Consider the following 96,851-nt stretch of genomic DNA (forward strand, 5'->3'; position numbering starts at 1 on the left):
TGGTGCCAGCGCCGTCAAAAACATAGTCGGTGGAGACATGCACAAAGGGAACGCCCGCTTCTGCCGCAGCGCGGGCGATGATGCTCGGCCCCGTCTCATTTACCGCATATGCGTTTTCAATGTCGGATTCAGCCTTGTCCACGGCTGTATAAGCGGCGGCATTGATGACGAAATCCGGCTTGTGCGTGGCGAAGGCAGCAGCAATGGCGGCAGGGTCGCGGATATCCGCCTCGCTTGAGCCCAAGGCCACAACCGCCCGCCCGCCCCAGTCACGGCGCAGCAGCGCCGTTGCCAACTGGCCATTCCGACCGAAGATCAGGACGGTCATGGGGTGTCGCGCCCTTCGCCAAGCACTTTCAGCAGATAGTGACCATATTCGTTCTTCATCAGCGGCTTTGCCAGCGCCTCCAACTGCGCCTCGTCGATCAGGCGCTTGCGATAGGCGATCTCTTCCGGACAGGCGATCTTCAGGCCCTGGCGCCGCTCAACCGTCTGCACGAAATGCGTCGCGTCGACCAGGCTGTCGTGGGTGCCAGTATCCAGCCAGGCATAACCCCGGCCCATCCGCTCCACATTCAGGCGGCCCTGCTGGAGGTAGACATTGTTCACATCGGTGATTTCAAGCTCGCCCCGGGGGCTCGGCTTGATATTCGCCGCAATATCCAGCACGTCGTTATCGTAAAAATAGAGCCCGGTAACAGCATAGTTGGACTTGGGCTGCTTGGGCTTTTCCTCAATCGTCAGCGCGCGGCCGCCGGCATCGAAGCTGACCACGCCATAGCGTTCCGGATCATTGACATGATAGGCGAAAACGCTGGCGCCGCTTTGGCGCTGATCAGCGCTGGCCAACAGTTCGTCCATCCCGTGGCCATAGAAGATGTTATCGCCCAGAATCAGGGCACTGTCGTCGTTGCCGATAAAATCCCGACCGATGATGAAGGCCTGGGCCAGCCCGTCGGGGCTGGGCTGCACGGCATAGGTGAAGCAGACACCCCATTGGCTGCCATCGCCCAGCAGCTCCTGGAACTGGGGCATATCCTTCGGGGTGGCGATGATCAGGATATCCGTGATGCCGGCCATCATCAGGACGGACAACGGATAATAGATCATCGGCTTGTCATAGACCGGCAGCAACTGCTTGGAGACGCCACGGGTGATGGGATAGAGCCTTGTACCGGAACCGCCGGCCAGGATAATGCCCTTACGCTTCTTCATGGCGCTCACACCTTTCCCAGACGCTGGCCGGCAACGGCACGCAGCCGCCCCCACCACCATTCATTTTCCAGATACCACTGAACTGTCTTCTCAATGCCGCTGTCGAACGTCTCCTGCGGCGACCAGCCCAGGTCGCGGCGGATCTTCGAGGCATCGATGGCATAACGGTGATCGTGGCCCGGACGGTCGGTAACGAAGCTGATCAACTCCCGGCGCGAACGTCCCGGCTCCGGCCGATACTTATCCACCAGATCGCAGATGCGCTCCACGACCTCCAGGTTGGTCTTCTCATTATTGCCGCCAATATTGTAGCGGCCACCATTCTCGGCCTTGATCATCACTTCTGCCAGCGCGCGGGCATGGTCTTCCACATGCAGCCAGTCGCGCACATTCTGGCCGTCGCCATAGACAGGCAGCTTCTTCCATTCCAGCGCATTCAGGATGATCAGCGGGATCAGCTTTTCGGGGAAGTGATAAGGCCCGTAATTGTTGGAGCAGTTGGTCAATACGACAGGCAGGCCATAGGTATGGTGCCAGGCATCGACCAAATGGTCCGACGCCGCCTTGGAGGCGGAATAGGGGGACCGCGGCGCATAGGCGGTTTCTTCGGTGAAGAAACCTTCAGCCCCAAGACTGCCGAACACCTCGTCTGTTGAGACATGGTGGAAGCGGAAATGGGCGGCAGCGTCCTTGTCCAGCCCGGACCAATAAGCGCGGGCAGCGGCCAGCAGCACGGAGGTGCCGACAATATTGGTCTGGATGAACGCGTCCGGTCCATCAATCGACCGGTCGACATGGGACTCGGCGGCCAGATGGATGATGGTGTCCGGCTTATGCGTTGTCAGCACGCGGTCGATCTCCGCCCGGTCGCGGATATCCACCTTTTCGAAATGATAGAGTGGGCTGTCAGCCACCGGATTCAGATTATCCTGATTGGCGGCATAGGTGAGTGAATCGACATTCACAACCGCGATGCCGCGATCCAGAATCAGATGGCGCACGAGGGCCGAACCAATGAAACCGGCGCCGCCGGTGACCAGCACCAGCTTAGGATTACGGGTGGTCATGTCTCACCAATGAAAAAGGGCGGGGAGGTCGCGCAGACGCGGCAACTTGGTGTCCTTGGCGGACAGCTTCACCTGATCAGGGCCGAAGGGCCAGTCAATGCCAAGGTCGGGATCGTTCCACAGAATACCGCCATCATCGGCGGGGCTGTAATAATCGGTGACTTTGTAAAGGAATTCCGTATCCGGCTGCAGGGTGCAGAAACCATGGGCAAATCCCACCGGTACCCAGAATTGGGCGCCATTTTCCGCAGAAAGCTCGACCTTTAAATGCTGGCCAAAAGTGGGGGAGCCAGTACGGATATCCACGATCACATCCAGCACAGCGCCGCGCACGACGCGGACCAGCTTGCCCTGGGCGGATGGGTGGCGTTGAAAATGCAAGCCACGCAACGTCCCGACGTCGGCGGAAAGGGAGTGATTATCCTGGACAAAATCCACATCAACGCCGGTGGCCTCGGCAAAACGGCGGCGATTGAAGGTTTCGCTGAAATAGCCGCGATGATCGCCGTGACGGGCTGGCACCAGCAAGCGTGGCCCAGCGATTGGGAATTCTTTAACTTCCATTTACTTCCATCTCTCCGGCGGCTCAAATGCCATCATACCATTGATCACCCCGGCGGCGTTTATGCCCCACTCACCTGTCTCCGGCAACCCGTCTCATAAGGCGTATAAAACCATATGGGGGCGTTCGTATCGTTGGTGTTGTCTATTTCCCCCTCCGGATATCCTTGAAGTCGATATGGCCGAATTGGAAGGCGATGCGAAGCACCATCCCCACCCGGTCCGCCTGTCCGCGTCGCAACCTGTTGAGGATGGTAATCATCATTCCCAGCCATACCGTTGGCAAAGCGTATGGGAAATGTCGTCTGGTGATGCGTAAGCGATTGCGAAGATTATAAAAATCGGCGAGCAGGCTGACGGCGTGGCGCTTGCCACCCGTACTGCCGCCTTCCTTATGATAAATCATTGAATCCGGACAATAGCCGATATCAAAAAGATGACGGCCAGATCGGCAGTAATCGATCTCCTCAAAGTAAAGAAAAAAACTTTCATCCATGAGGCCAACCTGTTCCAGCCAGGCGCGTCGGATGAAAAGGGCGGCGCCGAATACGTAATCAAGGGGACGGTTTGCATGGTGATCACGGCTTTCCGCCGGTTTTCCATATCCGTGATGGTCGCATAGCCCCGTCCACCGATGATAGGTGCCGCCGCCCGCCGCCTGAATAATGCCAGGTCTGTCATGGTAGAGTAACGTGCTGCCGATGATCCCTTGTGTGGGATGCAGGTCAGCATGGTGCAATAGATGGCCTAGGGAATCCGGCGCCACCTCCGTGTCGTTGTTCAACACCCAGACGAAGCGCATGGCCGGGTCGCGCAGCGCCAGCCGCATGCCGACATTGTTTCCCCCCGCATAGCCATGATTGCCGCTGTTCGCGATCAGATAGGCCTTGAAGCCCTCGTCAACCCGCGTATTGGGAACATCCTTTTCGGCCAGTTTCCGCCATTGGCTGCCGAATCGGCTTTGCAAGCCTGCAGCGAGAATATCCAGCGCCCCATCGCTGGATGCGTTGTCGCAAACGGCCAGGCGCCAAGTCTCCTTTTGCAGCCGGATGATGGAATCGATGCAGGCAAGCGTGTCTGCGGCATTGTTCCAGTTCAACACGACGATCCAGCAGGTCGTGTTATCAGGGCTGGCGGAAACGGAGGCCGGATTGGTGCCTGTCATTCTGCGTCCGAAAAGCATCACCGGCTGAGAGGGCCGTTCATGCCCTCATAGGCGCAGCGAAGGCCAGGGGTCAATCATTCAGGCTTATGGCCCCTGTTGACCGGGGCCATACCCTTTCACTTTCAGGTGGGAATGGCTTCGATCAGCAGGAAATCCTGGAAAGCGGCTTCCACCCGGTTATGCGCTGCCGTGGCCGTACCCAGGGGCCTGTCATTCCAATAATCATGCAGGCGATAGGTCTTGCCGGGCGTCAGGCCACGCAATTCCACCGCCCCCTTCCAGTCAGCAGCATAGAAGGCATAGAACAGGCGGCCTTCCTTTTCCACGGCATGGGCCTCCGGCTTGTCAAAGCCGATATCGTATAGTTCCCCGCGATATGTGCCCTTGGGCAGCATCTTGTCCTGATAGATATCGGTCCAGCGCCGCCATTGCCGTTCCCGTTCCGGCGTCAGGGCGAATTTGGCGGCGGGTTCGGTTGCCACCGGCGGCCAGGTGAATTTGGTGGCGATGACGGCGCCGATCCCGATGGAAGAAGCGAAATCCTCGCCCTTGTCGGCCAGTTCGACATGGTCGCCGCAATAGGCGGCACTTTCGCCCATCAGGGCCTTCACGCTCTTGCCTTTCAGGCGCACCTGCCAGGAGGAAAGCGGGTCCGACCCGACGGCCTGGTTCATATAAGGCATGTTGTGAAAGGCATAGGAGGTGCCGCAGGGGCAGATCTCCACCACGGCATCGGGATTGATCGCTATCGCCGTGTCGTAGATCGCCTTCCAGTAATCCTGCAGCTTCTCCACTGATTCCCAGGGATGGGCATGGTTATGGGCGGGGTTGTAGCAGGGGGCGACACCGTTCAGGTGCTGGCCGTCAATCTTCAACCCTTCATAGCCCCAATCCTGCATGATCTTGCGCACCAGCGCCTTGCCATTCTCCACCGTCTTTTCATAAGCGGGGCAGAGATAGAAGCTGTTCCACCAGGTCACATCCTGGACAGCCCCATCCTTGTCCAGCAGCAGCATGTCGGTATGGTCATGCAGCAGGTCGGTGCCGGGGTCGACGGCCAGCGGCGCCAGCCACAGTTTGGGCCGCATCCCCGCCGCCTTGATACGCTGGACCAGCCCTTTCATGTCGGCATCGCCATTGGGGAATTTCTTGGGGTCCAGGTACCAGTCCCCTTCCGCCGTCTGCCAGCCATCATCAATGACGGCCCATTTCAGGCCCAGTTCTCTGGCCTTGGGCAGGGCCCCGACAATATCCTCCATCGTCACATCGCGTTCATACCCCCAGGCGCACCAGATCGGCTCATAGGCGCTGTCGGGCACGGGGGCCTGGCCCATGCCGCGCAGGGCCATGATTTCCCGATAGGTGCGCAAGGTGGCGTAATGGTCGCGCTGGTGGATAGCGATGAAAGTCTCAATCGTCTTCAGGCGGCCACCGGGCGCCAGGATCAGCGGTTCCTTCTCCGCATAGTCGAACCCTACCGCCATGTGCGCGCCATCCTCACCCACAGTCAGGGGCAGGGAGACCAGCTTGGGTGTCGCTTCCAGATGCCCGACCGCAAGCCCGCCGTCACGGCGCCAGACATCCAGCACCGGTGTGCCGCCGCCATAGTCGGAACTGTTCATGCCCATGAAATTGCGTTGGTTGAAACCGGGTTTGGCCGGCTGCAACCAATCACGCCGATCAGCGAAGGAGGCACCGTTGAAGGACCAATAGTCCGCGCCATGGGTGGGGTCGGGCTTCAACAGATGGGCGCCATTGACCCAGCCGGCGACGGCCAGCGGTGCATCGCCCAGATTGGCATATTCCACCTGCAGGATGGCCAGCGCCGGGTGACTGTCAAGCTGGGTGACGGTCAGCGTCTTTTCCAGCTTGCCGTCTGATACACCCCGCAGGCTGTGCCGCATGCCGCCGCCCTGGGGCCCCCGCAGCGGCATTGTTTTCATATCGACATAGCGGAACCGGTCCAGGCGGCTGCCATCGGCCAGCAGTAGATATTCCCCGGTATCGAAATCGGTCAGCGCCCGCTCTCCCCCCAGGCGGGAGATGATGCGGCTACGCATGTCATGATCAAACTCGATCCGCAGCCGGCCATTATCCAGCGTCGCGGCGGGACGATTGCCGGTGGCCGCAGCCCCGGATAGCGGGACGGAAAGGGCCAGCAGGGAACTGGACCCCATGATCAACGCATGGCGCCGGCTGATACCCCGATGTTCGATGCCCGTCTGCCGTGACCGTTCGTTCATTTTTTTAACCCGTTTGTGTCTGTTCGATTGGATGGCGACAGAAGCCTTGCATTTTTGAATCACCATGGCAACAAAAGGAAAGATAAGATCGCGCAGTTGGTTTCGATATCTTGCTTCTGGGAGAGGCTTCATGGGTATGAAAACGAAAGATCGCCGTCTGCACCGTCTGGCGGCGCTGCTGCTTGCCGGGATGTGGGCGACCTGGGCGCCCCCGGTGTCAGCCGCTGAAAATCCATACGCGGTTGAGGATTTTCGCCATGTGCCAAAATTTGACGCCCATATCCATGCCAATACGGCCGATGCCGCTTTCCTGGAATTGGCGCGGGCAGAGAATTTCGAGCTGCTGACCATCAATGTCGATTACCCGGATTTTCCCCCCATCGACGATCAAGCCCGGTTCGGGCGCGACCTGGCGCGACAGGAGCCGGCGCGCTTTCATCATGCCACCACCTTCTCCATGCAGGGCTGGGGAACGGCCGGCTGGGCTGCCGGGGTGGAAAAGCGGCTGCGCGATGCCGTTGCCCAGGGCGCCGTGGCAGTGAAAATCTGGAAAAATGTCGGCATGGAAGCGCGGGACGGGCAGGGGCATCTGGTGATGATTGATGATCCCGGTTTCGACCCGGTGGTGGCGGCCATCCGCAGCCTGGGCGTGGTGCTGATCGGCCATCAGGGGGAACCGCATAATTGCTGGCAGCCGCTCGACAAGATGACGACGGCGAATGACCGCGCCTATTTCGAGGCGCATCCCCAATATCACATGTATCTGCACCCCGATCAGCCCTCATACGAGGATCAGATGGCGGCGCGGGATGGTTTCCTGGATCGAAACCCGAAACTGGATTTTGTCGGCGCGCATCTGGCAAGCCTGGAATGGAGCATCGATCATCTGGCGGCTTTCCTGGACCGCTATCCCGATGCCCATGTCGATATGGCGGCCCGGATGACCCAGATCCAATATCAGTCGCTGCGTGAGCCGGAAAAGGTGCGCGCCTTCTTCATTAAGTATCAGGATCGCATCCTTTATGGCAGCGACCTGACGCTGAACCCCGGCACCGATCCCGCCGCTTTCAAAAAGGAAGCCCTGGATTTCTGGAAATCGGACTGGATTTATATGGCAACGGCTGAAAGCCAGCGCATCCAGGACCTTGACGCCAATGTGCCGGGCCTGGCCCTGCCACGCCCGGTGATTAGCAAAATCTGGAACGATAATGCGCGCCGCGTTTTCCTGCGGCGTTGAGTGTAAGGCGATGGCGGGGAGGGCATCCCCGCCATCGGCCCTGTCAGGGCGCAACCCTCACTTCACAGGACAGCCCGCCCTGTTTGATGTAATCCGGCGCGCCCTTATCGGTGATCAGCAGGTCGATTTCCTCCACCCCGATGATCCGGTGCAGGCACATGCGGCCGAACTTTGAACTGTCGGTCACGGCGATGATCTGATTGGCAACGGTGGCCATCTTCCGGTTCAGCCGCGCCTCATTCTCGTAATGGGTGGTGATGCCCTTCTCCAGATGGAAACCATCGACACCCAGAAACAGCTTGTCGACCAGCAATTCCTCAATCGCGGCTTCGGTCTGGGCGCCGTAGAAAGCCATGTTCTTACGCCGCAGCGCCCCGCCCAGCATCACGATCTGGATGTTCTGCTTGGTGGCCAGCGCCGATAACACGCCGAAATCATTGGTGACGACGGTCAAATCCTCGATATCGGGCAGGTGATGCGCGATCTGGATTGTGGTGGTGCCACTATCCAGCAGGATGCTGTCCCCCGGCTTCACAAGGCTGGCTGCCAGCTTGCCAATGGCCTCCTTTTCCGTGCGGTTGAAGCCCAGCTTGGTATCCACCGCCGGCTCTGCCGCCATAGGCACAGGGGAAATGGCGGTGCCCACCACATCGGCCGAAATCGCCCCCCCGTAAGCGCGCGTGGCGACCCCGCGATCTGCCAGATAATGCAGATCCTTGCGGATCGTCTGGGCGGACACGCCGAACATCTCTGACAGCATCGTCACCTGAACGCTGCCCTGTTCCTTCACCATGGCGGTGATCCGCCGCCGGCGGTCGCTGGTGTCGCGCATCATGCCTCCCTCGCGGCCGGACTTGGCGCCCGCCCGCACTTTCCACTTCTATAATCTTATCCTGCAACAAGACGAAACTTTCAATGCCCGTTTCGGCACGCCACCGGCCAGTGTTTCATAAAAACTTCGCTTTGCACATTTCGTTTGATTTCGGTCTTTGCGCAATTCGCAAGTTATGTTACGCAATCAGAACAGCGGGACGGCAAAACGAAACATGCGTGCCCCCCGGAAAGATGCGATAACAGAATAGGAACAGGGGAAAGAACATGGCAGTGATACGTAATCGCCGTGCCCGGCTGCTGCTGGGGGCTACATTCTTTTGTGTGGTTCCAGCGATGCCAGCAATATCCCAGGAAGCGCCACCAGCCGGCGATGCTTATCTGGATGAAATCATCGTCACGGGTGTCCGCGCCAGTCTGGCCCGTTCCATCGACGCAAAGCGGGATGCCGCAACCGTCATCGACAGTATTTCGGCAGAAGAGCTGGGCAAGTTTCCCGACCGCAATGTGGCGGACAGTCTGGGCAATGTGCCCGGCATTTCCGTGCGCCGTACCCGCGGTGCGGAGGGGCAGAATGTCTCCATCCGGGGGCTGGGCCAGGGCTTTTCCATCGTCACCCTGAATGAGCGCATCCTGCCGACCGATGGCGCCGGCCGTGAATTCGCTTTCGATGTGCTGCCCTCGGAGATGATCTCCGGCGCAGATGTCTACAAAGGTGTGCAAGCCTCCTTGATGGAAGGCGGTATTGGCGGCGCGATCAATCTACGCTCTGCCCGACCCTTCGATTACAAGGAATTTACAGCCTTCGGCTCTATCGAAGGCGAATATAATGATCTCTCCGATAAATACGGCAAGAAGGTCACCGGCGTTGTCGCCGATACTTTCGCCAATGATACGATTGGCGCTCTGGTTTCGGTATCCTGGTCCAAGCGAAAGATCCGCACCGATAATCTGCGCGAATATCATATCACCGCCGAGCATGAGACGGATAATGGGGTCGATTTCAACGGCAATGGCGCCATTGATGAAGACAGCCCCGGCTATGTCTATCCTGATTTCTACAGCCCCGGCACGGTGATCGGCACGCGGCAGCGGTTGGGCATCACCGGCGCGCTGCAATTCCAACCGGCTGACAATTTCGAACTGACCATCGATGGTCTTTACAGCAATTACGACACGCCGACCCGTAACTACGCCCAGTCCAACTTCATCGAAGCCAGCCGTTTCCGGCCGGGATCGATCAAGGTCGATCAGAATAATGTCGTCACTGATTTCATCATCGATGATCTGGTGGCTGAAGCGGTGAGTTATGAGGAGCCGCGCAGCGTCGATACGATGTTGTTTGGCGCCAATGCCGTGTGGAACGCCACCGATGCGCTGGATATTGTTTTTGATGGCTATTGGGGCAAGGCATCGCGCAATGGTGCGGGTAAAGAGCGTTTCTTCGTGGCTGGCGTCACCGATGCCAGCGGCGCCTTCACCGCGCGCGATGGCGCGATGCCGGATTTCCTGATCACCCTGCCCGATGGGCGGCCTTTGTCGGAAGCCGGCAATGATGATTACCGCGCCCATTATCTGGGCATCACCGGCCAGGATGTCGATGACCGTGTCTATGGTACCAAGCTGGACACGATCTACAGCTTCACCGATGGCATCCTCGACGAGCTGAAGGTCGGTATCAGCTATAATGACCGCAACAAGCGTTATGACCAATATGGCAATGCCGCCACGGAATGCAGCTTCTGCGGCTATCCCTTCACCTTCGGGGAAATCGGGGCCGATCTGGTGCGACCGCTGCCCGTGGGCGATTTGCTAAAAGGGCAGAAGGGCAATTTCCCGCGCCACTTTGCCAGCTTCGACAATCAGGCCTATCTGGAGGCCCTGCGCCGGGCGGAAAATAATCCCGCCATCATCAACCCGAACACGGGTGAGCCCTATCCCGTGGGCTATGCCGACCAACTGGTTGCGCGGCTGCCGGGCGAATCCTTTGATATCAGTGAGAAGACGTACGCCGCCTATAGCCAGCTCGACCTGCAGAGCGGCCCGTGGAGCGGTAATCTCGGCCTGCGCCTGATCCATACCAAGGTCCGTTCCAACGGGGCCATCGACCAGATCATCTCCATCACCAAACAGCCCAACCAGACGGCCAATTACGATGTCGTCCGGTCGGAAGCGACGCCCGTATCAGGCGGCGGCAAATATACCAAGCTGCTGCCGTCGCTGAACATCGCCTATGACATTCAAGATGATCTGCGGCTGCGGTTCGCGGCGGCCCAGGTAATGTCCCGCCCTTCCATGGACCAGCTTTCGCCCGCCAGCAGCGACAATGCGGAAACCGGTGATTTCACCAAATATAATTACGGCAATCCCGACCTGAAGCCGACCGAGGCCAACCAGGCCGACATCTCGCTGGAATGGTATTTCGCGCCCAATTCCATGCTGGCCGGTGCCTTGTTCTACAAGGATATCAAGAACTTCATCACCACCGGTATCGACCAGGAAGTGATCGCCGGCCAGACCTTCAGCGTCGTCACCGTGGATAATGGTGACAGCGGCAAGGTCAAGGGTCTGGAACTGACCGCGCAATATCTGCATGACAGCGGCTTTGGCTTTGCCGGCAATGTCACGGCTACGAAAAGCTCCGCCCGGTTTGGCGAGATCAGCGGCAAGCTGGAAGATGTGACCCCGCTGTCGGTCAACCTGTCGGTTCTGTATGAGAGGGGGCCGATCAGCGCCAAGGTCACCTATTCCTACGACAAGGGCCGCACGGTGCAGCTTGACGGCTTTGTTGAGGGCCTGTCGGTGCATGGCGATTCTTACGAGGATCTGTCCTTCAGCACATCTTACGATCTGACCGACCGGGTGGAGGTCTTCGTGGAAGGCTCCAACCTGCTGGATGAGACGGTGCGGCAGTTCAATACCCACCGCAATGTCCCGGCCTTCTACGAAGAAAATGGCCGTTCCTTCTTCTTCGGCATGCGCGCCCGGTACTGACCTTGGGCGCCCTCCCGGGGCCGCTCATCTGCGGTCCCGACCCTTATGACAAGGCAGGCCCGGAATGATCTATCCCCTTTCCCGTCTTCTTCTCCTGATTGGGCTGATGCTGGCGGTGGCACTGCCGGCATCGGCCCAGAATGAGCGGGGCCTGTCGCCCGCCGCCCAGGCGGCGCTGGCCCGGCAGGCCCCCATTGATAATGGTCTGGCCCGCACGCCCCCCATGGGCTGGAGCAGTTGGAACAATTTCGGCGTTGAGATCGACGAGGCGCTGGTGATCGCCACCATCGACGCCATGATCGCCAACGGCATGCGCGATGCTGGCTATATCTATGTGAATATTGATGATGGCTGGCAGAAGCATAAGGGGCCGCGCAATCAGTATCCGCTGGATTATGACCCGGTGAAATTCCCGCGCGGCATCCGCTATCTGGCGGATTATGCCCATGAGCGGGGGATGAAGCTGGGGCTTTATTCCGGGCCGGGCCAGACCACCTGCGCCGGCTATACTGGCAGCGAGGGGCACGAGGCGGAGGATGCCGCCCTGTTCGCGTCCTGGGGCGTGGATCATTTGAAATATGATGGCTGCTGCTCGCACAAGGATGCCTCAGCCGACACGATGATCGGCCTTTATGGTGCCATGTCCAAGGCCCTGATCGCGACTGGCCGGCCGGTGGTTTATCACCCCTGCCATTGCGGCTGGGCGCGGATCTGGGAATGGGCTGGCGCTATCGGTGCCAACCATTGGCGCATTGGTCAGGATATCTCTGACGATTACAATTATCCCGGCCATCGCGAGGGCTATTATTTCGATGTGCTGGACATGCTGGATCGTGGCGTTGGCTTGGCCGCCCATGCCAAGCCCGGCCAGTGGAACGACTTCGACATGCTGATCGTCGGTCTGGACGGGCGCAGCAAGGAACTGGTCGGCGCCGGAGCATCGAATGTTGAATATCGCAGCCATTTCAGCCTCTGGGCCATGCTGGCCTCGCCGCTGCTGACCGGCACCGATATCCGCGAACTGGACGCCTTCACCCTGGCCACCCTGACCAACCGCGACGTCATCGCCATCAACCAGGACCGGCTGGGCATCCAGGCCGCCAAGGTGCGCGATGATGGCGATGTGGAGATTTTCGTCAAACCGCTGGCCGATGGCGGGCAGGCGGTGGCGATCCTGAACCGGGGTGGGGAAGTGGCGACGGTCTCGGCTGACCTTGCCGCCCTGCTGCCACCGGGGCAGCGCCTGACCCGCGTGCGCGACCTGTGGCGCCAGCGCGACCTGGGGACCGAGGCGGGCCGGTTGAGCCTGGAAGTGATCCCGCATGACACCGTGCTGCTGAAGATCAACATGATGGAGGCGGCACGATGAGCGTAAGCGACCTGCAAAGCCGGTCCCGCGTGGCGCCCTGGCTGCTTTACGCCCTGGCCACCATGGTCCTATGGGGGTTCTGGGGGGCCTTTACCGGCCTGTCGGCGGAGCGGGGCTTCCCGGATACGCTGGTCTATTGCGTCTGGTCGCTGACCATGATCGTGCCGGCCCTGATTGTGCTGGCCCGGTCGGGTTGGAAGCTGGATCGCGGAGTGAAGGCGCTGTCCTATGGCATGATCATCGGGCTGTTGGGGGCCGGCGGACAGATGATCCTGTTCTATGCGCTGACCATTGGCCCGGCCTATCTGATTTTCCCGATCATCTCGCTGTCACCCGTCATCACCATTGCGCTCTCTTTCACTTTATTGCGGGAACGGACCAACCGGTTGGGTGTCATCGGTATCGTTCTGGCCCTCATCGCTCTGCCCCTGTTTGATTTCGCACCCCAGGGCGAGGGTGAGGCGGGCACGGCACTCTGGTTCCTGCTGTCGCTGGTGATCATGCTGTGCTGGGGATTGCAGGCCTTCTTCATGAAGCTGGCCAATCACAGCATGCGGGCGGAAAGCATCTTCTTTTACATGATGCTGGCCGGGCTGCTGCTGGCGCCGGTGGCCTGGATGATGACGGATTTCAGCCAGCCGGTGAATTGGGGCCTGGATGGGCCGTGGCTCGCCGGCCTGATCCAGATGTTGAACGCGGTGGGCGCGCTGTGTCTCGTCTTTGCCTTCCGCCATGGCAAGGCCATCGTGGTGTCGCCCTTGACCAATGCCGGCGCGCCGCTGATGACGGCGATCCTCGCCCTGATCCTGGTCGGCACTCTGCCAGGTCCGCTGAAGCTGGTGGCTTTGGTCCTCGCTGCCCTTGCCGCCCTGTTGCTGGCGCTGACCCCTGAAGAGGGGGAAAAGCGCTGATACGACAACCGCTTGCGGTTATCGGGGCCGATCACCGCAGGCCGGTTGTCCTCCTGACGCTTGCCCTATGGCGTGCCGATGCTGGCCGCCATGCCTTCTCTGCGCCTCCGAAATGATAGTTTCACTTTCACTATCTTTCGATATTGCGCGCAAACGAAGTTTCGTTTTATATCGTTTCAGTCGGCGCGCCTTTCGCGCCTTGCCGACCGGAGGAATTCATGAAAGCGGTTATCGACCTGATCGCGCGACACAAAGCCGGAAGCCCGGTCGGGATCTATTCGGTCTGTTCGGCGCATCCGCTGGTTATTGAGGCGACCTTCATCCAGGCCCTGCGGGCTGGGGATGCTTTCGCCCTGATCGAGGCGACATCCAACCAGGTCAACCAGGATGGCGGCTATACCGGCATGCGTCCGGCCGACTTCCGGGATTTCGTTTACGCAATCGCCGACAAGGTGGGTTTCGATCGCACCCGTATCTTGCTGGGGGGCGACCATCTGGGCCCCAATGTCTGGCAGAATCTGCCGCCTGATGTTGCGATGGAGAAGGCGGATCTGCTGATCGCGCAATATGTGGCAGCCGGCTTCCGCAAGATCCATCTGGATTGCTCCATGTCCTGCGCTGGCGACCCGGTGCCCCTGTCCGATGCGACCATCGCCACCCGCGCGGCGCGGCTGGCCCTGGTGGCGGAGAAGGCCTATCAGGACGTGGGCGGGGAGGCGCCGGTCTATGTCATTGGCACCGAAGTGCCGGTGCCGGGCGGTGCGGCGGAGGATCTGGGTGAGCTGGCCGTGACGACGCCGGAAGCGGCGCGTGCCACCATTGAAACGCACCGCGCCATTTTCCAGGAGCACGGCCTGGTGACCGCCTGGGAGCGGGTGGTTGCGGCCGTGGTGCAGCCCGGCGTGGAATTCGACCATCATCAGGTGGTCGATTATGTGCCGGCCAAGGCACAGGCGCTTTCCCATGCCATCGATGCCTACGGGCATATGGTTTATGAGGCGCACTCCACCGACTATCAGACGCCGGAGGCTCTGGCAGCGCTGGTCCGCGACCATTTTGCCATCCTGAAGGTGGGGCCGGGTGTCACCTTCGCATTGCGTGAAGCGCTTTGGGCGCTGGATGCGATTGAGCGGGAATGGGTGCCGGAAGATCGGTCTGGCTTCCGTGATGCTGCCATGGCGACGATGCGGGAGAACCCGAAACATTGGGCCAAATACTATCACGCCGAAGGGCGCGGCCTGGACTATGATCTCCAATATAGTCTCAGCGACCGCATCCGCTATTACTGGCCGGAAGGGGCGGTGCGGGACGCGCAGGAAAAGCTGTTCGCCAACCTGATTGCCTCGCCGCCGCCCTTGTCGCTGGTCAGCCAATATATGCCGGCCGCCTATGCCGCCATCCGCGCCGGGCAGTGCGATCTTGATCCCGCCCACCTTGTCATTGAACAGATCATTGCCGTGCTGGCCAGCTATAGCGCCGCCTGCCGCCCCGTGAAGGAAGTCCATCATGCGTGAACTCGGGCTTGATGAAGCGGCCCTGAAGACGGCCGGCGCCTATTGGACGGCGCGGGAAATTGCCCAGCAGCCGGACAGCCTGATGCGTGTCCAGGCCGTGCTGATGGCGCAGGTGGCGGCGCTGGAGGCTTTCCTGGCGCCCGTCGTGACCCGGCGGGAAGGGCGGATCATCCTGGCTGGTGCCGGCACTTCCGCCTTTATCGGGGAATGTCTCGCCCCATATCTGTCCGCCCGTCTGGCAGCACGGGTGGAGGCGATTGCCACGACCGATATTGTTTCTGCGCCCACCTATTATCTTCAGCCCGACATACCCACCCTCATGGTGTCGTTTGGTCGTTCGGGGAACAGCCCGGAAAGTGTGGCAGCGGTTGATATTGCCGACAATCTGGTCAGCGATATCCGCCATCTGGTCATCACCTGCAATGGGGAGGGGGAATTGGCGCGGCGCTGCACCGCCGACAATGCGCGCTTCCATGCCATCTTGCTGCCGCCGGAAACGCATGACCGCAGTTTCGCCATGACTTCCAGCTTCACCGGCATGATGTATGCCGCCCTGGCCGCCTTCACCGGCCCGGCCAGCATGGCGGGGCGGGCAGGGGCGATTGCCGCCGCGACGCGGGCGGTGATCGAGAGTGGCAATGATCTTGCCCGTGACCTCGCCGGCGCCGGATTTCAGCGGCTGGTCTATCTCGGCTCCCACGGGTTCCAGGGGCTGGCGCGGGAAGCGGCACTGAAGCTGCTGGAACTCACCGATGGTGCCATTCCCGCCTGTTTCGACAGCCCGATGGGCTTCCGGCATGGGCCGAAAACCATTGTCACCGACCGTACGCTGATCGCCATCTTCCTCTCGAACGATCCCTATACAAGGCGCTACGATCTGGACCTGCTGGAGGAATTGGCGCGGGATAACAAGATGGGGGCCTTGCTGGCCATTTCGGCGCAGCCGCTGGACGTACCGGCCGGTGTGCGCAGCCTGATCGTGCCGGGGATGGCGCAGGCCGCCGATATCGACCTGATGATCCCCTTCATCGCCGGGCCGCAGATGCTGGCCTTCCACCAGTCGCTGGCCCTTGGCCGCACGCCTGACAACCCGAACCCGTCGGGCACCGTCAACCGGGTGGTGCAGGGCGTTCGCATCCATCAGGCGCCATGATGGAGACGGGGCGCTATTTCCTGGGTGTTGATGGCGGTGGCACCAAAACCGCTTTCGTCCTGGTCGATCAGGCAGGGGCGGTGGCCGCCAGCCATGAGGAGAGCAACGCCTATCACCTGCAGATCGGGCTGGACGGGCTGCGCGATGTGCTGGCAGCCGGGGTCCGGGCGCTGCTGGCCAAGGTGGGCATCGGTGCCGGTGCCATCCGTCATGCCTTTTTCGGCCTGCCGGCCTATGGCGAGGATAGCCGCATCCAACCGCTGATTGATGCGCTACCGGAACAGATATTGGGGCATCGCCGATATCATTGCGGTAACGATATGGTCTGCGGCTGGGCGGGTTCTCTGGGCGGCGAGGATGGGATCAACATCGTCGCCGGCACCGGCTCCATCGGCTATGGCGAGCGAGAGGGGCGGGCGGCGCGGGCCGGTGGCTGGGGGGAGTTGTTCAGCGATGAAGGCTCCGCCCATTGGATTGCCGTGCAGGGGCTGAACCTGTTCAGCCGGATGAGCGACGGGCGCCGGCCCAAGGGGCCCTTGCACGCGATGATGATGGATCTGTTCGCCCTGTCGAGTGAACTGGATCTGTCCGGCCGGATCATGGCGGGTGATGCTGCCAGCCGCGACCATGTCGCGTCGCTCTCCCGTCTGGTGTCACGGGCGGCGGAACAGGGGGATGATCAGGCCGCTGCCATCCTGGTTGCCGCCGCCCAGGAACTGGTCGCCATTGTCGAGGCGGTGCGGGTTTCATTGGGGTATAGGGCCGGGCAGCCGGTGCCGGTCTCCTATTCCGGCGGCGTGTTCCGTGCCGGTGACGGCATCCTGGTGCCGTTCCGCGCGGCGCTGGCGCAGACAGGCGTGGATTATGTCCTGTCCCCCCCGCGCTTTACGCCGATGCTGGGGGCGGCAATCCAGGCGGCGCGATTGGCGGGCTATCCGCTCCGACCGTGCGCCGTGCCATGATCCATAGGCGTGCAACAGCTTTACGGGCGTAAGTGATCGAAATAACTGACGGCTTGGTCCGCCGTCAGTTCCTGTTTCAAATCCCAATGTTCCTGGATCAAGCCGTCCTGCCAGCGGAAAATATCCATCACAGCGGCCCGGATATCGGGTCCCACACGCACATCCAGCATCACGATGGAAATGTCACCCTGACCAATGGTGCTGACGGGGATTGCGGTGAACTGCGGGCGGGTGAACATGGGTTCCAGCACGGCGATGGCGGCTTCCCGCCCCTGTGCCATGCCATTGCTATGCTGGATGTAATCAACCGCCACATAGCGCTCGAAGGCCGCGCGCACCTGCTTCTGCCGGTAAAACAGGGTGCAGAAATCCTCCAGCCCCGATGGGCCGGCGGCCTGCGCCCCGCCGGCCGCCGCCAGGGGCAGAAGGCCGGCCAGGGAGAGGAACTGTTTACGGTCCAGCATGGCCTCAGATCCGGCCCTGCTTCAGCATGGTCACCGCCGTATCACAGGCCCTGGCCGTCATGGCCATATAGGTCAGCGACGGGTTCTGGCAGGCCGATGACGCCATGGCCGCGCCATCGGTGACGAACACATTGGGCACGTCATGTAACTGGTTCCAGCGGTTGGTGACCGACGTGCGCGGGTCATACCCCATCATCGCCCCGCCCATTTCATGGATGGCGCTGCCGCCGATGCCGGGCTGGTTCAAGGACAGGATGACCTTGCCACCGGCGGCCGTCAGCATGGCGCTGGCCTCCTTCCCGGCATCGGTCAGGGCCTTGCGCTCATTCTCCCCATGGGTGAAATCGATCTGCAGCAGCGGGGCGCCGAATGGATCGACCTTCACCGGGTCCAGGCGCAGGCGGTTGGTTTCGCGTGGCAGGCTTTCGGCGAAACTGACCAAGACCATGCGCCAGGGGCCGACATGGCGCAGATTGTCTTTAAAGGCTTCGCCGATGCCGGCTTCGCGCTTGCCGCGCGTCCAGGTGCTGCGCAGCGCACCGCCCTGGAAAGAATAGCCGCGCACGAAATCCGCTTCCGGCTGGTCGCCCAGATTGCGGAAACGCGGGATGATCACGCCCGTAGGTCGGTTGCCATAGGTGGTCCGATCCTGGAATGTATCGAACAGGGCGATGGCCCCCACGGTGCTGGCATGGTCCATGATGTGGGTGCCCAGCCGGCCGCTGCTGTTGCCCAACCCGTTGGGGAAGGCCTCGGAGCGGGAGCGCAGCAGCACATGGTTGCTGTTGAAGGCCCCGGCATTCATGAAAATGATGCGGGCGGTATAGCGGCGGCGTTCACCGGTTTTCACATTCAACACCGACACGCCGCGCGCCCGCTTGGCCTTGGCGTCGTAATCGACGGTTTCCACCACCGTATCGGTGATCAGGGTCAGGTTGCCGGTGGCCTGGGCGGCGGGCAGGGTGGAGCTTTGCGTGCTGAAATAGGCACCATAGGAACAGCCGCGCGGGCAGAGCATCCGGTTCTGACAGGCGCTGCGGCCTTCTTTGTCCTGGGTCAGGTTGGCGGTGCGGCCGATGGTCAGCCGCCGGTCCGGCCATTGCGCCTCAATCACCCCTTTGGCGTGCTTTTCCAGCACATTCAAGGCCATGGGCGGCTGATAGATACCATCGGGCAGGGAGGACAGACCTTCATTCTGCCCCGACACGCCGATGAATTTTTCCACATGATCGTACCAGGGCTTCAGGTCGGCATAGCGGATGGGCCAGTCAACGCCGTGGCCGTCCTTCTTGTTGGCGCCGAAATCATGGTCGCTCATCCGATAGGATTGGCGGCCCCAGGTCAGCGACCTGCCGCCCAACTGATAGCTGCGCCACCAGTTGAACTGGGTGCCATCAGCCACAGAATAGGGGTTCTCGCGGTCATTGACGAAATGGTTCTGGGTATATTCGGTAAAATGCCGGTTCTTGGATTGAACCGCGAAGTCCTTTTCAAAAAGCTGCGGGTCGCCTTCACCCCGGAACGGCATCTCCCACGGCGCCTTCATTTCGGTGACGTAATCCGTGCCATGCTCAATGTGCCGGCCGCGTTCGACCATCAGAACCTTCAGGCCCTTTTCGGTCAGTTCCTTTGCCGCCCAGCCGCCGGTGATGCCGGAGCCGACGACGATCGCGTCGAAATCTGTGTTCATCCGAAATCCACCGCTGTCCAATCGTTCGACCAAGCCCGGTCATTGGGGCCGACGGGTACGTCCGGGTCGAAGCGACCCGGCACCAGTTCAAAGAACAGTTCCTGGCTGCCCCCGATTTCCGACGTGTAATAGCCGGTGACGATCAGGCCTTTCAGGGTGCGCCAGGGCGATTTCTCACCCCCCTTGGCATAGGCGGCCGCATCCAGATCGGCTAGGGCCTTGGCCTGGGCCGCCGGTTTGGCGGAAGAGAATACGCCCCCCACCCGGCGGTCTAGCTCAAACTCCAGCCAGACCAGCCAGTTGGCCTCCGGCGGGGGCCGGCCGCCAGGGAACTGGTCATGCGAGGGGGGGCGGCCTGTGCCGGACAGGCCATGGTCAAGCGCCATAACGACAAAGGCAGGCACCCCGGCTTTCACTGCGCCGGGTGTCTGCGTATCGGGAATGGTCAGGTCGCACACCCGGTCCAGCATTTGCTGCGTCCGTGGGAATATACGCGGCGGGGTCGCTTGGGCGACCTGCGCCCAGACCTGGGCCGGTGTCAGCGCCGCGCCGGCCAGCGCCAGCCCGGCGCGCAGCAGATGGCGGCGACTGGCAGTAGGGGGACTATCGATGTTTGGCATCTGCACTATCCCTTGTGATCTGACGGTGTCAGAAAAGGCCCAACTTGCCGCCGCCGGCGACAAAGTCACGGTAGGCGTCCCTGCGGGCCGGCTCCAGCGGGTCCAGTGGCCCCGTCTTATCGCCCAGGCCCATGATCTTGCCGCTGGACAGGCGCGGCCATACCGGCAGCGACGAGCCCTTGGCATTGGGATCGCCATCGCGCACGAAATTCACCCAATAGCCCATCATGCTGGCGGCAATCGCCCGGTCGGCCGCCGGAATGGCGCGGCCGGATTTATCCAGCGTGCCGAACATATAAGCCAGTTCCACGCTGTGGAAGCTGCCGAACCGTTCTGCCGGCGTGCCGGTCTGGGTGTGGTTGAACAGATAGGCGTGAACAGGGGCCGCATCTGCTGGCCGTGCCTGCGCCCAGGCCAGCATGGAGGCTATGGCCTGCTCGCGCAGCAGCCGCTTTACGGCAACCGACGCCGTCGCATCGTCCGACGCCGTGTAGAAGGGGCGGAATTGGATAGCCTTGTCGCCAAAACGGCGAACCAGCAGATCGTCCAACTGCGCCACGCTGGCCAATGACCAGTCGCGCCCGGTGCTGCTTTCATCGGCGGTCAGTCCGGTCAGCACGGGCACATCCAGCCGCTGTTTTGCCGGGTCCGGCAGGATGGAAGGTTCCGTGATCGGGGCGAAGCGCAGGCCGGGTGGTCCCAGTGACGGGTCTTTGCCGGCTTTGGCCACAGCATCCGCCGGCAGGTCGCGCAGGGCCTCAATGCTCTCAACACCAGCAGCATTCAGCAGTTTTTCGCCCATGGCCTCCGCCGCGGCATGGGGCAGGATGGGGATGCCCATGCCGGAACCGCTCTGCGCGATCGCCTGCCCGAACAGGCCGGCGGCCGACGGGGAGGCCAGCAGGGCATGGACAGAGGCAGCCCCCGCGGACTGGCCGGCCACGGTCACCCGTGTCGGGTCGCCCCCGAACCGGGCGATATTCTCTTTCACCCAGCGCAGCGCGGCGATCTGGTCCATCAGCCCGTAATTACCGGATGAACCTGCTTCCTGCGACAGGGCAGGGTGGGCCATGAAGCCGAAGACACCGAGGCGATAATTCAACGAGACAACGATAATGCCCTGGTGGGCCAAGGCCGTGCCATCATAAAGCGGCACAGCGCCGGAGCCACCGACAAAGGCCCCGCCATGAATCCAGACCAGGACCGGCAAACTTCCGGCCGTCGCAGCCCCCGCCGGCCGCCAGACATTTACAAACAGGCAGTTCTCGCTCGCCGTGCCGGTGGGGAAATATTCAGCCGTCCAGGGAGAACCACCGGGGGGATTGTGTGGCGGTTCCTGCAGACAATCAGCGCCGAAATCCGTAGCCTGCCGCACGGCTGTCCAGGCGGGCACCGGCTGGGGGGGCCGCCAGCGGTTGGCCCCGCCCGTATCGCCAGCATAAGGAATGCCCAGGAAGGCATCTACCCCACCGGCGGATTTACCGGCGACCGGGCCGGCATTCGTGTCGACCAGCGGTGCCGCCGCCTGCACCGTAGCCACACCGGCCAGCAGTGACAACAGGCAGGCAGCCCTTGTCAGTAAACGGAATTGTCGGCCCATCCCAGCGCTCCCCATTCTGAAACCATGTCCTTGATGACAGTCGGCGCCGGCAAAGCAGGTGCCGACTGTCATAAGGGCTTTGCATCAGAAGCGGTAGGTGCCCTGGATGCCGAAAGTGCGCGGCGCGACATAGATGGTGTTATAGATCAGCGAACCACCGGCGGCGTTGAAATTGGCAAAGGCCAGCGGTTGCTTGTCTTCCAGGTTGCGCACATAGGCCTGGACGGAATAATCACCATCGGCGGAATTATATTCCAGCGACAGATCGGTCATAATGTAACCCTTCTGCCGCATCCCGGCCCAATTCACCACCGACAGGTAATGGGCGGATTTGTAGCGGCTGAAGGCGCCGGCCACGATGTTGGAGCCATCGCCGATTTCAAATGTGTGGTTGTAACCAACCGACATCGTCCATTTCGGGGCCTGCGGCGGGCGATTGCCGGCCAGATCGAATGGCTGGATGCCGGGTGTTGCCGGGTCGCTGTCATTGATGGCATTGCCATCGACGCCCATCAGCGAGGCGGTGAATTCCTGCACCTTGGCATCCAGATAATTGATGGTGAAGGACAGCTCATCCACCGGGCTCAACAGCAACCTTGTGTCGGTTTCAATACCCCAGACGCGCGACTTGCCGGCATTCAGGGTGCGTGCGCCGACATTATTATCGACGAAGACCTGGATCTGCTGATCCTTGTAATCATAATAGAAGGCAGAGGCGTTGAACTGCACGCGACCGTTATTGAAGCGGTTCTTGGTGCCGACCTCATAGGCGGTCAGCTTCTCCGGATCATAGTCACCGACACTGTCAAAACCACCGCTCTTATAGCCGGTGCTGGCCTTGGCATAGACCAAGCTGTCAGGCAGCGGCTTCCAGTCGATGCCGATATTGCCGGTCACCTGATCGGAGGAGGAGCTTGGTGTCAGGATGGTGGCACCGGGTGAGCCGAAGGCAGGCGGGGTCGGGCCCTCGCCACGGCCGAAACGTGCACCGTAATTGTAGAAGGTTGCGCTCTTGGCATCGTCCGTATAACGCAGGCCACCCGTGACTGACAGTTCCGGCCCCATCAGCGGCACCGTCACCTGACCGAAGGCAGCCTTGGAGGTGGAGAGCACGTCCGGACGGTAGAAATAATTCAGATAGGCCTTGGGCAGTTCCAGATAAAGCCCGCGGGAAAGGTCCACCTTCTCCCGGAAATAGAAACCGCCGACCTGATAGAACAAGCCACTGTCCAGCGTCTTGGACAGGCGGATTTCGTGGCTCTGTGTTTCGGAATTCAGCTTGTTGTTGCGGTAGGTGAAGGTGGCCGGCAGATAGCCGTTCAGCGGCAGGGCGCTGTCCGTCTTATTATCGCGGTAGCCACCCAGATAGGCCAGGGTGCCGAGATCGAAATCCACTTCGATCCGGCCGCGCAAGGCGAACTGCTCGCTATTGAAATTGCCCAGATCACCCAGCGGGAAATTGCGCGTATTGATCCCGCTGAAGGTCAGGTTGGAGGGGATGCCGTTATTTTCCAGCGCCGGGGTGGAGGGGATGGCATCCACAATGCCAGACGCATAGGCGGGGTTGGTCAGCACGCCATTCTGGGCGACCAGGACACCGTATTGCGAGGGCGGCAACTGGTCGACATTGACATATTCACCCGCAATATAGGTGCGGATATTTTCCGTCGGCTCCCAGGCGAGCGACAGGCGTGCGGCATCGACATTCTGGTCTTCGCCCCGGCCGACCGCACCATGCTTGCGATAGCCGTCATGGGACGTGTGCATCCCGGCCAGACGCACGGCCACCGTGTCGCCCAGGGGAACGTTGACTGCCCCTTCGGCCTTCTTGGCGTTAAAATTGCCATAGCCCACGGTGGCAAAACCGGTGGTCCGGCCCAGTACCGGCTTGGCAGCAATGATGTTGATGGCGCCTGCCGTGGCATTGCGGCCATAAAGCGTGCCCTGCGGTCCGCGCAGCACCTCAATCCGTTCCAGATCGAAGAAGCTGGCATTCAGCGCTACCGGACGGTTGATATATTCGCCATCAATACCGATGGTCAGGGCCGGGTCGGACGCCTCGGAAACATCCTGGCTGGATACGCCGCGCACGCTGATCTTGGTGAAGATCGTGTCGCTGGTGATGTTCAGGTCCGGCGCCAGTCGGGTCAGCCCGTTCACGTCTGTCACGCCGGATTTGAGCAGATCATCGGCGCTGAAGGCGCGCAGCGCAATCGGCGTGTCCTGCAGGTTCGTGGCGCGCTTGGTTGCGGTCACGACAATTTCTTCCAGCGTGAAATCCCCCTCGGCCGCCTGGGCAGAGGTCGCAAAAAGGGCAGCCGCGCCTGCGGCCAGCAGGAGCTTCGAACGGGTACGCATTGATGTCCTCCCTTGAGAGCCCGCTTGGTTAGGGCCTGGGCTCTTTTTCTAAAACTAGAACCCTAATTCTGAAATCATTTAAACCCCGGATCGTTCGGGCGTCAAGCCGTTCTCTCACGCTGTGGTTACGATGGTAATTTGGACTGGCCTGAGAAGACAGGGGCTCCTAGAATGAAGCCAATAGAATCAGGGTTTTAATTTTTTAAGGGCGTGAAGGTGTCGATCATGGATGAGGTGTCGGAGAGCGAGCCGCTGTTGAATCCCGCCGGGCGTGAACCCAAACAGGGGCGCAGCCGCGCCTCTTTTGAGCGGATGCTGGCCGCCGCCACCGATCTGTTGATGGAACATGGCAATGATGATTTCGCCCTGACCGACGTGGCGAAGCGGGGAAAGGTCTCCATCGGCTCCATCTATTGCCGATTCGACAGCAAGGACGATCTGATCCAGGTGGTGCAGCATCGGTTCATTGACCGGATGATCATCGAACAGTCGGAAATGGTGGAGCGGATGACGGCAAAGGCCGGCGACCTGGACAGCCTGGTCCGCGCCTTTGTGGATGAGTTGGCGGAGTTCCTGAAGCGCAATGCCCCGGTAATGCGGCCGATGATGCAGCGCGCCGCCAACGACCCGGTGGTCAGTGCGCTGGGGCAGCGCGGCTATCAGGATCTGGCCGACAAGGTGCAAATAGCCCTGCTGGCGCGGCGGGAGGAGATTGGCCACACGCTGCCGGAACTGGCCATCGATACCATCCTGCGCGTGGCCTATTCCACCTTCGCCCGCCATCTGGGTTTCGGTATGACCGGCGGCAATTACAACAAGGCCGACTGGAAGAACCTGAAAACGGAGGTGGGGGTGATGTGTTCGACATATCTGCGCAACGCCCATCGATGAGACGTTGACGGCGCGCCTTTCCGTTTATAAATAGAATTATCATTCTTATTCGGTCGATGCGGGCCGAATCTCCAAACGGAAAGGTCTGCCACCATGGCATCCGGTGCTGCCCCCGCCAGCGGGCGGGCCGCCAGCTTGCACGCCGTCGACCATGCCGCCGCCATGACGCCGCAACGGCGCAAACAGGCGCTGGTGGTGGTTGCCGGCGCCTTCATGATGGATCTGATCGACCTGACCATCGTCAATGTCGCCTTGCCCTCCATCCAGCGCGATCTGGGGGCGGATACGGCGGCGATGCAATGGATGGTGGCGGGTTACGCGGTTGCCTTTGCCGTGCTGCTGATCACCGGCGGCCGGCTGGGAGATACCAAGGGCTATCGCCGGCTGTTCATGCTGGGCATGGCTGGGTTCACTGCCACCTCGCTTCTCTGTGGGCTGGCGACCAGCCCTGAAATGCTGGTGCTGGCGCGGCTTGCCCAGGGGGCGACGGCGGCCATGATGCTGCCGCAGGTGATGTCACTGATCCAGGTGATGTATCCGCCGGCCGAACGTATCGGTGCGCTGGCCGTGTTTGGCGTGTTGGGCGGGATTGCGGCCGTGCTGGGGCCAGTGATCGGCGGTTTTCTGATTGAAGCCAACCTGTTCGGCCTGGGCTGGCGACCGATTTTCCTGATCAACGGGCCACTGGGTGTGGTGGGGCTGATCGCCGCCTGGCGCCTGCTGCCGCCGGGTCGGTCGGCCTATGGCGGTGCGGTCGATATGGTAGGCACCGGTCTGATCGCCGCCACCCTGCTGGCCCTGCTGCTGCCGCTGCTGCAGGGGCGGGAGGCGGGCTGGCCGCTCTGGTGTCTGGCACTGCTGGTGGCAGCGCCGCTGCTGGCCTGGGCCTTTATCGCCCATATCCGCCGGCAGGCCCCGCATGGAAAGGCGCTGGTGGACCCGGTGCTGTTCGCCAACCGCGGGTTCAGCGTCGGGCTGTGTTTGTCGCTCTGTTTTCAGGCGACGACGGCGGGGCTGCTGTTCATCCTGACGCTGACGCTGCAATATGGGCTGGGCTGCACGCCGCTGGAAACCGCCCTGGTTCATGTGCCTTATGCGTTGGGGGCCTCGGTGGCCATTGGCTTTGTCGCAAGGCGGGCGCTGCCGCGCATTGGCTTGCGGCTGATCCTGATTGGTGTGGCGCTGATGCTGGCCGGGTTGGGCCTGCTGGCAGCCCTGGTGGCCGGCGATGGTGGGCTTGTGCCGCTGGGGGCGGCCCTGCTGCTGACTGGTACGGGCATGGGTATGGTGGGCGGGCCGCTGGGGCCGGTCACCTTGTCGGATGTGGATGTCGCCCATGCCGGTTCGGCGTCGGGCAGCATGAAGGCGGTGCAGCAGTTGGGGGCCGCCGGTGGGGCGGCGTTGATCGGCGGCGTGTTCTTCATGCTGGCGGGCGATCTGGCGAATGGCGCGGCGAGGGTCGCCTTTCTGCTGACCATGCCGTTGCTTGCCGGGTTGCTGCTGCTGGTGGCGTTCCTGGTGACGCGCCTGCCGCGCGATCTGCGGATTTTTCGGAAGTGAGGGGGGGCGGTCGGTTTGGCCTCCGTTTCCGTCACCCCGGCGAAGGCCGGGGTCCAGTTCGTAAAGCGATGCGCTGTGGCCTCTGGACCCCGGCCTTCGCCGGGGTGACGGAGAGAAGGGCATTGTTTGGCAGAATCAACACCCTGACAAAGAACAACCCAACACCAAAAAAACCAACGGGAGGACAGTATGAGCGAACCTATTCTGCGTCTGGGTATGATCGGCGGCGGGCCGGGCAGTTTCATCGGCCCTGTCCATCGAATGGCGGCGGAGCTGGATGGCCGCATCCGGCTGGTGGCGGGGGCCTTCAGCAGCGATGCCGAACGATCCCGCCAGGCCGGGGCCGGTTATGGCATCGACCCTGCCAGGGCCTATCCCAGCCATCAGGCGATGATTGAAGCGGAGCGTCAGCGGGCGGATGGGATTGATCTGGTCGCCATCGTCACGCCTAACCATCTGCATGTACCGGCCAGCCTGGACGCCTTGCGCGCCGGCCTGCATGTGATGTGCGACAAGCCAGCCGCCCTGTCGCTGGCGGAAATGCAGGGGCTGGCCGGGGTGGTGGCCGATGCAAAGGGGCTTTATGCGCTGACCCACACCTATACCGGCTATCCGCTGGTGCGCGAAGCGCGGGCCCTGGTGGCATCGGGCCGCCTGGGCCGCCTGCGCAAGGTGGTGGTGGAGTACAGCCAGGGCTGGCTGTCCACCGCGCTGGAGGAAACGGGCAGCAAGCAGGCCGGCTGGCGCACCGATCCCGCCTTGTCCGGGGTGGGTGGCTGTATCGGTGATATCGGCGTCCATGCCTTCAATCTGGCCGAATATGTCTCCGGGGCCCCGGTGCGGGAACTGTGTGCGGACCTGTCCATCATGGTGCCGGGGCGGCGGCTGGATGATGATTGCAATATCCTGCTGCGTTTCGAGGATGGCACGGCACAGGGTGTTCCCGGTGTGCTGCACGCCTCCCAGATTGCCGCGGGCGACCGCAACGGGTTGCGCCTGCGGGTGTTCGGCACAGAGGCCGGGCTGGACTGGTCGCAGGAGGTGCCCAACACCCTGACCATCAACGGCCTGGATGGCCGCACAGAGGTTATGCATACCGGGGCCGGCAATCTGGGCCCGGCGGCGCGCGGCGCCACCCGCCTGCCCACCGGCCATCCGGAGGGCTATATCGAGGCTTTCGCCAATCTCTACCGCGATTTCGCCGCCGCCATCCGCGCGGGCGCGATGCCGGCCGATGGCAGCCTGCCGGGGGTGGAGGCGGGCCTGCGCGGCATGGCCTTCATCGAGACCGCCGTGGCCAACAGCCAGGCGCGGGCGGGGTGGAGTCGGCTGAGGGTTTAGGGGCAAGGGGAGTCAATGCCGACGGCGTTGATTATCCTCACTATTCCCGCATCCTCCTACCGTCACCCCGGCGTAGGCCGGGGTCCAGGGGCCACAGGCGCTTTGCTCTATGATACTGGACCCCGGCCTACGCCGGGGTGACGGTGGGTGAGGCGCCAAACAGGTCGCCCTTTCGCCCCACGCAATGCACGAAATTTATACGGCAAAACTACCCCACCACCCGGAGGAATACCCATGCGCACCATTAAAGGCCCCGGCATCTTCCTGGCGCAGTTTGCCGGCGATGCCGCCCCTTTCAACAGCCTGGAAACCATCGCCGATTGGGTCGCGGGGCTGGGCTATCAGGGGGTACAGATCCCCAGTTGGGATGCCCGCCTGTTCAACCTGCGGCTGGCCGCGGAAAGTCGCGACTATGCCCAGCAGGTGCAGGGGATGCTGGCCGCCAAGGGGTTGGCGGTGACGGAGCTTTCCACCCATCTGCAGGGCCAGTTGGTGGCCGTTCACCCGGCCTATGATCCGCTGTTTGACGGGTTTGCCGACCCTTCGGTACGCGGCAACCCGGTCGCCCGCCAGCAATGGGCGGTGGAACAATTACATCTGGCGGCCCGCGCCAGCGCCAATCTGGGGCTGGCGGCGCATGCCAGCTTCTCCGGTGCCTTGGCCTGGCCCTATATTTATCCCTGGCCGCAGCGCCCCGCCGGGCTGGTGGAAGAAGCGTTTGCCGAACTGGCCCGGCGCTGGCACCCGATTCTGGATGCGTTTGACGAAGCGGGCGTTGATCTCTGCTTCGAACTGCATCCGGGCGAAGACCTGCATGACGGGGCCAGTTTTGAACGGTTCCTGGATGCCGTGGGCGGCCATGCCCGTGCCAATATCCTGTTCGATCCCAGCCATTTCGTTTTGCAGCAACTGGATTATCTGGCCCTCATCGACCGCTATCATAGCCGCATCCGCGCCTTCCATGTGAAGGATGCGGAATTCCGGCCCGATGGCCGCTCGGGTGTCTATGGTGGCTATCAGGGCTGGGTGGACCGGCCGGGCCGTTTCCGTTCGCTGGGCGACGGGCAGGTGGATTTCAAGGCGATCTTCGCCAGGATGGCGCAGTATGATTTCCCCGGCTGGGCCGTGCTGGAATGGGAATGCGCCCTGAAGCACCCCGAAGATGGCGCGCGGGAAGGGGCCCCTTTCATCCGCGACCATATTATCCGCGTCACCGAGCGCGCCTTCGACGATTTCGCCGATGCTGGCGCGGATGAAGGGCTGAACCGGCGTTTGCTGGGGATTTGAAACCCGTTTCTCCCGTTATTCTCAGCTTATATCCCGTCACCCCCGCTTGCGCCCATGGGCATCAAGTTAGGGGTTCGCACCTTCCTGCCTCCCCCGCGAAAGCGGGGGTCCAGGGGCCATAAGAACCACGCTTGAGCGCCTTTGGCCCCGGATCCCCGCTTTCGCGGGGAAAGCTCGTCGGGGCAAGAGGTTAACTTAGCGCCTATGGGGGCAAGCCGGGATGACGGTAAAGGCCGGTGTTACGGGTCGTATGCTTCACCCTCCGCCCCTAAAAAATCCGTTCCGCGTCCGATTGATTTTCCAATAAAAGAATGATAATTCTAATTACGATATTTTCGGCCCCACACCCTCTGGCGCGCCATCCTGGCTGCCCGGTCGGGGCTTTTCCGCCATCGGGCAATGCCCCGAGACCGCCGCTATCCACCGGCTCCCGGCGGGGCCGTCGTTTGAGCCCAAGAAGCAGGATAGTTCCATGTCAAATTACGAAATCAAAAGGGGTGTAAGCCTCTACAGCTACCAGGAGGAATATTTCCTCGGGAAGAAGTCCCTGGAAGACCTGATCAAGGTTTCAGCCGAGATGGGCGCCAAAGGGATTGAGCTGATTTCAGAGCAGACCTTCCCGCATTACCCCAACCCGCTGGACCAGTCGGTTTACGATAACTGGCATGCCCTGATGGCGAAGTACGGCACCACGCCCGTCTGCCATGATTTCATGCTGGACTATAAAAAGTACAAAGACCGGCCGATGCCGTTCGATGAACAGGTGGCAAGCTGCAAGGTCGATATTGACCATGCTGCCCGGCTGGGCTGTCCCTATACCCGCGCGCTGGTGTCCATCGACCCCAACGTGCTGGTCGCCTGCGCCGATTATGCGGAAAGCAAGAATGTCCGCATCCTGATCGAGGTGCATGCGCCGCTGCATTTCGACCATCCCTGGATCATCCGCCATGCTGAGGCGTTTGAGAAATCCGGGTCGAAATATCTGGGCTTCCTGCCCGATATGGGCATGTTCCTGTTCAAGTTCCCGCCGGTCTGGAAGGCGAAATTCATCCGTGACGGCGTGCCCCAGCACATCGCCGATTATATCTGCAAGGCGTACGAGGATCGCACGCTCAGCGAATATGTGATCCTGGAGGTGGAGAAGATGGGCGGCGTCGGCCCGGCCATCGGCATGGCCATCACGCTGCGCCACAATGCAGCGTTTGAGCCCAAGCGGATGTTGGACCATATGGACCGCATCTGGAACATCCACGCCAAATTCTATGAGATGACAGAGGATCTGGTTGAGCCCTCCATCCCCTATGATGAGATCATCAAGGTGCTGAAGCAGGGCGGCTACAAGGGCTATATCTGCTCCGAATATGAAGGCAATCGCTGGATTCAGGATGCCTTCCCGGTGGACAGCATCGAACAGGTGCGCCGCCAGCAGGAAATGTTCAAGAAGCTGATCGGCGAAACCGCCGCCGCCCCCGCCGCCTGAGGAGCCGCCCCCATGTTCGACAAATATATGATCTGTGAAGATGGCTTCGGTAACGTGACGGAGGGTGATGACACCATCGGTTTCGCCTTCCAGGCCCGCCTGCCCTATTACCGCGGTATCGGCCTGTCGATGGTGGAAGACATCGCCGTCACCATCGACGGCGAAGCCGTGCCGCGTGAACAGGTCCGTTTCAGCGTGCGTGGCCGCACCTGGACGCTGGATGAGATGGAAACCGAATATAGCGACCGCTGGAATTTCGGTGAAAAGGCCCTGATCACCGTGCTGCGGGCCGGCGGCCTGCCGCCCGGTAAGCACAAGGTTCAGTTGGCCGAACGTATCCGTGTTTCCTACCTGCCCTTCGTGCCGACCACGCGGGACAGTAAGGAGCTGGAGATCGCCGCCTGATCATTCTCCCCCGATCAGCCGGTTATTCGGGCATGGCGGCACAGGCTGCCATGCCCTTTTTTATGGCCGGTCGCGGGACCTTGCCAATTGGCAGAGAATGGCTATACTTATGCCAAAGGAGACAGGCAATGCAGTTCGCAGAAGTCCATCCCATCGAAGCCAGCCCCGGCCAGCCCCTGATCACGGATGAAGAGGCGGCAGCATTGGCGCGCACGAGTGTCAACCTGTTCCGGGCCTGGGAATTGAGCGATGCGGAGGCCAGAACCCTGCTGGGCGGCATGGCCCCGCGGACCTGGGCACGCTGGAAAGATGGCGATATTGGCCGCATCGACCGCGATTTGCGGGCCCGGATGGCGATCCTGATGGGGATTCACAAGGCCCTGCGCTATCTGTTCACGGAGCCGGCGCGCGCCTATGCCTGGGTGCGCAAGCCGAATGCCGCCTTTGCCGGTCAGCGGGCGCTTGACATCATGCTGCGGGGGGAGATCACCGACCTGATCGACCTGCGCACCTATCTGGATGCGGAAAGGGGCGGCTGGTGACGGTGCCGGTCCGGCGCGTCACCTGGGCCAGGACGGTGCGTATCATCCGCTCCATCCACCCGCCCATCGACCTGTTTGAGGATATTGCCGACCCGGCAGATTGGGAAGCGCTGGCCTCGGCAGAGGCGAAGTTCAACCCGCGCGTCCGCGACAGCATTGGCGACCTGTCAAAGGTGCCACCGGCCCGGCGGGTTGCCGGCCCTGGGGCCAGCTGGGTCATGGCCCCCTTCGTCCATTGTTCCAGGCTGCGGCCGGGCCACTTTTCCGATGGCAGCTTCGGCCTTTACTATGCTGGCGACCGGACAGAGGTGGCGATTGCGGAAACCATCCACCACCATGCCCGCTTCATGCAGGCCACGGCGGAACCACCCGGCTGGACCGCGCAGTTCCGCGAACTGATCGGTGCGGTGGATACGGATCTGGATGATGTGACGGGCCGCGCCGATCTGCTGCACCCCAGCGATTACGCCCCGTCCCACGCGTTTGGTGCGGAACGCCGGGCGGCCGGGTCCAACGGCATTACATGGCCCAGCGTGCGATATCCGGGCGGCCAGTGCATCGCGATTTTCTGGCCGGATGTGATACCGGTGCCGGTCCAGGGCGCCCACTTCGCCTATCACTGGAACGGCAGCTCGGTTGATTACGTCAAGAAGCTGGATAGCGGGGAGGTCTGGCGGGTGACGGGTCAGGAAGGGGGGTAAGCCACCTCAATCCCATGCCGCCACCCGCCCACAGCGGTCGCGCACATCCGCCACCACCTGATCCAGCAGGGGGGTGTCGGCCAAAGTGCCCCGCATCCCTTCCCGCAACAGCCTGACCTGTTCAGGCAGGGCCAGCGCCATGGCGCGCAACCGGTCACGCACCAGTTCCCGCCGCAGCCCCACCGCGGCGGCAAAGGCGTCCCAATGCGCGCCGGTCAGCAGGGCGGGGTCACGCTCACCACCGATGAACATGGCCAGACGCGGACGCTGTTCCTTGTAATGGAGGCGGAACGCGGCGGCGTTATTCACATCGTAGAGCTTGCTGAGCAGAATGCGGTTGCCGCGATAGACCAGGGCGTAATTCTTGGCATGGGCGTCGGGATTGCCGATCAGAAACTGGAAAATGGCGCGGCCCAGCAGTTCCTGCACCGCCGCCGCCGGGTCGGCGGTCAGCCGCATCAGGGCGAAACAGTCAGGCCAGCCCGGCCCACCATCCTTTTCATATTTTTCGCGCGGATAGCGCCCCAGCGCCTGACAGAAATCTTCCTGATGCAGCCGGCGCAGATGGCGGCGGCCATTGTTTTCCACCAGCACCCGGTCATAGCGGGCGATCAGCATATAGGTGCGGTCTTCCGCCCGGCGGATGCTGGAACGCGGCACATCCAGCCCCACAGAGGCCGCCGCGCGCAGGCAGAAATGTTCCACGCGCACGGAATCCGGCAGCCCGTCAATATCCACCTTCAGGATGTGCGATGTCGGCGTGTTGCCCCGCGGCAGGGCCAACTGGTCCCCCACCAGCAACAGGGCGGTTTTATGATGCACGCCGGGCAGCGACAGGCGCAATTCCCCATCGGCATCCACGAACAGGGGCCGGCGCGGCAGATCAGCGATATGCCGCGCCAGCCGCGCCGCATCCAGCAGATCATAATCCGGGGCGATATCATCTTCCGGCACGATGGGCGCATCCGGTTCCACAATGGCGACGGCACCGGGGCATTCCCGGCCAAGCGCCAGCAACAGCCGGTAATCATCGCTGGCATCCAATTGGAAATAGCGGGCCAGGGTGCTGCGGATATTGGCATTGTCGGGCAACAGCCCATCGAAATAGGGGCCGGCCCGATCCTCCCCATAGGGCGCATCGGCCACCGGCAGCCGGGCGGAAAGCCCGTGCAGCGGCGACCGGCCCGCCTTCACCGCCGCCACAAAGGCGGGCAGATAGGTGAAGGACAGCGCCCCGCTGGCACTGGCGCGCAATTCCCCGACCGGCAAGCCGTGCAGACGGACAGAGGCCACCATCTCACAGCCCCTCATCCAGATCGATTTCACGCTCATCGGTGCTGCCGGTAGGTGCGGCCATATCCGGCCCGTCATTGCCGGCGGTCAGCGGAATGCCCAGCAGCACCAGCAATTTCAGGATCATGCTGGTGGGCGGATCGTTCTTGCCGGTTTCGAAATCCGACAGCCATTTCTGCGTATGGCCGATCAGCCCCGCCGCCTGGGCCTGCGTCAACCCAAGCCGCCGCCGCGCTGTCCGCACCAGGGTGCGCACATCATCCAGGTTATGCAGGGGAACGGCCATGACACCAGGCTCACGGGTGGGGAACGTGCCACCAGCCTATAACGGGTCGGTGATATGGACAAGCGGCGCCGAATTTTATAACGGATCGGTGATATAGGCAGTCTGAGGCAGGAAATATCACCGATCCATTATACTCAGCCGCGAGATCACCCTTCTCGCCGCACCGGGCTGCCGGGATAGAAGCCGATGCAGAGGATTTGCGCCAGCAGCACCAGCAGGGCCGGCGCGTAATAAAGCCAATGCACCATCTGCCGCGCCCCGTCACTGACGGCGGCGGCATCATAGCCGGCCAGCGCCAGCCCATAGGCGACGACCGCCCCGCCGATGGCCATGCCGATCTTGGTGGCCAGGCTGATGCCGGCGGAAAGCAGCCCTTCATGGCGCACGCCGAATTGCGCCTCGTGATGGTCCACCACCTCCGCCGCCATGGCGAAAATCGCCGTCATGGTGACGGAAATCAGGATGGAGGCCAGGATATAGACGGCCAGGAACAGGGCCGGCTGCGCTTCCACCAGCGGCAGCAGTGCATAGAGCAGCAGGGCAGCCGCCAGGGCCAGCCGGTTGCCATTGCGCATCCCCAACCGCTTCAGATAGGGCGGGGCGATCACGGCGCCCAGCAGCAGCGTACCGGAAATGGCTGGCAGCAGGATGGAGATCATCCAGGGCTGTTTCAGCACATTGATGGCGAAATAGGCGGTGACCGACAGCACCGCCCCGAAGCGGATGAAATTCAACGTGGTGAACAGGAACACCACCAGCCAGGCCCGGTTGCGCAGCATATTCGCCACGGCCCCCAGCGTCGTGCGTTCCGCACCGGTGCCGGTGGTTTCTTCGTGCACTTGCTCCCGGCACTGGGCGAACAGGTTCCAGATCAGGGCAACGGAGATGACGGCGGCCAGGATGGCCACCAGCAGAAACCCCTTGGCCTGATCGCCCCCACCCAGCCAGCCGACCAGGGGCATGGTGGCTGCCGTGGCGGCGATGACGGAAAGGGCCGTGCCGGCCGAGCGCAGGCTGCCTAATTGCACCCGTTCACCCCGCCGCGCCGTCATCATCGGCATCAGGGCGCTGTAGGGAATGTTCACAACGGAATAGAGCAGGCCCAGAATGACAAAGGTGACACAGGCCCAGATCAGCTTGCCCGACGGCCCCAGCGGCGGCATCCAGAAGGTGGCAACGACGAACAGGCCGAAGGGCAGGGCGCCGAACAGGAACCAGGGCCGCGCCCGGCCCCAGCGGGACCGGGTACGGTCCACCAGAATGCCGACCACCGGGTCGAACCCGGCATCCAGTAGACGCGACAACAGGAACAGCGTGCCGATGATGCCCACCGGCAGCATGGCGACGTCGGTATAAAAATACAGCAGAAAAGCCCCGACCATGTTCCAGGACAGGCCAAAGGCAAAATCACCGGCACCATAGCTGAGCTTGGCACGCAGCGGCAGCGGGGCGGCACTGGCGCCGCCCGTTGGGACAGGGTGGGTCATGGAAGGCGGCTCCGGTCGTGGGGACGGGATGCGGGGTGGTTAACCAAGAGCTGCAGGCTTTCCGCCTCCCTCCACCGTCACCCCGGCGAAGGCCGGGGTCCAGTTCGTAGAGCACAGCGCCTGTGGCCCCTGGACCCCGGCCTTCGCCGGGGTGACGGTGGAAGGGGGAGGGATGCAGCGAGCCTTTCTCCACCACATCCACGCGGGCGTGGATTAAACCCCCAACGCCTTGCGCGTCGTCGCCAATGTCTCCAGCGTCGGGCCGGTGGGCTTGTATTCTAGGCCGATGGCGCCATCATAGCCCAGGTCGCGCAGCAGCCCAATGTAACGCGCCCAATCGATGGTGCCGCTGCCCGGCTGGTTGCGGCCCGGCACATCGGCCACCTGCACATGGCCCACCAGATGGAAGCGGCCCGCCAGCACCTGGGCCGGATCTTCGCCCATCACGGTGGAATGGTACATGTCATAGAGCAGGCGCAGGTTGGGGCTGTTCACCGCCTCCACCATGTCCAGCCCTTCGGTGGTGCTGACCAGATACATGCCCGGATGTTCCACCCGGTCATTCAACGGTTCCAGCAGCAGCAGGATGCCGGCCTCTTCCGCCAATCTGGCCGCCTGGCGCAGGATGCCAACGGCGCAATCATGCTGTTCCTGGCGCGACACATCGGGCCGGGTGAAGCCCGACGCCACCACCAGGGCCCGCGATCCGGCCTGTTTGGCGGCGACCAGACTGTCGCGCACGGCGGCCAGGAATTCATCATGCTGGGCCGGATCGACCAGGGAACGGCGGGGTTCCACCACAAAGCTGGCCAGCTGCACCCCGGTTTCATCCAGGGTGCGGCGGATATCGGCCAGCGGCTTGTCGCGCCAGAGATGGAATTCCACCGCCGTCAGCCCTGCTGCCTTGGCGGCGCGGATACGGTCGGTGAAAGTGGGGTTTTCGGCGGCAAACAGCCATTCAATACAGGCGGCGAGATGCATCACGGTTCTCCCGGTTGCAGCAATCGGACCGGCGGCCATGCTGGACGGCCATCGGCGGCCCGCACCGGCGGACCTGGCGCCGAAGCGCTGAAGCGGAATGTTTGGGGGGGGGAGGGAACAGCCACGTAAGCGTCATCCGCTTGCTGCCTTCCCCGCGAAAGCGGGGATCCAGGGTCGCAGGAACAACGCTTTGGTGCTGTTGCCCCTGGACCCCCGCTTACGCGGGGGAAGCAGAACAGTCTGAAGGGTGAACGCCGAGAATCTTTCCCTCACTGTCGTCAGGTGAAGAGTATTGCCCCCCTCAGTACTTCACCCCTGTGTCCGGCTTGGCCTTCGCCAAGGCTACCAGGGCCACGGCAGCGGCAACCAGGGCGGCGATGCCCATGGTCAGGAAGGCGGCCTGCACGGTGCCGCCGGTCAGGGATTTGGCGACGGCGACAAAGAACGGGCTGGTGAACTGGCCCAGGAAGAAGCACGACGCCCAGATGCCCATGCCGCGCCCGCGATGGGCGAAGGGCAGCTTGCTCTGTGCCCAGGCGATCAGGATCGGGATGGTCATGCCCGCCCCCATCTGCTGGATCACCAGCAGCGCCATCATGGATTTATATTCCGTCGCCAGCCCGATCCCGGCCAGCCCGACACCCAGAAAGGCGAAGAAGCAGAAGATCTGCAGCGCCGTGGCCTTCTTGCCGATCCAGCCGAAGATCAGCGCGCCCACAGGCACACCCAGGCTGGCCAGCGCGATGAGAGAGCCGACGCGGGCAGGGTCGTTCACCCCGATCTCGCGGAAGGCCAGCCCGCCCTGGATGATGAAGACGTAATAGAGCGTGGAGGCAAAGAGGGTGACGATGCCATAGAGCGCCACTGCCCGGGTGGGGAAGGGCGGGGTGGGGCCGCTGTCAGCCTGCGGTGCGACGGGCGCGCCCTGTTTCGTCCTGCCCGGCTCAAAAATCATGAAATGTGTGGCGACGAAAATCGGCAGCGCGATCAGATAGATCAGGAACACGCCGTTCCAGCTTACCGCCGTCAACATGCCCGACGCCGCGATGACGCCCGATGCCATGGCCGGCCCGGCCAGGCCTTGTGCCATCAACAGCTTACGCCGGCCTGCCGCATCATAATAATCGGCGATCAGCGTATTGATGATGGTCAGGATCGCCGCCTCCGTCACCCCCAGCAGCAGGCGTGACGCGATCACCGCGTGCAGGCTGTCCAGGAAATAGGGTAACGAGCCGGCAATGCCATAGAAAAAGGTCGCCCAGACCAGCAACGGCCGGCGCCCGAACCGATCCACCAGCATACCGGCAAAGGGCGCCAGGATGGCGATGGCCAGACCGGGGGCGGAAACCAGGATCGGCACCAACAGAGAGGCATTGGCGACATCGCGGAAATGGTCCAGGATCGTCGGCACCGCCGGCGTCAGCGAGACAATTGCCAGAATCGGCAGGAAACCGCTGATCACCAGGATGATGCCCTGGGCGAGCCCAGCCTTTCGCGCACCGCCCGTTATCGGCGGCGCCACGGCCTGATCCACCATCGAACGTTACTCCCGTTTTGGCGTCTGAAGGCGCCATATAAGAATTATTATTCTAATTATGATGATCGGGATGGGCGGGCTTTGTCAATGCGGTAAACGCACTATCAAGCCTGGAAATTGCTTGGTGAAAAATTGGATCACCCACCGCTGCTTTCGGTTGACACCCGGCGCTTCGCTCCGTTAGCTATTCAGAATAGCAATTCTAATTCCAAAGCCGTGGCCGGTCGTTCACCCAGGGGGGATGCGCCAGGACCGGGGCAGCGAACAAGGAGGAATCCCGTGCGTTTCTCAACTTTCTTAAATTCCCGCACCATGGGTGAGGACCAGGACCGCGACTTGCTGCTGGACCTGATCGACCATGTGGAACGCGCTGAAGCTGCCGGTCTGGACGCCGTGTTCCTGCCGGACCATCACTTCACCGGCTATATGCCCATCGCGTCCGACCCGATGATGTTCGCCGCATATCTGGCGGCGCGGGTGAAGCGCATGCATTTCGGCTTCTCCGTGACCACGGTGCCGCTGCACCACCCGGTGCGTTTTGTTGAACGCATCAACATTCTGGACCAGCTGACCGAAGGCCGGCTGCTGGTCGGTGTCGGCAGCGGCACCACGCCGGAAGAAATGATCGGCTTTGGCGTGAATTATAGGGAAGCCTCCCGGCTGGCTGAGGAGAACCTTGCCATTGCCGAACAGCTTTGGGCCAAGAAGCCGGAAGATCCTTCCGTGCGGTTCGATAATGGCCATTATAAAGGCGAAGTACTGCAGCGCATTGCGCCGGTCGCCTATACGCCCGGTCATGCCCGCCTGATGCCGGTGGCGATGAAGGAAAGCAGCGCCCGGCGCGCGGCGGAATTCGGCTGGCCCGCCTTCATCCCGGCCTTCACCCCGCCGCAGATCGGCGGCACAGAACCGTTCAAGCATGTGCAGAAATTCTTTACTATTTACCGTGACCTGCTGATGGCTGCCGGCCATTCGGCGGAACGTGTGGCTGATGCCCTGTCCTGGACCACCCACACCTATCAATGCGTGCATATTGCCGAAACCGATACGCAGGCGCGGACGGAACTGGAAGATATCCTGACCGATTATCAGGCCGCCGTTGACCGCGAAACCGCCTTCAATGCAAGGGCGGAAGAAAGCGCCGCCAACAAGAAGACCGACCATACGCCAAACGCCCTGACCGAGGACTGGATCGGCACCTGGTGCCTGTATGGCAGCCCGGAAACCGTGATTGAACATCTGAAGCCCTATGCCGAACTGGGCATCGGCAATGTGCTGTGCGGGATGCTGACCGGCCCGCTGACGGCCAAGCGCAAGGCCTATGCCAACCAGACGCTGGACCTGCTGTCCCGCCATGTCATCCCCGCCTTCAAGGGGAAGGCAGCATGAAAAAGCCACTGATTGTTGGTTTCGGTGGCACCACCCGGCCGGGTTCGTCGGGTGAACGCATGGTGGCGGCCGTTCTGGCTGCCACCGCCGAACTGGGGGCGGAAACAAAGCTGTTTGGCGGGGCCGCCTTGGCCGCCCTGCCGCATTTCGCCCCGGAAAACCCTGACCGCACGCCCGAACAGCGGGAGTTTGTGGAAGCGGTGCGCGCCGCCGATGGGCTGGTCATCGGCTCCCCCGGCTATCATGGCGGGGTGTCGGGGCTGGTGAAGAATGCCATCGACCTGCTGGAAGATCTGCGCGGTGACGCCCGTGTCTATTTCGATGGGCGCGCGGTGGGACTGGTGGTGACGGCGGCGGGCTGGCAGGCCGGCGGCGTGACGCTGTCCGCCCTGCGCGGCATCGTCCACGCCATGCGCGGCTGGCCCACCCCGCTGGGCATCGCCGTCAACACGGTGGCGCAGAAGCCGTTTGATGCAGACGGCCGGCTGGCTGATGCGGACATTGCCGCCCAGATCAAGGCGCAGGCCGAACAGGTGATGCGGCTGGCGCGGTGAGGGGGCTTGGCAAAGGGCTGAATCCCCTCTCACCCCTTGACCTCCCTCTGTGCTTCCCCCGCGAAAGCGGGGGTCCAGGGGCCACCAGAACAACGGTTCGTGCCCCTGGCCCCTGGATCCCCGCTTTCGCGGGGAAGGCACCGTTGTTTGAAGCGGCTACGTGGCACCCCCTTCTCTATCGCACCTCCAAAACCCAACCAAAAACCACCCCCCAGGGAGTCCCCCCATGTCCCCCACGCTTTCCCAACAGGCAACCCTGACCTCCGGCCGCGATATGTGGTCCACGGCGGAATTGCCGGGCATCCGGTCGATCCAGATGGCCGACGGGCCGATGGGCATTGCCTCTGGCCGGGTGGATGAACGGGATGTTGCGGTGCTCACCCCCTGCGGTACCGCACTGGGCGCCAGTTTCGACCCGGCGCTGGTGCAGCGGGTGGGGGCCATTGTGGGGATGGAGGCGCGGCGGCTGGGCGTGGATGCCGTGCTGGCCCCCAACCTGAACCTGCAGCGCAGCCCGCTCTGTGGTCGGGGTTTTGAGCTTTATGGCGAAGACCCATTCCTGGCCGGCACGCTGGGGGCCGCCTGGATCGGCGGCTTGCAGGGCCAGGGCGTCGGCTCCGTCGCCAAGCATCTGGTCTGCAATGACAGCGAAACCGCCCGCGACAGCATGAATGCCGTGGCCAGCGACCGCGCCCTGCGGGAGACCTATCTGCTGCCGTTTGAAATGGCGGCGGCGGCCGGCTGCGTCGGCATCCTGGCCGCCTATAACCGGTTGAACGGGGATTATTGCGTTGAACATCAGGGGCTGTTGACCGGCATCGTCAAGGGTGACTGGGCCTTCCCCGGCTTCATCGTGTCGGACTGGTTCGGCGCCCATAACACCCTGCGTTCGGCCCAGGCCGGGCTGGACCTGGACATGCCGGGGCCGGACCGGGTGCTGGGGCAGAAATTCGCCGCCGCCGTGGAAGCCGGCGAGGTGCCGGCCAGCCGGCTGGAAGATGCAGCGGGCCGCGTGGCCAACGCCGTGGCCCGCATCGATGCGCTGCCGCGCCAGCCGGCCCCGGTGGATGTGGATGCGACATTGGCGGAGGCCGCCGCCGCCGGCTTTGTGCTGTTGAAGAACAGTCAGGATATCCTGCCGCTGCAGCCAACCCGCGCCCGGCGCATTGCCGTGATCGGCCCCAATGCCACAGCCCCCTGCCTGCAGGGCGGCACCTTCGCCAAGATCGCCGTGCGCCCGGATTTCATCAACCCGCTGCAGGCCATCCGTGACCGGTTCGGCGACCGGTTCGAGGTGGGCTATGAACAGGGTGTGGAGCCGGAATATCGCCTGCCGCCGCTTTCCGCCCGCCCCGCCCGCGATCTGGGCGACGGGGCGACGCGCGGCCTGACGGTGGAATGGCTGGCCGGGCATGAGGGGGAGAGCGAGCCGCTTCATGCCGAAACCCGCGATACCAATTCGCTGACCTGGTTTGTCGGGATGCCCGGCACCGATGCGCTGAAACAGGCGGGCCGCATCCGCGCCACCGGCTGGTTCACCCCGGAACGCGACGGGCCGCACCGTGTGCATATCGGTGGTACGGGGGCCGTCACGCTGTATGTCGATGGCAAGCCGACCTTCCAGGGCGGCGGGCCGGTTTCCCCGTCCGACCTGATGGGCATCCTGAAGGGCGGCGACAGCGAAAGCGTGCTGGTGGAAATGCAGGCCGGCAAGCCCGTGCTGCTGCGGTTCGAACTGGCCTATACGCCAGCCCGCGCCCAGGGTCTGTGGTACGGGATGCGCGGTCCCGACCGCCCGGCGGACATGCTGGACCGCGCGGTGGCCCTGGCGGCCCAGGCCGATCTGGTGCTGCTGATGCTGGGGGAGACGGCGGATTCCGGGGTGGAAAGCAAGGACCGCCAGGGCACCCGCCTGCCCGATGCGCAGTTGGAACTGCTGCGCCGGGTGCGGCATGTGAATGCCAATCTGGTGGCCATCTGCAATGTCGCCCATGCCTTTGATATTGCTTGGCAGGATCAGGTGCGCGGCCTGCTGATCACCTGGTTCCCCGGTGAGCAATATGGCCCCGCCCTGGCCCAGGTGCTGGCCGGCGAGCGCGAACCCGGTGGCCGCCTGCCGGTCAGCATCGCCGCCACTGACGCCGATTATCCCGCCTTCGGCCTGACCCCGGATGCCAACGGCGACCTGCCTTACCGTGAGGGCCATCTGATCGGGTACAAGGGGATGCAAGCGGCAGGCACCGCGCCGCTTTACCCGTTCGGTGCTGGTTTCGGCTATGCCCGGTTCGCCCTGTCCGATGCGCGCCTGACGCCAACCGCCGAGGGCGGGGCGGATGTAACGGTGACGCTGCGCAACCTGTCCGACCGCGCCGGCAAGGCCGTGCCGCAGCTTTATGTGGCCGGGCCGGATGGTATCCGCCACCTGCGGGGCTTTGCGTCCCTGACCATCGCGACCGGGTCGGAACAGGTGGCCCGCTTCACCCTGCCGCCGCGCGCTTTCCAGCATTGGGATGAACAGGCCGGCGCTTGGCAGCGCGCTGCCGGCCCCCATCAGGTGCTGTTGGGCTGGAACAGCGCCGACCTGCCGGTCTTGCTGTCGGTTGGGTGAGGGGACAGGCCGCATCCATCACCTGCGCCGATAGATAGCATCGGCATTGCCGGCTTAAACCCGGCAGTCGCCCATGCCTATACCTGGGGCAGCCGCCTGAAGGCGGGAACTTTTTTCAATGATGTGGGGACGGAAACATGAAGCTGGCAACTCTTGACCGCGGCGGACGTGACGGCAGGCTGGCCCTGATTTCCCGCGATCTGTCGCGTGCCGTGCTGGCTGATGGCATTGCCGACACGCTGCAACAGGCACTCGACCATTGGGCTGATGCCGCCCCCCGGCTGGCTTCCCTGTCGGATGCGCTGAATGCCGGCACCGCACCCAACAGTTTCCCCTTTGATCCGGCCCAGGCGCTGGCCCCGCTGCCGCGCGCCTGGCAGTGGCTGGATGGGTCGGCCTTCCATGCCCATGGGGAATTGATGGCCAAGGTGTTCAACATCACCAACCCGCAGCCGCATGATAAGCCGCTGATGTATCAGGGCATGTCGCACCAGTTCATCGCCCCCGCCGCGCCGGTGAAGCTGCCCAGCGAGGCAGATGGTATTGATTTCGAGGGCGAATATGCCGTCATCACCGACGATGTGCCGATGGGCACCGATGCGGCCACAGCGCGCGGGCTGATCCGGCTGGTGCTGCTGGTCAATGACTGGTCGCTGCGCACCCTGGCCCGGCCGGAAATGCTGACCGGCTTTGGCTGGGTGCAGGCCAAGCCTGCCTGTTCCGCCGCCCCCATCGCCGTCACCCCGGATGAACTGGGCGACGCCTGGAAGGATGGCCGCGTGCATCTGGATTTGCTGGTGGATTGGAATGGCCAGCGTTTCGGGGCGGCCAATGGCGGGGCCATGGGCTTCTGCTTTGGCGAACTGATTGCGCATGCCGCCCGCACCCGCAGCCTGTGCGCCGGCACCATTGTCGGTTCCGGCACCGTGTCGAACGAGAATTTCCGCGAGGTCGGGTCAAGCTGCATTGCTGAGCGGCGGGGCATTGAAATCGTTGATGAAGGGACTGCCCGCACCGGTTTCATCCGCTTCGGCGACCGGGTGCGCATGGAGGTGCTGAAAGACGGGCAAAGCGTCTTCGGCGCCATTGATCAGGAAATCGTGAAATCCGGCCGCTGAGACAGACGGCAGAGAATCCAAGGGAGTGCTCCCATGACCCGCGTTACTGATATCCGCTATGTTGGCTATGCCGTTACCGATCTTGAGGCTGAGCGCGCTTTTTACCGGGATAAGTGGGGCCTGCGTGAAGTGGCGGATAAGGATGGCCTGGTCTATTTCGCCACCGAAGGCCATCCGGAACTGTATGTGGTGCGGCTGCGCCCGGCGGATGTCGCCCGCATCGATGTGATCGCGCTGGCCGCTGACAGCAACGCCGATGTGGACGCGCTGCATGACAAGGTGGTCGCCGCTGGTTGCCGCATCATCTTTGCCCCGCGCGCGCTGACCTCCTTCGGCGGCGGCTATGGTTTCCGCTTCTTCGGCAAGGATGGCATGACGTTCGAAGTGTCTGCCGGGGTGGAGCGGGGGCCGTCGCGGCCCGTCGCTGCCAAGGAAGCGCTGCCGGAAAAGATCAGCCACATCGTGCTGCATTCGCCCGATCACAAGGGCATGGTGGCTTTCTTCTGTGATGTGCTGGGCTTCCGCGTGTCGGACTGGCTGGGCGATTTCATGTGCTTCCTGCGCTGCAATGAATGGCACCACCGCATCGCCATCCTGCCCGGCCCGCCCTGCCTGAACCATGTTGCCTATGACATGGCCGATATGGATGCCATGATGCGCGGCGTCGGCAAGCTGAAGCGCAAGCAAGTGGATCTGCGCTGGGGCCCCGGTCGCCACACGGCCGGCAACAACACCTTCAGCTATTTCACCACCCCGGCCGGTTTTGCCGTGGAATATACCGCCGAGCTGGAACGGGTGGATGAGGCGACCTGGGTCGCCACCGTGCATGTGCCCAGCCCGGATGTGATGGACCAGTGGGGGGCCGGCAGCGGTGGCCCGCAGACCATGCCGCACCCGGCCCCGGATGCCGGCCTGTTCCAGGCGGTGGAGGTCTGAGCCATGGCGTTGTTCCAGTATTTCCCCAATAATTACATCTGGAATCTCTCGGTCAATATCGCGCTGGAAAGCGGTGGCCGCATCGGGGAGATTGAGGATATGTGCCGCCCGCTGCTGGACGCGGCGGCGCGTGGTGAGGATGCCGGCACCGGTGCTTTCCTGGCGCAATGGGTTGCCATGGCCGACAAGCTGGTCGGGCTGGCGGAAGAAGACGAGGCGCGGGGCCGCGCCTTTTCTGCCGGGGCCAAGCTGCAACGCGCCTCGCTCTATTACATCACCGCCGAGCGGATGCAGGGCCATGGCCATCCCGGCCGGGCGGAGACCTTTGCCAAGGGCCAGAACGCCTTCCGTAAAGGCACAGGCTTGGCGCGGGAAAACTGCACCCGGGTGGAAATCCCCTTTGGCGACAGCTTCATCCCGGCCTTGTTCACGCACGCCGAAGGCGTGGAGGGCCCGGCCCCCTGCGTGCTGTATGTCAATGGTCTGGACAGCTGCAAGGAGCTGCTGTTCTGGTCCTGGCTGCCGCACGCGCTGGCCAAGCGCGGCATTTCCACGCTCTGCATCGACCAGCCGGGCACCGGCGAAGCGCTGCGCGCCAACAACCTGTACGCCACGCATGAAACCGAACGCTGGGCCACGCCCGTGTTCGATTATCTGGCCGCCCGGCCCGATGTGATTGCCGACAGGATCGGCATGGTCGGCATTTCGCTGGGGGGCTATTTCACCCCGCGCGCCGTGGCGTTTGAACCGCGCTTTGCCAGCGGCGCCGTCTGGGGTGCCAACCATGATTGGCGCGAAGTGCAGCAAAAGCGCCTGAAGCGGGAAGGCGAAAACCCGGTGCCGCATTATTGGGGCCATGTGCGCTGGGTGTTTGGCGCCCAGGATATGGATGATTTCCTCGCCAAGGCGGAAGGGATGCATCTGAATGGCGTGCTGGACCGGATCAAGGTGCCGTTCCTGGTGACCCATGGCGCCAAGGACCGGCAGATCGCGCTTGATTACGCCCACCAGACCTATGACCAGCTGGTGAATTCCCCCCGGCGTGAGCTGAAAATCTTCACCGAGCGTGAAGGCGGGGTGGAGCATGTCGGCGCGGACAATATGTCGTTCGGCCGTGACTACATCGCCGACTGGTTCGCCGACACGCTGGGGGGACGGCTGGGGTAAGGGGGGCCGCCCTTACCCCCTTTTTCCCTTACCCTGCGTGGTTGGCGTGGGCACTCCATCCTTCCCCATCACTGCGTTGCCTCCCCCTTGATGAGCGGGGGTCCAGGGGCCAAGGGCGCTGAAGCGTTGGTTCTTATGGCCCCTGGATCCCCGCTTGCGCGGGGAAGGCAGGTAGAAATTGGGGGAGATGTTGTGCCCGCGGCGCTTTGCATGGTCACACCGCAAACCCGGCCATGGAAGCCCCCATGCCCAGCCTGACCATCCTCTCCGAAACCGGCCCGCCGCAAACCCTGGCCCTGGCCCCCGGCCAGAATTTGCTCCAGGCCATCGCTCCCGCCGGTCGTGACAGCATCACGGCGCTGTGCGGGGGTGGTTGTATTTGTGGTACCTGCAGGGTGCGGGTGGTGGATGGCGATCCCGGCCCGATGGGGGAGCGGGAGGCGCAGTTGCGGCGCCAGCTTGCCATCACCGACCCTGCCATCCGGCTGGCCTGCCAGACCCACCCGCCAGGCCCGCTGTCTGTCGCCATCATCAAACCAAGGTGAAACCCGTGCCCCGTATCATCGATCTTTCCGTGCATCTGGAAAATGACGTGCCGGCGGACCCGCCTTTCATGCGGCCGAAGATCCGCTATGCCAGCCATGCCGAAGGGGCGGCGGAATATTGCCAGATGTTCCCCGGCCTGACGGTCGACCAGCTGCCCGATGGTGAAGGCCCGGCGGCGGAATGGGTGGAACTGACCACCCATAACGGCACCCATATGGATGCGCCCTGGCATTACCATTCCACGATGGATGGCGGCAAACGCGCCATCACCATCGATGAGGTACCGCTGGACTGGTGTTTCCGCCCCGGTGTGAAGCTGGATTTCCGCCACCTGCCCGACGGCCATGTCGTCACGGCGGCAGAGGTGGAGGCCGAACTGGCCCGCATCGGCCATGTGCTGCAACCGCTGGATATCGTGCTGGTGAACACGGCGGCCGGTGCCGCCTATGGCCAGCCGAATTTCCTGGCCAAGGGCTGCGGCATGGGACGGGAAGCGACGCTGTATCTGGTGGAGCGCGGCGTGCGCGTCACCGGGATTGATGGCTGGAGCTGGGATGCACCCTTCCCCTTTACGGCGGCCAAGTTCAAGGAAACCGGCGATGCGTCGCTGATCTGGGAAGGCCATTATGTCGGTAAGGATGTCGGCTATTGCCACATGGAAAAGCTGACCAACCTGGAAAGCCTGCCGCCGCACGGCTTCACCGTCGCCTGCTTCCCGGTGAAGGTACGGGCGGCCAGCGCTGGCTGGACCCGCGCCGTGGCCATCATGCCGGATTGATCGGGGGCACCAATCACCCCATCATCCCAGTGACAAGCCCATAGGCGCGAAGTTAAGGGTTCGCACCTTCCCTGCCTCCCCCGCGAAAGCGGGGGTCCAGGGGCCACAAGAACCACGCTTGAGCGCCCTTGGCCCCTGGATCCCCGCTTTCGCGGGGAAAGCACTTCAGTGCGAGAGGTTAACTTAGTACCTATGGGTTTGCGCCGGGATAACGGGAAAGGGTTGGGATATTGTAAATTCTTCTCCCCCCATCACCCCACCGCCGCCGTGATCAGCCCCGCCACGTCGCCATCATCGCGGAACCCCGCCGCACGGGCGGCGGTGGCGATCAGGGGCGGCTGGCGGGCGAATTTGGCCTCCACCACCGGGTCGGGGGCATAGGTCACATCAAAGGCGCCGAACCGGTCGGTCAGGGCTGCCACCAGTTCGCCTAAGGTCAGGCGCAGCACCGGCGGCAGCCAGACGCGGCCCTGGCCGGGCAGGGCGGCGGCGTGCAGCAGCGCATCCACGGAAGCCTTAACCGACATCCACCAGCACACACCCTGTTCGGAGACGGGCAAGCACACCGGGCGATGGTCGCGTGCCGCCCACATCACCTCGCTCATGAAGGCGGAGATCAGGCCCGATGGGGCAGGGGGGCGGGCGACGATGCCGGGCAGGCGCAGGCTGCTGCCATCAATGAAGCCGCGCCGGCTGTAATCCGTCACCAGCAGCTCGCCGACCAGCTTCTGCATCCCATAGGACAGGCCGGGCCGGGCGGGCGTGGCATCATCCACCTGATCGGGCAGCGGGTCGCCATAAACGGCGACCGAACTGGCAAAGACCAGCCGGGCCGGGCTTTGCTGCCGGCGCAGCGCATCCAGCAGCCCCAGCGTGCCGCCCAGATTAGCCGCCATGCCCAGATCGAAATCCCGCTCCGCCAGCCCGCCGGGCACGGAGGCCAGATGGAAAACCAGATCGGCCCCGCCATTGGCCAGTGCATCGGCCCAGATGCCGGTATCAGCAATGTCACCGGCCAGGGCGGTCACGCGCGGATCATCGGGCAGGGCGCTGAACTGCCGGTCCACCAAGGTCAGGCGGGTGAAGGCGGGCCCCGCACCGGCCAGCAAACGGCTGACAAGGGCGGCGCCGACGAAACCGCCGGCACCGGTGATCAGAATATGCATGGCGTTTCCCCAGATTTTTCAATTGCCGTCGGTGATCAGCGTGCCGCCATCCACGACGATATTTTGCCCGGTGATGAAGCCGCCGGCCGCACTGGCCAGCATCACCGCTACCCCCGCCACCTCCGTCACTTCACCCGGTCGGCGCAGGGGTGTCATGGCCATGCGCCGTTCCATGAAGGTTTTGTTTGCCAGCAGGTCGCGCGCCAGATCGGTGCGGATGAAACCGGGGGAGATGGCATTGACCCGGATGTTGGACGGCCCCCACTCCACGGCCAGATTGCGCGCCAACTGGGCATTGGCAGCCTTGGACAGGGCATAGAGGCCCAGCGCCTTATTCCCCCGCAGGCCGGCGATGGAGGACATGATGATCATGCTGCCGCCACCGGTCGTCGCCATGCCGGGCAGGACCAGGCCGGCCAGCCACAGCACGCTTTGCAGATTGATCGTCATTGTCGCCTGCCAGTCAGCGTCACTGGCCGTCGTGATGGGGCCGGCATGGGGCGCCACGCCGGCATTGCAGACCAGGATATCCAGCGGCCCGGTCGCCGTTATCCGATCCACCAGGCCGGCCAGCCCTGCGCGATCCGTGACATCGCAAGCAATGGCATGCACAGCCATTCCCTGTGCCTGCAAGTCCGCTGCTGCTGTTTGGCATCCTGGTCCATCCTCACTGCAAATCCAGACCGTGGCGCCATGGCTGGCCAAAGCCGTGGCAATGGCCAAACCCAGCCCGCGCTGTCCGCCTGTGACCAGGGCTTGACGACCGGACAGGTCGAACAGGCGGCCATAATCGGTCACGTCCATGGGCTGTCCTTGGCAGGGGGGAGGCGATGGGATGACGATAGGGGCTGTACGTCCATCACTGAAATCGTATTTACTAAACCAAACTATCGGCATGACCGATGGATGGGAGGATAAATAATGCGGTTCCAGAAACTGGACCTGAACCTGCTGGTGGTACTGGATGTGCTGCTGGAAGAACGCAGTGTGTCGCGCGCGGCCAACCGGCTGAACCTCAGCCAGTCAGCCGTATCGGGCAATCTGGCCCGGCTGCGCGAATTTTTTGATGATGATCTGTTGTCCCAGATCGGCCGCGCCATGGTGCCCACGCCGCTGGCCGAAAGCCTGGCGGAACCGGTGCGGGACATCCTGATGCAAATTCAGTCCACCATCGAAGCGAAACCCAGTTTCGATCCGGCCAGCGCTACCCGCGTCATCCGGCTGCACGCGTCCGATTATGTGACGGAGGTGCTGCTGGCCCGTACCATCGCCAAGGCCCACGCCCTGGCGCCCGGCATCCGGGTGGAGATTGATTTCATGGATGACATGGTTCTGGACCGGCTGGGGCGCGGGCAGGTGGATTTTTTGGTGACGCCGGACAATTTCACCCATCCTGACCATCCGAAGGAGAAGCTGTTCACCGACGAACATGTCGTTGTTGCCTGGGATGGCAACCGGCAGGTGGGCGAGGCGATCAGCTTCGAGCAATATATGGCGATGGACCATGTGCAGGTGCGGTTCGGCATGAAACGCTCCCCGTCTTTCGACCAATGGTTCATGGAGCGCTTCGGCTATGCCCGCAAGGCGGCGGTCTTCGTGCCGGATTTCACCACAGTGCCGGCCATGCTGGTGGGTACCGACCTGTTGGCCACCATGCATGCCCGGCTGGCAAAGCAATATGTCCAGCGCCTGCCGCTGCGCATATTGCCGTTACCGATCGAATTTCCGATTTTGACGGAAATGATCCAGTGGCACCGGCATTTCCAGCGCGACCCGGCCCTGCTCTGGTTCCGCCAATTGCTGCGGGAATGTGTGGCGGAACAGGATTTATGAGAATGGGCGCGTAACCGCGCAATCGGCCCATCCTGGCGCGTTTATCAGAACAAGAAGCTGATCAGCGGACGGCCTGTATCGCAGATAATAGCGAAAATGCGTGAGAATGCTGTGTCATCCATCGCCTCGACTGATAGATCGGATCGGTAAATACGATTACGCCGATGTTACGCCCGCTGATATGGTTTTCCCTGCAAATGACCAGACCGGCCAACAAAGGCCGGCGGCGGGGAGGATGACCGGTATGTACCCGGAGATACGGGCGGCCCTTGGCCCCCCGATGGGCAATCCATGACCAAAGGCTGCAAGGCTGGGGCTGTTCCCCGCTTGCTGGCACCCGGCCATAATTGCCCGCTGATCCCCACCGGCTGCAACGAAAACAATCCGGCATCACGTCCGGAAACAGCCCTGCTTTGTCCAATGGCGGGGCGGCCCCAGGAGGAGACGAAATATGCGTGCATATAAGGCCCTGTTGCTTTCAACCGCCCTGCTGGCCGGTGCAGCACCGGCAGCAATCGCCCAGGATACCGGAGAGCTGGGGCTGGAAGAGATCGTCGTCACCGCACAGCGCCGGACGGAGAACCTGCAGAAGGTCGCAATCGCCGTCACCGCGATTTCCACCGACGATCTGGTCAATGCCGGCGTCACCGACACGATCGGCCTGACCAAGCTGGTGCCGGCGCTGGTGGTGCAGCCGGGCGGCGGGTCCAATACGGGCTTTTATCTGCGCGGGGTAGGCACGCTGGGGCCGAACTCCTTTTCTGAAAATGCCATCGCCTTCAATTATGGCGGCGTCTATATCGGTCGTCCCACGGCCCCCATCGGCGCGCTGTTCGATCTGGCGCGGGTGGAAGTGCTGAAGGGGCCGCAGGGCACGCTTTATGGCCGCAATGCCACCGGCGGCGCCATCAATGTGCTGCCCAACCGTCCCGACCTGTCGCATACCAGCGGCGAGGTGGGGGTGGAAATTGGCAACTATAATCTGCGCAAGGGCAATGCCGTCATCAACACCCCGGTTTCCGAGACGCTGGCCCTGCGCATCGCCGGGCAGGTGCTGGACCGCGATGGCTATCTTTCCGACGGGTACGACGACGAAAAGGGGGAGGCGGCCCGCGCCTCCCTGCTGTGGGAGCCGAATGACCGGATGAGCCTGCTGGTGATGGGCGATTATTTTCACCAGGGCGGTAAGGGTGTGGGCGGCGTGCTGGTGCCCGGTAGCCTGAGCCCGACGGCACCCGCCGTGAAGGACCGGATCGGCGGGTCGGAGGCGGCCAGCATCGCGGAATTGCGGCTGCGCTTTCCCGGCCTGATCAATCCCGGTCTGGTGGTGCCGCCGCAGAAGGATGGTTTCAACGACAATACCTTCTGGGGCGTCTCCGCGACGCTGGATTACACTTTCGATGCCGGCACGCTGACCGTGCTGCCAGCCTATCGTGACAGCCGACCTGATTTCCGCTTCTACAGTGTCGGTTTCCAGGGCGATATGAAGGAAACCTCCAAGCAAAGTTCCCTGGAGGTCCGGTTTGCCTCGGCCGAGGACAGCGCGTTCCGGTATGTACTGGGCGGCTTCCTGTTCCGGGACAAGGTGGATGCGTTGAACAGCTTCTTCCAGGGCGGGTTGTCCACCACCACCTTCATGCCCCACCAGGATACCACCAGCAAGGCCGTGTTCGGCCAGGGCACCTATGACCTGACGCCGGAATTCCGACTGGTGGGCGGCATCCGCTATACGCATGAAAACAAGGAACAATCGACGCCGGTGCGCCAGAGCAGTGTTTCCAACCCCAACCCGCCTTTCTTGACGGCGACGGGGGATGAGAATTTCGAGAGCGTGACCTGGAAGGGTGGGGTCGAGTTTGATGCCGGCCCGCAATCGCTGCTGTACGCCAATGTCGCCACAGGCTTCAAGGCGGGTGGTTTCTATCCGGCGGTGGGCAAGAACAGCTTCGATCCGGAAAAGCTGACGGCCTACACGATCGGGTCCAAGAACCGGTTCCTGGGTAACCGCCTGCAACTGAACGCCGAAGCGTTCTGGTGGGATTATAAGGACCAGCAGATCGGCTATATCGGCCCTGTCGAGGTAAGCCCCGGTGTTTATGGCCAGGCCTCGGTAACCGCCAATGTCGGCCAGGCCCGCATGTATGGCATGGAGGTCGAGGCGCAGTTCCTGGCGACGCAGAATGACGAGATCGGCATCAATCTTCAATATATGGACAGCAAGTATAAGAGCTTTGTCTATACCGCCATCTCGGCTGGTGGCACACCCTTGCCCAGCGGCTGTGCCGTAACGCCGAATACGTCCCTGCCGGTGGCAGCACCGGCCCGGCTGTTCACGGTTGATTGTTCGGGCAAGTCGGCGGTGAATGCGCCGAAATGGTCGCTGAACCTCAGCTATAGCCATACGTTTGAACTGTCCGCTGATCACGACCTGGTCTTCGGCGCGCGCAGCCGCATCGAAAGCGGGCGGTTCCTGTCCATTGATTATCGCCCCGAACAGCATCAGGGCGGCTACATGTCGTCGGATGTATGGCTGACGCTGGAGGCGCCGGCGCAGGGCTGGTCCGTGACGGGCTATGTCAACAACCTGACGGACAAGGATGTTTATTCCACATCGGTCAGCCGCCCCATCCTGAACGTCGTCTATAACGGCCTGCGTCCGCCCCGCACCTACGGGCTGCGCGGTTCCGTCAGCTTCTGATCGGGGGATGGTGATGGAACAGGGTGTAAAAGCGGGCTTTGCCCAGGGGTTGGCGTTGCTGCTGCCCCCCACCTCCGCCGTGATGGGCATCCTGCTGCTGGTGCCGGTGGCGCCGCAGATGATGCAGGCCTTTGCCGATGTGCCGGGGGTGGAATTCCTGGTGCCGATACTGCTGACCCTGCCGGGCCTGTGCATCGCCCTGTTCTCTCCCTTGGCGGGGCTGCTGGGCGACCGGCTGGGGCGGCGGCGGCTGTTGATCGGGGCCATGCTGGTCTATGGACTGGCCGGCATGGCGCCCGTGATCCTGTCGGATATTTATCAGATACTCGTCAGCCGCGCGCTGGTGGGGATCTGTGAAGCGCTGATCATGACATTATGTACCACGCTGGTCGGCGATCTGTTCTCCGGTCGAGCGCGGGAACGCTGGTTGGCCTCCCAGACGGCGGTGGCATCGATTTCCGCCCTGCTGTTCCTGGCGCTGGGTGGTTTGCTGGGGCGGCAGGGATGGCAGGCGCCCTTCCTGATCTATGGGCTGATCTGGCCCATGGCACTGGCGGTATTCCTGCTGGTGCGGGAGCCGCCACGGGTGCTGCGGCAGGTGCCGGGCTGGTCGGCCCTGCCGGGGCGGCATGTGGCGCTGACATCGGTCACCACCATCCTGGCGGCCATCCTGTTCTATACGATCCAGATCAATGTCAGTACGGTGTTGCCCGATTTTGGTGTTACCGACCCGGCCCGTATCGGCCTGTTCTCCGCAATGGCCAGCATCGGCACGCCGGTAGGAAGCCTGATTTTCTGGACAGTGGCCAGGCGTGATGTGCGTCTGCTGCTGGGCCTGGAATTTGCGCTGATGGCGACCGCGTTCATCATCATGGCCCATGCACCGGATACGGCATGGTTTGTCGTGGGTGCCTTCATTGGGCAGATGGCGGCGGGCCTGTTGCTGCCCACGCTGCTGACCTGGGCCATGTCCACGCTGGCATTTGAGGTGCGGGGCCGGGGCATGGGCCTGTGGCAATCCAGTTTTGCCATCGGACAGTTCATGTCCGCCCTCGTCGTGCCGGCCCTGGCAGGGGCGACGGGTGGCACCATCAATGCCTTCCCGATCATCGCGGCGGCGTCCTTGGTGGTGGGTCTGCTGTCGCTGTCACTGTTGTTCCGTTCACGCTGGAGCCCTGTATGACCCCTTCTTTCCGCCGCATCGTCACCGATCATGATGATCAGGGCCTGTCCATCATCCGTGCCGTTGACACGCTGACCCCCAGCCTGATCGACAGTGGCGATGCGGCTTTTCAACTCGTCTGGGCTACGCCGACGGTGCCAGCCGACCTGAATGACGGGACGGATGGCATGCTGCCGGCAGGCAAGACCCTTCACGGCGGATCAGTGATCCGCATCGTGGATATGCTTCCCGGCAAGGCATCCCCGCTGCACCGATCCTGGTCCATCGATTATGGTATCGTCCTGTCGGGGGTGCTGGAGCTGGAGCTGGATGACGGGTCCGTCACGCCGCTTTCGGCCGGGGACATTGTGGTGCAGCGGGCCACCAACCATCTCTGGCGCAACCCGTCCTCTACCCAGATCTGCCGCATTGCCTTCATCCTGATCGAAGCAAAGCCAGTCATGGCCGGGGGCCGGGTATTGCCGGAAATCAGCCCGTGAGGGAAGGGGGAGGGCTGAATTTTTTGCCCTCCCCTTTATTACCGACGAGGGAGCGTGGCACCGGACATTGGGGCTGGCAATGAGCCTTATGGGCGAAAACTGACCCGCTTCGGGCATTTTCTGCTCAGGGAAACACCATTCCGTCCATCAGCTTACGCGCGGTGCGCAGCAATGCCGCCGTGCGCACCGCCCCGGCTTCATCCAGTTCCAGCACGCAGCTCATCTCCCCCGTCGGGTGTTCCACCGAGAGGGTCTTGCGCGGCCCTGGCGGCAGTATTGCCACCTCGGCGGCGGGTGATCCCGGTACCAGACAGGCCGTGGCGACGCTGACCGCGCCCAGCACACCGATGGTGGCATGGGCGCGCTGGGGGATGAAGCTGCGCACGCAGATGGCTCCCCCGTTGCGCGGCGAGGCCACCAGCATGATCTTGGGCACCGACTGGGCCGCCACATCGCCCAGATTCATCAAGGGGCCGGCCTTCAGGCGGATGGCCTCGATCCGCGCCTTCAGCGCTTTGTCGGCGTCCAGCGTCTCGCGATCCTCATACCCGGTGATGCCGACATCGGCCGCCTTCATCACGATGCACGGCATGCCATTGTCGATCAGGGTGACGGCCACCCCGTCGATCACATCACGGGCATTGCCGCTGGGCAGCAGGGCGCCGCAGGAGGAACCGGCCGTGTCGCGGAACTCCACCGGCACGGGCGCGTGGCTGCCGGGCACGCCATCGATGCGCGCATCCCCCTGATAGGTGACTTTGCCGCCCGGCGTCGCAACCGTGGCAATCGCCACCTGCCCGGTATTTTCCATGAAGATACGCACCGGCGTCTCGTCACCCGTTGCGGCAACCAGGCCGCGTTCGATGGCAAACGGCCCGACACCGGCCAGGATGTTCCCGCAATTCTGGGCATCGGTGACGATGGCCTGATCGACGAAAACCTGCAGGAACAGGTAATCCACGTCGATATCCTGCCGTTGCGACCGGCTGACGACCGCGACCTTGCTGGTCAGCGGGTCGGCCCCGCCCATGCCGTCGATCTGCCGCGCATCCGGTGATCCCATGATCGCCAGCAGCAATGCGTCGCGCTGGGCGCTATCGGCCGGCAGGTCCTGTTTCAGGAAATAACCACCCTTGGAGGTGCCGCCGCGCATCCACATGCAGCGGATGCCGTCCTGTTCCGTTCCGTCAGACATATTTCAGTCCCATCGCCGCCAGCTTGCCCCGCATGTCATAGATATCCAGGCCCAGTTCACCGGCCCCCAGCCGGGTACGCTTTGCCCCCTCGGCGGCCTCGCGTGCTTTCGCCTTTTCCAGGACAGCGGCTGCCTGGGCGCGGGGGACAACGCAGACACCGTCATCATCGGCGACGATGACATCGCCGGCCTGGATGGCCGCGCCAGCACAGACGATGGGCACATTCACTGACCCCAGTGTGGCCTTCACCGTGCCCTGCGCGAACACGGCCTTGGACCAGACCGGGAATTTCATTTCCGTCAGGTCGCGGACATCGCGCACGCCGGCATCAATGATCAGCCCGCGACACCCGCGCGCCAGGGCCGAAGTGGCCAGCAGGTCACCGAAATAGCCATCCTCACAGGGGCTGTTCGGGGCTAGCACCAGGATGTCGCCCGGTTTGATCTGCTCAATCGCCACATGCACCATCCAGTTATCGCCGGGCGGGGCGGAGATGGTGACGGCCGATCCGGCGATGCGCGCGCCGGCATAGATGGGGCGCATATGGCTGGCCAGCAGACCGGTACGGCCCTGCGCCTCATGCACCGTTGCCACCCCGCACCGGGCCAGCCCGTCAATGACGGACGCCTCGGCCCGCTGGATATTCTGGACGACGATACCGGACATGGCACTTCTCCTGCGAAATCGATCAGACTGTCTTGACCGCGGGTGCCATCCAGGGCAATTCAGAAGCAGGTCGGTGCCATAAGTTTTTGCTAATCATGATGCGATGACCATCTGGAATCTCAATCTCCGCCACCTGCGCGCAGCACTGGAAGTGATGCGGCGCGGCAGCATCAGTGCCGCCGCCCAGGCCGTGGCCCTGACCCAGCCGGCGGTGACGCAAGGGCTTGCCCGGCTGGAGCGTGAACTGGGCCGGCCCTTGTTCGACCGGCGGGCCGACGGCATGGAAATGACGGAAGCGGCGCATCTGTTGCTGCCACGGCTGGAGGCGGCGCTGGGCCATATCGCCTCCCCGCGCGTGACCATGGCGCAGGTCCGCGCCCTGATCCTGGTGGGGAGCGCCGGCAGCCTGGCGGAGGCGGGGCAGGCGGGTGGCCTGTCGCAGCCCACCCTGCACCGGGCGGTAAAGGATCTGTCGCTGGCGCTGCGCCGTAAGATGACAGAGCGGCGGGGGCGCGGCATCGCCCTGACGGAGGCCGGGCACCGGACCCTGCGCGCCTTCCGGCTGGCGCGGGCGGAACTGATGGCGGCGCTGACGGAATTGCAGGCGCTTGACGGGGTGGAGGTGGGGCGGGTGGCCATCGGCGCCATGCCTTTGTCGCGCGCCCGGCTGCTGCCGGGTGCCATTGCCGCCTTTCACCGCGCCCATCCCGACATCACCGTCACCATCGTCGAAGGGTCGCATGCCGAACTGATCGAGCCGTTGCGCGATGGCGATCTGGATTTGTTGATCGGTGCGCTGCGCCTGGATCACCCGCCGGTCGATGTGGATCAACGCGCCCTGTTCGGCGATCGGCCCGCAATCTTTGCCCGGCCCGACCATCCCATCCTGGCACAAACCGATCCCTGGGCGCGTCTGGGCGATTATCCCTGGGTGGTGCCATCGACCGGCACGCCGTTACGGGCGCAGTGGGAGACGATGTTCCGCGCCGCCGGTCTGCCTGTGCCGGTTGTGCCCATCGAATGTGGATCGGCGCTGACGGTACGTGAATTGATCCGGAATGGTGATTTCCTGACCCTGCTGTCGCCCGACCAGTTCGTGGTGGAGCTGCAGGCGGGTGTGGTGGCCCAACTGGGACCGGCGCCCGGCGACCTGCACCGGACCATCGGCATCACCACCCGCGCCGGTTGGCGCCCGACGCCGGTCCAGGCCGATTTCATCGCGGCGCTGGTTGCCATCGCCAACAGTATGGGCAAGGTCATTAGCTAAAACTTATAGCTGGCGGTGCGAACTGATTGGCCTTGCCGCGGGCTTGTCGTCAGGGTTGGGCCATGCAGATCGATCCCACACCCCACCTTGCCCTGATCGGCTTCGGCGAAGCGGGGCGCACCTTCGCCACGGCGGGCGCCTGGAAAGCCGCCGCTTCTTTCGACGTGAAGACCACGCGACCGGATACGGCCACCGCCAAGTGGGCCGATTATGATGGCGCCGGCGTGCAAGGCTGTGACAGCGCCGCCGCTGCCCTGGCGGGCCGGACGCTGATCCTGTCTCTGGTCACCGCCGATCAGGCCTTGTCGGCGGCGCAAGCCTGCGCCCCGTTCATGTCACCCGGCACGCTCTGGTGCGACATGAACTCTGTGGCCCCAGCCACCAAGCAGCAGGCGGCGGCGGTGATTGAGGCGGCGGGCGGCCGCTATGTGGATGTGGCGGTGATGGCCCCGGTGGAGCCGGCCCGCCTGTCGGTGCCGCTGCTGGTCAGTGGCCGCCATGCCGACCAAGCTGTTGCTGCCCTGTCCGCCATCGGTTTCACCAGGGTTGATGCCGTGGGGGACGCGGTGGGCCGCGCCTCTGCCATCAAGATGGTGCGGTCGGTGATGGTGAAGGGCATTGAGGCCCTGACCGCGGAAATGATGCTGGCTGCCGATCGGGCCGGCGTGGTGGCGGAGGTCCTGTCCTCGCTGGGTCCGGAATGGCAAACGCGCGCTGATTACAACCTGGACCGCATGCTGGTCCATGGTCTGCGCCGCGCCGCCGAAATGGCGGAGGTGGCCAAGACCCTGGAGGATCTGGGCGTTGAGCCCGCCATGACCAGGGGTACCATCGCCCGCCAGCACAGGATCGGGTCCATCGCCGCCGGTTCACCGCCGGGGCTGGATACTAAGCTGAGACTTCTGACCCGCGACGGGACGGAGATGACATGACGCTCGTGATTGATTGCCACGGCCATTACACCACGGCCCCCGATGCCCATACCGCGTGGCGCGAGGCGCAGGTGGCCGCCTTCCGCAAGGGGGAGCCGGCCCCGCCCTATCCCGACATCTCCGATGCCGAGATCATCGAGAGTATCGAGAAGAACCAGCTTCGGCTGATCCGCGAACGCGGGGCGGACCTGACCATCTTCAGTCCGCGTGCCTCCACCATGGCGCACCATGTCGGTGATCAGGCTGTCAGCCTGGAATGGTCACGGCGCTGCAACGACCTGATCGCGCGGGTGGTAAAGCTGTTCCCGGACAGCTTTGTCGGTGTCTGCATGCTGCCGCAATCGCCCGACGCGGGGCTGGAGGCATCGATTGCCGAACTGGAACGCTGCGTCAACGAACTGGGCTTCATCGGCTGCAACCTGAACCCCGATCCCGGTGGCGGGCATTTCCGCCACCCGGCCCTGACCGACCGCTACTGGTACCCGCTCTATGAGAAGATGGTGGAACTGGATGTGCCGGCCATGATCCATGTTTCAGGGTCCTGCAATGCCTGCCTGCATGCTACGGGTGCCTTTTATATCGCTGCCGATACGATCGCCTTCATGCAATTGATCGAGGGCGATCTATTCCGGGATTTCCCGACCCTGCGCTTCATCATCCCCCATGGCGGCGGGGCCGTGCCCTTCCATTGGGGCCGCTATCGCGGGCTGGCGGACATGCTGAAGAAGCCGTCGCTGGACACGCATGTGATGCGCAACGTGTTCTTCGACACCTGTGTCTACCACCAGCCCGGCATCGACCTGATGGCCAGGGTCATCGACAATCGCAACATCCTTTTCGGTTCCGAAATGGTGGGTGCGGTTCGGGGCATTGACCCCACCACCGGCCATTTTTTCGACGATACCAAGCGCTATATCGAGGCGCTGGACATTACGGAGGCGGAACGACACCAGATCTATGAAGGCAATGCCCGCCGCGTCTTTCCGCGCCTGGATGCTCTCCTGAAGGGGAGGGGGCTGTGACAGCGGATGAGAGCAGGGAGGACATCCACGCCTATCTGGCGGCGTTCGACGATATTCCCGGCACAACGGTCTTTACGGTTGCCCGCGCGCGGCAGGGTTATTGGATCAACCAGTTCGCCATGAGCCTGATCAAGCCGGAAAACCGCGCGCGCTGGAAGGCGGATGAGGCGGCCTATCTGGATGAATGGCCCCTGACCGCGGACCATAAGGCCGCCATCCAGGCGCGCGATTACAACCGCCTGATCAATATGGGCGGCAATATCTATTTCTTGGCCAAGATCATCTCCACCGACGGGCAGAATTTCCTGCACGCGGTCAGCACCATGACCGGGATGAGCGTGGAGACATACCAGACCATGATGCTGGCTGGCGGCCGCTCGCCCGACGGCGTCCGGTCCATCAAGGAGGGCACCTGACATGGCGCGCATCACCGCGGGGGTTGGCACCAGCCACGTTCCGGCCATCGGCGCCGCCATCGACCTGGGCAAGACCCAGGAGCCTTACTGGCAGCCTGTGCTGGCCGGCTATGACTGGTCGAGAAACTGGATCAGGGACGAAAAGCCCGATGTGGTCATCCTGGTCTTTAACGACCATGCCACGGCCTTCGACATGAAGATCATCCCGACCTTCGCCATCGGCTGTGCGGAGAGCTTCAAGCCGGCGGATGAAGGCTGGGGGCCGCGTCCCGTGCCCACGGTGCAAGGGCATCCGGATCTGGCGTGGCACATCGCGCAAAGCTGTATCCTGGATGAATTCGACATGACCATCATCAACGAGATGGATGTCGATCACGGCCTGACCGTGCCGCTCAGCCTGCTGTTCGGGCAGCCCGACGCCTGGCCGGTGAAGGTGATCCCGCTGGCGGTCAATGTGGTGACATATCCGCCGCCGTCGGGGAACCGCTGCTGGATGCTGGGCGAGGCCATCCGCCGCGCGGTGGAGAGCTTTCCCGGCGATCTGAAGGTTCAGATCTGGGGCACCGGCGGCATGAGCCATCAGTTGCAGGGCCCGCGCGCCGGCCTGATCAATGCCGCCTGGGACAATCGATTCCTGGATATGATGAGCCAGGACAGCCAGCGCCTGCGCGCCATCCCGCATATCGAATATCTGCGGGAAACCGGAACGGAAGGCATCGAGATGGTGATGTGGCTGATCATGCGCGGGGCGCTGGGGCCCGATGTCCGGCAGCTTCACCGCCATTACCATGTGCCAGCCAGCAACACGGCGGTCGGTCACCTTGTTCTGGAGCCTGTTCGATGAGGATCGCCCTGGTCGGCGCCGGCGCCTTCGGGGAAAAACATCTGGACGCGCTGAAGACCATCCAAGGTGTGACCCTGACATCCGTGATCAGCCGTCGCTTGGATCAGGCCCGCGCTGTTGCTGACACGTACGGTGCCGCGCATGCCGGCACCGACCTGGGCGAGGTGCTGGCCCGTCCGGACGTGGATGCGGTGATCCTGTGTACCCCTACCCAGATGCATGCCGCCCAGGCCAAGGCTTGCATGGATGCCGGCAAGCATGTGCAGGTGGAAATCCCGCTGGCCGATAATTGGGCCGACGCCCAGGCGGTGTGGCGGAAACAGCAGGAAACGGGCCTGGTCTGCATGGTCGGCCATACAAGGCGTTTCAACCCGTCGCACCAGTGGCTGCACCGGCGCTTCATATCGGGTGACTTGTCGTTACAGCAGATGGATGTGCAGACCTACTTCTTCCGCCGTCAGAACATGAATGCCAAGGGCGAACCGCGAAGCTGGACCGACCATCTGCTCTGGCACCATGCGGCCCATACCGTGGACCTGTTCGCCTATCAGTCCGGTCGCATCGTCCAGGCCAATCTTGTGCAGGGGCCGATCCATCCCGACCTGGGCATCGCCATGGACATGTCGATCCAGTTGAAGGCGGAGACGGGGGCCATCTGCACCCTGTCCCTGTCCTTTAACAATGACGGGCCGCTGGGAAGTTTCTTCCGCTACATCTGCGACAAGGGCACCTACATCGCGCGCTATGACGATCTGGTCACGGGGCGGGATGAGCATATCGACCTGTCGCAGGTGGATGTGTCGATGAATGGCATTGAATTGCAGGACCGCGAATTCATCGCCGCCATTCGGGAGGGGCGGGAGCCCAATGCCAGTGTGGCCAGGGTCCTGCCTTGCTACGAAACCCTGCACAGGCTGGAACAGCAACTGAGCGGGTGATCGCTGACACCTGATTGGCCGATGACGACCTGGAGGATAATGCTGTGCGTACCGAACTTCTGCTGCTGTCGGGCTTGCTCTGTGATGAAACCGTCTGGTCCCGGCTGATCCCGGACCTGACGGACATAATCCCTGTGCGTGCCGTTGATTTCAGGGGGTTCGACAGTATCGGCGCCATGGCCGATCATGTCCTGGAGACTGCGCCCGCCACATTCGCCCTGGCCGGACATTCGATGGGGGCGCGGGTGGCCCTGGAAATCCATCGTCGCGCGCCCGACAGGATCGACCGTCTGGCCCTTCTGGATACCGGAACGCATCCCGCCAAACCAGGCGAGGCGGAAAGCCGCCAGAAGTTGGTCGATCTGGCCCATGCGCAGGGCATGGCCGCGCTGGCTGATCGCTGGCTGCCCCCCATGCTGGCACCGGCCAACCGGGCGCAGGCGTCGATGGTCGAGCCGTTGCGGGACATGGTGCTGCGGATGAGCCCGGATATCTATGAAGCGCAGGTGAAGGCCTTGCTCAACCGGCCAGACGCCGCCGCAGGGCTTGGCCAGATCCGCTGCCCCACCCTGGTCGGTGTCGGTGAGCATGATGAGTGGAGCCCGCTCGGCCAGCATCAACTGATTGCGGAGCATATCGACGGTGCGACGCTGGTGGTTTTTCCCGACAGCGGCCATATGGCGCCATTCGAAGCCAGCCGGGAGGTGGCGGCCGCCCTGCGGGCCTGGCTTGGACATTGACAGGTGAATGTCGGACAAAAGGAAATATGAGATGGAAATCAGTGCCATCGAGAAGCTCTGCATCACCCAGGAATGCACCAACCTGATCAACCTCTATTCGGCGCTGAATGATGCGGGTGAGTATGACAGGCTGGTCGGGCTGTTTACCGAAGACGGCACGTTCGCAAGGCCCAGCCGACCGGACGACATCCTGACCGGCCGCGAGACGATATTGCAGGCTTTCCAGGCAAGGCCACCGCGCAAGACCGTGCATGTCGTCTCCAACATCATGGTCACGATTGAAAGCGGGATCGCCGCGAAGGCACGAAGCATCATCACGCTCTATTCCGCCGCGCCGGAAAGCCAGATCGCAGCATCCCCCATCATGGTGGGCCATTTCACGGATGAGATCGTGAAGCAAGGGGGGACATGGTTGTTTGCGTCGCGGCGGGGAATGATTGATTTCCAATATGGTGGCTGAGCTTCCGGTCAGGCTGGAACCGCCGCGCGAGAAGCGGACCGGTATCTCCCGCCTATCGGTCCCCTGCCGAGAAGATCTCACCCACCCCAACGGTGAGACAGCACGAAACTATACCGCTCCGGTCGCACATAAAAGGTGGACTGCACGGCGATGGACTGGTCGGCGATATAGGACCGGCGGTCCATGACCAGCAGCGGCGTGCCGGGACGAACCTCCAGCAATGACGCCATATTGCCTTCCGCAGCGGTGGCCTTCACCTCGATATCCGCGCCACAGACAGGCTTACCTGTCACCGTCTCAAGAATGGAATAGATGGGCGTGCTTTGGCCGCCGGCCCAATCATAACTGGCCAGGGCCGGCGGCAGGATGCTTCGGCCCAGGGCGACCGGGCTGTTATCCACCATATGCAACCGCTCTGCCATCAGACAGAGGGGCCCGAACTGATCTTGTAACAGACGTGGGGTTGCGATCATGTCGGTGCGGACATGGCGCATGGTTGCGTCCAGCCCCTGCAGCTTCAGGGATTCATGAAAGCTGCGCATCGTATCCAGCGGGTGGCGCATCCGCTTATCGGCGGTGAAGGTGCCCTTGCCCTTGTGCCGCAGGATCAGACCTTCCGTTTCCAACAGATCCAGCGCCATGCGCACGGTGACACGGCTGACGGCGAAACGGCGGCCGATCTCCGCTTCTCCAGGCAGCCGGCCCGACGGTTCGTAAAAGCCGGCGGCAATTTCGTCACGCAGACGCAGGGCGATCTGGCGATACATCGCGGTCGCATTTTCCCGCACCAGACCCACCAGACGACCCCTTATCCATTCTGAAACCGCGCCCTTGATGCCACCCGGCCAGGTGCGTTTCAAGGGGCTTGCAAACCTGTATTGTAATGTATTATCGTTATTTCGGTGTTGATCTTATGAATAAACACAAAATTAAGTGTGTTTACTCCCATTCCGACCTGCCGGCATCGCCGTTTCCCGTCATGCGCAATGGCAGTTCTCTGGCATCTGACCGAAGGAACAAATTCGTGACCGACATCGCCGCCAAGCCGGGCCATATCGCGCCGTTGGGTCTGTATGAGCGCAATCGCGCCCGCCCTTTCCTGGGGCACACATCCTGTTCCCACAGCCGTCTGGTGGCCGGGGAATGGACAGAGGTGCAGTTGGTTTATGAGGTTGGCGGGTCTGGGCTGGCTGATGGGGCCGCTATCAAACTGGCCATCAAATTCTATTCGGACTGGGCGCTGTTCCAGACCAGCAACCCGACGGCGGCGAACTATGTTTCTGCTGAATATCAGGCGGGGGAACTGGTGCCCGGTCAAAGCCCGGCCACGGTGCAGTCCCTGAAAGTCCGCTTCGACCAGAAAGGGCATGAACGGCCTTTTCAAAAGTCGGTGATTATTGATGTCATTGACGGTTACCTGAACCCCGGCGACCGCATCATCGTGCGTCTGGGCGACCGCCGGCAGGGTGGGCCGGGCACGCGGGTGCAGACGTTTGTCGAGAAATCCTTCCGCTTCCGCGTTTTCATCGACCCGCTTGGCAGCCAGAAATATGCTGCCGTTCCTGGCGATTGCGCCCTTGATGTGGTGCCCGGCCCGCCCGTTGCCCTGCGCCTTGTCACCCCCCGTTTAACGGCACCGGGCCCGGTGCCTGTGCTACTCCGGGCGGAGGATCAATGGGGCAACACCGTTGAACAGCAGACTATATCCGGCTCCCTGCGGCTGACCGCCCCCGGCGGCGCGGCTGAAACGCATCCCTTTACCCTGTCGGAAGAGGGGTGGGCGGTGCTGCGTCGGGAGGATCTGGCCCTAGCAAGCCCGGGGGAATGGCGGGTGGATGCGGCGGCAACAGATCTGGCCGGGGCAACAGCTTTTGTCACCATTGACCAGGAAGCGCCCCGCGTCCTTTACGCCGACCTGCATGTCCATTCCAACGACACGGTGGGCACCAACGATACGCATTATAACCTGTCTTATGGTCGCGACGTGGCCGGTCTGGACGTCCTGGGCTATACCGCCAATGATTTCAACGTCACGGAGACCGCCTGGAAGGAGGCGGTGACGCTGATTGACCGTTTCAACCAGCCGGGCCGCTTCGTCTGCTATCCCGGCACGGAATGGTGCGGTAATTCCGCGGCGGGCGGCGACCATAATGTGGTGTTCCTGCGCGATGCGCCACCGCGCTTCCCCTTCGATGCGCGGGGCAATCCCGTCCGGTCCTTTGAATGGAATGAAAGCACCAGAGGGGCATTGCGCCCCGGTGCCTGGCCGCTGGATGATCTTTATGCCGCTTATGCGGATGATCCGGAGGGGCATCTTCTGATCCCCCATGTGGGCGGCCGGCGCTGCAATCTCGACTGGCATCATCCTGAATTGGAACGGCTGGTGGAAATCAGTTCCGCCTGGGGGCAGTTCCACTGGGTTTATGCCGATGCGTTGAAGCGTGGCTATCGCCTGGGGGCATCGGCCAGCAGTGACGAACATCAGGGCCGCTGCGGCGGCGGCAATCCCGCCACGTCGGTTTTCGGCTCGCGCGGCGGGTTGACGGGCGTGCTGTCCGATGGTGTGGACCGGGCCCAGGTGGGTCGCGCGCTGCGGGCCCGGCGGACCTATGCCACCACGGGGGAACGCAGCGTCGCCCTGTTGCGGCTGGGGGATCACTGGATGGGTGAGGTGGTGGAGGCCGCGTCAGGAACCCTGGATTATCGCCTGTTGGGCGACCAGGGATGGGAAAGCGTGCAACTCTATGATGGCGACCGCCTGTTATGGGAACGCGACCTGCATGCGGAGGCGGGCCTGTCCGATCACCATGTGCGTCTGCGCCTGGGCGGTGCCCGCATCAAGGACCGTTATCGCGGTGCTTATTGGAACGGTACCGTGAATGTCACCGGCGCCACCATCCGCCATGTGCAGAGTTTTGGCTTTGATCATCCGGAACAGTCCTGCTGGCGTGATGGGGCAACAAGCGTTGCCCTGCGGACCGTCACCCATGGCGATACGGACAGTATCGAACTGCTCCTGTCTGATCTGGCCGGCACCCATATCCGGGTGGATCTGGGGATCGGGACCTATGTGAAGGTGGGTGATCCCCTGAACCCGCCCGCCAACCCCCATGTGCCGGAGGCCGTATTGGAGACAACGGGCGCGCGGTTGCTGGATGCGGGCCGTGTCGGCAGCGTCCTGCCGGGAACAGAGCTGGAGCTTTCCCTGGAGCGCATTACCGGTGCCCCCTTGCCAAGGGAGGTTGCGGGGCGGATCGACCTTGCCGGTCTGGGCCTGGAGAAGGGGCGGGAACACCCCCTGTTCCTGACGGCGCGCCAGCGTGACCAGTCGCGGGTCTGGACCTCCGCGTTGTTTATCACGCCAGCCTAAAAAGAAACGCAGCCTGCACTATGGCAGCGGGGGGTGTTCCTCTTCCAACGCCATAGTGTGCTGTTGAGGAACGATGCTGCATAGCCTTGGCCATATGGTGCCAGATCACCCGGCCACTTCAATGAGGTGGAGAAGGGCGGCGGCCACGCGCGGCGCCCCTTGCCCGTCAATACCGGCGATCCGGCGGGCCAGACTGTCCCGGCGTGTCGGGTTATGCCACAGGGCAAGGGCGGTCGCGGCGATGATATCAGCCATCGCACCGGCCGGCTGCCCCCGTGCGTCCAGCACTTCCGCCCAGTCGCGGCGCCTGGCATCTTCTGCCGCACCGGCCTGATTATCGGCAACAGCCACCAGCAGGGTGGGGGTGGCGAGCGCGGCCATTTCCGCCACCGTGCCGCCCCCTGCCGTAATGGCCAGTCCACTTTCAGCAATCAGCCGGCCCATAGCCCGGCTATCCACATGCAGGCGGCAGGCGGGGAACCGGGCAGCAGCGGCGCGGCAACAGGCGAGGTTCGGGTTGCTGCCCCCCACAACCACATCAAGCACCACGCCTAAAGGCAGCATCGGGCCCAGACGCTTGATGACCGGGACGGTCAGTCCTGCCGGATCTGATCCGCCGAAGGTGACCAGCAGATGGGTACGGTCGGGCAGGGGGGGGCGTTGGGTGGTGATCAGATCGCGGATTTCGCGCCGGATCAGCACATAATCATCCCCGAACAATCGGACAGCTTTTGGCGCCAGACGATCATAGGCGATGCCACCCCCGGCGGGGGCGGGGTTCCAGACCAGATCGGCATGCAGCGTCCGGTCGGCCAGATCATCCAGTGCCAGCACGGCCAGTCCGGATTGATGCACGGCCGCACGCCACCGGCTGTCCAGCGTGTAGCTATCCACAACCAACCCCTTCACCGCCAAGGACTGGCATAAGGCCTGCGTGGCAGCGGCATCCTGCGCCGCATTAATCTGATGATGGGCAAAGCCGGCATCAGCCAGAAGGGACACCAGGGCCGGCGTGATCTGCGCCCCGCAGAAAACGGGCAGGGCCCCCTGTTCCATCAGGGCTTCTGCCAAAGCCAGACAGCGCATGACATGGCCGGTGCCGATTTCCGGACTGGCATCGGCACGGATCAGGATCGTGGGGCGGGGCTTCATCGTGATGGTTCTATGGTAACCTGCCCGGCGATATCTGCCGGACTTGCGGAAAGTTTTTGCGCGCCGGGCCCGGCACGGTGCATTCTGCACCCTATCATGCCCTTTACTATCCGCAACCGTACCCTGGGTGAAATTGCCCGCCGCGCACAGGCAGACTGGCGGAACCTGCCTTATGATCTGCTGCCCCTGTCCGGCGGGCCGGGGCGGCGTTATTGGCTGGCGCGCGCCGCTGCGCTGGCCTGTCCGCGCAGCCCCATGCCGCCCGATGATCCCCATGCGCTTTCGCTGACGGCGCAGCTTGCCGACAGGGGGTGGACGGAGCCGCTGGCCCTGTTATCCCCGGAAGCAGTTGCGGCGATGCGCGATTTCCTCGCCGGGCAGCCTTGCCATGATCCCTATCGCCCGCATCTCGGCACCTTCCTGCATGATCAGGTGCCGAGTGAGGAGACGAACATGGGCTATTACCGCATCGATCAGTTGATGGCGGTGCCGGGCCTGCTGGCCCTGTTCAATCATCCGCTGGTCTTGCAGGTGGCAGAACTCTATCTCGGCTGCAAGCCGACGCTCGACAATATTGGTGGCTGGTGGTCCTTTGCTGGACGGCCGGCGGCCAAGGGTACGCAATGGTTCCACCGGGATTGGGACAATATCCGCGCCATCAAACTTTTTCTTTATCTGACAGATACCAGTCCTGCCGATGGTCCGTTCGAATTCGTCGAGGGATCACACCGCGATGAAAGGCTGGTGGATATCCACCGTATCGCCGATCCGGTGGTTGCGGCCCGGATGCCGGATTTACCGCTGCGTACCATGACAGGCCCTGCGGGCATGATCTTCATGGCTGATACTTTCGGGGTCCATCGCGGGCGACTGCCGGAAAAGCGATCACGGCTGATGGCCACGGCGCAATATGGTATCTGGCGCACGCCCTTCACGCCCCGCCGTCCGATCCTGGACCGGCAGCCGGGGCTGGACCCTTATATCAACCGCGCGGTGATGCGATGATGGTGCCTGAATATTCCGGTCAAGCGTGGGGGGATAAGCAATGAAGGCCGTTATCGAAGGGGTTCGCATTGCCGGCATCCGCGCTGTTATCCCGCGTGAGCGTCATTCCTATGTCGAAGAACCCGGTATCTTCACGCCGGATGAGGCCCGTAAGCTGCACGCCACGATCGGCGTTTATGAAAGGCGGGTGCTACCCCGGCCCTGGTGTGCGTCCGACATGTGCCGGGCGGCAGCGGAAGGGCTGCTGGACCAGTTGGGCTGGGATCCGGCCAGCGTGGACGTGCTGATCTTTGTCAGCCAGGACGTTGACTATGTGCTGCCGGTAACAGCGGCAGTGCTGCAACGGCATCTGGGCCTGTCGTCGGGGGCGGCCTGTTTTGATGTGACGCTGGGCTGTTCCGGATTCGTCTATGGGTTGTGGATGGCGGGCCGGCTGCTGGGCGGATCGGTGAAGCGGGCGCTGGTGCTGTGCGGTGATAATTCCACCCGCTATCTGCATCCGGAGGACAAGGCTACCCTGCCCCTGTTTGGTGATGCCGGTTCCGCCACGGCGTTGGAGCTGGATGAAAGCGCGACGCCCATTCGGGTGGCGCTGGGCACCGATGGGGCCGGCGCCAAACATATTTTCGTGAAGGCCGGTGGCAAGCGCGACAACCTGATCCCGACCGACCCGCCCCGGTCGGAAGCTGAGATGCAGCGGCTTTACCGGGATGCCCGCCTGCAACTGAATGGGGCGGAGGTCTTTGCCTTCACTCTGCGCGCCGTACCCGGTTTGCTGAGGGACGCACTGGCCGATGGCGGCATTTCGGTTGATGACCTGGATTTCCTGGTGCCGCATCAGGCCAACAAGATGATGCTGGAACATATCCGCAAGAAGGTTGGCTGCGCGGCGGATAAATACATCATCGATATGGAAAAATTCGGCAATACCAGCAGCGCTTCCATCCCGCTGGCGATCTGTTCCCGCCTGGGCGGGGAGCTGGTGGCGGAGCGGAAAAAGCTGTTGATGGCGGGTTTTGGTGTGGGCTGGTCCTGGGGCACGGTGCTGGCGGATATCGGCCCGATCCCGGCACCGACCGTGGCGGAACTGCCGGCGGACTATCCTGTGATGGACGTCGCCTGACCGAGTGCGCCATGATCCTGCCGGATGAACCCTTCCCATGGCCCTTCGACGGTCCTTCATATCGCATGGCGATGGGGCTACGCGCGCTGGCGCCGGATGAATGGTTTGCCCCCGATGCTGGCTGGTCAGCCCAGTTAGCGCGACGGACAGCGCTGCTGGGGCAGCGAAAATGGGATGTGCTGGCACTGATGCCGGAGGCAGCACCGGCGGCGGATGAAGTGCTGGCGATGCTGTTTGCCCATCTGCCGACGTACCATCCAGGTTGGTTCCGTGTTGAGGAGGACGGGCTGTTCTCTGCGATCACCAATGATCGGTTCTTCCCGGCGGATTTTGATCATCCGTTGCATCTGCTGGGCCATCTGCTGCCCGATGATCTCTGCCTGCTCACGCCTTCCGCCGGGGGCTGGCGGCTGACGGGCGGGGTAGTGTGCTTTCCATCCCATTGGCTGTTGCCGCATAAGCTGGGCAAGCCCTTGCCGGGCATCCACCGGCCTGTGCCGGGCTATGATGCCAAGCTGGCTATGCCGGTGGACCGGTTTTTTGACAATCTGAACCCTGGTCGCATTGTCTGGCGGGCTAATTGGGGATTGTCGGATGATCCGGACTTGTTTCAGCCCGGCGGCAAGGCGCATCTGCCGGCGGCGGAAGCCATCACCCCGGCCAATGCCGGGCAGCGCCTGTTCTTGCGGGTCGAAAAACAGACACTGGTGAAACTGCCACAAAGCGGTGCGGTGCTTTTTACCATCCGTACGCACCAGCGCGCGCTGGGAGACCTGACCCCGGATCAGCAAAGCCATTTTACCGGCATCCTACGGTCCGTCCCTGAGGACGTAGCCCGGTATAAGGGCTTGCACCGGACGGGTCCCCTGGCACTGGCGGTCTTGGCGCCGCAGCAATAGGCCGGTCAAACGGGTTGTGCCGGTTCTTGTGTCGCCTCGATCAAGGTTGTGCCAACCGGGGCGACGGTCATGTTACGGAACTGCTCCTTCTCCACCGGGGCCGCGCGGCGGCTGATCCGGTAGGCACCCCAGGCGGCCACCAGCCCCTGGGCCAGCACCACCAGCCAGGGCAGGCCATTGCGGCCAATCACTTCCATCAAGGTGCCGCCCAGTATGGGCCCCAGCGCCATGCCGGATCCCTGCACAATCAACAACCCGCCGGAAGCGGCGACGAATTCCGTCGGATCGACACTGTCATTCACATGGGCGACGACGATGCCATAAGTGGGCAGCACGACGCCGCCAAAGGCGAAAACCAGGAAGAAGACCCAGCCCGGCGCCATGCCCTGGGGCAGGAACAGCATCATGGCGGCCAGCAGCAGGGCCGAGGTCAAGGCCACGGCGATGACCAGCCGCCGCCGGTCCATCCGGTCTGACAGGAAGCCCAAGGGCCAGGTGGTGGCGAAGGCGCCCAGAATGGCACAGGCCATGAACAGGGCGATCCCCCGGTCATCGAACCCGGCCTGCTGCGCATAAAGTGGTCCCAGCGTATAGAAAGCGCCGGTGCTGATACCGCACAGGAAGGCGGCAACAAGGCCGAAAGGGGATTGCCTGTAAAGGCGGATCAGATTGGTCCGCGCCTGGGGTCCCACTTCCACCGGCGCTTGGGAGCGTGACAGTGCCACCGGGACCAGCGCCACGGAAATGATCAGCGATACAAAGGCGAACAGCATGAAGCCGGCCGGATCGGCCATGGGCAGCAGCATCTGCCCCCCGACCGCCGCGATCAGGCCCGTCATGGAATAGATGCCCAGGATCTGCCCGCGCACAGCCGGGGTGGCAGATGCGTTCAACCAGCTTTCAACCGAGATCAGCAGGCCGGCGAAACACAGGCCAGTCACCATGCGGAAGCCAACCCAGGCCAGTGGATGCACCAGCATCACATGCAGCAGGGCTGAGGCCGATGCAAGCGCCGCAAGGGCGGCAAATGTGCGGATATGGCCAACCGACTGGATCAACCGTCCCGCCGTCAAAGACCCCAGCACCAGACCAATGGAGAAGCCAGAGCCGATCATGCCGATCTGGGAGGGCAGGAAATCTTCCAATCCTCCACGTACCGCCAGCAACGTACCTTGCAGGTTATTACCCAACTGCAACAGCCCGAATCCCAGCAGCAATGCAGCCAGTGTCGCCAGCGTTCCCATCAGATTGGACCGCATCGGCTTCCTCCTCCGCTTTTCCTGTCAGGGTGAACACATCAGACGCCGATTCCGCACATGCGAGAAGGATGAAACGGCTTGGCGTCCCCTGCAAACCTCTCCTTCCACACCAAACCCTGAAATTGGCTTTACCAATTTTGTTGAATTTGGACAGGCAAATGTTATTCACTCAAGAAAACGGGGTGCAATGTTCCGTGCCAGGGATAGAGGGTTGTTCCCGGGTACAGAGGTGGAAAAGGACGCATCACATCATTGCATGTGATCGAAAAGGCGGTCGGAATGAAAAGTGACGCAATGCCGATGATCCAGACGATGCGCTGGTTTGGCCCCAATGATCCTGTCCGTTTGGCCGATATCCGCCAGGCCGGCGCGACGGGCATTGTGACCGCCCTGCATGAGCTGCCGAACGGTGCCGTGTGGTCGGTCGAGGATATTCAGGCCCGCAAAGAGATGATCCAGGCTGCGGGGCTTTCCTGGGACGTGGTGGAAAGCGTGCCGGTGCATGAGGGGATCAAAACAGGTGCCCCCAACCGGGCGGACCTGATTGATGCCTATAGTCAGACGCTGCGCAATCTGGGCGCCTGTGGCCTTCGCGTCGTCACGTATAATTTCATGCCCCTTCTAGACTGGACGCGCACGGACCTTGCGTATGCCATGCCCGACGGGGCGCTGGCCCTGCGCTTTGACTGGAGTGCGGTCGCTGCCTATGACCAGTTCATCCTGAAGCGGCCGGGCGCCGTCGATGATTATGCGGAGACGGTCAACAGGCAGGCGAGGGTCCTGTTTGATGCGATGTCGCCGGCTGAACGCACGGTGCTTGAGCGCACCATCATTGCCGGCCTGCCGGGCAGCGAGGAGAGTTTCACCTCGGTCCAGTTCCTTGAAGCCATCGGAACCTATCGCGATATCAATGCCGAGCAGTTGCGCCGCAACCACCTGCACTTCCTGGCGGCCATATGTCCGGTGGCGGAAGAGGCGGGCGTGCAGCTTGTGGTGCATCCTGATGATCCGCCCTTTCCCATTTTCGGTCTGCCCCGTGTGGTCAGCACTGAGGCTGATGTGACCCATCTTTTCGCGCAAGTGCCAAGTCCGGCGAACGGCCTGTGCTTTTGCGCCGGGTCGTTCGGGGTCCGGGCCGATAATGATCTGACCGGCATGGTGCGCCGGCTGGGGGACCGTATCGGTTTTGTCCATCTGCGGTCGGTGCAGCGGGAGGCGGATGGCCGCTCTTTCCATGAGGCAGCCCATCTGGAAGGGAATGCCGGGATGGCATCCCTGGTTGCCGCCCTGTGCGATATCTCCGATGCGCAGGGGCGGCGCATCCCGATGCGTCCCGATCACGGGCACCAGATGCTGGATGACCTGACAAAGGTGACCAATCCGGGCTATTCGCTTTTGGGTCGCATGCGGGGGTTGGCGGAACTCCGGGGACTGGAACGGGGCATCCGGCACGCCCGGTCGGAACCAGTTTAACTGAACCAGTTTAACTATTGTGCGATGTCGGGCCATCGGTTAACCGCGCACCGCCTTTCATGATCCCTTTTTGGAACTGCGGACACCGGTTCGGGTTGCCTACTGGGGTGAGGTGAAAAGGCGAAGGGATTGCGGCATGGCTGGGAGAAGGCGGGTAAGGGAAATCATCATCGCCGGTCTGGCCCTTGCCCTGGTGCCGCTCCCGGCTTTTGCCCATGCTGGCGGGATCTGGATTGGTCCGGATGCGCTGAGCTTTGGCTGGAGCCTGCTGGAATGGATCGCCCTGCCGCTGCTGGTCTGCTGGTGGCTTTATGGTCGGGGGATTATCCGGCTCTGGGGCCGGGCAGGGGTCGGGCGCGGGATTGATATCGGGCAGGTCTGCTGCTTTGCCGCCGGCATGATCCTGCTGGTGTTGGCCTTGCTTTCACCCATCGATGCCTTGGGGGAAACCCTGTTCACCGCCCATATGACGCAGCATATGCTGCTTCTCGTCGTGGCGCCGCCGCTGTTGCTCCTGGGCCGACCGGATGTGGCATTCACCGCCGGGCTGCCGGCAGGGTGGCGCGGTTCTGCTGCCTGGCTGCACCGCCAGCCCGGCCGGTGGCTTGCCCCCCTGGTCGGCCCTGGGACGGCCAGCCTGATCAAGGCAGTGATATTATGGGGCTGGCACGCGCCCCCCCTGTTCGATGCGGCCTTGCTGAACGACCCGCTGCACGAGTTGGAACATGCCTGTTTCCTGTTGGCCGGGTTGTTGTTCTGGTGGGCGCTGCTGCGGCCGGGGCGTGATGTGCTGGCCAGCCTGCAGGGTGCGGGTGCCGCGCTTGTTACCCTGATCCATAGTGGCATGCTGGGCGCCTTGCTGACCCTGGCGCCGGTGCCGCTTTACGCCTCCTATGTCGGCCAATCGGAACTCTGGGGTTTGACAGTGCTGGAGGATCAGCAACTGGCGGGGCTGGTCATGTGGGTGCCGATGGGCTTCGTCTATCTGGGGGCCGGGCTGGCACTGGCCGCGCCAGCCTTGGGCGGGCGCCGATCCCGGGCGTGACAAATACCGCCCCCAGGGACCCGGTTGGTTTCCTGAACGTTATCACATGGAAACCACCTTGGGAGGAGCCCGGACATGAGCGGAACAAGCGCAGCCGACTGGTTTTATTTCCTGGCTATTGTCATCGCGCCGGTGATTTTCCTGGGCGCGATGGCCTATGCGGTGATCCGTGCCCGTCGGGGACGGCATCCATCACCGCCCCATCAGCCGGCGGATAAAGAAGAACTGCCGATCCGGGGCACAACATTCCGGCCGGGACCGCCGGACTGATCGGTGTCTCCTCCATGATGGCGAACCGAAAAGGACAGGTGCGGATTGGCATTTCCGGCTGGACATATGCCCCTTGGCGCGGACATTTCTACCCCAAGGGCCTGGTGCAGAAAAAAGAACTCGCCCATGCCAGCCGCATCTTCCGTTCCATTGAAATCAACGGCACCTTCTACGGCCTGCAAAAGCCGGATAGTTTCGCCCGATGGGCGGCAGAGGTGCCGGAGGATTTCGTTTTTGCCGTCAAGGCGCCCCGTTTCATCACCCATGTGAAGCGGCTGCGCGACCCTTTGGTCCCTATCGCCAATTTCCTGGCCTCGGGATTGTTGCGGCTTGGCCCGCAGCTTGGTCCTGTCCTGTGGCAGTTTCCACCCTCTTTCCGCTATGACGCGGAACTGATGGGGGATTTTCTGGCGATGTTGCCGCATAAGCCTGCTGATGCCAGCGCGTTGGCGGCCAAGCATGATCAGCATCTGAAGGCGCGGGCCTGGTTGCGTCCGGCTGATAATATGCCACCCCTGCGCCACGCTGTGGAAATCCGGCATGAGAGTTTCCGCAACCCCGCCTTTATCGACCAGCTTCGTCGCCACAAGGTGGCCCTGGTGTGTGCTGATACGGTGGAATGGCCACGCCTCATGGATGTGACGGCTGATTTCATCTATTGCCGGCTGCACGGATCGGAGGAACTCTACCGGTCCGGTTATGATGATGCGGCGTTGAAACGCTGGGCGGGCCGTGTCCAGGCCTGGGCATCGGGGCAAGAAATGAGGGATGGGGAATTTGCCGGCGATCCGGCGGATAGCAACGCCCGCCCCCGTGACGTTTTCATCTATTTTGACAATACCGATAAACGCCGCGCGCCGGAGGACGCCAAAAAGCTGGAAGAACTGCTGTTCTAACGCGTAGGGAAGACACCTATCGTTTTTCCGCTTTGATCGAGGCTTTCAGCGCGTCCATCAGGTTGATCACATTATCGCCCCGCGATTGCTTGGTTTTGGAGATGGGCCTGGCTTTGCGGGCCCCCGGCTTCTCTTTCGAACGGGCCAGTTTCAACAAGGCCGCCTGATACCGGTCACGGAAGGCGCTGGGATCAAAACTGCCGGTGCGCTCCTTCACCGCCTGTTCCAGCAGGGTCTTGGCCCCTTTGGGGTGTGCCGGTTTTGCGTCAAGGCTGGCGAAGGCGTCTTTATCTTCCCGCACTTCATAGGGATAGCGCAGGCTGGTCAGCAGGATGCCGCGTCCCTGGGGACGCAGCACGCAGCGCCGTTCCCGCTTTTGCAGGACGATCCGGCCGATGCCCACCTGTCCGGTTTCTTCCATCGCCGCCCGGATAACGGCATAGGCTTCTATCGCCACCTTGTCGTCGGGCACCAGATAGTAGGAATTTTCCTGCCATACCGGGTCGATGGCATCGGCATCGGTGAACAGGGTGATATCGATGATATGAGTGCTTTCCAGGGCGATACCCTCAAAATCCTCTTCCGTAAGCGGCAGATATTCATCCTTTCCGGTCTCGTACCCTCGCACCTGCTGGTCATTATCCACCGGCCGGCTGGTGACACTGTCCACATAATGGCGGCGGATACGGTTGCCGGTTTTGGCATTCAGCAGATGCGTGCGGGTGCGGTCGGTGCCACTGGCCGCTGGCAGCAGGGCCACGGCGCAACTGACCAGACTCAGCTTCAAATAGCCGCGCCACAGGATGCGGTTATCGCCGCGTTGCAGATGCCGCCTTGCCATCCTATCCCGCCTTTCGTTTCGTAGCCGTCCCGCCCAGGCTGTCGCGCAGCGCCTTTTTCAAGTCGGATACCGGTTCCGGAGCCTTGAATTTGCGGGGTTTTGGGGCCTTGCCCTGCTGCTTTGCCCGGATCAGGTCGGCCAAGGCATCTTCATAACGGTCATCGCAGGCAGCGAAATCGAGCTTGCCCTGTTTACGGCTGATGACATGGCCGGCAAGTTCCAGCATCTCCGCGTCGAAATCCACGTCCGGCAGGCTGGCGAAGGCATCGTCCGCTTTGCGCACCGCTTGCGCCCAGCGCAGCGTGGTGACCAGCATGCCGGGCGGGCGGGGCGTCACCATCACCAGCCTTTCCCGCGTGGACAGCACCACCCGGCCGATCCCGGCCAGCCCTTTGGTTGCCAGCAGGTCGCGCAGCAGGGCGAAGAAGCCCTGTGCCTCCTCCCCGTCGCCGGGGGCCAGATAATGGCTGCCCTCCTGAAAGGGCGCGGGCACCTGATCCTGGGGTACGAACCGTTCCAGGCACAGGCGGTGGGTGCTTTCGATGCGGATATCATCCAATTCCGCGTCCGTCACGATGATGTGGCGGTTGCGGGCGATCTCTACGCCTTTCACCTGATCGCCACGCTCGACCGGCTTGCCGGTTTCCTCATCCACCATGCGCTGGCGCAGGCGGTTGCCGGTTTTGGCGTTCAGCAGATGGAAGCTGATTTTCTCCCGGTCGGACTGGGCGACGAACATTTCCACCGGGATCGCCACCTTGCCCAGCACCATTTCCCCTTTCCAGGATGCGCGCGCCATGGGTCAGCCTTTCTTTTTCGCCGGGCGGGGCAGGGTCTGTTTTACCTTGGCCATTCCGTCCCAGGGGTCGTGTTTCAGGCTGGACAGGCGGCGGGGCAGCGTTTCCACCGTGAACTGGTCGGGACGGATGCCGCCCTCCAACTCCGCCCAGGTGATGGGCGTGGCAACGGGTGCGCCCGCACGGGCGCGGGTGGAATAGGGCGCAACAGCAGTGGCCCCCCGGCCATTGCGCAGATAATCAATGAAAATACGGCCCTGGCGCGCCTTCTTGGACAGGGTGCTGGTGAAATGGTCGGGGTCATCCCCGGCCACCTGATCGGCCAGATCATGGGCATAGGCTTTCACCCGGTCCCACCCATCCTTGGGTGTCACGGGCACCACGACATGCAGTCCTTTGCCGCCCGTGGTCTTGACGAAGCTGGTCAACCCATCCGCTGCCAGCTTCTGTTTCAACAGTAAAGCGGCATCAACCATCTGCGGCCATTCCACGCCGGGTCCGGGGTCCAGATCCATCACCAGCCGGTCCGGCTTTTTCAGCGCGCTGGCCGTTGCGCCCCAGGGGTGCAGTTCCAGCACCCCCATCTGGACCAGGGCGATCAATCCGCGCAGGTCGCGGATCATCATGTAATCCCCTTCGTCCTTCGCCCCCGGTTCACTGATATCGATGGGTAAAACGGCTTCATCCAGCCCTTTCAATGCGTGTTTGGCAAAGAAGCAGGGCTTGCCCTCGCCACCGGGGCAGCGCACCAGGCTCAGAGGCCGGTTGACCAGATGCGGCAATATCCAGTCGGCAATTTCGGCATAAAATTCGGCCAGTCCGCGCTTGGTAATGCCCTGGCCTTCCCAGAGCAGCCGGTCGGGATGGGTAAGGCGGATGCCTGCAGTATCGTCATTGTCGGCAGCGTCGGACCCTGTCGTGCCTTTTTTCGCGTGCACCGGGCGCTCGTCGGTGATCTCCATCGGTTCCTTGTCCTCCCGTACCCCTTTGAACACCGCGTGACGGATCATTCCGTCCCCGGTCCAGCCGCGGAACTCCACCTCCACCACCATTTCCGGGCGCACCCAGACAATGCCGGGCGGGCCTTTCACCCCTTTGGGGGCCGTGTCCCGCAAGGGCTGCAGCGCCTGAAACAGCCGGGTCGCGGCGGCGCTGCTATATCCGCTGCCGACCTTGCCCACGGCGGTCAATTTCCCATTTCGGTACAGGCCCATGAGCAGAGACCCGATCGCCCCTTTCCGGGCCGTGGAAGGCTGATAGCCCAGGGTGATGAATTCCTGCCGACCGGTGCATTTCAGCTTCAGCCAATCCCGGCTCCGCCCGCTGCGATAGGAACTGTTCGCCCGTTTGGCGACAATGCCCTCCAGCCCCAACCGGCAGGCATGGCGGATCATGACATCCGCCTGTTCCTCCATATGTTCGGAATAAAGCAGGGGCGCTTCCACCCCGGCCAGCAACCGGGCCAGTGCATCTTTCCGCTCTGCCAGGGGCAGGGGGCGCAGGTCTCGTCCATCCAGATGCAGCAGGTCGAACAGGGCGAAGCGGATGGCGCCTTCATCCGCGTCTGACAACGCCTCCTGCAACAGGGAGAAATCGCTGGCCCCAGCCGCATCATTCACGATGGCCTCGCCATCCAGGATGGCCGTCTTCAGGGGCAGGGCGGACAGGGCCGTGGCGATGGTGGGAAATTTCTCTGTCCAATCCAGGCCGGTACGGGTCAGCAGCCGGGCCTTGCCCTCCTGGATCAAGGCCTGCAGGCGATAGCCGTCGAACTTGATTTCATGCAGCCAGCCTTTGCCGGCGGGGGCCTTTTCCACCAGGGTGGCCAGCATTGGTTTGATGAAGCCGGGGAAGCGTCCGGCTTTCGCCTTTGCTGGCAGCTTCGGCTTCTTTACTTCGCCCTTCCTGGTCGAGACGGCATCTGCGTCGGCGGCAATGGCATCCATCGCCCGGCCGCTCAACACGGACCGGTCCTGGTCCAGCACGTCCGCGCTGGTTGCTGCTTCCTCGTCCTCATCCTCTGCTTTGATCAGCAGCCAGTTTTCCGTTTTCTCGCGGGGTTTGCCGCGCATGCGGACCAGATGCCAGCGGCCTGTCAGTTTCTCCCCATCCAGCGTGAAGGTGAGATGGCCCTTTTTAAGCCCCTTCGCGGCATCGCCTTCCGGCTGCCAGGTGCCCCGGTCCCATACCATGACGGTACCGCCGCCATATTGGCCCGCCGGGATCACCCCTTCAAAGCTGGCATAATCCAGCGGATGGTCTTCTGTCCGTACCGCAAGCCGCTTTACACCCGTCTCAAGGCTGGGGCCCTGGGGGACGGCCCAGCTTTTCAGCACCCCGTCCATTTCCAGGCGGAAATCATAATGAAGGCGGCTTGCATCATGCTTCTGGATCACGAAGCTGTGACTGGCCGAAGCCGCGCCGGCCTTGCCGTGCGGTTCCTTCGTGCGGGTGAAATCGCGCTTGGCGTTGTAATCGGCCAGCGCTGTTTTTGCTGCGGTCCGTGCCATGAGGGGGAAACGGCCTGGGAGGCACGATTGCTCCCGCCTCACCGTGCGCCGATCACCATTTCCTTGATCCAGCGGATCAGCAGGCTGGAATAGGCTTCCCGATCATGCTTTTCCGTCAGGGCATGGTCGGCCCCTTTCACCACGCGGTAAGTCAGGGACTTCGCCTTGCGGAAGGCGCCGACATAGTTGCTGATGGTGGTGTGCGGGACCAGATGGTCAAATTCGGATTCAACCACCAGCACATCCCCTTCAAAGCCCGCGCAGGCGCCCAGGGCGGTGTTGGCATCCGGCGATACATACTGTCCCCGGTAAAGGTTCAGATCATCGCGATCCAGGCGCGCCTTTATGCTTTCCCAGCTATTGTCCCGGTAAAGCGCCGGAACGCGCAAGGACAGCCAGCGCACGGCACGCTTCGCCGTTAGCAACGCAGCCAGATAGCCGCCATAGGAACTGCCGATCACCGCGATGGCGCTTTTATCCACCAGCGGATGACCCACCAGCCGGTCATAGGCGGCCAGCACATCTGCCATATTATCGGCCGGGGTCACATCGCCGCGCATTGCCTCCGTACCGGCGTGGCCACGCAGGTCGAAGGTAAGGCAGACGCAGCCCAGGCCAGCAATCTCTTCTGCCCGATGCAGGTCATTCTGCTGGCTGCCGGACCAGCCATGGATGAAAAGGACACCGGGCATATGGGTTTCCGGCACCGCGAAGGTGCCGGAAAGCTCCTGCCCGGAAACGGTAATGGATATGGGTTCACGATGCATGGGTGCGCGCCACTACCCGTGCATGTTTGGTCAGCGGTCCCGTGACCGCGTCATTGCCCTGGTAATAAACCCAGCTCTCCGGCCCCAGGTCGGGCGGGGCGCCATAATCCTCCTCGCAGCAGGTTTCCACCGATACCAGGGAGGGGTCGTCCCGCAGCGCCAGCAGGGCCAGCAGTTCCGCCGGGCTGGCGCCGCCCGGCCGCCAGGATTGTTCCAGCACGCCGGACTGGAAGCGACCCTCCCGGTCCGTCCCCTGCACAATGTCGTAGTTGCGGCGGGAGGCGAAGAAGCCGGGAAAATGGACATGGGCCGCAGCATCGTAAAGCCGCGCCTGCCGTACCGCCAGGGCGTGCCGTTCATCCAGACCGGCCAGCAATAATTCCGTGAACTCCCCCCTGACCACGAACAGGCGGGAGCCACCATAGGCCTCTTCCCCCTGATTATTGGGGACCAGCCTTTGCGTGCCGCAATAGCTGGCGACATAAGGGCCGATACGGACCTGACCGACGCTGAAGGTGGCGACATCGGACAGATTCTGTTCCAGCACCAGCCCGCCTTCGGCGATCCGGTCGGCATCCAGCCCGGCAATCTGCGCTTCCAACTCCGTCAGAGTGCGGGCAACGGACTGGTCACGCCCGCCATCGGCATCGCCCAGTTTCAGGCGCACCGGCCCCAGGGAAAGCAACTGTCGCCCTGCCGCCAGGACGTCGTCCGGGCTGTAACAGCTATAGCCAGGCAGGACGGCGCCGCGCACCTCTTCAGCAAAGCCGGGCGTCCACCCGGCCGGTGCCGCAGCATCCGCCCTGACCAGCGGATGGGTGATGCATTTACTGGCCATGTAATCGTGCGGTACCACACCGCCAAACAGGTCCCCCTCATCCGCGATGCCCAATGCCGCCGCATCCGCGCTGGTCAGGGGCTGGGCGGGAACGAAATAGGGACGGCCCGGCGTTTCCCCCTGTTGGGGGCCGCTCGCGATGCTGGCACCGCGTAGTTCGGCGATTTTGGTGCAAAGGGCCAGACGGCTCAGATGATTATGGCCGGTTGGGTGGCCCAGGGTGGGGGACGGGTGGCACAGGATCGGCCGCAGCCGCATGTCTGTGCCTTCAAACGTCCTGGCGCTGGAAAGCTGCATGGATGACCTTCCTGGCAGGTGGATTGGCCCTCTGGCAACATCCGACTGATCATGCCGGTTCCCGCTGTCCCTTTTTTTGTGCCTGCCGCAATCGACCGCGCAGCAGCGCCAGCACCGCCGCCTCTTCCGGCCGCAGGGCGGGCAAATCATCGCGCAGTGCCTGTTCCACCTGTTCTGCCACCTGGGCAAGAAAGGGCTCGCCGCTGCTATAGGCGGTCAATATTTCCGGGTGGACATAGCATTTGCGGCAGATGGTGACGGTGTTGCCCAACCGCCCGGCGACATGTTCGATGGCCGCCTTGATGTTGCGTTTGGCCTGGGCCTCGCTGTCAATGGTGCCAAATTCCCGCAGCGCCATGGCCGCCAGCACGGTGCCGGCCCAGGTGCGGAAATCCTTGGCCGTGATGTCCTGCCCGGTCACTTCCCGCAGATAGGCATTCACATCGTTGGAGGTGACGCGCTGACGGGCGCCTTCCTCATCCAGATACTGGAACAGTTGCTGGCCGGGCAGCTCCTGGCAGCGCCGGACAATGGCGGCGACCCGCCGGTCCCGAAACCCCAGATTCCATTCCCGCCCGCTTTTGCCCTTGAAGCGGAAGCGAAGGCTGTTTCCTTCAATCGCCACATGGCGGTCGCGCAGGGTGGTCAGACCAAAGCTGCGGTTTTGTTTGGCGTAATCAGCATTGCCGACGCGGATCAATGTCGTTTCCAGCAGATGCACGATGGTGGCCAGCACCTTTTCCCGGGGCAGGCCGCGCCGGCTCATATCGGCCTGGATGCGGTCGCGCAGGCCGGGCAGCGCCTTGGCGAAGGCCAGCATATGGCTGAATTTCGCACTCTCCCGGCTTTGCCGGAAGGCGGGGTGGTAGCGGTATTGCTTGCGCCCCTTGGCATCGCGCCCCGTTGCCTGGATATGGCCGGCAGGGTCGGGGCAGATCCACACCCCGGTCCATGCCGGTGGGATAGCCAGTGCCCGGATGCGCGACAGGATGGCCTTGTCCTTGATGGGCTTTCCATCCAGCCCGCGATAGCTGAACCCTTTGCCGGCGCGGCGCCGGGAAATCCCCGGCTCCTCGTCATTCACATAGACCAGACCTTCAGGCGTTTCCATTCTGGCCGCTTCCCACCCGTTTCATCTTATCCGATGAACCCGGTGGGGGCGGGGGAAGTTCCGCTCAATCCTCGTCGCTGGAATCGCTCATATACAAGGCGGCGTAATAATTTCCGTCCGGATTGTCGTCTTCTGTTTCCATGGCGAAGGCGCTGGACCCATCGCTTCGGGCGGGGGTGAAGGTGGCGTTGTTGGTATCACCGAAACATTTGGCGAAGGTGGTAGTGCCAGCGGCAATGGCGGCCAGCAGAGCGCGGGCAAATTTAGCTGCCCCGTTATTCCGCCCTTCCTCCGATGCCTGGACAGCAGCCAGGAAGATGCTGGCCGCCTTACGGACATAAGATGTGGCGAAGGCCGCAACGGGGCTGCTGTCCTTCGCATTCAGGTAATCCAGCATATCCTGGGCGAACTGCCTTTCCGTCTTTCCGGAATTCTTGATGTCGTGGATCAGTTGCGGATAGCTGTTGGGACTTTTCTTCGTCTTGGGCGCGTGGGGTGCCCGCTTGTCGGTTTTTGTGTGACCGTAATCCGCTAACTTGGCCGTTGTGAAGGGGGTGGCATCGTAATTGCCCTGGTCATACAGATTGACTGGGCCGAACATGCTGTTGATATTCTCAGACGGCATCTTGACGCGGACCATTTTTGTCCGCTTCTTGACTTTCTTGGTAACTCCAGCGGCTATATTGTCTTCTATCTCTTTTGACTTGGAGAGACCCAGGTTAACCATGCGGTGCTTGTTGCTGATCTTCCCGGCCTTCGGCTTATAGCCGTTTTTCGACCGGCGTGCTTCGGCTCGTTTGGCGGCATCCTTACGTCGGTGCCACCCATACGATATGTATATCCACCGTTCAAACTCGGCGTAGTTGCTGAAGTTCCTGATGGAAGAGTTGATTGCAATGTCAATCAGACCGCGGGCCGCTTTTGAAACGCGGGCCTTATTGAAGGCCTTGTCTTTTTGCGTTTTTTTGATGGGCTGACCAGCGATGGTCGCCGGCTGAACAATGGCAGGCCGGGTCGTGGGCGGTGGCGGCGGGGGGCCATTCCTTTTCGCCTGCATCGGTGAGGGGCCGAATCTTGTGGGTGGTATGGGCGCATTGGCGGCGGGTGCCAGGCCCGCTGGCTTGGCCTGTATCGGCGCTGGTTGGGCAGGCGGTTTTGCCTGCATATAACGCCCGGTTACCGTTGGTGGCGCCCCAACCGGCTTTCGCTGAATCGCTGCGACCGGACCAGGAAAGGCCGTTGGCGGGATGGGAATAGGGGGCGGTGCCGGGCGCATACCTTTGGGTTGCGCCAGTTTCGCCCCGAACTTGGTTGGCGGGGGTTTCGGGGTGCCGGCCAAACCATCCTCCCTTCCGATCTCACATCCAACTACTTAGACGGGAATATGAACGGGATCGGCGAAGAAGTGCAAGAATAACGGTCGACACCTGTATGATCAGGGTATTGGTGACGGTGCCGCGGTCTGCCCGGTTACCCGCCAGACCCGGTTGCCGGCATCATCCGTCACCAGAAGCCCGCCACGCGTGTCGAGCCGTACATCAACAGGACGACCGCGTGCATTGCCCTCTTCATCCAGGAAGCCGGATAACACATCCACTGGCATGCCGCGCGGCATGCCGCCCTGGAAGGGGATGAAGACCACCTTGTAGCCCGAGGGCGGCTTACGGTTCCAGGAACCGTGCTGGCCGATGAACACCCCCTCTCCGAAAGCCGGTCCTAATTTCTGACCTTCCTTGGCGAAGGTCAGGCCCAATGACGCCGTGTGTGGTCCCAGCGCGTAATCCGGCTTGATTGCCTTTGCCACCAGATCGGGGCGTTTCGGCTCCACCCTTTCATCGACGATCTGGCCGAAATAGGAATAGGGCCAGCCGTAGAAGCCGCCATCCTGGACGGATGTCATATAGTCCGGCACGAGATCACTGCCGATCTCATCCCGTTCATTCACCACGGTCCAGAGCTTGCCAGTGGTGGGTTCCCAATCCAGGCCATTCGGGTTACGCAGGCCCCAGGCATAGAGGCGCTGGGTCTTGCCGGCGGGGTCCACTTCCCAGATGGCGGCACGCCCTTCCTCCTTCTCCAGCCCGTTTTCCCCGACATTGGAATTGGAACCGACGGTGACGTAGAGACGCTGCCCATCCGGGCTGGCGATCACATTCTTGGTCCAATGATGATTCAGGGGCCCGCCGGGCAGATCGACGATCTTTTCCGGTGGTGTGTCGATCCGCGTCTGTCCTTCCTGATAGGGGAAGCGAACCAGCGCGTCGGTATTGGCGATATACAGGCTGTCGCCCACCAGGGCCATGCCGAAGGGGGAATGGAGGTTTTCAATAAAGGGGGCCTTCATCTCTGCCACCCCGTCGCCATCGGCATCCCGTAACAGGGTGATGCGGTCGGCGCTGGGCGTGCCAGAGCCGGCGCGCTCCATCATCTTGCTCATGATCCAGCCACGCACGCCTTTACGCTGGTCTGGGCGGTCTGGCCCATCGCTTTCTGCCACCAGCACATCGCCATTGGGCAGGACCAGCAACCAGCGCGGATGGACCAGGCCGCTGGCAAATTCCGTCACCACCAGTCCCTGGGCCGCGGCGGGTTTGCTCCCCTGCGGCCATTCCTTGATCTCCGCCACTTTCACGGTGGGGATCAGGGTTTTATTCGGCGGCGGCAATTTCGGGTCCGGTCCCGTACCATCGGCCACGCTCTGCGTTGCGGTTTCACCACATGCCGACAGCCCCAGGGACAGGGCGATCAGCAGGGCAGGGCGGGTAAGGGGATGGCGCATGGCGCAAGGTCCTTCATGGCGGACAGGGTTGCCTCTGCAACGCCTTCCACACCAGCCTGTTCCCTTTTTCTCACAAAGCGCCATGTCACTGGTCCATGGCAGTGATGGGCGCCACTTCCCATCCGCTTCAATCAGGCGTAGCCATTGCTTCGTTACCCCCGTCATTCCGGTGCAAAGGTGTTGTCATGCTGATCCGTCGCGGACCCGACATCAAAGCCAGCGAGATCACTCCCAAGGAAATTTATCTGTCCCGCCGCCACCTGTTGGGGGGTATGGCTGGGGCTGGTCTTATTGCGGGCCTGGGCGGAAAGGCCGATGCGGCCCCTTTGACGGCTGGCAAAAGCGCCTTCTCCACCGATGAGGCGCCGACCAGCCTGAAGGACATTACCAGCTACAATAATTTCTATGAATTCGGCACCGACAAGTCGGAGCCTGCCCGCAACGCCCATCGGCTGACCACCAGCCCCTGGACCGTGAAGGTGGATGGCATGGTGGCCAAGCCCACCACCTTTGCCCTGGAAGACCTGCTGAAGCCCGCCAAGCTGGAAGAACGCATCTACCGGATGCGCTGCGTTGAAGGCTGGTCGATGGTCATCCCCTGGGTTGGCTTTCCCCTGGCTGACCTGCTGGCGCGGGTGGAACCGTTGGGCAGTGCCAAATATGTGGCTTTCGAGACGGCGCTGCGCCCGGAGGAGATGACCGGGGTGGGAGGCTTCTTCAAGGTGCTGGACTGGCCCTATCGCGAAGGGCTGCGGCTGGACGAGGCTTTGCATCCGCTGACCCTGCTGGCGGTGGGCCTTTATGGGGAGACATTGCCCAACCAGAATGGCGCGCCGCTGCGGCTGGTCGTGCCATGGAAATATGGTTTCAAGGGCATCAAATCCATCGTGCGCATCACCCTGACCGACAAGGAGCCCCAGACAAGCTGGAATATGCAGGCGCCGCAGGAATATGGCTTCTATTCCAACGTCAATCCGGATGTCGACCATCCGCGCTGGAGCCAGGCGACGGAACGGCGCATTGGCGAGGGCGGCCTGTTTGCCAAACGGCGGCCGACCCTGCCGTTCAACGGTTATGCCGATCAGGTGGCCGGGCTGTATGCCGGCATGGATCTGCGGAAATTCTATTGATGGCGGCCTTACCGCGCTGGCTGCGCCAGCCCAGCTTGCCGGATTGGCCGCTCTATCCGTTGGGCTTCATCCCGGCCATCTGGCTGTTTGTTCAGGCAGTGACCGATAATCTGGGGGCCGATCCGGCCAAGGCGCTGGAACGGGGCCTGGGGGAGTGGGCGCTGCGCCTGATCATCCTTGGTCTGGCGATCACACCCCTGCGGCAGGTGGCCGGCATCAACTGGGTGCGCTACCGCCGTGCCATCGGGCTGCTCGCCTTCTTCTATGTGCTGCTGCACCTGATCACATATATGGTGCTGGACCAGGGGCTGGATTGGACGGCCATTGGCGCGGATATCCTGCGCCGGCCTTATATCACCATCGGGATGCTGGGCTTTCTGCTGCTGCTGCCCCTGGCGCTGACCTCGACCAATGCCATGATCCGCCGGCTGGGCGGCGCGCGCTGGCGCCGGCTGCACCGGCTGGTTTATCCGGCGGCCTTTGCCGGGGCGGCGCATTATCTGCTGCTGGTTAAATCCTGGCCGTTGGAGCCGATCATCTATGCCGCCATCATTGTGGCTTTGCTGGCCTGGCGGCTGGTGCCGGTGGGCAAGGCCGGGGGGCGGGCAGAGCGGGCCTAACAGGCGTCAGCGCGTCCCTTCATGATCGATGACCGTGCCGGCCTGCACTTCATCCGGGTCGGTCTGGGTGACGCGGTGATCGCTCAACCATGCGCGGGCCTGATCATAATGGCGGGGCAGCATGCTGGTGCTGACCGTTCGCAGCGCCAGCATCAGCACGGCGGCATCGTCGGTGAAGCCCAGAATCGTGATGAAATCCGGGATCGCATCTACCGGCATTACGAAATAGGCCAGGGCGCCCATCAGGATTGCCTTGGACCGGAACGGGGTCGCCGGGTCGATTGCCGCATAATAGGCGGCGATGACTTTCTCCGCAAACGGGATGCGGGCCAGGCTGCCGCGCAGCTTCTGCCAGAAGCGGGACAGGACCAGCTTGCTGTCCCGCTCCAGCTTGATCGGATCGACGCGCAGGGCCTCTTCGGCGGTGGCATCAAGATCGGGATTATCGCTCCGGCTCATATCGGCTGTTCCCCTTTTCCAATGCAATATGGGCGGGGGGATAAAGACAGACAAGCACCGCCCTCACGGAAGCCGATAAAGCGCATCTATGGCGTTCAGATACAATTTTTACCCTTCATCCGATTAAGGCTTGATGGGTGGCAACTTATGGATGATAGAATTTTATTGTCGCCGCATCCAATGGGGGTAATCGGGATGAGGGGGGTAAGTGCGGGTATCCTGACTGGCGTGGCGCTGATCGCGCTGGGCGGTTGTGGGGGAGAATTGCCGGATCGACCGGTGGAGCAGGTGGTCTGGGCCGAACAGGGCTGGACACCGGAACAGCGCGATTTTTATCACTATACACCGCAAGGGACGGTGATCGCGCCTGTGGCCTGGTTCACCGCGCTGGAGCGACCGTTCAGCACGGATAAGCTGTCCGACCCCGCCTATCTCTATCAGCTTGGTTTCCTGCCGGCGGAGGAGAAATCGGCCCGCAACCCGCTGGGTCTGCCCGTGGGCTTTTCCGTTCAGGATGATCGCGGCCCGCCGGACGGAAAGGGGCTGGGGCCCATTGTCGGCTTCACTTGTGCTGCCTGCCATACCGGCCAGTTGAGCTATCAGGGCAAAGCGCTCCGTGTGGATGGCGGTCCGGCTGGGGCCAATGTTACTGGTTTTTCAAGCAGTTTCGGCATTTCGCTGATAGAGACCTATTATAATCCGCTGAAATGGCGACGCTTTGCCAAGGCGGTACTTGGCGACAAATATGAGGATGAGGGCGCTTATACCGTTCTGAAAGGTGCGTTCCGGGCAGCGGCGCACAAGGCGGTGGCCCAGGCCTGGTACGGTTTCACCAAGAAAATTTATCCGACGGAGGAGGGCTTCACCCGCCTGGATGCATTGGGCCGTATCAGCAACACCGTATTCGGTGACGATCTTCAGGAACCGGCCAATTATCGGACCGCCAATGCGCCGGTGAATTATCCCCATCTGTGGGATATCTGGAAATTTGACTGGGTCCAGTATAACGGGTCCGTCCATCAGCCGATGGCGCGGAATGTGGGGGAAGCGCTGGGTGTGCGGGCGCGGACCAACTTCGTCACTGTCAATGGTGACCCGATTCCTGATCCGGAGAAATGGGATAGCTCAATCCCGGTTCACAACCTGAATAATATCGAAGAAACGCTTCGGTCATTGACGGCGCCGATATGGCCGGGAGAGATATTTGGCCCCTACGATGGGGCCAAGGCGGAACAGGGCCGCACCCTGTTTGAAGCGAATTGCAGCCACTGCCATGCACCCCGGCCCTATCAGGCAGGGGAAAACCAGAAGGCGGAATGGGCGGTGACCATGGTGCCGCTGGACCGGATCGGCACCGACCCCACGGTCGCGGTCAACTTCGCCAAGGAGAAGCTGGATGCCTCGAAGCTGACAGGCTCCGCCATCCCGATCACCCCGGCGCAAGGGCTGCATCTGGTGACGGAAGGGATAAAGGGGCGGGCCTATGATCTGCTGGGCCTGGACGAGCAGCAGCGCGCGGCCATGGATGGTTTCGGCCGGGAGAACCTTGTGCGCAGCCCCTGCGGCTATAAGGCCCGGCCCCTGGACGGGGTCTGGGCCACGCCGCCTTATCTGCATAACGGCTCCGTCCCCAATATCTATGAGTTGTTGAGCCCGCAGGCGGAGCGGTCAGCCCGCTTCTGGCTGGGCAATTATGAGTATGATCCGAAGACGCTGGGCTATTCGACGGCCAAGTTCAAAGGCGGATTTGAACTGGATACGAGTGTGACGGGCAACGCCAATAGCGGCCATCTCTTCAGCGATCAGGCCGGTCCCGGTGTGATCGGAAAGGCCCTGACGCCGGACGAACGGCTGGCGATCATCGAATATCTGAAAGCCATGCCGGATATGCCGCCAGCACCCTTGCCGCCAGTGGCCGCAGGCTGGGACGATAATTATCCCTGCAAGGCGCAGGAAGATTGGTGGAAGCCCTTAATCAAGGGCTGAGAAGCGTTTCGTTTTTCAGGCAGGTCGCTGTCGGGGCGGTTTATCCCGCTGCCGACAGCGGTCCTGTTTCCGCCGGCAGGACCAGGGTGGGGGACAGGAACTTCTCCACGAACTGGGCCGCCGGCAGCGGTTTGGAAATCAGGTAACCCTGCGCCAGGATGCATCCTTCCTGACGAAGCCAATCAAGCTGTTCACGCGTTTCCACCCCTTCCGCGATAGTGGTCAGGCCCAGCTTCTGGCCCAATGAAATCACGGTGGAGGCAAGGGCGTTATCTTCTGGCAGATCGATCACAAAGCTACGGTCGATTTTCAACATCGTCACCGGCAATTGCCGCAGGTAGGAGAGGGAGGAATAGCCGGTGCCGAAATCATCCACGGCGATCCCGAAGCCGGCTGCCCGCAGCGCGTTCAACACCGCCAATTGATTGGCGACGTCGCGCATGACGGCCGATTCAGTTACCTCCAGGATGAAGTTGTGTGGCGTCATTCCGCATTCCCGCACGATGCGGCTGGCCCGTTCGGGAAAATCCAGCTCCAGCAACTGACGGGCAGAGACATTCACCGCCATCGTGAAACCCGGTCCAGCGTGGCGCCAGCGCGCCGCATCCTGTGCGGCCCGGCGGAGCACCCAATCCCCCAACTCGATGATCAGGCCTGTCTCTTCCGCCACGGGGATGAATTCAGCCGGTGATATCATTCGGTCGCCATGAGGCCACCGGACCAGGGCTTCCGCCCCATAGAGTTTGCCATCCTCAAGCCGGATCTTGGGCTGGTAATGGACTTCCAACTGATTGTTGCAAAGGGCGTCGCGAAGGCTGGCTTCGGTCCGCAGCATAATTGTGGCGCGTTCCGTCATCGCGCGGTTGAAAAATTTGTAGGCGCCGCCGCCCAAGCCCTTGGCGGCATACATGGCGACATCGGCGTGGCGCATCAGGCTGAGCGCATCAGCGCCATCCTGGGGAAACATGGCGATACCGATGCTGGCACCTGTATGTACGATCTGGTCGTCCAGGGTGAAGGCGCGTGATAATTGGGCCAGCAGTCGTTTGGCTGTCGCGGCAACGGACTCTATGGACTGGCCGCCATCCAGCACGATCAGGAATTCGTCACCCCCCAGCCGACCAACGGTCTGGCGATCCTGCACTGTGTCTTGCAGGCGGTGACCAACCTCCCGCAGCAATTTATCGCCAGCGCCGTGGCCCAGACTGTCATTGATATGTTTGAACCGGTCCAGGTCCAGAAGCAGGACCGCCAACTGGGTGTTGGCAGGCATGGCCTTCTTGACCGCATCGGCCAGGATTTCGGACATCATGATGCGGTTGGGCATGCCGGTCAGCGGATCATGCGTGGCGATCCGGCGCAGATCGGTCTGGGACCGGTGCAACTGCCCCAGCAATTCGTTTACCCGTGATGCGACATAGCCCAGTTCATCATTGCTGTGACCGGCAGGAACGCGGAGGGGAATGGCCAGCGGTTCTGTTGGCCGGACACGGACCAGGTCACGTCCTAACTTGATCAACGGTCGGGTGAGGAAAAAATGGAACACCACGGCCAATACCAGGCCCAGTATCACATCGCGTAACAGATCAGAAATCAGTGAACTCAGCAGGAAGGTTCGCAGATGGGCGGTGATCACATCGGCATTGGCGTACAGGATCAGGGTGCCAATCTGTTCTGTTTCGCCCGTTGGCTTTTCCTGAAACAATGACCGTTCAGAAGTCAGAATATCCCCGAACATGTGGTCAGCCATGTTGCCGATATTGGGCATCTCGCCCGATGCGGCAAAAATCGCATTGGCTGAATCCCTGATCTCAAGCCGCTCTACCGACTTAAGATTGCGAACTGCGGTGAAGAGCTTGTCTGCCAGCCCATTGTCGTAATTCCACAGTGCGTTGGCGGCAGGCCCCTGGAGGAGGTCCATGATCTGGTTGATCTGGGTCGCTGCCGCCTGCCGCTCCCGCTGTAAGGCAAGAAAACCCTGTATACCGGTCAGGGCCAGTCCAATAACCACCGCACTGACCAGAGCCAGCAGCGCCTGACGGATGGAAAGGCTTTTCAAAGTGCTTCGTCCCAAGATCGTCTCGCGGGCTCTGCGTTGGAAAGGGAATGGCAGGAGATTTCACCTCTTTCTGTAAGATTACGGTCGAATGCTTGCTTATTTATTAATGATAAAGGTTCTCACCACGCTGGAATGAGAGCGCCTTTGAATGTAGACTCTATGAAACTCTTCACTTTCGCGCTTTGGTAAACATTAACCAAAGAATTGGCCCACGGCTTGTCTTTGTCTGCCTTTCGAACGGCAATGACGTTGGCATAGGGGCCATCGGCCGCTTCCTGTGCCAGTGCGTCATGGGTCGGGTCCAGGCCGGCTTCCAGCGCGTAATTGCCGTTGATGGCGGCAATATCGACATCATTCAGACTGCGGGGGAGTTGTGCGGCGTCCAATTCCACAATGCGCAACTTTTTCGGGTTTTTCTCGATATCCAGCGGGGTGGCGGCCAAGCCCGCGCCATCGCGCAGGGTGATCAACCCTTGCGATGCCAGCAGGATCAAGGCGCGGCCGCCATTGGTCGGATCATTGGGGATGGCGACGCGGGCCTTTTCTGGCAAGGCATCAAGCGATTTGATCTTGGCGGAGAAAAGGCCAAGCGGGAAGGTCACCGTCTTGCCGATAACAACCAGATCATAGCCGCGATCGGCGATCTGGTTGTCCAGATAGGGCTGGTGCTGGAAGCTGTTCGCGTCCAGATCCCCCGCCGCCAGGGCGGCATTGGGGACGACATAGTCGGAAAATTCCAAAATCTCGATCTCAAGACCGGCGGCCTTGGCTTCCTCGCGCACCTTTTCCATGATCTGGGCATGGGGGCCGGGGGTCACCCCGACGCGGATTTTCTCAGCCAGGGCAGCAGTGGCGGGCAGGGTAAGGGCGGCGCCAAGCGCCAGCAGGGCCAGTATACGCATGGGTCAGCCTTTCAAATGGCGTTTATCCAGGGTGCGGGCCATCGCCTCGCCCCCTGATTGCAGGATTTGCACAAGCACGATCAGGATCAACACGACAGCCAGCATCATCTCCGGCATGAAGCGCTGATAGCCATAGCGGATGCCAAGATCGCCCAGGCCGCCGCCGCCGACAGCCCCGACCATGGCGGAATAGCCCACCAGATTGACAGCAGCCAATGTCAGCCCCCGCACGATGCCGGCCCGCGCCTCCGGCAGCAGGATGCGGGTGACGATCTGGTACGGTGTTGCCCCCATGGCGCGGGCGGCATCCAGCAAGCCATGATCGACTTCCCGAACGGCGGTCTCGACCACACGGGCGATGAAGGGGATGGCGGCCAGCGTCAGCGGCACCGTGGCGGCAGCCGTGCCGATGGAGGTGCCCGTCAGCGCCCTGGTCAGCGGCACGATCGCCACGACCAGGATGATGAAGGGGGTGGAGCGGGTGGCATTGACCAGCAGGCCCAGGCTGCGTTGCAGCAGGGGGCGGGGCAGCAGGTCGCCCGGGCCGCACAGGGCCAGGAACAGCCCCAACGGGATGCCGCCCAGGCAGGCCAGCGTGCCGGCAATGGCGACCATCGTCAGGGTTTGCGCTGTGGCGTCAGCCAGCAGCGACAGCATCTGCGGCGACATAGCCCAGCTCCTCAATATCGCATCCATCGGCGCGCAGCCGCGTCACCATGTTGTTGATGGTGTTTTCACTGCCGTCCAGGGCCAAGACCAGGGCGGTAAAGGGCTGCCCCTTCAGGGGCTGTACGCGCCCTGCGACAAGGCCGGCGCCGATACCCGCTTCCGCCAGCCGGCCCAGGATGGGCCCGGCGGCAATGGCGCCCAGCGCATGCAAACGCACCAGTCGCACATCACCAGCCCGGGCCACAGGCGATACATGCACCGCCAGCCTCTCAGGTAATTGCGTCCCGGTTTCACCGGACAGGAAATGGCGTGTGGTCGGGTGATGAGGGTGGGTGAAGATCCGCGTCACATCCCCTTGTTCCACAATGCGGCCTGCCTCCAGCACCACAACATGATCGGCCACTTCCCGGACCACCGACATCTCATGCGTGATCAGCAGGACGGTCAGGCCCAGTTGCTGGTTGATCTGCCGGATCAGGGCCAGAATTTGCCGGGTGGTTTCCGGGTCCAGCGCGCTGGTCGCCTCGTCACAGAGCAGTAATTGCGGTTGCGGCGCCAGGGCGCGGGCAATGCCGACACGCTGCTTCTGACCCCCGGAGAGGGCAGCCGGATACTGGTCTGCTTTGTCGGAAAGGCCGACCAGGGCCAGCAGTTCCGTCACCCGGGGGGCGATACGGGCCTTCTGCCATCCCGCCAGTTCCAGCGCCAGGGCGACATTGCCGGACACGGTGCGGTTGGCCAGCAGGTTGAAATGCTGAAAAATCATGCCGATGGACTGCCGCGCCCGTCGCAAGGAGGCCTCGTCCAGCGCTGTCAGATCGGTGCCGCCGACGGTCACCGTACCCGCATCGGGCCGCTCCAGCAGGTTGACGGCCCGCAACAGGCTGCTTTTGCCGGCGCCGCTGGGGCCGATGATCGCGGTGATGCTGCCGGCAGGAACGGCCAGGTCAATCCCGTCCAGCGCGGTGACCTGTGGCTTGCCCTTGGCCCCGAAAATTTTGCGCAGCCCTTCCAGGCGGATCATATCCGCCGGGGGGGTGAGTGCCGGTACAGGACTGCCGGCCACCGCCGATGCAATTGCCATCTAAGCCGTTCTTCAAACAAGCAATGGCCATTGCGGCGGGCAGTCCCGCAAATGGCGCTTTAAGCCTTTGGTAACGCGGTGCCAAGCTGCCCTCAACTTGCCGCGGCGCCGGGCCATCAGCCTGACGCAGTAAGCTATATTGACCGGGCAGGCGCACCAGGGCAACGGCTTTAACTACAAATCAGACATGTTAGCGTCCATATTAAACAGTTTTGAGATGTCAAATTTGGGCGGCATGAGCGGCCAGTCAAAAGCGGTTTGGTCCTGATTCAGCTTGAAATGGATGTTGACACCGGTTACCTAATAGGGGTCCGCGTCTGCCCCCGGGCTTATTGTGTCCATGGGCTGGCTCCATCATCGTCCAAGGTTCCCATCCGATGTCCAAGCCTCTGGTCCTGCACGAAGATCGTCTGTTTCCCGCCGATGCGACGACCCGCGCGATCGCGCGCCGGCTCTATGCGCTGGTGAAGGATTTGCCGATCATCAGCCCGCATGGCCATACGGATCCGGCCTGGTTCTCCACCAACGCGCCATTTGGCAATGCGACGGAACTGCTGCTGGCGCCGGACCATTACCTTTACCGCATGCTCTACAGTCAGGGCATCGGCCTGGATAAGCTGGGCGTGCGCAGTCTGGCGGGGCCCAGCAAGGCCGACCCGCGGGAGGCGTGGCGCCTGCTTGCCACCAATATGCATCTTTTCCGGGCGACCCCTTCTTCCATGTGGTTGAACCATGTGTTCAAGGAGGTCTTTGGCTTCGACGTGGCGTTGGATGCGGACACGGCGGATTTCTATTATGACACGATTACCGAGGCGTTGCAGACCGACGCTTTCCGCCCCCGCGCCCTGTTTGATCGTTTCAAAATCGACTTGCTGGCAACGACGGAATCGCCCGTTGATACGCTGGACCATCATAAGGCGATCCGGGCCAGCGGCTGGAAGGGGCGGGTTGTTACCGCCTATCGCCCGGATGCCGTGATCGACCCAGAGCATGAAGCCTTCCGCCCCGCGCTGGAGCAGTTCGCCGCTATCACCGGCGAAGATGTCTATAGCTGGAAAGGCTATCTGGACGCCCATCGCAAGCGTCGCCAGGACTTCATGGCTGTGGGTGCCACCTCTACCGACCATGGTCATCCCACGGCCATCACGGCCGATCTGTCGCCGGCTGAAGCCCAGGCCCTGTTCGCGAAGATGCTGTCCGGGACATTCACCCCGGCTGAGGCGGAACTGTTCCGCGGCCAGATGCTGACCGAAATGGCGGGGATGAGCCTGGAAGATGGTCTGGTCATGCAGATCCATCCCGGTGCTTTCCGTAACCATAATCTGTCGCTGTTTGCTGAATATGGCCGCGACAAGGGCGCTGATGTGCCCAGCCGGACCGATTATGTCCGCGCCCTGCAGCCCTTGCTGGGCAAGTATGGCAATGATCCGCGCCTGTCGATCATCCTGTTCACCCTGGATGAAAGCACCTATGCCCGGGAACTGGCGCCGCTGGCCGGCCATTATCCGACGCTGAAGCTGGGCCCGGCCTGGTGGTTCCATGACAGCCCGGAAGGCATGATGCGCTTCCGCGAAAATACGACCGAGACGGCCGGCTTCTACAATACGGTCGGCTTCAACGACGACACCCGGGCCTTCCTGTCGATCCCGGCCCGCCATGACGTGGCCCGCCGTGTCGATAGCGCCTTCCTGGCGCGCATGGTGGCCGAACACCGGTTGGCCGAGGATGACGCGGCTGAGGTCATCGTCGATCTGACCTACAATCTGCCCAAGCAGGCTTACAAGCTTTAACAAACAACCGAAAAATTCTGTGGGAGAGGACTTATGTTCGCGAAGACCTACCAGGCGACGCATCCGGTGATGATGCAGGGTGCCAGCAATGACGATCTGCGCGACCGCTATCTGATGCAGGGCCTGTTTGCGGCGGATCAGGTGGTGCTGAATTACAGCCATAATGAGCGTTTTGTGGTGGGTGGTGCGGTGCCGGTGCAGGGCACGCTGGCCCTGCCGCTGCAGTCGGTTCCCCCCTCTGCCGCCGGCCAGCCGTTCCTGGAACGGCGGGAACTGGGCATCATCAATATCGGCGCCGCCGGCACAGTGACGGTGGATGGCGTGGCCTATGATCTGGCCAACAAGGATGGGCTTTATGTCGGCATGGGCGTGAAGGAAGTCACCTTCGCCTCTGCCGATGCCGCCAACCCGGCGAAGTTCTATCTGGTGTCCACCCCGGCCCATGCCAGCTTCCCGACCAAGAAGATCGGCATCAAGGACGCCGTGGCGCTGGAGCGTGGCGCGCTGGAAACCAGCAATGAGCGCACGATCTATCAGTATATCGTGCCGGCGACCTGCCAGTCGGCGCAGCTTCTGCTGGGCCTGACCATGCTGAAGCCGGGCAGCGTCTGGAACACGATGCCGCCGCACCTGCATGACCGCCGCTCGGAAGTCTATCTGTACTGCGACCTGTCGACCGAAAACCGCGTCTTCCATTTCATGGGGGAACCGGAAGCCGCCCGCCATATCGTGGTCGCCGATGGCGAGGCCGTGATGTCGCCGCCCTGGTCCATCCATATGGGCTCCGGCACGTCGAACTATTCGTTCATCTGGGCCATGGGCGGGGAAAACCTCGACTATACCGACATGAACGTCATCGACATCTGCCAGCTGCGCTGAGGCCGGTGGGGGCCGGGGGGCACCACGCCCAATGGCTTCAGTGCCTGGGGTTTGTCAGGGTTTGGTTGAATTATCTTCCACCGTCACCCCGGCGCAGGCCGGGGTCCAGTTTCGTAGAGCAACGCGCTTGTGACCCTGGACCCCGGCCTGCGCCGGGGTG

General features: G+C 62.6%; 85 protein-coding genes (1 of these 85 only partly in view). 48 read left to right on the forward strand and 37 right to left on the reverse strand.

Features of this window, described 5'->3' with window-relative positions; translation table 11 throughout:
• The 6 genes from rfbD to G473_RS0108630 form a co-directional block, all read right to left on the reverse strand.
• Positions 1-328 carry the 5' end (the start) of a dTDP-4-dehydrorhamnose reductase gene (gene rfbD / locus G473_RS0108605; protein WP_029012766.1) on the reverse strand. 539 nt of this gene lie to the left of the window's left edge, so 328 of the gene's 867 nt are visible here — the first part of the coding sequence; its start codon is at positions 326-328; its stop codon lies beyond the left edge, outside the window.
• Complete coding sequence (gene rfbA, locus G473_RS0108610) at positions 325-1,215, reverse strand: glucose-1-phosphate thymidylyltransferase RfbA (RefSeq protein ID WP_029012767.1); 891 nt, start codon at positions 1,213-1,215, stop codon at positions 325-327. The genes rfbD and rfbA overlap by 4 nt, the downstream gene beginning before the upstream one ends.
• 5 nt (positions 1,216-1,220) lie before the next feature.
• Entirely contained in the window at positions 1,221-2,282 is a 1,062-nt protein-coding gene (gene rfbB, locus G473_RS0108615) for a dTDP-glucose 4,6-dehydratase (protein ID WP_029012768.1), read from the reverse strand.
• A gap of 3 nt (positions 2,283-2,285) precedes the next feature.
• Positions 2,286-2,846 (reverse strand): dTDP-4-dehydrorhamnose 3,5-epimerase, encoded by a 561-nt coding sequence (rfbC, locus tag G473_RS0108620; protein WP_029012769.1) that lies wholly within the window; start codon positions 2,844-2,846, stop codon positions 2,286-2,288.
• Between the two features lie 142 nt (positions 2,847-2,988).
• Positions 2,989-4,008, reverse strand: a complete 1,020-nt coding sequence (locus G473_RS25890) for a glycosyltransferase family 2 protein (RefSeq protein ID WP_051330044.1) — start codon at positions 4,006-4,008, stop codon at positions 2,989-2,991.
• Between the two features lie 122 nt (positions 4,009-4,130).
• A complete protein-coding gene (locus tag G473_RS0108630; RefSeq protein ID WP_051330045.1) occupies positions 4,131-6,251 on the reverse strand; it encodes a glycoside hydrolase family 36 protein in 2,121 nt (706 codons plus the stop codon).
• Between the two features lie 130 nt (positions 6,252-6,381).
• Here G473_RS0108630 and G473_RS0108640 point away from each other — a divergent pair, with 130 nt between their 5' ends.
• Positions 6,382-7,488, forward strand: a complete 1,107-nt coding sequence (locus tag G473_RS0108640) for an amidohydrolase family protein (RefSeq protein WP_029012771.1) — start codon at positions 6,382-6,384, stop codon at positions 7,486-7,488.
• 43 nt (positions 7,489-7,531) lie between these two features.
• Here the strand turns inward: G473_RS0108640 and agaR are convergent, their stop codons facing one another.
• On the reverse strand, positions 7,532-8,323 hold the full coding sequence (gene agaR / locus G473_RS0108645) for a transcriptional repressor AgaR (protein WP_035706340.1): 792 nt from the start codon (positions 8,321-8,323) through the stop codon (positions 7,532-7,534).
• A 263-nt stretch (positions 8,324-8,586) separates the two neighbouring features.
• On the opposite strand from agaR, the gene G473_RS0108650 reads away from it, so the two are divergent.
• The 6 genes from G473_RS0108650 to G473_RS0108675 all read left to right on the forward strand — a co-directional run bounded on the left by G473_RS0108650 (position 8,587) and on the right by G473_RS0108675 (position 17,222).
• Positions 8,587-11,313: a TonB-dependent receptor gene (locus tag G473_RS0108650; protein ID WP_029012773.1), complete on the forward strand. Its 2,727-nt coding sequence runs from the start codon at positions 8,587-8,589 to the stop codon at positions 11,311-11,313.
• 64 nt (positions 11,314-11,377) lie between these two features.
• Positions 11,378-12,682, forward strand: coding sequence for a glycoside hydrolase family 27 protein (locus G473_RS0108655; protein WP_029012774.1), 1,305 nt, complete (start codon positions 11,378-11,380; stop codon positions 12,680-12,682).
• Positions 12,679-13,593, forward strand: a complete 915-nt coding sequence (locus G473_RS0108660) for an EamA family transporter (protein WP_051330046.1) — start codon at positions 12,679-12,681, stop codon at positions 13,591-13,593. The genes G473_RS0108655 and G473_RS0108660 overlap by 4 nt, the downstream gene beginning before the upstream one ends.
• Positions 13,594-13,811: 218 nt before the next feature.
• On the forward strand, positions 13,812-15,107 hold the full coding sequence (locus G473_RS0108665; protein WP_029012776.1) for a D-tagatose-bisphosphate aldolase, class II, non-catalytic subunit: 1,296 nt from the start codon (positions 13,812-13,814) through the stop codon (positions 15,105-15,107).
• The gene (locus G473_RS0108670; protein WP_035706092.1) at positions 15,100-16,260 is read left to right on the forward strand and encodes an SIS domain-containing protein; all 1,161 of its coding nucleotides are present in this window, start codon (positions 15,100-15,102) and stop codon (positions 16,258-16,260) included. The genes G473_RS0108665 and G473_RS0108670 overlap by 8 nt, the downstream gene beginning before the upstream one ends.
• Positions 16,257-17,222 (forward strand): N-acetylglucosamine kinase, encoded by a 966-nt coding sequence (locus G473_RS0108675; RefSeq protein WP_210163258.1) that lies wholly within the window; start codon positions 16,257-16,259, stop codon positions 17,220-17,222. Before G473_RS0108670 ends, G473_RS0108675 begins: the two co-directional genes overlap by 4 nt.
• Before the next feature lie 20 nt (positions 17,223-17,242).
• On the opposite strand, the gene G473_RS25900 is transcribed toward G473_RS0108675, so the two are convergent.
• The 5 genes from G473_RS25900 to G473_RS0108700 all read right to left on the reverse strand — a co-directional run bounded on the left by G473_RS25900 (position 17,243) and on the right by G473_RS0108700 (position 23,954).
• A complete protein-coding gene (locus tag G473_RS25900; protein ID WP_035706095.1) occupies positions 17,243-17,686 on the reverse strand; it encodes a nuclear transport factor 2 family protein in 444 nt (147 codons plus the stop codon).
• Between the two features lie 4 nt (positions 17,687-17,690).
• Complete coding sequence (locus G473_RS0108685; RefSeq protein WP_029012779.1) at positions 17,691-19,376, reverse strand: GMC oxidoreductase; 1,686 nt, start codon at positions 19,374-19,376, stop codon at positions 17,691-17,693.
• Positions 19,373-19,996, reverse strand: coding sequence for a gluconate 2-dehydrogenase subunit 3 family protein (locus tag G473_RS25905; RefSeq protein ID WP_029012780.1), 624 nt, complete (start codon positions 19,994-19,996; stop codon positions 19,373-19,375). The genes G473_RS0108685 and G473_RS25905 overlap by 4 nt, the downstream gene beginning before the upstream one ends.
• Before the next feature lie 28 nt (positions 19,997-20,024).
• Positions 20,025-21,596 carry a carboxylesterase/lipase family protein gene (locus tag G473_RS0108695; protein ID WP_035706098.1) on the reverse strand — a complete coding sequence of 524 codons (1,572 nt, stop codon included), beginning with the start codon at positions 21,594-21,596 and terminating at the stop codon, positions 20,025-20,027.
• Between the two features lie 84 nt (positions 21,597-21,680).
• The gene (locus G473_RS0108700) at positions 21,681-23,954 is read right to left on the reverse strand and encodes a TonB-dependent receptor (RefSeq protein ID WP_029012782.1); all 2,274 of its coding nucleotides are present in this window, start codon (positions 23,952-23,954) and stop codon (positions 21,681-21,683) included.
• A 225-nt stretch (positions 23,955-24,179) separates the two neighbouring features.
• On the opposite strand from G473_RS0108700, the gene G473_RS25910 reads away from it, so the two are divergent.
• The 8 genes from G473_RS25910 (at position 24,180) to G473_RS0108740 (ending at position 32,161) form a co-directional block, all read left to right on the forward strand.
• Positions 24,180-24,845 (forward strand): TetR/AcrR family transcriptional regulator, encoded by a 666-nt coding sequence (locus G473_RS25910; RefSeq protein WP_154667320.1) that lies wholly within the window; start codon positions 24,180-24,182, stop codon positions 24,843-24,845.
• 93 nt (positions 24,846-24,938) lie between these two features.
• On the forward strand, positions 24,939-26,405 hold the full coding sequence (locus G473_RS0108710; protein WP_035706101.1) for an MFS transporter: 1,467 nt from the start codon (positions 24,939-24,941) through the stop codon (positions 26,403-26,405).
• A gap of 189 nt (positions 26,406-26,594) precedes the next feature.
• Positions 26,595-27,746: a Gfo/Idh/MocA family protein gene (locus G473_RS0108715; protein WP_029012784.1), complete on the forward strand. Its 1,152-nt coding sequence runs from the start codon at positions 26,595-26,597 to the stop codon at positions 27,744-27,746.
• 234 nt (positions 27,747-27,980) lie between these two features.
• A complete protein-coding gene (locus G473_RS0108720) occupies positions 27,981-29,033 on the forward strand; it encodes a sugar phosphate isomerase/epimerase family protein (protein ID WP_029012785.1) in 1,053 nt (350 codons plus the stop codon).
• 472 nt (positions 29,034-29,505) lie between these two features.
• The gene (locus G473_RS0108725; protein WP_029012786.1) at positions 29,506-30,513 is read left to right on the forward strand and encodes a sugar phosphate isomerase/epimerase family protein; all 1,008 of its coding nucleotides are present in this window, start codon (positions 29,506-29,508) and stop codon (positions 30,511-30,513) included.
• Between the two features lie 12 nt (positions 30,514-30,525).
• Positions 30,526-30,918 (forward strand): C-glycoside deglycosidase beta subunit domain-containing protein, encoded by a 393-nt coding sequence (locus G473_RS0108730; RefSeq protein ID WP_029012787.1) that lies wholly within the window; start codon positions 30,526-30,528, stop codon positions 30,916-30,918.
• A 128-nt stretch (positions 30,919-31,046) separates the two neighbouring features.
• Entirely contained in the window at positions 31,047-31,460 is a 414-nt protein-coding gene (locus tag G473_RS0108735; RefSeq protein WP_029012788.1) for an MbcA/ParS/Xre antitoxin family protein, read from the forward strand.
• Positions 31,457-32,161 carry an RES family NAD+ phosphorylase gene (locus G473_RS0108740; RefSeq protein WP_245580015.1) on the forward strand — a complete coding sequence of 235 codons (705 nt, stop codon included), beginning with the start codon at positions 31,457-31,459 and terminating at the stop codon, positions 32,159-32,161. Before G473_RS0108735 ends, G473_RS0108740 begins: the two co-directional genes overlap by 4 nt.
• Before the next feature lie 6 nt (positions 32,162-32,167).
• Here G473_RS0108740 and G473_RS25915 read toward each other — a convergent pair whose 3' ends face one another.
• The 5 genes from G473_RS25915 to G473_RS0108765 all read right to left on the reverse strand — a co-directional run bounded on the left by G473_RS25915 (position 32,168) and on the right by G473_RS0108765 (position 37,745).
• Entirely contained in the window at positions 32,168-33,457 is a 1,290-nt protein-coding gene (locus G473_RS25915; RefSeq protein ID WP_051330048.1) for a type II toxin-antitoxin system HipA family toxin, read from the reverse strand.
• A 1-nt stretch (position 33,458) separates the two neighbouring features.
• Positions 33,459-33,740, reverse strand: a complete 282-nt coding sequence (locus G473_RS25920; RefSeq protein WP_035706104.1) for a helix-turn-helix domain-containing protein — start codon at positions 33,738-33,740, stop codon at positions 33,459-33,461.
• Between the two features lie 146 nt (positions 33,741-33,886).
• Complete coding sequence (locus tag G473_RS25925) at positions 33,887-35,227, reverse strand: MFS transporter (RefSeq protein WP_051330049.1); 1,341 nt, start codon at positions 35,225-35,227, stop codon at positions 33,887-33,889.
• A gap of 213 nt (positions 35,228-35,440) precedes the next feature.
• Positions 35,441-36,208, reverse strand: a complete 768-nt coding sequence (locus G473_RS0108760; RefSeq protein WP_029012790.1) for a hydroxypyruvate isomerase family protein — start codon at positions 36,206-36,208, stop codon at positions 35,441-35,443.
• Positions 36,209-36,509: 301 nt separating this feature from the next.
• Entirely contained in the window at positions 36,510-37,745 is a 1,236-nt protein-coding gene (locus G473_RS0108765) for an MFS transporter (protein ID WP_051330050.1), read from the reverse strand.
• A 279-nt stretch (positions 37,746-38,024) separates the two neighbouring features.
• Between G473_RS0108765 and G473_RS0108770 the strand changes: the two genes are divergently transcribed.
• The 8 genes from G473_RS0108770 (at position 38,025) to G473_RS0108805 (ending at position 46,841) form a co-directional block, all read left to right on the forward strand.
• The gene (locus G473_RS0108770) at positions 38,025-39,134 is read left to right on the forward strand and encodes an LLM class flavin-dependent oxidoreductase (RefSeq protein WP_029012792.1); all 1,110 of its coding nucleotides are present in this window, start codon (positions 38,025-38,027) and stop codon (positions 39,132-39,134) included.
• Positions 39,131-39,688: an NADPH-dependent FMN reductase gene (locus G473_RS0108775; RefSeq protein WP_029012793.1), complete on the forward strand. Its 558-nt coding sequence runs from the start codon at positions 39,131-39,133 to the stop codon at positions 39,686-39,688. The genes G473_RS0108770 and G473_RS0108775 overlap by 4 nt, the downstream gene beginning before the upstream one ends.
• A gap of 226 nt (positions 39,689-39,914) precedes the next feature.
• Complete coding sequence (locus G473_RS0108780) at positions 39,915-42,296, forward strand: beta-glucosidase (protein WP_029012794.1); 2,382 nt, start codon at positions 39,915-39,917, stop codon at positions 42,294-42,296.
• 137 nt (positions 42,297-42,433) lie between these two features.
• Positions 42,434-43,414, forward strand: a complete 981-nt coding sequence (locus G473_RS0108785; RefSeq protein ID WP_029012795.1) for a fumarylacetoacetate hydrolase family protein — start codon at positions 42,434-42,436, stop codon at positions 43,412-43,414.
• A 33-nt stretch (positions 43,415-43,447) separates the two neighbouring features.
• The gene (locus G473_RS0108790) at positions 43,448-44,350 is read left to right on the forward strand and encodes a VOC family protein (protein ID WP_029012796.1); all 903 of its coding nucleotides are present in this window, start codon (positions 43,448-43,450) and stop codon (positions 44,348-44,350) included.
• A gap of 3 nt (positions 44,351-44,353) precedes the next feature.
• A complete protein-coding gene (locus G473_RS0108795; RefSeq protein ID WP_029012797.1) occupies positions 44,354-45,517 on the forward strand; it encodes an alpha/beta hydrolase family protein in 1,164 nt (387 codons plus the stop codon).
• Between the two features lie 245 nt (positions 45,518-45,762).
• Positions 45,763-46,062: a 2Fe-2S iron-sulfur cluster-binding protein gene (locus G473_RS25930; RefSeq protein ID WP_084437825.1), complete on the forward strand. Its 300-nt coding sequence runs from the start codon at positions 45,763-45,765 to the stop codon at positions 46,060-46,062.
• Positions 46,063-46,067: 5 nt separating this feature from the next.
• Positions 46,068-46,841: a cyclase family protein gene (locus G473_RS0108805; protein ID WP_210163259.1), complete on the forward strand. Its 774-nt coding sequence runs from the start codon at positions 46,068-46,070 to the stop codon at positions 46,839-46,841.
• A gap of 251 nt (positions 46,842-47,092) precedes the next feature.
• On the opposite strand, the gene G473_RS0108810 is transcribed toward G473_RS0108805, so the two are convergent.
• The gene (locus G473_RS0108810) at positions 47,093-48,007 is read right to left on the reverse strand and encodes an NAD-dependent epimerase/dehydratase family protein (protein ID WP_029012799.1); all 915 of its coding nucleotides are present in this window, start codon (positions 48,005-48,007) and stop codon (positions 47,093-47,095) included.
• 18 nt (positions 48,008-48,025) lie between these two features.
• A complete protein-coding gene (locus G473_RS0108815) occupies positions 48,026-48,811 on the reverse strand; it encodes an SDR family NAD(P)-dependent oxidoreductase (RefSeq protein WP_029012800.1) in 786 nt (261 codons plus the stop codon).
• A gap of 117 nt (positions 48,812-48,928) precedes the next feature.
• Here G473_RS0108815 and G473_RS0108820 point away from each other — a divergent pair, with 117 nt between their 5' ends.
• The 4 genes from G473_RS0108820 (at position 48,929) to G473_RS0108835 (ending at position 54,200) form a co-directional block, all read left to right on the forward strand.
• Entirely contained in the window at positions 48,929-49,840 is a 912-nt protein-coding gene (locus G473_RS0108820; protein WP_029012801.1) for a LysR family transcriptional regulator, read from the forward strand.
• Positions 49,841-50,291: 451 nt separating this feature from the next.
• Positions 50,292-52,538: a TonB-dependent receptor gene (locus G473_RS0108825; protein ID WP_035706107.1), complete on the forward strand. Its 2,247-nt coding sequence runs from the start codon at positions 50,292-50,294 to the stop codon at positions 52,536-52,538.
• Between the two features lie 13 nt (positions 52,539-52,551).
• Positions 52,552-53,721 carry an MFS transporter gene (locus tag G473_RS25935; RefSeq protein WP_161630960.1) on the forward strand — a complete coding sequence of 390 codons (1,170 nt, stop codon included), beginning with the start codon at positions 52,552-52,554 and terminating at the stop codon, positions 53,719-53,721.
• A complete protein-coding gene (locus tag G473_RS0108835) occupies positions 53,718-54,200 on the forward strand; it encodes a cupin domain-containing protein (protein WP_029012803.1) in 483 nt (160 codons plus the stop codon). Before G473_RS25935 ends, G473_RS0108835 begins: the two co-directional genes overlap by 4 nt.
• Positions 54,201-54,324: 124 nt before the next feature.
• Here G473_RS0108835 and G473_RS0108840 read toward each other — a convergent pair whose 3' ends face one another.
• Both G473_RS0108840 and ligK read right to left on the reverse strand, forming a co-directional pair.
• Entirely contained in the window at positions 54,325-55,395 is a 1,071-nt protein-coding gene (locus G473_RS0108840; protein ID WP_029012804.1) for a 4-oxalomesaconate tautomerase, read from the reverse strand.
• Complete coding sequence (gene ligK, locus G473_RS0108845; RefSeq protein ID WP_029012805.1) at positions 55,388-56,062, reverse strand: 4-carboxy-4-hydroxy-2-oxoadipate aldolase/oxaloacetate decarboxylase; 675 nt, start codon at positions 56,060-56,062, stop codon at positions 55,388-55,390. The genes G473_RS0108840 and ligK overlap by 8 nt, the downstream gene beginning before the upstream one ends.
• 103 nt (positions 56,063-56,165) lie before the next feature.
• Here ligK and G473_RS0108850 point away from each other — a divergent pair, with 103 nt between their 5' ends.
• The 8 genes from G473_RS0108850 (at position 56,166) to G473_RS0108885 (ending at position 62,681) form a co-directional block, all read left to right on the forward strand.
• Positions 56,166-57,329: a LysR substrate-binding domain-containing protein gene (locus G473_RS0108850; RefSeq protein ID WP_029012806.1), complete on the forward strand. Its 1,164-nt coding sequence runs from the start codon at positions 56,166-56,168 to the stop codon at positions 57,327-57,329.
• A 62-nt stretch (positions 57,330-57,391) separates the two neighbouring features.
• Entirely contained in the window at positions 57,392-58,261 is an 870-nt protein-coding gene (locus G473_RS0108855) for an NAD(P)-dependent oxidoreductase (protein ID WP_029012807.1), read from the forward strand.
• Entirely contained in the window at positions 58,258-59,283 is a 1,026-nt protein-coding gene (locus G473_RS0108860; protein WP_029012808.1) for an amidohydrolase family protein, read from the forward strand. The genes G473_RS0108855 and G473_RS0108860 overlap by 4 nt, the downstream gene beginning before the upstream one ends.
• Positions 59,280-59,699 (forward strand): protocatechuate 4,5-dioxygenase subunit alpha, encoded by a 420-nt coding sequence (ligA, locus tag G473_RS0108865; RefSeq protein ID WP_035706115.1) that lies wholly within the window; start codon positions 59,280-59,282, stop codon positions 59,697-59,699. The genes G473_RS0108860 and ligA overlap by 4 nt, the downstream gene beginning before the upstream one ends.
• Position 59,700: 1 nt before the next feature.
• On the forward strand, positions 59,701-60,543 hold the full coding sequence (locus G473_RS0108870; RefSeq protein WP_029012810.1) for a class III extradiol dioxygenase subunit beta: 843 nt from the start codon (positions 59,701-59,703) through the stop codon (positions 60,541-60,543).
• Positions 60,540-61,481 carry a Gfo/Idh/MocA family oxidoreductase gene (locus G473_RS0108875; RefSeq protein ID WP_029012811.1) on the forward strand — a complete coding sequence of 314 codons (942 nt, stop codon included), beginning with the start codon at positions 60,540-60,542 and terminating at the stop codon, positions 61,479-61,481. Before G473_RS0108870 ends, G473_RS0108875 begins: the two co-directional genes overlap by 4 nt.
• A 14-nt stretch (positions 61,482-61,495) precedes the next feature.
• Positions 61,496-62,221, forward strand: a complete 726-nt coding sequence (locus G473_RS0108880) for an alpha/beta fold hydrolase (protein WP_245580016.1) — start codon at positions 61,496-61,498, stop codon at positions 62,219-62,221.
• A gap of 31 nt (positions 62,222-62,252) precedes the next feature.
• On the forward strand, positions 62,253-62,681 hold the full coding sequence (locus G473_RS0108885; RefSeq protein ID WP_035706118.1) for a nuclear transport factor 2 family protein: 429 nt from the start codon (positions 62,253-62,255) through the stop codon (positions 62,679-62,681).
• A gap of 77 nt (positions 62,682-62,758) precedes the next feature.
• Here the strand turns inward: G473_RS0108885 and G473_RS0108890 are convergent, their stop codons facing one another.
• On the reverse strand, positions 62,759-63,541 hold the full coding sequence (locus tag G473_RS0108890) for a GntR family transcriptional regulator (RefSeq protein WP_245580017.1): 783 nt from the start codon (positions 63,539-63,541) through the stop codon (positions 62,759-62,761).
• Between the two features lie 164 nt (positions 63,542-63,705).
• On the opposite strand from G473_RS0108890, the gene G473_RS0108895 reads away from it, so the two are divergent.
• Entirely contained in the window at positions 63,706-66,051 is a 2,346-nt protein-coding gene (locus G473_RS0108895; RefSeq protein ID WP_029012815.1) for a PHP domain-containing protein, read from the forward strand.
• 105 nt (positions 66,052-66,156) lie between these two features.
• On the opposite strand, the gene pseG is transcribed toward G473_RS0108895, so the two are convergent.
• Positions 66,157-67,203, reverse strand: coding sequence for a UDP-2,4-diacetamido-2,4,6-trideoxy-beta-L-altropyranose hydrolase (gene pseG, locus G473_RS0108900; RefSeq protein ID WP_035706121.1), 1,047 nt, complete (start codon positions 67,201-67,203; stop codon positions 66,157-66,159).
• Between the two features lie 96 nt (positions 67,204-67,299).
• Here pseG and G473_RS0108905 point away from each other — a divergent pair, with 96 nt between their 5' ends.
• Genes G473_RS0108905 through G473_RS25940 form a run of 3 tightly spaced genes read left to right on the forward strand, consistent with a single transcriptional unit; the run spans position 67,300 to position 70,230 of the window.
• On the forward strand, positions 67,300-68,208 hold the full coding sequence (locus G473_RS0108905) for a phytanoyl-CoA dioxygenase family protein (protein WP_035706123.1): 909 nt from the start codon (positions 67,300-67,302) through the stop codon (positions 68,206-68,208).
• A 40-nt stretch (positions 68,209-68,248) separates the two neighbouring features.
• Positions 68,249-69,331 (forward strand): 3-oxoacyl-ACP synthase III family protein, encoded by a 1,083-nt coding sequence (locus G473_RS0108910; RefSeq protein WP_029012817.1) that lies wholly within the window; start codon positions 68,249-68,251, stop codon positions 69,329-69,331.
• 11 nt (positions 69,332-69,342) lie between these two features.
• Positions 69,343-70,230, forward strand: a complete 888-nt coding sequence (locus tag G473_RS25940) for a heme-dependent oxidative N-demethylase family protein (protein ID WP_051330053.1) — start codon at positions 69,343-69,345, stop codon at positions 70,228-70,230.
• Between the two features lie 5 nt (positions 70,231-70,235).
• Here G473_RS25940 and G473_RS0108920 read toward each other — a convergent pair whose 3' ends face one another.
• Positions 70,236-71,489 (reverse strand): MFS transporter, encoded by a 1,254-nt coding sequence (locus G473_RS0108920; RefSeq protein ID WP_029012818.1) that lies wholly within the window; start codon positions 71,487-71,489, stop codon positions 70,236-70,238.
• Positions 71,490-71,768: 279 nt separating this feature from the next.
• Here G473_RS0108920 and uxuA point away from each other — a divergent pair, with 279 nt between their 5' ends.
• From uxuA to G473_RS0108940, 4 genes are all read left to right on the forward strand, one after another.
• Complete coding sequence (gene uxuA, locus G473_RS0108925; RefSeq protein ID WP_245580018.1) at positions 71,769-72,962, forward strand: mannonate dehydratase; 1,194 nt, start codon at positions 71,769-71,771, stop codon at positions 72,960-72,962.
• A 136-nt stretch (positions 72,963-73,098) separates the two neighbouring features.
• The gene (locus G473_RS25945; protein ID WP_051330054.1) at positions 73,099-74,007 is read left to right on the forward strand and encodes a cytochrome c oxidase assembly protein; all 909 of its coding nucleotides are present in this window, start codon (positions 73,099-73,101) and stop codon (positions 74,005-74,007) included.
• Between the two features lie 75 nt (positions 74,008-74,082).
• A complete protein-coding gene (locus G473_RS0108935) occupies positions 74,083-74,277 on the forward strand; it encodes a hypothetical protein (RefSeq protein WP_029012820.1) in 195 nt (64 codons plus the stop codon).
• 14 nt (positions 74,278-74,291) lie between these two features.
• Positions 74,292-75,173: a DUF72 domain-containing protein gene (locus tag G473_RS0108940; RefSeq protein WP_210163260.1), complete on the forward strand. Its 882-nt coding sequence runs from the start codon at positions 74,292-74,294 to the stop codon at positions 75,171-75,173.
• Between the two features lie 16 nt (positions 75,174-75,189).
• Here the strand turns inward: G473_RS0108940 and ku (G473_RS0108945) are convergent, their stop codons facing one another.
• From ku (G473_RS0108945) to G473_RS0108980, 8 genes are all read right to left on the reverse strand, one after another.
• Positions 75,190-76,014: a non-homologous end joining protein Ku gene (gene ku / locus G473_RS0108945; RefSeq protein ID WP_035706127.1), complete on the reverse strand. Its 825-nt coding sequence runs from the start codon at positions 76,012-76,014 to the stop codon at positions 75,190-75,192.
• Between the two features lies 1 nt (position 76,015).
• A complete protein-coding gene (gene ku / locus G473_RS25950) occupies positions 76,016-76,813 on the reverse strand; it encodes a non-homologous end joining protein Ku (RefSeq protein WP_084437805.1) in 798 nt (265 codons plus the stop codon).
• Between the two features lie 3 nt (positions 76,814-76,816).
• Positions 76,817-79,321: a DNA ligase D gene (gene ligD, locus G473_RS0108955; RefSeq protein WP_035706130.1), complete on the reverse strand. Its 2,505-nt coding sequence runs from the start codon at positions 79,319-79,321 to the stop codon at positions 76,817-76,819.
• 38 nt (positions 79,322-79,359) lie between these two features.
• The gene (locus tag G473_RS0108960) at positions 79,360-80,088 is read right to left on the reverse strand and encodes an alpha/beta hydrolase family protein (RefSeq protein ID WP_035706133.1); all 729 of its coding nucleotides are present in this window, start codon (positions 80,086-80,088) and stop codon (positions 79,360-79,362) included.
• On the reverse strand, positions 80,078-81,223 hold the full coding sequence (locus tag G473_RS25955) for a DUF3182 family protein (protein ID WP_051330055.1): 1,146 nt from the start codon (positions 81,221-81,223) through the stop codon (positions 80,078-80,080). Before G473_RS25955 ends, G473_RS0108960 begins: the two co-directional genes overlap by 11 nt.
• A gap of 49 nt (positions 81,224-81,272) precedes the next feature.
• Complete coding sequence (locus G473_RS25960) at positions 81,273-82,334, reverse strand: DNA topoisomerase IB (RefSeq protein ID WP_051330056.1); 1,062 nt, start codon at positions 82,332-82,334, stop codon at positions 81,273-81,275.
• Positions 82,335-82,398: 64 nt separating this feature from the next.
• Positions 82,399-83,673, reverse strand: a complete 1,275-nt coding sequence (locus G473_RS30255) for a hypothetical protein (RefSeq protein WP_154667322.1) — start codon at positions 83,671-83,673, stop codon at positions 82,399-82,401.
• A 96-nt stretch (positions 83,674-83,769) separates the two neighbouring features.
• Positions 83,770-85,113, reverse strand: coding sequence for a PQQ-dependent sugar dehydrogenase (locus G473_RS0108980; protein WP_029012826.1), 1,344 nt, complete (start codon positions 85,111-85,113; stop codon positions 83,770-83,772).
• Positions 85,114-85,298: 185 nt separating this feature from the next.
• Here G473_RS0108980 and msrP point away from each other — a divergent pair, with 185 nt between their 5' ends.
• On the forward strand, positions 85,299-86,243 hold the full coding sequence (gene msrP / locus G473_RS0108985; RefSeq protein ID WP_029012827.1) for a protein-methionine-sulfoxide reductase catalytic subunit MsrP: 945 nt from the start codon (positions 85,299-85,301) through the stop codon (positions 86,241-86,243).
• On the forward strand, positions 86,243-86,863 hold the full coding sequence (gene msrQ / locus G473_RS25965) for a protein-methionine-sulfoxide reductase heme-binding subunit MsrQ (protein WP_051330057.1): 621 nt from the start codon (positions 86,243-86,245) through the stop codon (positions 86,861-86,863). The genes msrP and msrQ overlap by 1 nt, the downstream gene beginning before the upstream one ends.
• Positions 86,864-86,869: 6 nt before the next feature.
• On the opposite strand, the gene G473_RS25970 is transcribed toward msrQ, so the two are convergent.
• Complete coding sequence (locus G473_RS25970) at positions 86,870-87,322, reverse strand: YkvA family protein (RefSeq protein ID WP_084437807.1); 453 nt, start codon at positions 87,320-87,322, stop codon at positions 86,870-86,872.
• Between the two features lie 195 nt (positions 87,323-87,517).
• Between G473_RS25970 and G473_RS25975 the strand changes: the two genes are divergently transcribed.
• A complete protein-coding gene (locus G473_RS25975; protein WP_210163261.1) occupies positions 87,518-89,308 on the forward strand; it encodes a di-heme-cytochrome C peroxidase in 1,791 nt (596 codons plus the stop codon).
• Positions 89,309-89,348: 40 nt separating this feature from the next.
• On the opposite strand, the gene G473_RS25980 is transcribed toward G473_RS25975, so the two are convergent.
• From G473_RS25980 to G473_RS0109020, 4 genes are all read right to left on the reverse strand, one after another.
• Positions 89,349-91,382 (reverse strand): putative bifunctional diguanylate cyclase/phosphodiesterase, encoded by a 2,034-nt coding sequence (locus G473_RS25980; RefSeq protein ID WP_154667323.1) that lies wholly within the window; start codon positions 91,380-91,382, stop codon positions 89,349-89,351.
• A gap of 104 nt (positions 91,383-91,486) precedes the next feature.
• Positions 91,487-92,269, reverse strand: coding sequence for a MetQ/NlpA family ABC transporter substrate-binding protein (locus G473_RS0109010; protein ID WP_035706136.1), 783 nt, complete (start codon positions 92,267-92,269; stop codon positions 91,487-91,489).
• A gap of 3 nt (positions 92,270-92,272) precedes the next feature.
• A complete protein-coding gene (locus G473_RS0109015) occupies positions 92,273-92,938 on the reverse strand; it encodes a methionine ABC transporter permease (RefSeq protein WP_029012829.1) in 666 nt (221 codons plus the stop codon).
• Complete coding sequence (locus G473_RS0109020; protein ID WP_051330060.1) at positions 92,907-94,022, reverse strand: methionine ABC transporter ATP-binding protein; 1,116 nt, start codon at positions 94,020-94,022, stop codon at positions 92,907-92,909. Before G473_RS0109020 ends, G473_RS0109015 begins: the two co-directional genes overlap by 32 nt.
• 377 nt (positions 94,023-94,399) lie before the next feature.
• Between G473_RS0109020 and uxaC the strand changes: the two genes are divergently transcribed.
• Positions 94,400-95,812, forward strand: a complete 1,413-nt coding sequence (gene uxaC / locus G473_RS0109025; protein WP_029012831.1) for a glucuronate isomerase — start codon at positions 94,400-94,402, stop codon at positions 95,810-95,812.
• Between the two features lie 33 nt (positions 95,813-95,845).
• Positions 95,846-96,691: a 5-dehydro-4-deoxy-D-glucuronate isomerase gene (gene kduI / locus G473_RS0109030; RefSeq protein WP_029012832.1), complete on the forward strand. Its 846-nt coding sequence runs from the start codon at positions 95,846-95,848 to the stop codon at positions 96,689-96,691.
• Positions 96,692-96,851 lie beyond the last annotated feature (160 nt).

It is taken from the genome of Niveispirillum irakense DSM 11586, from assembly GCF_000429645.1.
GTDB lineage: Bacteria > Pseudomonadota > Alphaproteobacteria > Azospirillales > Azospirillaceae > Niveispirillum > Niveispirillum irakense.

Bases quoted from the DNA above. Each gene is read 5' to 3' on its own strand.
- rfbA (WP_029012767.1), bottom strand. From the start codon at position 1,215: ATGAAGAAGCGTAAGGGCATTATCCTGGCCGGCGGTTCCGGTACAAGG.
- rfbB (WP_029012768.1), bottom strand. From the start codon at position 2,282: ATGACCACCCGTAATCCTAAGCTGGTGCTGGTCACCGGCGGCGCCGGT.
- rfbC (WP_029012769.1), bottom strand. From the start codon at position 2,846: ATGGAAGTTAAAGAATTCCCAATCGCTGGGCCACGCTTGCTGGTGCCA.
- G473_RS25890 (WP_051330044.1), bottom strand. From the start codon at position 4,008: ATGACAGGCACCAATCCGGCCTCCGTTTCCGCCAGCCCTGATAACACG.
- G473_RS0108630 (WP_051330045.1), bottom strand. From the start codon at position 6,251: ATGAACGAACGGTCACGGCAGACGGGCATCGAACATCGGGGTATCAGC.
- G473_RS0108640 (WP_029012771.1), top strand. From the start codon at position 6,382: ATGGGTATGAAAACGAAAGATCGCCGTCTGCACCGTCTGGCGGCGCTG.
- agaR (WP_035706340.1), bottom strand. From the start codon at position 8,323: ATGATGCGCGACACCAGCGACCGCCGGCGGCGGATCACCGCCATGGTG.
- G473_RS0108650 (WP_029012773.1), top strand. From the start codon at position 8,587: ATGGCAGTGATACGTAATCGCCGTGCCCGGCTGCTGCTGGGGGCTACA.
- G473_RS0108655 (WP_029012774.1), top strand. From the start codon at position 11,378: ATGATCTATCCCCTTTCCCGTCTTCTTCTCCTGATTGGGCTGATGCTG.
- G473_RS0108660 (WP_051330046.1), top strand. From the start codon at position 12,679: ATGAGCGTAAGCGACCTGCAAAGCCGGTCCCGCGTGGCGCCCTGGCTG.
- G473_RS0108665 (WP_029012776.1), top strand. From the start codon at position 13,812: ATGAAAGCGGTTATCGACCTGATCGCGCGACACAAAGCCGGAAGCCCG.
- G473_RS0108670 (WP_035706092.1), top strand. From the start codon at position 15,100: ATGCGTGAACTCGGGCTTGATGAAGCGGCCCTGAAGACGGCCGGCGCC.
- G473_RS0108675 (WP_210163258.1), top strand. From the start codon at position 16,257: ATGATGGAGACGGGGCGCTATTTCCTGGGTGTTGATGGCGGTGGCACC.
- G473_RS25900 (WP_035706095.1), bottom strand. From the start codon at position 17,686: ATGCTGGACCGTAAACAGTTCCTCTCCCTGGCCGGCCTTCTGCCCCTG.
- G473_RS0108685 (WP_029012779.1), bottom strand. From the start codon at position 19,376: ATGAACACAGATTTCGACGCGATCGTCGTCGGCTCCGGCATCACCGGC.
- G473_RS25905 (WP_029012780.1), bottom strand. From the start codon at position 19,996: ATGCCAAACATCGATAGTCCCCCTACTGCCAGTCGCCGCCATCTGCTG.
- G473_RS0108695 (WP_035706098.1), bottom strand. From the start codon at position 21,596: ATGGGCCGACAATTCCGTTTACTGACAAGGGCTGCCTGCCTGTTGTCA.
- G473_RS0108700 (WP_029012782.1), bottom strand. From the start codon at position 23,954: ATGCGTACCCGTTCGAAGCTCCTGCTGGCCGCAGGCGCGGCTGCCCTT.
- G473_RS25910 (WP_154667320.1), top strand. From the start codon at position 24,180: ATGGATGAGGTGTCGGAGAGCGAGCCGCTGTTGAATCCCGCCGGGCGT.
- G473_RS0108710 (WP_035706101.1), top strand. From the start codon at position 24,939: ATGGCATCCGGTGCTGCCCCCGCCAGCGGGCGGGCCGCCAGCTTGCAC.
- G473_RS0108715 (WP_029012784.1), top strand. From the start codon at position 26,595: ATGAGCGAACCTATTCTGCGTCTGGGTATGATCGGCGGCGGGCCGGGC.
- G473_RS0108720 (WP_029012785.1), top strand. From the start codon at position 27,981: ATGCGCACCATTAAAGGCCCCGGCATCTTCCTGGCGCAGTTTGCCGGC.
- G473_RS0108725 (WP_029012786.1), top strand. From the start codon at position 29,506: ATGTCAAATTACGAAATCAAAAGGGGTGTAAGCCTCTACAGCTACCAG.
- G473_RS0108730 (WP_029012787.1), top strand. From the start codon at position 30,526: ATGTTCGACAAATATATGATCTGTGAAGATGGCTTCGGTAACGTGACG.
- G473_RS0108735 (WP_029012788.1), top strand. From the start codon at position 31,047: ATGCAGTTCGCAGAAGTCCATCCCATCGAAGCCAGCCCCGGCCAGCCC.
- G473_RS25915 (WP_051330048.1), bottom strand. From the start codon at position 33,457: ATGGTGGCCTCTGTCCGTCTGCACGGCTTGCCGGTCGGGGAATTGCGC.
- G473_RS25920 (WP_035706104.1), bottom strand. From the start codon at position 33,740: ATGGCCGTTCCCCTGCATAACCTGGATGATGTGCGCACCCTGGTGCGG.
- G473_RS25925 (WP_051330049.1), bottom strand. From the start codon at position 35,227: ATGACCCACCCTGTCCCAACGGGCGGCGCCAGTGCCGCCCCGCTGCCG.
- G473_RS0108760 (WP_029012790.1), bottom strand. From the start codon at position 36,208: ATGCATCTCGCCGCCTGTATTGAATGGCTGTTTGCCGCCGAAAACCCC.
- G473_RS0108765 (WP_051330050.1), bottom strand. From the start codon at position 37,745: ATGGTGGATCAGGCCGTGGCGCCGCCGATAACGGGCGGTGCGCGAAAG.
- G473_RS0108775 (WP_029012793.1), top strand. From the start codon at position 39,131: ATGAAAAAGCCACTGATTGTTGGTTTCGGTGGCACCACCCGGCCGGGT.
- G473_RS0108780 (WP_029012794.1), top strand. From the start codon at position 39,915: ATGTCCCCCACGCTTTCCCAACAGGCAACCCTGACCTCCGGCCGCGAT.
- G473_RS0108785 (WP_029012795.1), top strand. From the start codon at position 42,434: ATGAAGCTGGCAACTCTTGACCGCGGCGGACGTGACGGCAGGCTGGCC.
- G473_RS0108790 (WP_029012796.1), top strand. From the start codon at position 43,448: ATGACCCGCGTTACTGATATCCGCTATGTTGGCTATGCCGTTACCGAT.
- G473_RS0108795 (WP_029012797.1), top strand. From the start codon at position 44,354: ATGGCGTTGTTCCAGTATTTCCCCAATAATTACATCTGGAATCTCTCG.
- G473_RS25930 (WP_084437825.1), top strand. From the start codon at position 45,763: ATGCCCAGCCTGACCATCCTCTCCGAAACCGGCCCGCCGCAAACCCTG.
- G473_RS0108810 (WP_029012799.1), bottom strand. From the start codon at position 48,007: ATGCATATTCTGATCACCGGTGCCGGCGGTTTCGTCGGCGCCGCCCTT.
- G473_RS0108815 (WP_029012800.1), bottom strand. From the start codon at position 48,811: ATGGACGTGACCGATTATGGCCGCCTGTTCGACCTGTCCGGTCGTCAA.
- G473_RS0108820 (WP_029012801.1), top strand. From the start codon at position 48,929: ATGCGGTTCCAGAAACTGGACCTGAACCTGCTGGTGGTACTGGATGTG.
- G473_RS0108825 (WP_035706107.1), top strand. From the start codon at position 50,292: ATGCGTGCATATAAGGCCCTGTTGCTTTCAACCGCCCTGCTGGCCGGT.
- G473_RS25935 (WP_161630960.1), top strand. From the start codon at position 52,552: ATGGAACAGGGTGTAAAAGCGGGCTTTGCCCAGGGGTTGGCGTTGCTG.
- G473_RS0108835 (WP_029012803.1), top strand. From the start codon at position 53,718: ATGACCCCTTCTTTCCGCCGCATCGTCACCGATCATGATGATCAGGGC.
- G473_RS0108840 (WP_029012804.1), bottom strand. From the start codon at position 55,395: ATGTCTGACGGAACGGAACAGGACGGCATCCGCTGCATGTGGATGCGC.
- ligK (WP_029012805.1), bottom strand. From the start codon at position 56,062: ATGTCCGGTATCGTCGTCCAGAATATCCAGCGGGCCGAGGCGTCCGTC.
- G473_RS0108850 (WP_029012806.1), top strand. From the start codon at position 56,166: ATGACCATCTGGAATCTCAATCTCCGCCACCTGCGCGCAGCACTGGAA.
- G473_RS0108855 (WP_029012807.1), top strand. From the start codon at position 57,392: ATGCAGATCGATCCCACACCCCACCTTGCCCTGATCGGCTTCGGCGAA.
- G473_RS0108860 (WP_029012808.1), top strand. From the start codon at position 58,258: ATGACGCTCGTGATTGATTGCCACGGCCATTACACCACGGCCCCCGAT.
- G473_RS0108870 (WP_029012810.1), top strand. From the start codon at position 59,701: ATGGCGCGCATCACCGCGGGGGTTGGCACCAGCCACGTTCCGGCCATC.
- G473_RS0108875 (WP_029012811.1), top strand. From the start codon at position 60,540: ATGAGGATCGCCCTGGTCGGCGCCGGCGCCTTCGGGGAAAAACATCTG.
- G473_RS0108885 (WP_035706118.1), top strand. From the start codon at position 62,253: ATGGAAATCAGTGCCATCGAGAAGCTCTGCATCACCCAGGAATGCACC.
- pseG (WP_035706121.1), bottom strand. From the start codon at position 67,203: ATGAAGCCCCGCCCCACGATCCTGATCCGTGCCGATGCCAGTCCGGAA.
- G473_RS0108905 (WP_035706123.1), top strand. From the start codon at position 67,300: ATGCCCTTTACTATCCGCAACCGTACCCTGGGTGAAATTGCCCGCCGC.
- G473_RS0108910 (WP_029012817.1), top strand. From the start codon at position 68,249: ATGAAGGCCGTTATCGAAGGGGTTCGCATTGCCGGCATCCGCGCTGTT.
- G473_RS25940 (WP_051330053.1), top strand. From the start codon at position 69,343: ATGATCCTGCCGGATGAACCCTTCCCATGGCCCTTCGACGGTCCTTCA.
- G473_RS0108920 (WP_029012818.1), bottom strand. From the start codon at position 71,489: ATGCGGTCCAATCTGATGGGAACGCTGGCGACACTGGCTGCATTGCTG.
- uxuA (WP_245580018.1), top strand. From the start codon at position 71,769: ATGAAAAGTGACGCAATGCCGATGATCCAGACGATGCGCTGGTTTGGC.
- G473_RS25945 (WP_051330054.1), top strand. From the start codon at position 73,099: ATGGCTGGGAGAAGGCGGGTAAGGGAAATCATCATCGCCGGTCTGGCC.
- G473_RS0108935 (WP_029012820.1), top strand. From the start codon at position 74,083: ATGAGCGGAACAAGCGCAGCCGACTGGTTTTATTTCCTGGCTATTGTC.
- G473_RS0108940 (WP_210163260.1), top strand. From the start codon at position 74,292: ATGATGGCGAACCGAAAAGGACAGGTGCGGATTGGCATTTCCGGCTGG.
- ku (WP_035706127.1), bottom strand. From the start codon at position 76,014: ATGGCAAGGCGGCATCTGCAACGCGGCGATAACCGCATCCTGTGGCGC.
- ku (WP_084437805.1), bottom strand. From the start codon at position 76,813: ATGGCGCGCGCATCCTGGAAAGGGGAAATGGTGCTGGGCAAGGTGGCG.
- ligD (WP_035706130.1), bottom strand. From the start codon at position 79,321: ATGGCACGGACCGCAGCAAAAACAGCGCTGGCCGATTACAACGCCAAG.
- G473_RS0108960 (WP_035706133.1), bottom strand. From the start codon at position 80,088: ATGCATCGTGAACCCATATCCATTACCGTTTCCGGGCAGGAGCTTTCC.
- G473_RS25955 (WP_051330055.1), bottom strand. From the start codon at position 81,223: ATGCAGCTTTCCAGCGCCAGGACGTTTGAAGGCACAGACATGCGGCTG.
- G473_RS25960 (WP_051330056.1), bottom strand. From the start codon at position 82,334: ATGGAAACGCCTGAAGGTCTGGTCTATGTGAATGACGAGGAGCCGGGG.
- G473_RS0108980 (WP_029012826.1), bottom strand. From the start codon at position 85,113: ATGCGCCATCCCCTTACCCGCCCTGCCCTGCTGATCGCCCTGTCCCTG.
- msrP (WP_029012827.1), top strand. From the start codon at position 85,299: ATGCTGATCCGTCGCGGACCCGACATCAAAGCCAGCGAGATCACTCCC.
- msrQ (WP_051330057.1), top strand. From the start codon at position 86,243: ATGGCGGCCTTACCGCGCTGGCTGCGCCAGCCCAGCTTGCCGGATTGG.
- G473_RS25970 (WP_084437807.1), bottom strand. From the start codon at position 87,322: ATGAGCCGGAGCGATAATCCCGATCTTGATGCCACCGCCGAAGAGGCC.
- G473_RS25975 (WP_210163261.1), top strand. From the start codon at position 87,518: ATGAGGGGGGTAAGTGCGGGTATCCTGACTGGCGTGGCGCTGATCGCG.
- G473_RS0109010 (WP_035706136.1), bottom strand. From the start codon at position 92,269: ATGCGTATACTGGCCCTGCTGGCGCTTGGCGCCGCCCTTACCCTGCCC.
- G473_RS0109015 (WP_029012829.1), bottom strand. From the start codon at position 92,938: ATGTCGCCGCAGATGCTGTCGCTGCTGGCTGACGCCACAGCGCAAACC.
- G473_RS0109020 (WP_051330060.1), bottom strand. From the start codon at position 94,022: ATGGCAATTGCATCGGCGGTGGCCGGCAGTCCTGTACCGGCACTCACC.
- uxaC (WP_029012831.1), top strand. From the start codon at position 94,400: ATGTCCAAGCCTCTGGTCCTGCACGAAGATCGTCTGTTTCCCGCCGAT.
- kduI (WP_029012832.1), top strand. From the start codon at position 95,846: ATGTTCGCGAAGACCTACCAGGCGACGCATCCGGTGATGATGCAGGGT.